111 protein-coding genes, 1 tRNA gene and 2 pseudogenes (1 of these 114 running past the window's edge) are annotated in these 112034 nt (G+C 65.6%); 49 read left to right on the forward strand and 65 right to left on the reverse strand.

The genetic code is table 11. The features are described from left to right. Window positions 1-144: 144 nt before the first annotated feature. Complete coding sequence (locus MFF62_RS15280) at window positions 145-975, reverse strand: beta-keto acid cleavage family enzyme (protein WP_404990774.1); 831 nt, start codon at window positions 973-975, stop codon at window positions 145-147. A gap of 24 nt (window positions 976-999) precedes the next feature. Further along, entirely contained in the window at window positions 1000-2325 is a 1326-nt protein-coding gene (locus MFF62_RS15285) for an aspartate aminotransferase family protein (protein ID WP_238263980.1), read from the reverse strand. A 184-nt stretch (window positions 2326-2509) separates the two neighbouring features. On the opposite strand from MFF62_RS15285, the gene MFF62_RS15290 reads away from it, so the two are divergent. Continuing rightward, the gene (locus MFF62_RS15290) at window positions 2510-3418 is read left to right on the forward strand and encodes a MurR/RpiR family transcriptional regulator (protein WP_238263981.1); all 909 of its coding nucleotides are present in this window, start codon (window positions 2510-2512) and stop codon (window positions 3416-3418) included. A gap of 26 nt (window positions 3419-3444) precedes the next feature. On the opposite strand, the gene MFF62_RS15295 is transcribed toward MFF62_RS15290, so the two are convergent. The 4 genes from MFF62_RS15295 to MFF62_RS15310 form a co-directional block, all read right to left on the reverse strand. Beyond that, a complete protein-coding gene (locus MFF62_RS15295) occupies window positions 3445-4353 on the reverse strand; it encodes a glutamate/aspartate ABC transporter substrate-binding protein (RefSeq protein ID WP_238263982.1) in 909 nt (302 codons plus the stop codon). A gap of 176 nt (window positions 4354-4529) precedes the next feature. Continuing rightward, window positions 4530-4739 carry a DUF2783 domain-containing protein gene (locus MFF62_RS15300; RefSeq protein WP_238263983.1) on the reverse strand — a complete coding sequence of 70 codons (210 nt, stop codon included), beginning with the start codon at window positions 4737-4739 and terminating at the stop codon, window positions 4530-4532. Between the two features lie 27 nt (window positions 4740-4766). After that, the gene (locus MFF62_RS15305; RefSeq protein WP_238263984.1) at window positions 4767-6494 is read right to left on the reverse strand and encodes an FAD-dependent oxidoreductase; all 1728 of its coding nucleotides are present in this window, start codon (window positions 6492-6494) and stop codon (window positions 4767-4769) included. 187 nt (window positions 6495-6681) lie between these two features. Beyond that, complete coding sequence (locus MFF62_RS15310) at window positions 6682-7641, reverse strand: MBL fold metallo-hydrolase (RefSeq protein ID WP_238263985.1); 960 nt, start codon at window positions 7639-7641, stop codon at window positions 6682-6684. Window positions 7642-7828: 187 nt separating this feature from the next. Here MFF62_RS15310 and MFF62_RS15315 point away from each other — a divergent pair, with 187 nt between their 5' ends. Then, a complete protein-coding gene (locus MFF62_RS15315) occupies window positions 7829-8608 on the forward strand; it encodes an IclR family transcriptional regulator (RefSeq protein WP_238263986.1) in 780 nt (259 codons plus the stop codon). After that, on the forward strand, window positions 8605-9399 hold the full coding sequence (locus tag MFF62_RS15320) for an IclR family transcriptional regulator (RefSeq protein ID WP_238263987.1): 795 nt from the start codon (window positions 8605-8607) through the stop codon (window positions 9397-9399). The genes MFF62_RS15315 and MFF62_RS15320 overlap by 4 nt, the downstream gene beginning before the upstream one ends. On the opposite strand, the gene MFF62_RS15325 is transcribed toward MFF62_RS15320, so the two are convergent. After that, on the reverse strand, window positions 9396-10355 hold the full coding sequence (locus MFF62_RS15325) for a D-2-hydroxyacid dehydrogenase family protein (RefSeq protein ID WP_238263988.1): 960 nt from the start codon (window positions 10353-10355) through the stop codon (window positions 9396-9398). The two genes, MFF62_RS15320 and MFF62_RS15325, sit on opposite strands and share 4 nt — an antisense overlap. A gap of 112 nt (window positions 10356-10467) precedes the next feature. Beyond that, complete coding sequence (locus tag MFF62_RS15330; protein ID WP_238263989.1) at window positions 10468-12201, reverse strand: SulP family inorganic anion transporter; 1734 nt, start codon at window positions 12199-12201, stop codon at window positions 10468-10470. Between the two features lie 198 nt (window positions 12202-12399). On the opposite strand from MFF62_RS15330, the gene MFF62_RS15335 reads away from it, so the two are divergent. Further along, complete coding sequence (locus MFF62_RS15335) at window positions 12400-12969, forward strand: cytochrome P460 family protein (RefSeq protein ID WP_238263990.1); 570 nt, start codon at window positions 12400-12402, stop codon at window positions 12967-12969. 9 nt (window positions 12970-12978) lie between these two features. Here MFF62_RS15335 and MFF62_RS15340 read toward each other — a convergent pair whose 3' ends face one another. From MFF62_RS15340 to MFF62_RS15375, 8 genes are all read right to left on the reverse strand, one after another. Continuing rightward, window positions 12979-13788 (reverse strand): carbohydrate ABC transporter permease, encoded by an 810-nt coding sequence (locus tag MFF62_RS15340; protein WP_238263991.1) that lies wholly within the window; start codon window positions 13786-13788, stop codon window positions 12979-12981. Beyond that, window positions 13785-14654 carry a carbohydrate ABC transporter permease gene (locus tag MFF62_RS15345; RefSeq protein WP_238263992.1) on the reverse strand — a complete coding sequence of 290 codons (870 nt, stop codon included), beginning with the start codon at window positions 14652-14654 and terminating at the stop codon, window positions 13785-13787. The genes MFF62_RS15340 and MFF62_RS15345 overlap by 4 nt, the downstream gene beginning before the upstream one ends. Further along, window positions 14654-15940, reverse strand: a complete 1287-nt coding sequence (locus MFF62_RS15350) for an ABC transporter substrate-binding protein (protein ID WP_238263993.1) — start codon at window positions 15938-15940, stop codon at window positions 14654-14656. Before MFF62_RS15350 ends, MFF62_RS15345 begins: the two co-directional genes overlap by 1 nt. A gap of 20 nt (window positions 15941-15960) precedes the next feature. Continuing rightward, on the reverse strand, window positions 15961-16977 hold the full coding sequence (locus MFF62_RS15355; RefSeq protein WP_238263994.1) for an ABC transporter ATP-binding protein: 1017 nt from the start codon (window positions 16975-16977) through the stop codon (window positions 15961-15963). 6 nt (window positions 16978-16983) lie between these two features. Next, complete coding sequence (locus MFF62_RS15360; RefSeq protein WP_238263995.1) at window positions 16984-17751, reverse strand: DeoR/GlpR family DNA-binding transcription regulator; 768 nt, start codon at window positions 17749-17751, stop codon at window positions 16984-16986. 130 nt (window positions 17752-17881) lie between these two features. Further along, a complete protein-coding gene (locus MFF62_RS15365) occupies window positions 17882-18631 on the reverse strand; it encodes an amino acid ABC transporter ATP-binding protein (protein ID WP_238264376.1) in 750 nt (249 codons plus the stop codon). Between the two features lie 28 nt (window positions 18632-18659). Next, on the reverse strand, window positions 18660-19313 hold the full coding sequence (locus MFF62_RS15370; protein ID WP_238263996.1) for an amino acid ABC transporter permease: 654 nt from the start codon (window positions 19311-19313) through the stop codon (window positions 18660-18662). Between the two features lie 65 nt (window positions 19314-19378). Beyond that, window positions 19379-20167, reverse strand: coding sequence for an amino acid ABC transporter substrate-binding protein (locus MFF62_RS15375; RefSeq protein WP_238263997.1), 789 nt, complete (start codon window positions 20165-20167; stop codon window positions 19379-19381). A gap of 445 nt (window positions 20168-20612) precedes the next feature. Here MFF62_RS15375 and MFF62_RS15380 point away from each other — a divergent pair, with 445 nt between their 5' ends. The 3 genes from MFF62_RS15380 (at window position 20613) to MFF62_RS15390 (ending at window position 24735) form a co-directional block, all read left to right on the forward strand. Next, the gene (locus MFF62_RS15380) at window positions 20613-21950 is read left to right on the forward strand and encodes an SLC13 family permease (RefSeq protein ID WP_238263998.1); all 1338 of its coding nucleotides are present in this window, start codon (window positions 20613-20615) and stop codon (window positions 21948-21950) included. Window positions 21951-22018: 68 nt separating this feature from the next. Next, window positions 22019-22495 carry a nickel-responsive transcriptional regulator NikR gene (gene nikR, locus MFF62_RS15385; RefSeq protein WP_238263999.1) on the forward strand — a complete coding sequence of 159 codons (477 nt, stop codon included), beginning with the start codon at window positions 22019-22021 and terminating at the stop codon, window positions 22493-22495. 125 nt (window positions 22496-22620) lie between these two features. Then, complete coding sequence (locus tag MFF62_RS15390; RefSeq protein ID WP_238264377.1) at window positions 22621-24735, forward strand: TonB-dependent receptor; 2115 nt, start codon at window positions 22621-22623, stop codon at window positions 24733-24735. A gap of 42 nt (window positions 24736-24777) precedes the next feature. Here the strand turns inward: MFF62_RS15390 and aspT are convergent, their stop codons facing one another. Further along, window positions 24778-26478: an aspartate-alanine antiporter gene (gene aspT, locus MFF62_RS15395; protein ID WP_238264000.1), complete on the reverse strand. Its 1701-nt coding sequence runs from the start codon at window positions 26476-26478 to the stop codon at window positions 24778-24780. Between the two features lie 546 nt (window positions 26479-27024). Between aspT and MFF62_RS15400 the strand changes: the two are divergent. From MFF62_RS15400 to MFF62_RS15420, 5 genes and pseudogenes are all read left to right on the forward strand, one after another. Further along, a pseudogene (locus tag MFF62_RS15400) lies at window positions 27025-27305 on the forward strand (DUF1254 domain-containing protein); the annotation flags it as partial. A gap of 378 nt (window positions 27306-27683) precedes the next feature. Next, window positions 27684-28133, forward strand: a complete 450-nt coding sequence (locus MFF62_RS15405) for a DUF1214 domain-containing protein (protein WP_238264378.1) — start codon at window positions 27684-27686, stop codon at window positions 28131-28133. A 71-nt stretch (window positions 28134-28204) separates the two neighbouring features. Beyond that, window positions 28205-29197 (forward strand): DUF1254 domain-containing protein, encoded by a 993-nt coding sequence (locus tag MFF62_RS15410; protein WP_238264001.1) that lies wholly within the window; start codon window positions 28205-28207, stop codon window positions 29195-29197. A gap of 199 nt (window positions 29198-29396) precedes the next feature. Next, the gene (locus MFF62_RS15415) at window positions 29397-29708 is read left to right on the forward strand and encodes a DUF1214 domain-containing protein (protein WP_238264002.1); all 312 of its coding nucleotides are present in this window, start codon (window positions 29397-29399) and stop codon (window positions 29706-29708) included. A gap of 149 nt (window positions 29709-29857) precedes the next feature. After that, window positions 29858-30859 (forward strand): oxidoreductase, encoded by a 1002-nt coding sequence (locus MFF62_RS15420; protein ID WP_238264003.1) that lies wholly within the window; start codon window positions 29858-29860, stop codon window positions 30857-30859. Between the two features lie 72 nt (window positions 30860-30931). Here the strand turns inward: MFF62_RS15420 and MFF62_RS15425 are convergent, their stop codons facing one another. Together MFF62_RS15425 and MFF62_RS15430 are read right to left on the reverse strand one after the other, a co-directional pair. After that, window positions 30932-31495, reverse strand: coding sequence for a single-stranded DNA-binding protein (locus tag MFF62_RS15425; protein WP_238264004.1), 564 nt, complete (start codon window positions 31493-31495; stop codon window positions 30932-30934). A gap of 213 nt (window positions 31496-31708) precedes the next feature. Further along, on the reverse strand, window positions 31709-32962 hold the full coding sequence (locus tag MFF62_RS15430) for an MFS transporter (RefSeq protein WP_238264005.1): 1254 nt from the start codon (window positions 32960-32962) through the stop codon (window positions 31709-31711). Between the two features lie 360 nt (window positions 32963-33322). Here MFF62_RS15430 and uvrA point away from each other — a divergent pair, with 360 nt between their 5' ends. Then, a complete protein-coding gene (gene uvrA / locus MFF62_RS15435; protein WP_238264006.1) occupies window positions 33323-36187 on the forward strand; it encodes an excinuclease ABC subunit UvrA in 2865 nt (954 codons plus the stop codon). 98 nt (window positions 36188-36285) lie between these two features. Here the strand turns inward: uvrA and MFF62_RS15440 are convergent, their stop codons facing one another. Next, the gene (locus MFF62_RS15440; RefSeq protein WP_238264007.1) at window positions 36286-37962 is read right to left on the reverse strand and encodes a Na/Pi cotransporter family protein; all 1677 of its coding nucleotides are present in this window, start codon (window positions 37960-37962) and stop codon (window positions 36286-36288) included. 166 nt (window positions 37963-38128) lie between these two features. Next, window positions 38129-38701, reverse strand: a complete 573-nt coding sequence (locus tag MFF62_RS15445) for an adenine phosphoribosyltransferase (RefSeq protein ID WP_238264008.1) — start codon at window positions 38699-38701, stop codon at window positions 38129-38131. 140 nt (window positions 38702-38841) lie between these two features. Here MFF62_RS15445 and MFF62_RS15450 point away from each other — a divergent pair, with 140 nt between their 5' ends. Beyond that, on the forward strand, window positions 38842-39420 hold the full coding sequence (locus MFF62_RS15450) for a DJ-1/PfpI family protein (protein ID WP_238264009.1): 579 nt from the start codon (window positions 38842-38844) through the stop codon (window positions 39418-39420). 46 nt (window positions 39421-39466) lie between these two features. Beyond that, on the forward strand, window positions 39467-39901 hold the full coding sequence (locus MFF62_RS15455) for a ribbon-helix-helix domain-containing protein (protein WP_238264010.1): 435 nt from the start codon (window positions 39467-39469) through the stop codon (window positions 39899-39901). 101 nt (window positions 39902-40002) lie between these two features. Here MFF62_RS15455 and MFF62_RS15460 read toward each other — a convergent pair whose 3' ends face one another. After that, window positions 40003-41982 (reverse strand): monovalent cation:proton antiporter family protein, encoded by a 1980-nt coding sequence (locus MFF62_RS15460; RefSeq protein WP_238264011.1) that lies wholly within the window; start codon window positions 41980-41982, stop codon window positions 40003-40005. A 150-nt stretch (window positions 41983-42132) separates the two neighbouring features. Here MFF62_RS15460 and MFF62_RS15465 point away from each other — a divergent pair, with 150 nt between their 5' ends. The 11 genes from MFF62_RS15465 (at window position 42133) to MFF62_RS15515 (ending at window position 51578) form a co-directional block, all read left to right on the forward strand. After that, window positions 42133-43116 carry a KpsF/GutQ family sugar-phosphate isomerase gene (locus tag MFF62_RS15465; RefSeq protein ID WP_238264012.1) on the forward strand — a complete coding sequence of 328 codons (984 nt, stop codon included), beginning with the start codon at window positions 42133-42135 and terminating at the stop codon, window positions 43114-43116. Window positions 43117-43119: 3 nt separating this feature from the next. Next, window positions 43120-43749, forward strand: a complete 630-nt coding sequence (lptC, locus tag MFF62_RS15470; RefSeq protein ID WP_238264013.1) for an LPS export ABC transporter periplasmic protein LptC — start codon at window positions 43120-43122, stop codon at window positions 43747-43749. 65 nt (window positions 43750-43814) lie between these two features. Then, window positions 43815-44459: a lipopolysaccharide transport periplasmic protein LptA gene (gene lptA, locus MFF62_RS15475; protein WP_238264014.1), complete on the forward strand. Its 645-nt coding sequence runs from the start codon at window positions 43815-43817 to the stop codon at window positions 44457-44459. A 22-nt stretch (window positions 44460-44481) separates the two neighbouring features. Continuing rightward, the gene (gene lptB / locus MFF62_RS15480) at window positions 44482-45282 is read left to right on the forward strand and encodes an LPS export ABC transporter ATP-binding protein (protein ID WP_238264015.1); all 801 of its coding nucleotides are present in this window, start codon (window positions 44482-44484) and stop codon (window positions 45280-45282) included. Window positions 45283-45437: 155 nt separating this feature from the next. Continuing rightward, window positions 45438-46919, forward strand: a complete 1482-nt coding sequence (locus tag MFF62_RS15485) for an RNA polymerase factor sigma-54 (RefSeq protein ID WP_238264016.1) — start codon at window positions 45438-45440, stop codon at window positions 46917-46919. A 50-nt stretch (window positions 46920-46969) separates the two neighbouring features. Further along, entirely contained in the window at window positions 46970-47323 is a 354-nt protein-coding gene (gene hpf / locus MFF62_RS15490) for a ribosome hibernation-promoting factor, HPF/YfiA family (RefSeq protein ID WP_066739680.1), read from the forward strand. Between the two features lie 495 nt (window positions 47324-47818). Then, complete coding sequence (gene ptsN, locus MFF62_RS15495; protein WP_066739687.1) at window positions 47819-48274, forward strand: PTS IIA-like nitrogen regulatory protein PtsN; 456 nt, start codon at window positions 47819-47821, stop codon at window positions 48272-48274. Between the two features lie 66 nt (window positions 48275-48340). Continuing rightward, complete coding sequence (gene hprK / locus MFF62_RS15500; protein WP_092603200.1) at window positions 48341-49312, forward strand: HPr(Ser) kinase/phosphatase; 972 nt, start codon at window positions 48341-48343, stop codon at window positions 49310-49312. A 217-nt stretch (window positions 49313-49529) separates the two neighbouring features. After that, entirely contained in the window at window positions 49530-49862 is a 333-nt protein-coding gene (locus MFF62_RS15505; RefSeq protein WP_238264017.1) for a PsiF family protein, read from the forward strand. Between the two features lie 126 nt (window positions 49863-49988). Further along, window positions 49989-50867, forward strand: coding sequence for an RNase adapter RapZ (gene rapZ, locus MFF62_RS15510; protein ID WP_238264018.1), 879 nt, complete (start codon window positions 49989-49991; stop codon window positions 50865-50867). Window positions 50868-50924: 57 nt separating this feature from the next. After that, entirely contained in the window at window positions 50925-51578 is a 654-nt protein-coding gene (locus tag MFF62_RS15515) for an LON peptidase substrate-binding domain-containing protein (RefSeq protein ID WP_238264019.1), read from the forward strand. 15 nt (window positions 51579-51593) lie between these two features. On the opposite strand, the gene mutY is transcribed toward MFF62_RS15515, so the two are convergent. The 3 genes from mutY to mutM form a co-directional block, all read right to left on the reverse strand. Beyond that, complete coding sequence (gene mutY / locus MFF62_RS15520) at window positions 51594-52763, reverse strand: A/G-specific adenine glycosylase (protein WP_238264020.1); 1170 nt, start codon at window positions 52761-52763, stop codon at window positions 51594-51596. A 74-nt stretch (window positions 52764-52837) separates the two neighbouring features. Continuing rightward, window positions 52838-54781: a dynamin family protein gene (locus MFF62_RS15525; RefSeq protein WP_238264021.1), complete on the reverse strand. Its 1944-nt coding sequence runs from the start codon at window positions 54779-54781 to the stop codon at window positions 52838-52840. A gap of 322 nt (window positions 54782-55103) precedes the next feature. Further along, a complete protein-coding gene (gene mutM, locus MFF62_RS15530) occupies window positions 55104-55994 on the reverse strand; it encodes a bifunctional DNA-formamidopyrimidine glycosylase/DNA-(apurinic or apyrimidinic site) lyase (RefSeq protein ID WP_238264022.1) in 891 nt (296 codons plus the stop codon). A 270-nt stretch (window positions 55995-56264) separates the two neighbouring features. Between mutM and MFF62_RS15535 the strand changes: the two genes are divergently transcribed. From MFF62_RS15535 to pth, 7 genes are all read left to right on the forward strand, one after another. Then, on the forward strand, window positions 56265-58088 hold the full coding sequence (locus tag MFF62_RS15535) for a tetratricopeptide repeat protein (RefSeq protein ID WP_238264023.1): 1824 nt from the start codon (window positions 56265-56267) through the stop codon (window positions 58086-58088). Between the two features lie 163 nt (window positions 58089-58251). Continuing rightward, window positions 58252-58866, forward strand: a complete 615-nt coding sequence (lolB, locus tag MFF62_RS15540; RefSeq protein ID WP_238264024.1) for a lipoprotein insertase outer membrane protein LolB — start codon at window positions 58252-58254, stop codon at window positions 58864-58866. Further along, the gene (ispE, locus tag MFF62_RS15545; protein WP_238264025.1) at window positions 58863-59741 is read left to right on the forward strand and encodes a 4-(cytidine 5'-diphospho)-2-C-methyl-D-erythritol kinase; all 879 of its coding nucleotides are present in this window, start codon (window positions 58863-58865) and stop codon (window positions 59739-59741) included. The genes lolB and ispE overlap by 4 nt, the downstream gene beginning before the upstream one ends. Window positions 59742-59805: 64 nt before the next feature. Then, a tRNA-Gln gene (locus MFF62_RS15550) sits at window positions 59806-59882 on the forward strand. A gap of 93 nt (window positions 59883-59975) precedes the next feature. Next, window positions 59976-60929, forward strand: coding sequence for a ribose-phosphate pyrophosphokinase (locus tag MFF62_RS15555; RefSeq protein ID WP_124682540.1), 954 nt, complete (start codon window positions 59976-59978; stop codon window positions 60927-60929). Window positions 60930-61098: 169 nt separating this feature from the next. Beyond that, entirely contained in the window at window positions 61099-61710 is a 612-nt protein-coding gene (locus tag MFF62_RS15560) for a 50S ribosomal protein L25/general stress protein Ctc (protein WP_238264026.1), read from the forward strand. 102 nt (window positions 61711-61812) lie between these two features. Then, window positions 61813-62409 carry an aminoacyl-tRNA hydrolase gene (gene pth / locus MFF62_RS15565; protein ID WP_238264027.1) on the forward strand — a complete coding sequence of 199 codons (597 nt, stop codon included), beginning with the start codon at window positions 61813-61815 and terminating at the stop codon, window positions 62407-62409. A 137-nt stretch (window positions 62410-62546) separates the two neighbouring features. Here pth and MFF62_RS15570 read toward each other — a convergent pair whose 3' ends face one another. The 5 genes from MFF62_RS15570 to MFF62_RS15590 form a co-directional block, all read right to left on the reverse strand. Then, window positions 62547-62807, reverse strand: coding sequence for a YfhL family 4Fe-4S dicluster ferredoxin (locus MFF62_RS15570; RefSeq protein ID WP_238264028.1), 261 nt, complete (start codon window positions 62805-62807; stop codon window positions 62547-62549). Window positions 62808-62873: 66 nt separating this feature from the next. Next, window positions 62874-63359, reverse strand: a complete 486-nt coding sequence (gene coaD / locus MFF62_RS15575) for a pantetheine-phosphate adenylyltransferase (protein WP_101679985.1) — start codon at window positions 63357-63359, stop codon at window positions 62874-62876. 216 nt (window positions 63360-63575) lie between these two features. Further along, window positions 63576-64220, reverse strand: a complete 645-nt coding sequence (gene rsmD / locus MFF62_RS15580) for a 16S rRNA (guanine(966)-N(2))-methyltransferase RsmD (RefSeq protein ID WP_238264029.1) — start codon at window positions 64218-64220, stop codon at window positions 63576-63578. Window positions 64221-64319: 99 nt separating this feature from the next. Next, window positions 64320-65684 (reverse strand): M16 family metallopeptidase, encoded by a 1365-nt coding sequence (locus tag MFF62_RS15585; protein WP_238264030.1) that lies wholly within the window; start codon window positions 65682-65684, stop codon window positions 64320-64322. A 14-nt stretch (window positions 65685-65698) separates the two neighbouring features. After that, window positions 65699-67234, reverse strand: a complete 1536-nt coding sequence (locus MFF62_RS15590; RefSeq protein WP_238264031.1) for a M16 family metallopeptidase — start codon at window positions 67232-67234, stop codon at window positions 65699-65701. Between the two features lie 60 nt (window positions 67235-67294). Here MFF62_RS15590 and ftsY point away from each other — a divergent pair, with 60 nt between their 5' ends. Beyond that, entirely contained in the window at window positions 67295-68554 is a 1260-nt protein-coding gene (ftsY, locus tag MFF62_RS15595) for a signal recognition particle-docking protein FtsY (RefSeq protein WP_238264032.1), read from the forward strand. 173 nt (window positions 68555-68727) lie between these two features. On the opposite strand, the gene maiA is transcribed toward ftsY, so the two are convergent. Both maiA and MFF62_RS15605 read right to left on the reverse strand, forming a co-directional pair. Further along, a complete protein-coding gene (gene maiA / locus MFF62_RS15600) occupies window positions 68728-69375 on the reverse strand; it encodes a maleylacetoacetate isomerase (RefSeq protein ID WP_238264033.1) in 648 nt (215 codons plus the stop codon). Between the two features lie 4 nt (window positions 69376-69379). Beyond that, a complete protein-coding gene (locus MFF62_RS15605; RefSeq protein WP_238264034.1) occupies window positions 69380-70081 on the reverse strand; it encodes a fumarylacetoacetate hydrolase family protein in 702 nt (233 codons plus the stop codon). A 173-nt stretch (window positions 70082-70254) separates the two neighbouring features. Here MFF62_RS15605 and MFF62_RS15610 point away from each other — a divergent pair, with 173 nt between their 5' ends. The 5 genes from MFF62_RS15610 to ybiB all read left to right on the forward strand — a co-directional run bounded on the left by MFF62_RS15610 (window position 70255) and on the right by ybiB (window position 75465). Continuing rightward, on the forward strand, window positions 70255-70890 hold the full coding sequence (locus MFF62_RS15610; RefSeq protein WP_238264035.1) for an ANTAR domain-containing response regulator: 636 nt from the start codon (window positions 70255-70257) through the stop codon (window positions 70888-70890). A gap of 416 nt (window positions 70891-71306) precedes the next feature. Then, window positions 71307-72617, forward strand: coding sequence for a CmpA/NrtA family ABC transporter substrate-binding protein (locus tag MFF62_RS15615; protein WP_238264036.1), 1311 nt, complete (start codon window positions 71307-71309; stop codon window positions 72615-72617). Between the two features lie 48 nt (window positions 72618-72665). Beyond that, window positions 72666-73574, forward strand: a complete 909-nt coding sequence (gene ntrB / locus MFF62_RS15620; RefSeq protein WP_238264037.1) for a nitrate ABC transporter permease — start codon at window positions 72666-72668, stop codon at window positions 73572-73574. A 14-nt stretch (window positions 73575-73588) separates the two neighbouring features. Then, complete coding sequence (locus MFF62_RS15625) at window positions 73589-74392, forward strand: ABC transporter ATP-binding protein (RefSeq protein ID WP_238264038.1); 804 nt, start codon at window positions 73589-73591, stop codon at window positions 74390-74392. Between the two features lie 83 nt (window positions 74393-74475). Then, window positions 74476-75465 (forward strand): DNA-binding protein YbiB, encoded by a 990-nt coding sequence (gene ybiB / locus MFF62_RS15630; protein WP_238264039.1) that lies wholly within the window; start codon window positions 74476-74478, stop codon window positions 75463-75465. Window positions 75466-75489: 24 nt separating this feature from the next. On the opposite strand, the gene MFF62_RS15635 is transcribed toward ybiB, so the two are convergent. Continuing rightward, window positions 75490-76362, reverse strand: coding sequence for a pirin family protein (locus tag MFF62_RS15635; protein ID WP_238264040.1), 873 nt, complete (start codon window positions 76360-76362; stop codon window positions 75490-75492). 354 nt (window positions 76363-76716) lie between these two features. Between MFF62_RS15635 and rpoH the strand changes: the two genes are divergently transcribed. Then, window positions 76717-77652: an RNA polymerase sigma factor RpoH gene (rpoH, locus tag MFF62_RS15640; protein WP_238264041.1), complete on the forward strand. Its 936-nt coding sequence runs from the start codon at window positions 76717-76719 to the stop codon at window positions 77650-77652. Window positions 77653-77738: 86 nt separating this feature from the next. Here the strand turns inward: rpoH and MFF62_RS15645 are convergent, their stop codons facing one another. The 5 genes from MFF62_RS15645 to MFF62_RS15665 form a co-directional block, all read right to left on the reverse strand. After that, the gene (locus tag MFF62_RS15645) at window positions 77739-78365 is read right to left on the reverse strand and encodes an SCO family protein (protein WP_238264042.1); all 627 of its coding nucleotides are present in this window, start codon (window positions 78363-78365) and stop codon (window positions 77739-77741) included. A 92-nt stretch (window positions 78366-78457) separates the two neighbouring features. Continuing rightward, the gene (gene cyoE, locus MFF62_RS15650; RefSeq protein ID WP_404990775.1) at window positions 78458-79384 is read right to left on the reverse strand and encodes a heme o synthase; all 927 of its coding nucleotides are present in this window, start codon (window positions 79382-79384) and stop codon (window positions 78458-78460) included. A gap of 8 nt (window positions 79385-79392) precedes the next feature. Further along, the gene (locus MFF62_RS15655) at window positions 79393-80496 is read right to left on the reverse strand and encodes a COX15/CtaA family protein (RefSeq protein WP_238264044.1); all 1104 of its coding nucleotides are present in this window, start codon (window positions 80494-80496) and stop codon (window positions 79393-79395) included. A 43-nt stretch (window positions 80497-80539) separates the two neighbouring features. After that, window positions 80540-81196 (reverse strand): SCO family protein, encoded by a 657-nt coding sequence (locus MFF62_RS15660; protein ID WP_238264045.1) that lies wholly within the window; start codon window positions 81194-81196, stop codon window positions 80540-80542. Window positions 81197-81203: 7 nt separating this feature from the next. Further along, complete coding sequence (locus tag MFF62_RS15665) at window positions 81204-81956, reverse strand: SURF1 family protein (protein WP_238264046.1); 753 nt, start codon at window positions 81954-81956, stop codon at window positions 81204-81206. Between the two features lie 57 nt (window positions 81957-82013). Between MFF62_RS15665 and MFF62_RS15670 the strand changes: the two genes are divergently transcribed. Beyond that, the gene (locus MFF62_RS15670; RefSeq protein WP_238264047.1) at window positions 82014-82223 is read left to right on the forward strand and encodes a twin transmembrane helix small protein; all 210 of its coding nucleotides are present in this window, start codon (window positions 82014-82016) and stop codon (window positions 82221-82223) included. Window positions 82224-82328: 105 nt separating this feature from the next. Here MFF62_RS15670 and MFF62_RS15675 read toward each other — a convergent pair whose 3' ends face one another. The 8 genes from MFF62_RS15675 to MFF62_RS15710 form a co-directional block, all read right to left on the reverse strand. Beyond that, window positions 82329-83189, reverse strand: a complete 861-nt coding sequence (locus MFF62_RS15675) for a cytochrome c oxidase subunit 3 (protein ID WP_238264048.1) — start codon at window positions 83187-83189, stop codon at window positions 82329-82331. 96 nt (window positions 83190-83285) lie between these two features. Continuing rightward, complete coding sequence (locus MFF62_RS15680) at window positions 83286-83507, reverse strand: DUF2970 domain-containing protein (RefSeq protein WP_238264049.1); 222 nt, start codon at window positions 83505-83507, stop codon at window positions 83286-83288. Window positions 83508-83519: 12 nt separating this feature from the next. After that, on the reverse strand, window positions 83520-84119 hold the full coding sequence (locus MFF62_RS15685; protein WP_283205349.1) for a cytochrome c oxidase assembly protein: 600 nt from the start codon (window positions 84117-84119) through the stop codon (window positions 83520-83522). Window positions 84120-84156: 37 nt separating this feature from the next. After that, complete coding sequence (locus tag MFF62_RS15690; RefSeq protein WP_238264050.1) at window positions 84157-84312, reverse strand: cytochrome oxidase small assembly protein; 156 nt, start codon at window positions 84310-84312, stop codon at window positions 84157-84159. A 65-nt stretch (window positions 84313-84377) separates the two neighbouring features. Beyond that, window positions 84378-86003 (reverse strand): cytochrome c oxidase subunit I, encoded by a 1626-nt coding sequence (gene ctaD, locus MFF62_RS15695; RefSeq protein WP_238264051.1) that lies wholly within the window; start codon window positions 86001-86003, stop codon window positions 84378-84380. A 42-nt stretch (window positions 86004-86045) separates the two neighbouring features. Then, window positions 86046-87314, reverse strand: coding sequence for a cytochrome c oxidase subunit II (gene coxB, locus MFF62_RS15700; protein WP_238264052.1), 1269 nt, complete (start codon window positions 87312-87314; stop codon window positions 86046-86048). Next, window positions 87311-87892: a DUF2244 domain-containing protein gene (locus tag MFF62_RS15705; RefSeq protein ID WP_238264380.1), complete on the reverse strand. Its 582-nt coding sequence runs from the start codon at window positions 87890-87892 to the stop codon at window positions 87311-87313. Before MFF62_RS15705 ends, coxB begins: the two co-directional genes overlap by 4 nt. Window positions 87893-88155: 263 nt before the next feature. Beyond that, window positions 88156-89094 carry a methyltransferase domain-containing protein gene (locus MFF62_RS15710; RefSeq protein ID WP_238264053.1) on the reverse strand — a complete coding sequence of 313 codons (939 nt, stop codon included), beginning with the start codon at window positions 89092-89094 and terminating at the stop codon, window positions 88156-88158. Here MFF62_RS15710 and MFF62_RS15715 point away from each other — a divergent pair. Next, complete coding sequence (locus MFF62_RS15715; protein ID WP_238264054.1) at window positions 89083-89907, forward strand: ComF family protein; 825 nt, start codon at window positions 89083-89085, stop codon at window positions 89905-89907. The genes MFF62_RS15710 and MFF62_RS15715 overlap by 12 nt on opposite strands. Before the next feature lie 53 nt (window positions 89908-89960). Further along, window positions 89961-90431: a tRNA (uridine(34)/cytosine(34)/5-carboxymethylaminomethyluridine(34)-2'-O)-methyltransferase TrmL gene (gene trmL / locus MFF62_RS15720; protein WP_238264055.1), complete on the forward strand. Its 471-nt coding sequence runs from the start codon at window positions 89961-89963 to the stop codon at window positions 90429-90431. 4 nt (window positions 90432-90435) lie between these two features. On the opposite strand, the gene MFF62_RS15725 is transcribed toward trmL, so the two are convergent. The 5 genes from MFF62_RS15725 to MFF62_RS15745 all read right to left on the reverse strand — a co-directional run bounded on the left by MFF62_RS15725 (window position 90436) and on the right by MFF62_RS15745 (window position 94139). After that, window positions 90436-91413, reverse strand: a complete 978-nt coding sequence (locus tag MFF62_RS15725; RefSeq protein ID WP_238264056.1) for a Bug family tripartite tricarboxylate transporter substrate binding protein — start codon at window positions 91411-91413, stop codon at window positions 90436-90438. A 109-nt stretch (window positions 91414-91522) separates the two neighbouring features. After that, complete coding sequence (locus tag MFF62_RS15730; protein ID WP_238264057.1) at window positions 91523-92548, reverse strand: NAD(P)H-dependent glycerol-3-phosphate dehydrogenase; 1026 nt, start codon at window positions 92546-92548, stop codon at window positions 91523-91525. A gap of 131 nt (window positions 92549-92679) precedes the next feature. Continuing rightward, window positions 92680-93198, reverse strand: a complete 519-nt coding sequence (gene secB / locus MFF62_RS15735) for a protein-export chaperone SecB (protein ID WP_238264058.1) — start codon at window positions 93196-93198, stop codon at window positions 92680-92682. A 182-nt stretch (window positions 93199-93380) separates the two neighbouring features. Further along, entirely contained in the window at window positions 93381-93638 is a 258-nt protein-coding gene (gene grxC, locus MFF62_RS15740) for a glutaredoxin 3 (RefSeq protein WP_238264059.1), read from the reverse strand. 87 nt (window positions 93639-93725) lie between these two features. Next, a complete protein-coding gene (locus tag MFF62_RS15745; RefSeq protein WP_238264060.1) occupies window positions 93726-94139 on the reverse strand; it encodes a rhodanese-like domain-containing protein in 414 nt (137 codons plus the stop codon). 144 nt (window positions 94140-94283) lie between these two features. Here MFF62_RS15745 and gpmA point away from each other — a divergent pair, with 144 nt between their 5' ends. The 3 genes from gpmA (at window position 94284) to MFF62_RS15760 (ending at window position 97691) form a co-directional block, all read left to right on the forward strand. Continuing rightward, the gene (gene gpmA, locus MFF62_RS15750; RefSeq protein WP_238264061.1) at window positions 94284-95030 is read left to right on the forward strand and encodes a 2,3-diphosphoglycerate-dependent phosphoglycerate mutase; all 747 of its coding nucleotides are present in this window, start codon (window positions 94284-94286) and stop codon (window positions 95028-95030) included. 202 nt (window positions 95031-95232) lie between these two features. Beyond that, window positions 95233-96840: a S41 family peptidase gene (locus MFF62_RS15755; protein WP_238264062.1), complete on the forward strand. Its 1608-nt coding sequence runs from the start codon at window positions 95233-95235 to the stop codon at window positions 96838-96840. A gap of 98 nt (window positions 96841-96938) precedes the next feature. Beyond that, window positions 96939-97691: a HesA/MoeB/ThiF family protein gene (locus MFF62_RS15760; RefSeq protein WP_238264063.1), complete on the forward strand. Its 753-nt coding sequence runs from the start codon at window positions 96939-96941 to the stop codon at window positions 97689-97691. A gap of 268 nt (window positions 97692-97959) precedes the next feature. Here MFF62_RS15760 and bfr read toward each other — a convergent pair whose 3' ends face one another. From bfr to gshA, 7 genes are all read right to left on the reverse strand, one after another. Then, on the reverse strand, window positions 97960-98439 hold the full coding sequence (bfr, locus tag MFF62_RS15765; protein ID WP_238264064.1) for a bacterioferritin: 480 nt from the start codon (window positions 98437-98439) through the stop codon (window positions 97960-97962). A 164-nt stretch (window positions 98440-98603) separates the two neighbouring features. Beyond that, entirely contained in the window at window positions 98604-98999 is a 396-nt protein-coding gene (locus MFF62_RS15770) for a (2Fe-2S)-binding protein (RefSeq protein WP_238264065.1), read from the reverse strand. 138 nt (window positions 99000-99137) lie between these two features. Further along, window positions 99138-100895: a phosphoenolpyruvate--protein phosphotransferase gene (gene ptsP / locus MFF62_RS15775; protein WP_238264066.1), complete on the reverse strand. Its 1758-nt coding sequence runs from the start codon at window positions 100893-100895 to the stop codon at window positions 99138-99140. A gap of 49 nt (window positions 100896-100944) precedes the next feature. Further along, window positions 100945-101214 (reverse strand): HPr family phosphocarrier protein, encoded by a 270-nt coding sequence (locus MFF62_RS15780; protein WP_238264067.1) that lies wholly within the window; start codon window positions 101212-101214, stop codon window positions 100945-100947. Beyond that, window positions 101183-101638 carry a PTS sugar transporter subunit IIA gene (locus MFF62_RS15785; protein ID WP_238264068.1) on the reverse strand — a complete coding sequence of 152 codons (456 nt, stop codon included), beginning with the start codon at window positions 101636-101638 and terminating at the stop codon, window positions 101183-101185. The genes MFF62_RS15780 and MFF62_RS15785 overlap by 32 nt, the downstream gene beginning before the upstream one ends. A gap of 133 nt (window positions 101639-101771) precedes the next feature. Continuing rightward, on the reverse strand, window positions 101772-102725 hold the full coding sequence (gshB, locus tag MFF62_RS15790) for a glutathione synthase (protein ID WP_238264069.1): 954 nt from the start codon (window positions 102723-102725) through the stop codon (window positions 101772-101774). Between the two features lie 90 nt (window positions 102726-102815). Next, a complete protein-coding gene (gene gshA, locus MFF62_RS15795) occupies window positions 102816-104111 on the reverse strand; it encodes a glutamate--cysteine ligase (RefSeq protein WP_238264070.1) in 1296 nt (431 codons plus the stop codon). An 84-nt stretch (window positions 104112-104195) separates the two neighbouring features. On the opposite strand from gshA, the gene MFF62_RS15800 reads away from it, so the two are divergent. Continuing rightward, entirely contained in the window at window positions 104196-104339 is a 144-nt protein-coding gene (locus MFF62_RS15800) for a hypothetical protein (protein WP_238264071.1), read from the forward strand. Between the two features lie 187 nt (window positions 104340-104526). On the opposite strand, the gene MFF62_RS15805 is transcribed toward MFF62_RS15800, so the two are convergent. The 6 genes from MFF62_RS15805 to MFF62_RS15830 form a co-directional block, all read right to left on the reverse strand. Then, complete coding sequence (locus tag MFF62_RS15805) at window positions 104527-104706, reverse strand: hypothetical protein (RefSeq protein WP_238264072.1); 180 nt, start codon at window positions 104704-104706, stop codon at window positions 104527-104529. 71 nt (window positions 104707-104777) lie between these two features. Then, the gene (locus MFF62_RS15810; protein WP_238264073.1) at window positions 104778-105284 is read right to left on the reverse strand and encodes an amino acid kinase family protein; all 507 of its coding nucleotides are present in this window, start codon (window positions 105282-105284) and stop codon (window positions 104778-104780) included. Then, window positions 105199-106338: a YlbE family protein gene (locus MFF62_RS15815; protein WP_238264074.1), complete on the reverse strand. Its 1140-nt coding sequence runs from the start codon at window positions 106336-106338 to the stop codon at window positions 105199-105201. Before MFF62_RS15815 ends, MFF62_RS15810 begins: the two co-directional genes overlap by 86 nt. A gap of 122 nt (window positions 106339-106460) precedes the next feature. After that, a complete protein-coding gene (locus MFF62_RS15820; RefSeq protein ID WP_238264075.1) occupies window positions 106461-107996 on the reverse strand; it encodes an ammonium transporter in 1536 nt (511 codons plus the stop codon). Window positions 107997-108027: 31 nt separating this feature from the next. Beyond that, window positions 108028-108366, reverse strand: coding sequence for a P-II family nitrogen regulator (locus tag MFF62_RS15825; RefSeq protein ID WP_124682595.1), 339 nt, complete (start codon window positions 108364-108366; stop codon window positions 108028-108030). A gap of 65 nt (window positions 108367-108431) precedes the next feature. Continuing rightward, a complete protein-coding gene (locus MFF62_RS15830; RefSeq protein ID WP_238264076.1) occupies window positions 108432-109235 on the reverse strand; it encodes a TorF family putative porin in 804 nt (267 codons plus the stop codon). Between the two features lie 513 nt (window positions 109236-109748). On the opposite strand from MFF62_RS15830, the gene MFF62_RS15835 reads away from it, so the two are divergent. Both MFF62_RS15835 and MFF62_RS15840 read left to right on the forward strand, forming a co-directional pair. Continuing rightward, complete coding sequence (locus MFF62_RS15835) at window positions 109749-110012, forward strand: accessory factor UbiK family protein (RefSeq protein WP_238264077.1); 264 nt, start codon at window positions 109749-109751, stop codon at window positions 110010-110012. 85 nt (window positions 110013-110097) lie between these two features. Further along, window positions 110098-111604: pseudogene (locus tag MFF62_RS15840) on the forward strand (YifB family Mg chelatase-like AAA ATPase). 376 nt (window positions 111605-111980) lie between these two features. Here the strand turns inward: MFF62_RS15840 and MFF62_RS15845 are convergent. Further along, a protein-coding gene (locus MFF62_RS15845; RefSeq protein ID WP_238264078.1) for a LysE family transporter crosses the window boundary here: on the reverse strand, window positions 111981-112034 show its end. It continues 594 nt past the right edge of the window; 54 of the gene's 648 nt are visible here — the last part of the coding sequence; its start codon lies off the right edge, out of view; it ends in the stop codon at window positions 111981-111983.

Here is a 112034-nt window from a genome sequence, read left to right on the forward strand (position 1 = left end):
GGGCGATCAGATCTTCGGGAATGGTCGGCAGCTCACGATCGGCGGCCTGGCTCGTCTTGGTTCTACGTGGCATGACATGCTCCTTGGCGACATGTTATGCCCTAAACACAAAATTTCTGACGGGCCCCTGGCCCTCACCCCCACTCACCCAACCAATTCCCGCAAAGAATCCGCCGACATCCCCACATGCCCCAACCCACCAAGCGGCTCACCCACCGCGCGCAACAACGCCCCGTTGTCACTGGCCACGCCACCATCCGGCAGCGCCATATTGTTCTCGAACCCAATCCGCGCATGGCCGCCGAGCATTACTGCCGTCGCCGCGCAGTCAGCCTCCTGCTTGCCAAACGCACAAACCGCCCATTCGATGCCGGCCTGATCGAGCCCCATCTCATGCCACGCGGCAAGAAACGGCAGCAGATCGGCCGGTGACGACTTCTGCCCCGCCGAGTACCGGCCCAGCACGAACAGCACCCAGTGGCGCCCTTCGGGAATCGCGCCGCTGCCGCGCAGCGCGGCGTAGCGGCGCACGTCGTTGGCGTCGTAGAGGATGTACTGCGCTACCACGTGCTCGCGATGCATCCACTGGAAGAAATCGGCGGCAGCCGGCAGCGCGGCGTCGTCCGGCACCAGCTCGCGCACGGCCACCGATGCCGCCTCGGGACGCAACGCACGCACCATGGCGATCTGCTGCGCGGGCTGGTAGATGCCTACCGCCTCGGTGGTGAGCTGCAGCACCAGTTGTTGGCCCACGGCCTTGCGCACCGCCGCGATGGCGGGCTCGTAGTCGGCCACTTCCAGGCTGTGCGTGGCATCGGCCTTGCGCACGTGCAGGTGGATCATGGCCGCGCCCGCGTCCACGCATTCGCGGGCGCACTGGGCCAGTTCGTCGGGCGTGATCGGCAGGCGTGCGTGATCGGCGTGGGTCTTGCGCGCGCCATTGGGCGCCACGGCCAGCGCGAACGGCCGGCGCAACGTTTCATTCGGCATCGTCGTTCCTCAGGCAGGCAGGACCTGGTTCACCGACTGCGTGAAGCGGTCGACGATATTGTCGATATCGGCCGGCGTGCAGATGAACGGCGGCGCAAACAGCACGTGGTCGCCATGGACGCCGTCGACAGTTCCGCCCATCGGATAGACCAGCAGGCCGTTTTCCATGCAGGTGCGCTTGAGCACCGCATGCGTCTTGCGGGCCGGGTCGAGCGTGGCCTTCGTAGCGCGGTCGGCCACGAACTCCACGCCGACGAACAGGCCACGGCCGCGTACATCGCCAAGATTGGGATGGTTGCCCAGCGCCTCGCGCAGCCGCGCACGTAGCTGTTCGCCACGGGCCAGCACGTTGTCGAGCAGGCGGTCCTCGGCAATGGTCTGCTGCACGGCCAGCGCGGCGGCGCACGCGGTGGCGTGTCCGATGTAGGTATGGCCATGCTGGAAGAAACCGCTGCCGCCGACGATGGCGTCATAGATGCGCGCCGTCGACATCATGGCGCCAATTGGCTGGTAGCCGGCACCGAGACCCTTGGCGATGGTGACGATATCGGGCACCACGCCATCTTCCTCGCAGGCGAACAGGTAGCCGGTGCGGCCCATGCCGGACATCACTTCGTCCAGGATCAGCAGCACGCCGTACTTGTCGCACACGGCCCGGATGCGCTTCAGGTAGTCGGCCACGGGCGGCACCGCACCGGCGGTGGCGCCCACCACGGTTTCGGCGACAAAGCCGGCCACCGAATCGGCCCCCAGTTCCACGATCTTGGCTTCCAGTTCGTCGGCCAGGCGCTGCGCGTATTGCACATCGGTCTCACCGGCGGCCTGGTCGCGATAGGCGTAGCACGGCGACACGTGGTGAGCAGGCACCAGCAGCGGCAGGAACGGCTCGCGGCGCCAGGCGTTGCCTCCAATGGCCAGCGCGCCCAGCGTGTTGCCGTGGTAGCTCTGGCGGCGCGCGATGAAGTGGCGGCGCTGCGGCTGGCCGGTTTCCACGAAGTACTGGCGCGCCAGCTTCAGCGCGGCCTCCACGGCCTCGGACCCGCCCGAGACAAAGTACACATGATTCACATCGCCCGGCGCCGCATCGGCCAGCGTGCGCGCCAGCGTTTCGGAGACCTCGGTCGTGAAGAATGACGTATGGGCGTAGGCCAGCGTATCGACCTGCGCCTTGATGGCCTCGATCACGCGCGGATGGCCATGCCCCAGGCACGACACCGCCGCGCCGCCGGATGCGTCCAGATAGGCGCGACCGTTGCTGTCGAACAGCTCGATCCCCTTGCCGCCGACGGCAACGGGCAAGGTTTGCTTGGGATTGCGATGGAATACGTGGGTCATGTTGGCAATGCGGCTGGCGCATGGGGCGCGAAAGGATGGGAGCCAGTATAGGAACAAGTCACCGCCAACGCAACAACTGTATCATTGATATTTTTCGAGAAACATTCAGATCAAAGACGCGGACACGCCAGCGGACCGCAACCTATGCAACAATCGTTGCACTTTTTGTTTCCCCCCTTGCCCGATGTCCCCAGTCCAGCCCACGCCGCCCGAAACGCTCGATGCGCTGCTCACGCAGCTCCGCGACGCGTTTCCCAACCTCAGTGTCCAGTTCCAGAGTGGCGCACGCTACTTGCTGGACCATCCCCAGGACATCGCGGTGCAGTCCATGCGCAAGGTAGCCGCCGATGCCGGCGTGCAACCGGCCACGCTGGTGCGGCTGTCGCAATCGCTGGGATTCGAGGGCTGGCAGGGGTTGCGCGAGCTGTTCGTGAACGCCGTGCGCGAAGGCGGCAACCAGCCCTATGCGCGGCGTGCGCGCAAGGTGGTCAAGGCATCGGACAAACCCAGCGGGGCCAGCCGCATGCTGGCGGAGATGGTCGAGGTGCAGCATCACAACCTGGACGCCCTGCTGGCCAACAACGCCGACACGCTGCCGCGCGCGGCCGACCTGCTGGCCGCCGCGCCCATCGTGCACGTGGCCGGCTTTCGCTCGTGCTTTCCGATCGCGTTCACGTTCCATTACATCTACGGCCTGTTCCGCAGCTCGGTGCGCCTGATTCGTGGCGATGCCGGCACGCTGGAGATGGAACTGCGCGCGCTGGGCGCCAAGGATGCCGTGCTGGTGGCCGGCTTTGCGCCCTACTCGCAGGAAAGCCTGCGCGTGGCCCGCGCCGCGCGCGAGGCCGGCTGCAAGGTCATTGCGCTGACCGACAGCACCGTGTCCCCCATCGCGCTGGAAGCCGACTGCACGCTGCTGTTCGCGATCGACAGCCCGTCGTTCTTCCCGTCGATCACGTCCGGCGTGACGATGGTCGAGGTGCTGGTGGAGCAACTGCTGGCCCGCAAGGGCAAGGGTGCGATCCGGGCGCTGGAGCAGACCGAGGGCCAGCTCCACCGCACGGGCGCCTACCTGCCCGACAAGGGGCGCTGAAGCCCCCTGCCGTCGCGAGCTGCGGCTTACTCGAACGCCTCGTCGCTGGGGCTCGCGTAGGCCTTGCGGATCTGCTCGCTCTGCTGCAGGTCGAACGAGATGTTCTTCGGCGGCACCGGCTTCTGGAACCACTTGGCGTACAGCGTGTTGATCTCGCCGCTGCGCATCAGGCCGCTCATCGCGTTATCCACCACCTGCTTGAAGCCCGGATCGTCCTTGCGCATCATGAAGCCATAGGCTTCGAACGATTGGGGCGTGCCCACCACGGCCCAGTCGTCGGGCTTGGGCGACAGCGTGCGCACGCCGGACAGCAGCACGTCGTCCATCATGAAGGCCGCCACGCGGCCCGACTGCAGGATCAGGAACGATTCGCCGTAGTCCTTGGCGCTCTGGATCGTCATGTTGGCGCCGCGCTCGTCGTTGAGCTTGCGCAGGATGCGCTCTGACGTGGTGCCCGCGTTGGTCACCACGGTCTTGCCGGCCAGGTCCGGGAAGTCGTGCACCGCACTGCCCTTCTTGACCAGCAGCCGCGTACCGGCCACGAAGTACGTGGTCGAGAACGCCACCTGCTGCTGGCGCGCCTTCAGGTTGGTCGTGACGCCGCATTCCAGGTCGACCGTGCCGTTCTGCACCAGCGATATCCGGTTCTGCGACGTCACCGGCACCATGCGCACCTGCAGATTGGGCGTACCCGTTTCCTTCTTGACCGCATCGATCACACGGTCGCAGATGTCCTGGGCAAACCCGATCACCTTCTGGTTCGCGTCGTAATACGAGAACGGGATCGACGACGTGCGGTGCCCGATCCCGATGGCTCCGGACGACTTGATCTTGCTGAGGGTCGGGCTGCCGGCCACGTCGGCGGCCAGCGCGGAGCCGGCACCGGCCAATGCCGCCAGGATCAGGGCGGCACGGATCGGGAAGGAATCGGTCATGGGAAACACTCCTGTTGAATGAAAAGCGTCAGCTGTTGCAATGCTAGTCATTGAGCAACAAGTGTTCCATCATGGATAACCATGAAACAAATGGTTTTTCCCCACGCGTGGGCATGCCATGCCCGGCCGTGGGGAATATGGGGGCGGCGCCGTGCGCCGTCGGGGTGTGGGAACGGTTACGCGGCCGTGCCTTCGTCGGCGGCCGCGCGGGCCAGCAGCATGGCTTCGGCCAGCGTGTCGGGGTCGCCGATGTGGTTGGCCAGCAGCAGGATCAGCCGGGCGTTGACGGCCTGGCTGGCCGCGTCGTCGAGGTCGCGGTGCATGTCGATCAACGCCTCGTAGAAGTCGTCGGGACGCGTGAGGTTGGGGGCGGTGTTGAGCGGCATGGGCCGGTCTCCTTGGCGTGCCGGTTGTCAGGCCAGGGCCGCCGCGTGCGCGGCGGACGGCTCGGGATTCGTGGATGCCAGCGCGTTGCCGGTGGCGCGTGCCAGGGCGGCCCCGATATGCGCGGCGTCGACGGCGCGCCAGCGTGCGCAGACATGCTGGTCCGGCCGGATCAGGTAGCACGTGCCGGCGCGTGCGTCGTAGCGCCGCGCGGCCAGGCCCTCCCCATCGCGCAACACCGTGGCGCCGGGCCATGCCGGTGCCGACGCCGAAATGGCTGCGTCGGTCACGAACACCACGCGCAGCGGAATGCCGCCCTGCTGCAGAGTGCGCAGGGCGTCGCGCTGTGCGCTATCGAGTCCGGCCGGGGCGCCGAACACGAGCACCACGAAATCGTCGCCCAGGTGTTGCAGCAGCCACGGCTTGCCCGCTTCCGCCACGACCGGTGCATCGACGCATGCCGCACCCGGCACCATCGCGCCGCCGAACGTGTCGGCATCGGCCGTGTTCAATGCCGACTGGTGCAACACCGCCGGCACCGATAGCCGACCGCTGTTCACAAGCTGCCGCGCAAACGCGTGGTCGCGCGCGAGCGTCAGCACGGCGTCGCGAAAGAGTCGGCTGACCGGGCTCTTCGGCGTGATGAAGTCAGTGGAACGCGTGGAGTTGCGGATATTCTCGTCCGCCGCGTATTCGCGCTCGCTGGCGTAAGTATCGAGCAGGCTATCCGGCGCCTTGCCCTGCAGCACGTAGGCGAGTTTCCACGCCAGGTTCTCGGCATCCTGCACGCCGCTGTTGGCGCCGCGCGCGCCAAACGGCGACACGCCATGCGCGGCATCGCCGGCAAACAGCACGCGGCCGTGGCGGAAGCTGTCCATGCGTACGCATGAGAACGTGTAGACGCTGACCCATTCCAGTTCGAACTTGGCATCGGGGCCCAGCAGCGCCTGCACACGCGGGATCACGCGCTCCTGGGCCTTCTCGGCCACCGGGTCGGCGTCCCAGCCAAGCTGGAAGTCGATGCGCCAGACGTTGTCGGGCTGGCGATGCAGCAGCACCGACTGGTTCGGATGGAACGGCGGATCGAACCAGAACCAGCGCTCGGCCGGAAACGGCGCCTCCATCTTCACATCGGCAATCAGGAAGCGGTCGCGGAACGTATGACCGTGGCTTTCCTGTCCCAGCATCCTGCGCAGCGCGCTGCGCGAGCCATCGGCGGCCACCACGTACTGGCCGCACAGTGTGTGGGGGCCGTCGGGGGTCTCGATGGTCAGTGCTACGTGGTCGGCATGCTGCTCGACTGCCACGGCGCGGCTCTTCCAACGGATGTCGATGTTCGGCATCGCCTGCGCGCAATCGAGCAGATAGCCTTCGACGTAATACTGCTGCAGGTTGATGAACGCCGGGCGCTGGTGGCCGGTCTCGGGTAGCAAGTCGAACGCGTAGATCTGGCGATCCTTCACGAAAACCTTGCCGACGTGCCAGCGCACGCCCTTGTCGACCATGCGGCCACCGCAGCCCAGACGGTCGAAGATGTCGAGCGTGCGCTTGGCAAAGCAGATCGCCCGCGACCCAGTGGACAGCGTGCAGTCGTCGTCGACCAGCACCACCGGTACGTTGTGGCGGGCCAGGTCGATGGCAGTGGCCAGCCCCACCGGGCCTGCGCCGACGACGATCACCGGGTGGCGCGTGCCTTCGGGATCGGCGCAGGGGGTGTAATCGTAGGTCTGCCGCTGGTAGTCGGGGTCGGCGGTCATGGTGTCTCCGGCGTGCTGTTTTTTTTGTTTTGTCTTGGTGTTGCTCCCCTCTCCCGCACGGCGGGAGAGGGGCGGGGGGTGAGGGCCGGCGGTTCAAATTGCGACGGATCGGCAAGCAGAAGCTCCTTGCCCTCACCCCCACCCCCTCTCCCACTGCGTGGGAGAGGGGAGCCAAATTTCAGCCGATTTACTGCTGCAGCGCCGCCCACATCTCCTGATCTCGCTGCGCCGTCCAGATACGCGGATGCGAAATCCCCGAAGCCTCGTCAAACGCCCGCGACACATCGAACGGCAGACAGTGCTCATAGATAAAAACGTGGCCGAACTTCGGGTCCATCGACTTGCGCGTGTGCGCCATGGCGGCCTTCAGGTCGAGCTTGTCGGCCACGGCCTCGCGGCCGGCCTGCAGCAGCGTCGACACGAAGTCCTTGGTGTAAGCCAACCCCTTGGCCACGTCTTCGCGCGTGGTCAGCGCGGGGCCGCGGCCGGGGACCAGCTTCTCCGGTTGCAGCGCGGCCAGCGCGTCGAGCGTGGCGGGCCATTGTTCGAGCTGGGCGTCGCCGCAGTAGCAAGCAGCGTCGTACTCCACGAGGTCGCCCGAGAACAGCACCTTCTGCTGCGGCAGCCAGACCACGGTGTCGCCCTTGGTATGGCCGGCGCCCAGGTGGGCGATGCGCACTTCGAGCTTGCCCATGAACAGCGTCATCTCGCGCTCGAAGACCAGCGTCGGCCACGTCAGGCCGGGTACGGTCTCCACGCCGGCGAACAGGCGCGGAAAGCGTTCGATCTCGGACTTCATGTCGGCCTCGCCGCGCTCCACGATCATCTCGTAGGTGCCCCGGCTGGCGATGACCTGCTGCGCGCCCTCGGCAAAGTAGGCCGACGCGCCCAGCACGCGCACCGCGTGGTAGTGCGACAGCACCACGTACTTGATCGGCTTGTCGGTGATCGTGCGGATCCGGGCGATCAGGTCCTGCGCCATGGCGGGCGTGGCGGTGGTGTCGATGATCATCACGCCGTCGTCGCCAATGATCACGCCCGAGTTCGGGTCGCCCTCGGCCGTGTAGGCCCAGGCGCTCTCGGAAAGCTGGGTAAAGGTGATCTGCTTGGTTTCCAGGTCGGCCTGGGACGCGAATGCCTTTGCCATGTCTGCCTCGTTGTTTTCTATAGGTATGGGGACCGGATGAGGACCGGCGTGAAAGCATCTTAGGAATTCGGCCATTTTTAGTCAATGACAAATATAATTGTTATTAGCTAAATTCCAGCCAGGCGCCTGACAGGTCGCACCGTCGCGTACCATTGGGCTCTTTTCAAATCCAGGACATCAGGCAGGCATGGCACGACCCCCAGGCGAACCGGCCGGCAAGGCACAGCGCGGCATCCAGAGCGTGGAGGTGGGCGGGCGCCTGTTGCGGGCTCTGGCCGATGCGCGCCGGCCGCTGGCCCTGGCCGAACTGGCCGCCGCCGCACAACTGGCGCCGGCCCAGGCCCACACCTATCTGGTCAGCCTGACGCGGCTCGGATTGATCAAGCGTGACCATTTCGATGGCGGCTACGAGCCCGGCCCGCTGGCGCTGCGGCTCGGCATGCTGCACCTCGACCACGAGCCGGCTTATCGCGCGGCCGTGCCCCGGGTGCAGGCGCTGGCCGCCGCCATCGGCTGCAACGTGGCCATCAGCCTGCCTACGCCGCAGGGGCCGACCATCGTCCACTACGCGTCGGCGGGCTCGCCGCTGCATGTGAACTTGCACGTGGGCACCGTGATGGCGCTGGCCACCACGGCCACGGGGCGCGCCTGCTGCGCGTTCCAGCCGGAGGCGTACTGGCTGCCGATCTGGCGCCAGCAGCAGGCCGGTGCGCCGACGGATGCCCTGCCGGCGTTCCGGACTCAGCTTGAAGACGCACGCCAACGCGGCATGGCGCGCAGCATCGATACGCCCAGCCCGGCCGTCAGCAGCCTGGCGATGCCGCTGATGGATGCCACCGGCGCGCTGCGGCTGGTGCTGACCGCCATCGGCTCCACTGGCGCGATCGACGTAGACTGGCAGGGTCCGGTGGCAAACGCCATGCGCGCGGCGCTCGACGACATCGCGCGCGACATGGAGCCGGCATGAGCGAATCCGAAGACAGCAAACCCCAGCGCGGTATCCAGTCGCTCGACAACACCGGCCAGTTGCTCGCCGCGCTGGCCGATGCCGGCCGTCCGCTCTCGCTGGGCGATCTGGCGCGTGCCGCCGGCATGGTGCCGGCCAAGGCGTTTCCGCATCTGGTCAGCCTGCAGAAGATCGGCCTGCTGGCGCGCAATGCCGATGGCGATTTCGAAGCCGGCGTGCTGGCGCTGGAAATGGGACTGATGGCGCTGCAGCGGCTGTCGCCCACACGCGAGGCAGAGCCCGAGGTGGTGGCGCTGGCGCATGCCACCGGGTTGTCGGTGGGCATGGCGGTACTGGGGCCGCTGGGCCCCACGGTGATCCGGCTGGAAGAAGCGTCGCGGCCCCAGCACGTCAGCTTGCGCGTGGGCACAGTGCTGTCGATGGTCAACACTGCGATCGGCCGGACGTTTGCCGCCCACCTGTCCGACGATGTACTGACGCAGGCGCTGGCGCAGGATGCGATCCGCATGGCCGGCGAGCCGGTGAACGCCGCATCACTGAACAAACACCTGCCGCGCTGGCGCCAGATCCGCGAGGCCGGTATCGATCACGCCGTGAGCCGGCCAGTGCCCGGCATCGACACGCTGGCCGCGCCGGTGTTCGACCACACCGGCGCGCTGGCGCTGGTGATCGCCGTGATGGGCAGCAGCGGCAGTTTCGACAGCGCGCTGGACAGCGATGTCGCGCAACGGGTGAAGCAGGCCGCGCGGCGCCTGTCGTGGCGCTTCGGCGCGCAGCCAGTCTCTACTTAATCCTGTTCAGCCAGCCACGCCCCCAGCGCTTCGGTCACGCCCTGCGCGAACGTGGCGAATACTGGTTCGCAAACAAAACCCATGTGCGGCGTGACCACGACGTCGCGCCGATGGCGCAGCACGTGATCGGCCGGCACCGGTTCCGTATCGAACACGTCGAGCGCGGCCAGCGCGGGACGGCCCTGGTCCAGTGCGCTGGGCAGCGCCGCCATGTCGATCAGCGCCGAGCGCGACGTATTGACCAGGATCGCGTCGGGCCGCATCAGCGCCATGCGCCGGGCATCGATGAGCCGGCGCGTTTCGTCGGTCGGCACGAGGTGCAGGCTGACCACGCGTGACGTCTGCAGCAGTTCGTCCAGGCTAACGGACTCGGCCCCCTCCGTCGCCGCACGCTCGGGCGTCATATGCGGGCTCCAGGTCACCACTTCCATGCCGAACGCCTTGCCCACGCGCGCCACGCGCTTGCCGATCTCGCCCAGCCCCACCAGTCCAAGCCGCTGACCGTGCAGCACGCCGGGCAGCGCGATGCTCTGGGTGGATCGCCAGCCGCCGGCCCGCATCGTCGCCATCTGGGCTTCGAGCTGGCGCGTGGCCGCCAGGATCAGCGCCCACGTCATCTCGCAGGTGCTTTCCTTCGACGGACCCCAGTGGGTATTGGCCACCGGAATGCCGCGCGCCTTGAGCGTGTCGGTATCGAGCGTGTTGTTGCGTGTGCCGGTATAGACCACCAGCCGCAGCCGGGTGGCGAGGGCCAGCGTGGCGGCATCGAGCGGCGTGCGGTCGCGCACGAGCACCAGCACATCGGTGCCTTGCAGCACGGCCGCCAGTGCGTGGCCGCGCAGCGGTTCGTGATGGAAGTCGACATCGGCCCGCGCTTGGATGGCGGACCAGTCCGCCAGGCGCGCCAGGGCGCGTTCGTAGTCGCCAAGGACCGTGATGCGGGGGCGGGCTGCCATGTCTGTCTCCGGTTATCTCGCCAGGAGCAGCATCATCGCGGGAACCGTCGCCGCTGTGAATTGCAAAGTTGCTTGCGATTGATGCATTGGCTGCATCAACCTGGCGCGCCACTTACTCGTCCGGCTTGCGCCCCGTGCTTTCCAGGTAAGCGTCCACGGCACTGCCCACCGTCGGATGGAAGCGATCGTTGCTGAACACCTCGGTCAGCTCGAAGCGCCGCAGCTTGTCGCGCACCGGGTCCTTCATCTCGGCGAAATGCAGGGCGATGCCCTGCGCGGCCAGGTTCTGGCTCAGCTCGCGCAGCATGTCGGCGGACGTCACATCGACGCTGGTCACCGGCTCGGCCGCCACCACCACGCGCCGCACCGGCGTGGGCGCCGCCTCCACGGCCTCGGTCAGCCGCTGCTGGAACAGTTCGGCATTGGCAAAGAACAGCGGCGCGTCCCAGCGGAACAGCACCAGCCCGTCGTGCTGCGCCGCATGCGGGTAGCGCTTCAGGTCGTGGTAGCCGCGCAGGCCCGGCACCCGGCCCAGCACCGCGAAATGCGGGCGCCAGCCGTCCCACAGGAACTCGATCACGGCGATAACCACGGCCAGGCAGATACCGGGAATCGTCCCGAACACCGCCACGGCCACGAAGCACAGCATCGACAGCCAGAACTCCCATTGCTGGATGCGGTAGATGCGATGCAGGTCCTTGAACTCGAACAGGCCGATGGCCGCGGCGATGACCACGGCGGCCAGCGCGCTGTTGGGCAGGTAGCGCAGCAGGTTGGGTGCCACCAGCAGCAACGCCGCCACGGCAAGGGCGCCGACCACGCCGGTCAACTGCGTACGTGCGCCGGCTGCCTCGGCCACCGGCGTACGCGACGCGCTGCTGCTGATCGGAAAGCCCTGGAAGAACCCCGCCGCCAGGTTGGCCACGCCCAGCCCCACCATCTCCTGGTTCGGGTCCACGCGCGTATGCGTGCGCGCGGCGTACGTGCGCGACAGCACGCTGGTATCGGCAAAGGCGATCAGCGCCACGGCGCAACCGCCGAGCACGATCCTGACCAGATCCGCGCCGCTAAGCCACGGTATCGCGAACGCGGGCAGCCCCTGCGGAATCTCGCCCAGCACCTTCACGCCCTGGGCGTCGAGCCGGAACACGCTGACCGCCAGCGTGGCCAGGATCACCGCGATCAGGATGCCCGGCACGCGCTCGAAGCGCTTGAGCGCCAGGATCACAACCAGGCTGGCCAGCCCGACCCCGAAGCTGTACCAGTTGGTCTGGCCCGCCGCGATCTTCTGCGCCAGTTGCCATAGCTCGCGCAGCGGCCCGGCGTCGTCGATGGAAATCGCGAACAGCTTGGGGAGCTGGCTCACCAGCACCGTGAGCGCGATGCCGTTCATGTAGCCGTAGCGGATCGGCTTCGACAGCAGTTCGGTGATGAAGCCCAGCCGCAGCAGACCCAGCACGATGCAGAACAGGCCCGCGACGATGGCCATCAGGCTGGCCGTGGCCACGGCGCGCATGGGGTCACCGGCGGACATCGTCAGTACCACCGCCAGGATCGGTGCCGCCAGCGCGGAATCGGGCCCCAGCACCAGGATGCGGCTGGGCCCGAACAGCGCGTAGGCCAGCAGCGGGATGATCGTGGCGTAGAGCCCGTACACGCCGGGCACGCCGGATGCCTCGGCATAGGCAATGCCAACCGGCACCAGCATCGTGGTCAGCACCAGCCCGGCCGCCAGGTCGCGCGGCAGCCACGCGGCCTGGTACGACTTGAGTACGGCCAGCCCGGGCAGCCAGCGCAGCCAATGCGGGGGGGATGGTCGGGCAGGAGTAGGCGTGGTGGATGCCATCGGACGCTTCGTCTATGGGTCTTTTACTGGAGGTAACGCCGGCATTCGGTGTGATTCAGCATAGGTCCCGGCAGCATGGATTCAAGCCTCCCGATGCGGCGAACGCGAAATCCTTGTCGCTGTACAAAATCGCCCACGCCCGGCTGGCGCCATGCTTCATGCATCACAACATGCGCCGCGAAGCGCCAGGAGAAAGCGATGACGCGAGTCATGACGAAGTGGATAGCGGCGATGGCCGTGCTGGCCGCAATGGCCGGAACGAGCGCGCCGATGGCGTACGCCGCGCCCCCTGCCCCCGCCGCGCCTGCCCCCGCCGAAGGCGTGGCACCGAATGGCGTCACGATTCCGCCCGGCTTCCGCGACTGGAAGCTCGTCACCGTGGCGCGCGAGGAAGGCAAGAACGACGACATCCGCGCCATCCTGGGTAACGACGTGGCCATCCGCGCGATGCAGCTGGGCAAGTACCCACTGCCCGACGGCACGGTGCTGGCCCGGTTGGCGTGGAGCTATTCCCCGCTGGAGGAAAGCGCCGCCGCGTTCGGCAAGGCCCAGTCGCATGTGGCCGGGCACGAGAAGAACGGCGTGCAGTTCATGGTCAAGGATTCTGTGAAGTACGCCTCCACGGGCGGCTGGGGCTATGCCGAGTTCGACAGCGGCAAGCCGGCCGGCAACCCGCAAGCGTGTTTCGCGTGCCACACCGTGGTGAAGAACCGCGACTACGTGTTCAACCGCTTCGCCACGGTGGACACCGGCGGCATCGGCCAGTAAGCCAGCGCGCTACTTGACGCCGGCCTGCATGAACGACTGCATGAACTGGCGCTGGAACAGCAGGAAGGCCAGCACCAGCGGCCCCACGCACAGCAGCGTGCCGGCCGACAGCACGCCCCAGTCGACGCCGGTCTCCGGCGCCGCGAACAGCGCCATGCCCACCGTCACCGGCCGGCTGGCCTCGGTCTGCGTGGCCACCAGCGGCCACAGGAAGTTGTTCCAGTGGTAGCTGATGGACACCAGCGCATAGGCCAGGTAAGTCGGCCGCGCCAGCGGCACGTACACCTTGAGCAGGATGCCCAGCCGCCCCACCCCTTCGATGCGCGCGGCGTCCTCCAGCTCCTGCGGCACGGTCATGAAGGTCTGTCGCAGCAGGAAGATGCCAAACGCGCTAGCCACATAGGGCAGCGCCACGCCCAGCCAGGTATCGACCTGCCCTAGTTGCGCGATGGTCAGGTAGTTCTCGGTGATCAGCACCTCCGGCATCACCATCAGCTGCAGCAGCACCAGCCCGAAGACCACGTTGCGCCCGGAGAAGCGCATGCGCGCCAGCGCAAACCCGGCCAGCGTGCATACCGTCAGTTGCAGCACCAGCAGCAGCGTGACGATGCAGACCGTGTTGACGAGGTAGCGCGCGAACGGCGCCACGCGCCACGCCTGCGGGAAGTTGTCGAGGCCCCACGGCGTCTGCAGGCTCAGCCGCATGGCTTCGCCGCCGGGGTGAAACGCGCCCCAGCACAGCAGCAGCAATGGCGAGATCCACAGCAGCCCGGCCACGATGCCGGCAACGGGAAGCAAGGCGGTGCGAAGCATGGTCATCGGTAGTGGACGCGATTGCGCGACAGCCAGAACTGGATGGCCGAGCACAGGCCCAGCAGCGCCAGCAGCACCACGGTCAGCGTGCCGGCATAGTTCGCATCCTGGAACTTGAACGCGATTTCGTACAGGTAGTAAAGCAGCAGCGTGCTGGCGTTGTTAGGCCCGCCGCGCGTGAGCACGAACAGGTGATCGATCAGCTTGAACGCATTGATCAGCGCGTTGACCACCACGAACAGCGTGGTCGGCGCCAGCAGCGGCAGCACCACATGACGCAGGCGGTACCAGGCCGACGGCGACTCCAGCCGCGCCGCGTCGAGCTGCTCGGTGGAGATGGACTGCAGCGCGGCCAGGTAGAAGATCATGAAGAAGCCGGCTTCCTTCCAGATGGTGACCACCATCAGCGCGGGCAGCACGGTATCGGTATCGCCCAGCCAGTTGCGCCCGGCGATGCCCGCCCAGGCCAGCCCCCGGTTCAGCAGGCCGATGTCGGGCGCATAGAAGAACAGCCAGACGTTGGCCGCGGCCACCATCGGCAGCATCGTCGGCGTAAAGAACGCCAGGCGCAGCAGGCCGCGCCCGGCAAAGCGCCGGTTGACCCACAGCGCCATGGCCAGCGCCAGCACCACCGACACCGGCACGGTCACCAGCGCATACCAGAGGTTGTTGCGCAGGGCCTGGCGGAAGACCGGATCGTCGAGCAGCGCCACGAAGTTGTCGAAGCCCGCGAACGCCGGTGGAACGCCGGGCGCCTGCATCTGCACGCTGTGCCACAGGCTGCCGACGATCGGCCAGTACGTGAAGCCGGCCAGCAGCACCAGCGCCGGCAGCAACATCAGCCAGGCTTGCGCGGTCGGCTTCATCGTCATCAACGCTGGTACGGCTTCAGCACGCGCTCGGCCTGCGCCTGCGCGCCGGTGAGCGCAGCCTTCGGCTCCTGCTGGCCGGCGATGGCCGACTGCAGCGCATCTTCCAGCAGCTTGCGCACGCGGCCAGCCTGGTGCGTCGACAGCTCGGCGGTGGCCACCGACAGTTGATCGCGCGCCACCAGCGACTGCGGCACCTTGGCGGCGTAGTCCTTCAGCGTCGGGGTTTCGTAGCTAGCCGGGCTCACGCCCATGTAGCCGGTGGCCACGCTCCACTGCGCCGAACGCTCGGGGGCGGTCAGGAACTTGACCAGGCGGAACGACGCGCGCTGCTCGGCATCGCTGCCGCTCTTGAACAGGTAGAAGTTGCCGCCGCCGGTGGGCGAGCCCGGTTCGGTGTTGCCGGGCAGCGGTGCCACGCCGACGTCAAACTTCGCGTCCTTGAGCACGGCCGTCAGGTTGCCCGTGGAATGCCACATCATCGCGGTCTTGCCCTCGACGAAGTTCTGGCGCAGCGTGCCCCACTCGATCAGGCCCTTCGGGCTCACGCCGTCCTTCGACAGCGACGTCCAGTACTCCAGTGCCTGCACGGCCTTGGGGCTGTCGAACGTAGTACGCGTGCCGGCCGCGTTCATCAGCGTCTGGCCATTCTGCTTGGTCAGCGCGCCGAACATCCAGTAGGCGTAGCCCGTGGACGGGATCATCACGCCCCAGCGGCTGGTGTTGGCGCCGTCGCGCTTGACCAGCTTCTCGGCGGCCTCGCGCATCTCGGTCCACGTGCGCGGCGGCTTGTCGGCGTTCAGGCCGGCCTGGCGGAACGCGTCCTTGTTGTAGAACATCACGATGGTCGAGCGCTGGAACGGGATACCCCAGGTCTTGCCATCGGCGCGGCCGTTGTCCATCAGGCCCGGATAGAAGCTCTGCAGCCACGCCTTGTCCTCGGGCGTGGTGGCAAAGTCATCGAACGGGCGGATCACGCCCAGGTCCTTCAGTTCGTGCAGGTCGATCGAGAACAGCACCGACGTCTGCACCGGCGTGCCGGCCTTGAGTGCGGCCAGCGCCTTGGTGCGCGCGTCGTCGTAGTTGCCCGCGTAGATCGCATTGACCTTGACGTCGGGGTTGGCCTGCTCGAACTCACCGACCAGCTTGTCCACCACCTGCGTCAGCGGACCGCCCACCGACACCGGGTAGTACATCGTGACCTGCGTCTGTGCGGCCATGGCCGCCAGAGACGTGAAGCAACCGAGGGTGCCGAGCGCGACGGCCAGGCATCGGGTCTTGAACGACATGAACGCTCCTTAAGGTATAGTCAGGGCAATACGACAGGGGAATCGGATACGGATGCGGGTACTGCTACGTCTGTGTCCGCGATGGCGAAACGGTGCTCGCGCTCGGCCGGCCAGCGCAGCATCAGCGTGGCGCCCGGCGCCGGCGCGACGCGCCCCGGGTGCCGCACCAGCATCGGCTGCCCGTGCAGGCGCACTTCGATCAGCGTGTCGGCGCCGTGGTATTCGGTGCGCACCACCTCCGCGCGATGCTCGCCATCGAGTTCGATATGTTCGGGACGCACGCCCAGCCACCCCGCCTCGCCCGGCATGCGGATCAGGTTCATCGGCGGCTGGCCGATAAAGCGCGCCACCACCGGCATGGCCGGCTGCTCGTACAGTTGCGTCGGGGTACCAGTCTGCGCAATGCGGCCCTGGTGCATCAGCACGATGCGGTCGGCCATGCTCATGGCTTCCACCTGGTCGTGCGTGACATAGACCACGGTCAGGCCCAGTTGCTGCTGCAGCTTGCGCAGTTCGGCGCGCATCTCGGCACGCAACTGCGCGTCGAGGTTCGACAGCGGTTCGTCCATCAGGCACACCGGATGCTGCGACACGATGGCCCGCGCCAGCGCCACGCGCTGCTTCTGTCCGCCCGACAATGCGGCCGGCTTGCGCGCCAGCAGCGCGCCCAGGCCCAGCAGGTCGGCGGTGTGTTGCAGCCGGCGCGCCTGCTCGTCGCGCGGCACCTTGCGCGCGCGCAGGCCGAACACGATGTTGTCCGCCACGCTCAGGTGCGGGAACAGCGCATACGACTGGAACACCATGCTCAGCATGCGCTGCGCGGGTTCCAGTGCGGTCACGTCGCGGCCGTCCAGGTGGATGCGGCCGTCGCTGGGCCGGTCCAGCCCGGCGATCAGCCGCAGCAGCGTGGTCTTGCCACATCCGGACGCGCCCAGCAGCGCGATGAATTCGCCGCGTTCGATATCGAGATCGATACCGCGCAGCACCGTCTGGTCACCAAAGCGCTGCTGCAGCCGTTCGAGTCGCAGGTAGGCCATGGCGGGTCAGCACAGATGCAGCGTGACGCCCGCACGCTCGCACAGCGCGGGCAACGTCGGCAGTGCGTCGGTGGCTTCGGTATCGGTGAACAGGTGGTCGATCTGGTCCAGGCCCGCTACGCGGCACGGCGCGTTGCGCAGGCACTTGCTGCTGTCCGCCAGCAGCACGCGCAGATGGCTGTGCGACAGCAGCACCTGGCTCAGCTCGGCTTCTTCAGGCTGGAATTCGTAGAACGTGCCGTCCTCGTCGATGCCGGCGGCACCGCAGATCGCCAGGTGCGCGCGGAACCGCCGCACAAAATCGAGCGTGGCGCTGCCCATTACGTCGAGATCGCCGGCGCGCAGCCGCCCGCCGGTGACCCAGGTTTCGATCCGGGGCTTGTCGGCCAGCGCGTGCACGGCGCCGAGGTTGTTGGTGATCACGCGCAGCGGCAGGTCGGCGGGCAGCGCCCGCGCAAAGTCCGTCACGGTGGTGCCATATCCGAGGAATACGGTGGCATCCGCTTCGAGCATGGCCAGCGCGCCGGCCGCAATGCGGCGCTTGCGCTCGACGTGCGCGGTGCTGCGCTGCAGGTAGCTGATGTTGTGCTGGCTGGCGGGCAGGCTCAAGCCGCCGTGCATGCGGCGCGCCAGGCCCTGCATGCTCAGTTCATTGATGTCGCGCCGGATGGTCTGGCTGCTGACGCCAAAGCGGCTGGCCAGCTGCTCGGTACTGAGGTAGCCGGCATCGTTCAGCCAGCCGAAGATTTCACGTTGCCGCGGGGTCAGACTCATCGACGCTCGTTCGCTCAATTTTCATGTTCGAACGAAATGTAAGCGTGCAATGTGTCACTTCCGTGACGCCGGGCAACCCCCTGCTTCAGGGGTAGAAGCGGGGGCGACGCCGACCGGCAGTTTCCGCGCTTCAGAACACGCGCGTCAGGAATTCCCGGGTACGCGCGTGGACCGGCGCGCCGAACACCTGCTCCGGCGCCCCTTCCTCCACCACCTTGCCGCCGTCCATGAAGACCACGTGGTTGGCCACTTCGCGGGCAAAGCCCATTTCGTGCGTGACCACGATCATCGTCATGTGCTCTTCGGCAAGCTGGCGCATGGTGCGCAGCACTTCGCCGGTCAGCTCGGGGTCCAGCGCCGACGTGGGTTCGTCGAACAGCATGATGTCCGGCTCCATCGCCAGCGCGCGCGCAATGGCCACGCGCTGCTTCTGGCCGCCGGACAGGCGCGACGGATAGCTGTCGCGCTTGTCGAACAGGCCCACCTTGCGCAGCAGTTCCTCGGCAAACGGAATGATGCGGTCGCGCGGCATGCCCTTGACCGTCATCGGCGCTTCGATCAGGTTCTGCAGCACGGTCAGGTGCGGGAACAGGTTGAACGACTGGAACACCATGCCCATCTTGGCGCAGATGCGGCGCAGGTCGGCACCCTTGGCATAGCTCACGCCATTGCCGTCGGTCGATGCCAGCACCTCGCCTTCGATCTCCAGCGTGCCCCGGTCGATGATCTCCAGGTGGTTCAGGCAGCGCAGCAACGTGCTCTTGCCCGAGCCGGAAGGCCCGATCACCGCCGTCACGTCACCCTTGCGCAGCGAGAACGAGACGCCCTTGAGCACCTCCAGCGCCCCGAAGGACTTGTGGATGTCGCGCGCCGCCACCATCAACGGGAGCGCGTTCATGCCGCCGTTCTCATTGATCGTATTTGGCATAGCGTTTTTCGAGGCTCTGGAACAGCCAGGTCAGGACCAGCGTCATGACCAGGTAGAAGAGTGCGGCCACCAGGAACGGGGTGGTCGTGAAGTCGCGCTGCACAATGCTGCGCGCGGTGCGCAGGATGTCGTTGAGCGCAAGCACGTAAATCAGGGACGTGTCCTTGACCAGCGTGATGGTCTCGTTGCTGACCGGAGGCAGCACACGGCCAATCATCTGCGGCAGCACGATGCGCCGCATGGTCTGGAAGTAGCTGAGCCCCAGCGTCTTGCTGGCTTCGTACTGGCCGCGCTCCACGGACTGGATGCCAGCCCGGAAGATCTCGGCAAAGTACGCCGCGTAGTTCAGCGCAAACGCCACCACCGCCGCCGGAAAGTCCGGCAGCCGGATACCGACGTACGGCACGAAAGGCAGCGCGAAGTAGATGAACAGCATCTGCAGCATCAGCGGCGTGCCGCGCATCAGCCAGATATAGCCGTTGACCAGGGTGCTGACCGGCTTCCACGCGGAAATGCGCAGCAGCGCCAGCGCCAAGCCCAGCGGCACCGACAGCCCGAGCGTGATGGCGAACAGGGTCAGGGTGACCTTGGCACCGTCCAACATCGGAGGCAGGAGAGAAAGAACGTAGTCCATGCTGAAACGTCAGGCGCGGGCGAGGCAGGGGACGCGCCCCCGCGCCGCCCGCGACCGGGCCGTGCTTACTTGGTGATATCCGCGCCGAACCACTGGGTGGCGATGCGCCCTGCGGTGCCGTCCTGCTTCATCGACGCCAGCGTCTTGTTCAGCTTTTCCAGCAGCGCGGCATCGTCCTTGCGCACGCCCACGCCATAGTCCTCGGTGCCGAAGTTCTCGGTCAGCACGCGGTATTCGCCGGCGCGCTTGCTGGCCAGGTAGCGGCCCACCACTTCGTCCACCACCACGGCGTCCAGGCGCCCGGCGGACAAGTCCATCAGCGCGGTCACGTTGTCGCCGAAGGTCTTCAGTTCCTTCATGCTCGCGGCCAGGCTGGCTTCCTTCTTGATGGCGTCCACGGCGCTGCTGCCGTCCTGCGCGCCAACGATGCGGCCGGCCAGGTCGGCCTTGGCCTGGATCGGCGACTTCTCGGTGACGATCACGATCTGGTGGTTCGTCATGTACGGGTCGGTGAAGCTGATGTTCTTCTTGCGGTCTTCGGTGATGGTCAGGCCATTCCACAGCACGTCGACGCGCTTGCCGTTCAGTTCCGCTTCCTTGGCGCTCCAGTCGATGGGCTTGAATTCCACCGTCATGCCCAGGCGCTGGGCCGCTTCCTTGGCCATGTCGATGTCAAAACCGACCAGCTGGTTGTTGGCGTCGCGGAAGCCCATGGGCGGGAAGTTGTCGTCCAGGCCCACGACGATGCTGGTGGCGGCGGCGGCCGGCGCGGCGGCGGGCTTGGGATCACTCTTGCCGCAGGCGGCAAGCAACGAGAGACCGGAGATCAGGAGAACGGCAGCTATTTTTTTCATGGCTTCGAGTAGGCGCGAATCCGGCGGGAGGGTCGCGAAGGGAGCCGAATGCGTGAGCAATCGTCCACTTGGCGGGCCGGGTCTTCGGGTAGCGGATCGCCAACAATGCGATCCAAGGTGGTCAACAGGCCGACATTCTACAGCGCGTCCGGCGCCGCAAACCCTGACGGCACCGGGTGCCACGCCAAAGCTTTCGCTGACCGTAATGTTCGCCAGACCGGCGTTATTGATGCGGGCGGCGCGCTTCCCTATCTTGTTACGGACAAGACGCGCACGCCCTGGTTACCACAGCGGCGGCCAATACAACGTTCCGGAGACACTCATGCTGAACCCCGCACCTAGCCGCCGCGCGCCCTAGCGCTCCCACCGGCCACGCATCACCTCTTTCGAATGTTTAGCAATGGCGGCAGCTTTCCCGCAAAGCTGCCTGGCCAGGGAGCAGGCTATGTTGCAGCACATTGTTTCGATTTCGGTCCTCGGACTAATGTTCGTGATCGCCACCGTCCTACCCGTGAACATGGGGGCGCTGGCATTCGTGGGCGCCTTCCTGGTCGGCACCGCGCTGGGCGCCATGCCGGCCAAGACCATCCTCATGGGCTTTCCCGCCGATCTGTTCCTGACGCTGGTCGGCATTACGTACCTGTTTGCGGTGGCGCAAAACAACGGCACCATCGACTGGCTCGTCAGGCTTGCCGTGCGCGCCGTGGGCGGCCGCATCGCGGCGATTCCGTGGATCATGTTCGGCATCGCCGCGCTGCTGACGTCCGTGGGCGCCGTCAGCCCGGCCGCGGTGGCCATCATCGCGCCCATCGCACTCGGCTTTGCCGCGCGCTACAACATCAATCCGCTGATGATGGGGCTGATGGTGGTGCATGGCGCCCAGGGCGGCGGCTTCTCACCGATCAGCATCTATGGCGGCATCACGAACAAGATCGTCGAGAAAGCCGGCCTGCCGCTCAATGAAATGGCCACGGCGTTCGCCAGCCTGGGCGTGAACCTGCTGGTGGCGCTGGGCCTGTTCGTCGCGCTGGGCGGCATGCGCCTGATGCGCACATCGTCGCAACGGCAAGCCGTGCCGGCAGCCGGCGGCGTTGGCGCCATGGACCTGCCGTTCCAGGCCCGCGCCGCGGCGGTCATCGGCGGCGGCGCCTCGCCGGTAGGCGGCAGCATGGAAGCGGAGGCACGGCAGCCCGGTACGCCCTACCAGTACCTGACGGTGCTCGGCCTGCTGGCGCTGTCGGTGCTGACGCTCTACTTCAAGCTCGATATTGGTTTTGTCTCGCTGTCGATCGCGGTGCTGCTAACGCTGGTGTCGCCAAACATGCAGAAGGCGGCGCTGACCCAGGTATCGTGGCCCGAGATCATGCTGATCGTCGGCGTCAGCACCTACGTGGGCGTCATGGAAAAGATGGGGACCATCGCCTTCGTCGGCAACAGCGTGGCGGGCCTGGCCTCGCCGATGATGGCCGCCTTGCTGCTGTGCGTCGTCGGCGCCGTCGTGTCAGCCTTTGCGTCGTCGACGGCCGTGCTGGGGTCCCTGATCCCGCTGGCCGTGCCATTCCTGCAGCAGGGTTCCGACGTCAGCGCCATCGGCTTCATCGCCGCCATGGCCGTCTCATCGACGATTGTCGACGTCAGCCCGTTCTCCACCAACGGCGCGCTGGTACTGGCCAACGCGCAGGGGGTGGACCGGCATGCGTTCTTCAGGAAGCTGATGGTGTACGGGATGCTCGTGACGATTGTCGCGCCGGTGGTGCTCTGGTTTGTGTTTGTGGTGCTGTAATTCTCCCCCGGTCATGGCGGCCACTGATGTGGCCGCCCGCCGCGCGTGGTAACGTCACCGATCCGCAATTGCCATCCCCTGTCATGGAACGGTTCACCATCTCCCTCGACGACGCCCTTGCCAACGAGTTCGACCGGCTGATTACCGAGCGGGGCTACGGCAACCGCTCCGAGGCGGTGCGCGACATCCTGCGCGGCCACCTGGATCACTGGCGCGAGTCGGTCGATGCAGACGGCCCGTGCGTCGCCAACCTGTCCTACGTCTACAACCATCACGAGCGCGACCTCGCGGAGCGGCTCAATGGCATCCAGCACGATCACCACGATCTCACCGTATCGACCATGCACGCCCATCTCGACCAGGACGCCTGTTTCGAGACCGTGATCCTGAGGGGGCCGGCCAGCGCCGTACGCAAGCTCGCCAACGCCATCAGCAGCGAGCGCGGCGTACGCCAGGCGCATCTGAACCTGGTCATGACCGAGCCCGATGCCATGCGACACGAGTCGCACACCCACCCGCACCCGCATAGACATCACCACCCCTGACTGACCTTGCCCGAAGACGCACCATCTCGGTGCGCGGCTCATGGTATGAAGTTTGCATAAATCTTCATACACTTTCACAGAATAAAAACATGAGCCGATTCACCTTCCCGGGCCGCAGGCTGGAAATGCGCCCGGGCAAGCTTGTTCCACCAGCCATTGCAGCCAGCCTGCTGACCATCCCGTTGCATAGCCTGGCTGGCGGATTGCAGCGGCCGGCCTCGGACCTTCCCGCCGTCACTGTCCACGCAAGCATCGCACCGCCTGCAACGGCGGACACGAGCGTTGCCGCCAACCAGGGCTTCGTCACGCGTGAACAGTTGGAGAATCGCCCGCTGCTGCGCCCCGCCGAACTGCTTGAAACCGTGCCCGGCCTGATCGTCACGCAGCACAGCGGCGACGGCAAGGCGAACCAGTACTTCCTGCACGGCTTCAATCTGGACCACGGCACCGACCTGGCCACCACCGTGGCCGGCATGCCGGTCAACATGCGTACGCACGCGCACGGCCAGGGCTACACCGACCTCAACTTCGTGATCCCGGAGCTGGTCAACGGCATCGCCTACAGCAAGGGCCCCTACTTTGCCGAGCAAGGCGACTTCGCCACCGCTGGTGCGGTGTCCATGGACTATGTGTCCAGCTTGCCCCAGGGGATTGCCCAACTGGAGTTTGGCCAGCATCAGTACCGGCGCGCCGTCGTTGCCAATTCCAATCAGGTGGGTGCCGGCACGCTGCTTTATGGCTTCGAGCTGCTCAACCAGAACGGCCCATGGGACCTGCCCGAGGGCGTGCGCAAGCTCAACGGTGTGATGCGCTACACGGTGCCGCTGGGCGGCGGCGAACGGATCGGCGTGACCGCCATGGCCTACCGCAATAGCTGGGACTCGACCGACCAGGTCCCCTCGCGGGCCATCAGCGAAGGGCTGATCTCGCGCTGGGGCAATATCGATCCCACCGACGGAGGCTACTCGTCGCGGTACAGCCTGTCCACCGACTGGCTCAGGCCGCTGGACGACGGCCTGTTCAAGGCCAACGCCTACGTCATCAAGAGCCGGCTGCAGCTATTTTCGAACTTCACCTATGCACTGAATAACCCCGAGCGCGGCGACCAGTTCGAGCAGTTCGAGAACCGCGTCACCACGGGCGTCAACGCCTCGCGGCTCTGGTTCGGCAAGCTGGGCCAGCGCGATACCGAAACCGAGGTCGGCGCACAGGTTCGCTATGACCGGCTCGATCCCATCCTGCTATCCAACTCCGAGGCACGCCAGGTCTACGAGAACGTACGCACGGACACCGTCAACGAGACCAGCGCGGCGCTGTACCTGCGCAACACGACGGAGTGGCTGCCCTGGCTGCGCACCGTCGCGGGCGTGCGCGCAGACCAGTTCTGGTACGGCGTTTCCAGCAGCAATCCGCTGAACTCGGGCAACGGCACCGACCATATCGTCAGCCCGAAGCTGAGCGTCATAGTCTCACCGGCAGCGCAAACCGAGGTATTCCTGAACTGGGGGCGTGGCTATCACAGCAACGACGTCCGCGGCGCCACCACGACCGTCGATCCCGTCAGTGGCGATCCGGCCCAGCGCGTCAGCGTGCTGGTGCCTGCAACGGGCTACGAGCTGGGTGTCCGCACCACGCGCCTGGCGCCAGGGCTGCAAGTTTCGGCATCGCTGTGGCGCCTCGACATCGGTTCGGAACTGGTCTACTCAGGCGACAGCGGCACCACGGAGCCCGGGCCGGCAAGCCGCCGTACCGGCGTGGAACTGGCCGCCTACTATGCGCCGCAGGATGGCCCGCTCGCCGGACTGATCCTTGACGCGGACGGGGCGTACTCGCGTGCGCGTTACCGCGACTTCAACGAGGCTGGCCAGTACATTCCCGAGTCGATCCAGACCACGGCATCGATGGGCGCCTCGCTCAATCGCGGCCGCTGGTCGTTCGGCGCGCGCGCCCGCTACTTCGGCCCGCGTCCGCTGGTCGAAGACAACAGCGTGCGCTCGGCGTCCTCGTTCCTGGTCAACATGAAGGTGGGCTATCGCGTCATGAAAAACGTGCGCGTGTTTGCTGAAGTGCTGAACGTGCTGGGCAAGCGCGTGAACGACATCGACTACTACTACGCGTCGCTGCTCAAGGGGGAAACGTCGCCGGTCGACGCGAACGGCGTGGCCACGGGCATCAACGACCACCACATCCACCCGGCCGAGCCCAGGACGTTCCGCGTGGGCATGCTCTGGAACTTCTGACCTTCGGCAGCAACGTATGCGCGTCGCTCAGCCGACGCGCCGTCATGACACCAGCGCCACGATCACCGTTCCCCACAGCGCCAGCAAAACGTTGCCCACCGCATACGCGACGCCGTAACCCAGCGTAGGCACCGCGCTCTTGGCCGCCTCCTGTACGGCGGCCAGCGCGGGCGTCGCCGTCGATGCGCCCGCGCATACGCCCAGCATCACGCCCGGATGCATCTTCATGAGTTTGTGCCCGACGAAAACACCGATCAGCATGGGGATGCTGACGGTCAGCGCACCGGCAATCAGCAGCGACAGGCCACTGGACTGCAGCCCTTTGACGAAGTCGGGGCCTGCATTCAGGCCGACGATGGCCACGAAGCCAGTCAACCCGATGGATTCGAATACCCAAAGCGTCGGCCCCGGAATACGTCCGAACAGGCGCGGCTGCACGGACCGTAACCAGCCGCAAACCAGCCCGCCGAGCAGCACCCCCACGCTAAGGGACAAGCCGATCTCGATGCCGCCAAGCACCAATGCCGGCACGCCTATCAGTGCGCCCGCCACGATGCCCAGCGATACCAGCACCATATCGGTCGCATTGGTCGCCCGATCGGCGACACCAAGTTTTCCTACCGCGCCTTCCACACTTCTCACGCCACCCACCAGCGACACGACATCGCCGCGATTGAGGATGGTTTCCGGCGAGAGCATTACCGGCGTGCCCGAGCGCAACACGCGCACCACAAATACGCCGCGCGCCCCTTCCTCGTGAGCCAGGTCGCCGAGTCTCCGGCCGTCGACCTCTTTGGAGGTGATGACCACGTCCAGTGATTCCACTTCCACGTCCAGTAATTCCCGATCATCGATCTCGCTCAAGCCGGAATCCGTGCCGTCCATGCGTTCGACCAGAAAGCTGCGTCGGCCAGATACGCTGAAGGCATCGCCCTCGCGCAGGACAATTTCTGGCGTCACGCGCGTCACCGCGCCTGCGCGCCGCAGGCGCTCCACGCAAATGCGCGGGCGTCCCGTGGCAGATTCCAGCGCTTCAATGACCACCCCCACCAGCGACGAACCCTCGTCAATCCGGTAGGCGCGAATCTCGAACTCCCGCCTGCTCGGCATGGATTGCGACGCGTTGCCATCCATTTTGCTTTCCAGCTCGCGGCACGCCGCTGGAAGATCCACACCCAGCAACCGGGGCGCGAGTTGGCTGAGAATCCACGCCGCGCCGATCACACCCACCAGATAGGTGACGGCAAAGGCGACAGGAATCTGGTTGGTCAGCAACTGCCGCTCGGCTTCAGAAAGCGCCAGCCGGGAAATGGCATCACTCGCCGTACCAATGGTGGCCGACTCGGTCAGCGATCCGGCCACCACGCCCGCTGCGGTGCCCGCCTGGTAGCCGAATAATTTGCTGACGACGAACGCCACGACAAGGCCAGACGTCGCAACGATGGCCGCAAGCAAGGCCTGTTGCAGGCCATCGCTGCGCAGGCCGCGAAAGAACTGGGGCCCGGTGCGAAATCCGATGGAAAACAGGAAGAGCAAGAAGAAGCATTGCTTCACTTCACCGGAGATCTTGAGTCCCAACTGGCCGACCAGTACGCCCGCGAGCAGCGTTCCGGTGACGGCGCCCAGCGTGAAGCTGCCAATCTTGAGCTTGCCGAGCGCATAACCCAGGCCTAACACCAGGAAGAAGGTGACTTCTGGATGATGCTGAAGAACCTGCCGGAACCAGTCGAACGCTGCGTTCATTGCGGACTCCGTGGTATGGCAAGCCGTATCTGACTGACCCGCTTTTGCCAAATGATGTCCATGGTGCATAAGGCTCGGCAATTTGCGAAATGAATGATTTCGGAAGCGATCTGAAACTTTGCGAAAAATGGGCAGGCGGTAGCATTTGGGGAGGCCGGCTCGGCATACTCGGTCAGATTGAACATAGGCCGATACCGTCCCTGGCCAGGCTAAAGGAGCATCCCGATGACAAGGCTCTCGAAGCATCTCAGCGTGTGTCTGGCAGCAGCCGTACTTTGCGGGGTGATCCCGGCAAGTCAGGCCAAGGACTGGCCCGATCCCCTGCTGGAAACGGCCGGGACCCCGGAAAACGTCGCCAAGGGGAATGAGTACGATGCCTACCAGCTTGGCCTGGCGGCGTATGTCTGGGGCTATCCGCTGGTCCGGATGGAGCGCGTGGCCCGCGAATACACCGATGTGCCCAATCCAAAGCCGTCCACCAGCTATCGGGCCCCGCTGAACCAGATCGGCTGGGCGCGCGACCTGGCCACGCCATCGGCGCTGGACATGCCCACCGCCAACAATGACACCACGTACCTGAGCGCGATGGTGGACCTGTCCCGCGAACCTTACATCCTCTCGTTCCGGACACTGGCGGCCGCTACTACGTGGTGGACACCTTCAACATGTGGCAGGAGCTGGAGCACTACGTTGGCCGCCGCGTGACGGGTACCAAGGCTGGCCGCTTTGCGCTGGTTCCGCCAGGATGGCGCGGCACCCTGCCCGCCGGCGTCAAGCGGCTGGACATCAAGACCAGCAAGGTGTGGCTCTGGGGCCGCATGCGGGTCTCTCCGGGCGAGGACATGAAGAAGCTTCACGCCCTGCAGGATGCGTTTGACCTGCGTCCGCTGTCGGCGGTGGGCAAGAAGGACTGGAAGGCACCTGCCGCCTCGCTCGCGCCGCTGCCGGATATCGGTAACGATCCGCTTGGGTTCTACAAGCACCTGGGCGTGGCGCTGAAGGACAACCCGATTCGCACCGACGACAAGGGGCTTGCCGAGCAGTTCGCGCGGATCGGTCTGACCGAGAAGGGCTTCGACCCGAGCAAGCTCAACGACAGCCAGCGCAAGGGCCTGCTGCGGGCCATCAACGACGCCCCGCTGATCCCGGTAGCGGCCGTATCCCAATCGTCGGAAGCGCGCGAGGGCTGGAACTACGTCCTGGGCATGGACAGCTTTGGCTACGACTATCCACTGCGCGCGGTGGTGGCCGGCCCCTACCTTGGCGGACAGGGCGAGAAGGAAGCGGTGTATCCGATTCGCTATACCAACCAGGCGGGCCAGCCGCTGGACGGGGCGAACGACTACGTGGTGCGGTTCTCCAGCGAGCCGCCCACCAACGCCTTCTGGTCGCTGACGATCTACGACGCCAAGACCAAGATGCTGATCGACAACCCCATCAACCGGTACAAGCTTGGCAGCGACACCGCCGGCATCCGCAAGAACGCCGATGGCAGCTTCTCGGTAACGGTGTCGCCGCGACGGCCGGCCGAGGGCGTCAACTGGCTGCCATCGCCGGCCGGCGGGTTCTACGCGATCCTGCGCATCTACCAGCCGAAGGACGCCGTGATCTCGGGCGCCTGGAAGCTTCCGCAGTTCGAGCGGGCCGGCAAGTAACGCAAGACATGACCTCTGGCGGCAAGCCGACCATCGCGGCAGGGCTGCCATCCGAAGACGGGAGCCCTGCAATGGATCGACGCCAGTTTCTGGTTTCCACGGCTGGCGGTGCGCTGGCCGGTACGGCCGGTACGGCTGGCACGGCCGCGGACGCCCAGCCGGCTGGCACGGCCGCCGACCCGGGAAGTCGCGGCCCATTGGGCGGACAACCGCCGCAGGGCGCCACGCCCTCCGTCAAGGACTTCGACTACCAGATCAAATATCACCGCGCCTTCGAGGCCGTGCTCTGGAACATGCCAGCGATTGCGATCTATTCGTTCCGCCGCGCGGCGTTCGTGGACCTCGGGCTGAAGGACAACGACATCATTGCGTACTCCGCGCCGGCGACGCCACGGCTCGAGGCCATCACCGCCAATAGCTCGACGCCCTACATCGCCGCCTACACCGACCTGAGCAAGGGACCGATGGTGCTGGAGGTGCCGAAGGCCGGGCCGGATGGCAGCCTCTACGGCCAGGTGGTGGACGCGTGGCAGTACACGATTGCCGACGTGGGACCTTCGGGCATGGACAAAGGGAAAGGTGGCAAGTACGTGTTCACGCCGCCGGGCTACAAAGGCCAGATTCCGAAGGGGTATCTGCATGTGGCGTCGCCCAACTACCGGATCGCGCTCGCCTTCCGCTCGGTGCGCGCACCGGGAAAAACGGTGGAAGACGCCTACCACTATGCACAACGGCTGCGCATGTACTACCTGTCCGAGGCAGCCAGCCCGCCGCGCCAGCGCTTTGTCGACCCGGCCAACCAGCGCTACCCCACGCTGCCGTTCTATGACGAACGGCACTTCGCCGACATGCACGAGATCATGAGCGTGGAGCCGGTGAAGGAGCAGGACAAGGTGATGATGGGGATGCTGAAATCGCTCGGCATCGAGAAGGGCAAGCCGTTCACGCCCGATGAAACGGCGAAGCGGGCCATGCGCCAGGCGGCGATCGACGCCTGGTTCTTCCTGCAGCAGTGGTTCGACACCGAGATGGTGAAGCGCGTCTACTGGCCGGATCGGCACTAAGTGTCGTTGCTGCAGACCGATGCCAACCGTCGCTTCACCTTCACCTACGACGACCGGATCGACCTGATCGAGCGCGCCGCCGAGTATTTCTGGTGTACCTACATGCCCAAGGAGCTGAGCGCGGCGCCTGCCACGCACTACATGCGTCGCCCTGGCCGACAAGGACGGCAAGCGGCTAGAGCCCGGCAAGCTGTACAAGGTGGACGTACCGCGCGACATGCCGGTCAAGCAGTTCTGGGCGCTCACCGTCTACGACCACGCCACGTTCTCGTTCATCTACAGCGACTCCAACCGCACCACCCTGTCCTCGTACGACCTGGACAAGATGAAGAAGAACGCGGATGGCGGCGTGACGATCTACGTCGGACCCAAGGCCCCGGCGGGCCTGGAGTCCAACTGGATCCCGACCGAAGGCAAGCGACCCATGCCGACCATGCGCTTTTATGGCGCCACCGACGCCATGAACAACAAGACGTTCACGATGCCGGACTTCGAGCTGGCGGGGACGTAGGCGCAGCGCCGTGAGCCGGTAGACCGCGGCAAAGTCGGCGCGAGTGGCCTATCGCAAGCATCCAGCGGCTCCAAGATAGCGAAACAAGGATCGCAAAACGACGACGTCGTGAATAGCCTCCCTGTATCCCTTCAAGGAGCACTCGCGCCATGTCCCGATTTGTTGCCTACCGTCTGCACCAGGAACGCGATACAGGAACCGTATCCGGCGAGTTCACCGAAATTGGACTGGAAGACCTGCCGCCTGGCGAGGTCCTCATCCGCGTCGCTTTCTCCAGCATCAACTACAAGGACGCGTTGGCTGCCGCAGGGCGCAACGGCATCGTTCGCGAATATCCCCGGACCGGCGGCATCGACCTGAGCGGACACGTCGCGGAATCCGCCGATCCGCGCTTTTCGCCCGGCGATGCGGTCGTCGTTCATGGCTTTGGCATCGGCGTAGACCACGACGGCGGCCACGCCCAATACGCACGTGTACGCGGCGACTGGGTCATGCGGCTGCCACAGGGGATTTCGCCCTTCGAGGCAAGCGCGATCGGGGTGGCCGGCTATACGGCAGCACTGGCGCTGCACTCGATGGAACACAATGGTCTCAGCCCTGAAAAAGGACCGGTGCTCGTCAGCGGGGCGACCGGTGGCGTCGGCAGTATTGCCATCGACATCCTGTCTTCGCGCGGCTACAAGGTGACCGCCATGACCGGAAAGGAAAGCGAGCACTCCTATCTGCACGCGCTGGGCGCAAATGAAGTCATCTCGCCGGACGCCCTGTCGTCATCGCAGAAGCCGCTTGAAGCGGCGCGCTGGGCCGGCGCGATCGATGCTGTAGGCGGCACGGTGCTCAGCGGGATGCTGCGCACCATGCAGCCTGACGGCGTAGTGGCCAGCTTCGGCAATGCAGGTGGCGCAAAGCTGGATACGACCGTGCTGCCGTTCATCCTTCGCGGCGTACGGCTGCTCGGCATCAACGCCAATAGCCCCATGCCGCTGCGCGAGGTCATCTGGGCAAAGCTGGCCGATGCGTATCGCCCGCGCAAGCTGGAGACGGCGGTGAATCTGATCGACTTCGAAGCATTGCCGGGCGCGATGGACCGCATGCTGTCGCGCGGTACACGCGGGCGGCTTGTTCTGCGGATTTCCGGTGATGCTGTGTGACGTGTCCCACGGCCAATAAAAAACCCCGCATTGAGCGGGGTTTTTTATTGTGGAACGTTTCCTGGTGCGGGATCAGAACGGAATATCGTCGTCCATGTCCTCGAAGCCGTTCGACGGGGCTTGCTGCTGGCGACGCTGGCCGCCTTGCTGGCCGCCCTGACCGCCTTGGCCGCCGCCGCCCTGGCCGCGACCGCCGCCGTAGCCACCACCGCCGCCGCCTTGCGATTCGCGGCTGTAACCACCGCCACCGCCGGCACCGGCACCACCGCCGTAACCGCCCTCTTCACCGCCGCCGCCGCCCTGGCGGGCGCCCAGCATTTGCATCTGGTCAGCAACGATTTCGGTGCTGTACTTGTCCTGGCCCGCCTGGTCTTGCCACTTGCGGGTGCGGATGCGGCCTTCGATATAGACCGACGAGCCCTTGCGCAGGTATTGACCGGCGATCTCGGCCAGCTTGCCGAAGAACGCGATGCGGTGCCATTCGGTGGCTTCCTTGAACTCGCCGCTCTGCTTGTCCTTGTACCGGTCGGTCGTCGCGAGCCGGATGTTGGTGACGGCGTCGCCGCTGGGCATGTAGCGGGTTTCGGGGTCGGCGCCCAGGTTGCCGACGAGGATGACTTTGTTGACCGATGCCATGTAGAAGTTCTCCAAGGACCGCGCCCTTTCAGCGCGGCGTTAAACGTAGTGCGAGATTCGCGTAAAAAATAGAAGCCAGAAGCGGCGGCCCGAATTGCCCACCGTAAACGACATCACGCGCCGTTCGGAGACTCCGTCGGGCGCGTGTCGAATGCTACCGCTGATACGGGGAAAAAGCGTGTCGGGCTTTTGCGGATACGTCAAAAAGTGTGTCTAAGCCGCCACTGCGGGGCCACCTTCCTTGTTGCGGGCCGGTGGCGCCTTCATGCTCCAGGCGATTATAAGCCAGAGCAGCAGCACGGCCGCGCAGCCGACGAACACGGCCGGGCGTCCCTCGTGCTTGAGCAGCCAACCGCCGGCCACGCCGCCCAGGAACAGGCCCATGGCCTGCGTGGTGTTGTAGATGCCCAGCGCGGCGCCACGGCTGGCGGCGGCGTAGCGCGACACCAGCGACGGCTGCATCGCCTCCAGCACGTTGAACGCCACGAAGAACAGCAGCAGCACGCCGGTAATGGCCCACAGCCCGTGAACAGCGGCAAACAGCAGTTGCACGGCGGTCATCAGCGCTACCGATGCCAGCAGCACCGGGCGCACCTTGCCGTAGCGCTCCGCTGCCATCATCGGCGCCAGCATCAGCAGGAACGACACCAGCACCACGGGCAGATATACCTTCCAGTGCTGGTCCAGCGGCATGCCGGCGTCGGCGAGCATGGCCGGCACCACCATGAACATCGCCACCTGGCTGGCGTGCAGCGCCAGCACGCCCACGTTCAGGCGGATCAGGTCGGCATTGAGCAGCACGCTGCGGAACGGCAGTTGCACCGGATGCGGCGGCGGCGGGGTGGGTACCAGGAAGATCGTCACGCCGATGGCCAGCACGCCCAGCACCGCCATCAGCCCGAAGATGCCGGACATGCCGATGGCCTGCAGCAGCGGCGACGCGATGACCAGCGACAGCGCGAAGGTCAGCCCGATACTGCCGCCCACCATCGCCATGGCTTTCGTACGATGCCGTTCGCGCGTCAGGTCGGCGATGCACGCGGTGATGGCCGCCGAGATCGCGCCCATGCCCTGCAGCGCGCGGCCGATGGTGATGCCCATCAGCGTATCGGCAAAGGCGGCAACCAGCGCGCCTGCCACGAACAGCAGCAGCCCGGCCACCATCACCGGCTTGCGGCCGACGCGGTCGGACAGCCAGCCCAGCGGGATATGCAGGAACGCCTGCATCAGGCCATAGATGCCCATGGCCAGGCCCACGCGCTGGGCGTCATGCCCATCGGGCAGCGTGCGCGCGAATTCGGCAAAGACAGGCAGGATCAGGAACAGGCCCAGCATGCGCAGGGCAAAGATGCTGGCCAGCGACAGGCTGGCACGCAATTCGCCTCGTGTCATGCGGTCGCGCCCGGATTCGGTGCGGGCGGGTTCGGCAAGTGTCGCAGGCTGGGAGGAAGGCGGGATCGACGGCATTGCGGTCGTTGGTGGAAGTCAGGCTCGGTCGCTGGCGCGGTGATCAAGGGCTTTGTCTCACGCCCCGGACATCCACGCGGCAAGCTTTGCCGTGACGTCCGCGCCGCAGCGGACACAACATTGTCTCCGGCCCGTCTGGCGCCGGGGCAACCCCGGAAACCGAAGTTCGGTATATTAGCAGGTTTGCTTCTCGCGCTTGTTCCATCACGTGTCCCACCACCGGGGCCGGAACCATGTGCGGGATGGCAGGCGCGGCGTCGGTCTACCGGCGGCACCATGCGTTGGGCAAGGCACTTTGAAGTCTCCGCGGGACCGGTCTGCATTCGGCAGGCCAAGGCCCACCGGGCGAACGAACGGGATATGGAAGAAATCAAGATTCGTGGGGCGCGCACCCACAACCTGAAGAACATCAACCTGGACCTGCCGCGCAACAAGCTCGTGGTGATCACGGGCCTGTCCGGCTCCGGCAAGTCCTCGCTGGCGTTCGACACGCTCTACGCCGAGGGCCAGCGCCGCTATGTGGAATCGCTGTCCGCCTACGCCCGCCAGTTCCTGCAACTGATGGAAAAGCCCGACGTCGACCTGATCGAAGGGCTGTCCCCGGCGATCTCGATCGAGCAGAAGGCCACCAGCCACAACCCGCGCTCCACGGTGGGCACGGTCACCGAGATCCACGACTACCTGCGCCTGCTCTACGCCCGCGCGGGCACGCCCTACTGCCCTGACCACCACATCGCGCTGCAGGCACAAAGCGTGTCGCAGATGGTGGACGCCGCGCTGGCACTGCCCGAGGACACCAAGCTGATGATCCTGGCGCCCGTGGTGTCTGACCGCAAGGGCGAGCATTCGGACCTGTTCGATTCGATGCAGGCGCAGGGTTTCGTGCGCTTTCGCATCCGCTCGGGCGGCGGCACCGCGCACGAGGCCGAGGCCAAGGTCTACGAAGTGGAAAGCCTGCCCAAGCTCAAGAAGACCGAAAAGCATTCGATCGAGGTGGTGGTAGACCGCGTGAAGGTGCGCGCCGACCTCAAGCAGCGCCTGGCCGAATCGTTCGAGACCGCGCTGCGCCTGGCCGACGGCCGTGCCATCGCGCTGGAAATGGATACCGGCCACGAGCACCTGTTCAGCTCGCGCTTTGCCTGCCCGATCTGCTCCTACTCGCTGCAGGAACTGGAACCGCGCCTGTTCTCGTTCAACAACCCGATGGGTGCCTGCCCCAGCTGCGACGGCCTGGGCCAGATCACGTTCTTCGACCCGAAGCGCGTGGTGGCCTTTCCGAACCTGTCGCTGGCCTCGGGCGCGATCAAGGGCTGGGACCGCCGCAACCAGTTCTACTTCCAGATGCTGCAGAGCCTGGCGGCGTTCTACGATTTCGATACCGAGACTGCGTTCGAGGAACTGTCCGCCGAAGTGCAGCAGGTGGTGCTGCACGGCTCTGGCGAAACCGAAATCCCGTTCACCTATATCAACGAGCGCGGCCGCACCACGGTGCGCTCGCATGTGTTCGAAGGGATCATCCCGAACCTGGAACGCCGCTACCGCGAAACCGATTCGGTGGCCGTGCGCGAAGAACTGGCCAAGTACCAGAACAACCAGGCCTGCCCGGTCTGCCACGGTACGCGCCTGCGCACCGAGGCCCGCCATGTGAAGATTGGCGAGGACGAACAGGCGCGCGCGATCTACGAGATCAACGGGCTGCCGCTGCGCGACGCGCTGACATGGTTCCAGACGCTGAACCTGCATGGCGCCAAGCGCGAGATCGCCGACAAGATCGTCAAGGAAATCTCCGCGCGGCTGAACTTCCTGAACAACGTGGGGCTCGACTACCTGTCGCTGGAGCGCAGTGCCGACACGCTCTCCGGCGGCGAGGCGCAGCGCATCCGGCTGGCGTCGCAGATCGGTTCGGGCCTGACCGGCGTGATGTACGTGCTCGACGAGCCGTCGATCGGCCTGCATCAGCGCGACAACGACCGCCTGATCGGCACGCTCAAGCACCTGCGCGACATCGGCAACTCGGTACTCGTGGTGGAGCACGACGAGGACATGATCCGCGCCTGCGACTACGTGGTGGACATCGGGCCGGGTGCCGGCGTGCACGGCGGGATGATCGTGGCCGAAGGCACGCCCGAGCAGATCGAGCAGTCGCCGGCGTCGCTGACGGGCCAGTACCTGTCCGGGCAGCGCAGCATCGAGGTGCCGAAGGAGCGTGCCGCGCCCGACGAGGAACGCCTGCTGCGCATTGCCAACGCCACCGGCAACAACCTGCGCAACGTATCGGCGGAAATCCCGGTGGGCCTGCTGACCTGCGTGACCGGGGTGTCGGGATCGGGCAAGTCCACGCTGATCAACGACACGCTCTACAACGCCGTGGCACGCCACCTGTACGGGTCCACGGCCGAGCCGGCGCCGCACGACCATATCGAGGGGCTGGAGCACTTCGACAAGGTCATCAACGTCGACCAGAGCCCCATCGGTCGCACGCCGCGTTCCAACCCCGCCACCTACACGGGCCTGTTCACGCCGATTCGCGAGCTGTTCGCCGGAGTGCCGGCGGCCAAGGAGCGTGGCTACGATCCGGGCCGGTTCTCGTTCAACGTCAAGGGCGGCCGCTGCGAGTCGTGCCAGGGCGACGGCGTGATCAAGGTGGAAATGCACTTCCTGCCCGACGTGTACGTGCCGTGCGACGTCTGCCACGGCCAGCGCTACAACCGCGAAACGCTTGAGGTGCTGTACAAGGGCCGGAACATCTCGGAGGTGCTGGACCTGACCGTCGAGCAGGCACACGAGTTCTTCAGCGCGGTGCCCGTGGTGCGCCGCAAGCTGCAGACGCTGCTGGACGTTGGCCTGGGCTATATACGTCTTGGGCAGTCCGCCACCACGCTGTCAGGCGGCGAGGCGCAGCGCGTGAAGCTGTCGCTGGAGCTGTCCAAGCGGGACACCGGCCGCACGCTGTACATCCTGGACGAGCCGACCACCGGCCTGCACTTCCACGATATCGAACTGCTGCTCAAGGTGATTCAGAAACTGCGCGACCACGGCAATACGGTCGTGATCATCGAGCACAACCTCGACGTCATCAAGACCGCCGACTGGCTGATCGACATGGGACCGGAAGGCGGTGCGGGCGGCGGGCAGGTGATCGCCAAGGGCACGCCGGAGGCCGTGGCGGCGAGCAAGGCGAGTTTTACGGGGAAGTATCTGAAGCCGTTGTTGAAGCGGAAGTAACTCGGAGTTAGGACCCTTGCTATGAGCTCCCCTCTCCCGCACGGCGGGAGATGAGAGCAAATCCGAAAAACCAAAAACAAAAAACAAAAAACCAACCCTCAGCGCGCCTCCGCTACATCCCCGATCTTCTCCGGCGTGTCTTCCTTCATCCGGCTCCGGTTCATCAGGCCGGCCTGCTCCAGCACAGGATAAGCGGTAGCGCAGAACAGCGAATTAAGCCGCTTCAGCTCGCTGATCACGTCCAGGTGCAGCGAGCTGGTTTCGATGCTCTCGGCCGTCTGCACGGCCACGCGCTGCAGGTGCGAGCGCGCGTACTTGCGTTCCAGGTCGCGGAAATTGGCCTTCTCGGCCATCAGCTGCTGCGCGCTGCGGATATCGCCAGTCAGGAACACCGACAAACCCAGCCGCAGGTTGCTGACCACCCGGGCGTGCATCTCGGCGATTTCCTGCATGCCGGCTTCGGAGAACGACAGGTTGTGCGCGATCTTCTTCTCGCGGGCGTCGACGATGACACGCTCGATCAGGTCCCCCGCATGCTCCAGGTTGATGGTCAGCGAGATGATTTCGGTCCAGCGCTGGCCGTCGTGCTCGTCCAGCGCCTCGGTGCTGATCTGCGTGAGGTAGAGTTTGATCGCGGTGTACAGGTCGTCCACCTCGTTGTCGATGCGGCACGTGGCGTTGGCCAGCTTCAGGTCATTGGTACGCAGCACGCGCAGCAGGTTGTCCAGCATCTGTTCCACGCGGTCACCGATGCGCAGCACCTCGCGCGCGGCATTGGACAGCGCCAGCGTGGGCGTGGACAGCGCCGCCGCGTCCAGGTGGCGCGGCGTCACCTGGCTGTCGCCGGTGTTGCGGCCCGGCAGGATGGTTTCGCACAGCCGCGCCAACGGGCCCGTGGCCCCAATCAGCAGCACGGCCAGCGCCACGTTGAACAGCAGGTGGAAATTGACGATCAGCCGTTGCGGGTCAGCATCCACATGGGCCAGCAGTTCCTCGGCCTGGGTCAGTAGCGGCAGCGCGATCACGCAGCCGAGCAGGCGCGACAGCAGGTTGCCCAGCGTCACGCGTTTGCCGGGCTGGTTGTTGCCCGACGTGGTCAGCAAGGCCGAGATGCCCGAGCCCAGGTTGGCGCCCAGCACCAGCGCCAGCGCCACATGGATCGACACCACGCCGGCCGACGCCAGCGCGCCGCAGAACAGCACCACGGCCAGGCTCGAATAGCAGAGGATGGTCAGGAAGGCGCCGATCAGCATGTCCAGCGCCGCATCGCCGGTCAGCGTGCCGAACAGCACCTTGACGCCGGCGGCCTGCACCACGGGACGCGTGGCGATCGAAATCAGCTCCAGCGCCAGCGTGATCAGGCCCAGCCCGATCAGCACGCGGCCGACGTGGCCCGGCTTGTTGCCCTTCCATTTGAGGTGAAGGATCACGCCGACGAAGATCAGCAGCGGCGACAGCCACGACAGGTCCATCGAGAACACCTGCACCATCACGGCGGTGCCCACGTTGGCGCCCAGCATGATGGCCAGCGCGGGCGCCACGGCAATCAGCCCCTGGCCCACGAACGAACTGACGATGACGGCGGTGGCATTGCTGCTCTGCACGAGCCCGGTCACGCCGAGGCCGGCGGCAAATGCCTTGAAGCGGTTGGACACGCTGACGGACAGCACGTGGCGCAGATTGGCGCCATACACGCGCAGGATGCCGACCTTGACGATATTGGTGCCCCAGACCAGGAGCGCCACGCCAGAAAGAAGATGAAGCAGTACGCCCATTGTGCGCCCCTCTGTGACCGGTGCCAGCTGCAAGCGGAGGCGTGCCGCCCGGTCATCGCGTTGTTATCAATGGGGCATTATGCGCCGCGCTGTCACACGGGGCAATTGGACGGGGTCTGACGCCGCCCGCCTGTGGCAGGGCGGCATCGGAATCGTTGCGCCGGGGTCAATGCCCCTCGAACTTGCAGACCGTGAAGAGCGGCAGGCCGCTGGCGTGCAGCACCTTGGAACCGCCCAGTTCGGGCAGGTCGACGATGGCCGCGCCTTCCACCACGGTGGCGCCCAGGCGTTCCAGCAGCTTGCGGCCGGCCATCATGGTGCCGCCGGTGGCGATCAGGTCGTCGATCAGCAGCACGCGGTCGCCGGCCTTGCAGGCATCGGCATGGATTTCCACGGTGGCGCTGCCGTATTCGAGCTCGTATTCCTCGGCCACGGTCTGGAACGGGAGCTTGCCTTTCTTGCGGATCGGCACGAAGCCCAGGTTCAGCTCGTACGCGATGATCGAACCCAGGATGAAGCCGCGCGCGTCGATGCCGGCCACCAGGTCGAGCTGCTGGTCCATGTAGCGATGCACGAAGACGTCGATCAGCACGCGCAGGGTCTTGGGGTCTTGCAGCAGCGGGGTGATGTCGCGGAACTGCACGCCGGGCTGGGGCCAGTCCGGCACGGTACGGATGCGGTCACGCAGGTAACCGGTGACATCGCCGAGATCGGGAGACTGGATGATGGAATCTGCCATGGGGGAATCAGGTTGGATATAGATCGTGCGGCCCACGCGTCATGCGGTAACGGGTTACCACCCACGCCGCCCGGGGCCGCCGCACAATGACCCGGCTACCCCGGGCACTGATGCAACCCGTAACCATACAGGAGACAGCGATGGCAAAGAAGATTCTGATGCTGGTCGGCGATTTTGCCGAGGATTACGAGACCATGGTGCCGTTTCAGGCACTGCAGATGGTGGGCCATACGGTCCACGCGGTCTGCCCCGACAAGAAGGCCGGCGACACCTGCGCCACGGCCATCCACGATTTCGAGGGCGACCAGACCTATACCGAGAAGCGCGGCCACAACTTCACGCTCAACGCCACGTTTGCCGACGTGAACCCCGCCAGCTATGACGCGCTGGTGATTCCGGGCGGCCGGGCCCCCGAATACCTGCGCCTGAATGACCGCGTGATCGAGATCGTGCGGCACTTCGCCCAGGCCAACAAGCCGATCGCGGCGGTCTGCCACGGCGCCCAGCTGCTGGCGGCGGCCGATGTGCTGGAAGGCCGCACCTGCTCGGCCTACCCGGCCTGCGCCCCGGAAGTGCGGCTGGCCGGCGGCAAGTACGCCGATATCCCCGTGGACCAGGCACACACCGATGGCAACCTCGTGACGGCACCGGCGTGGCCGGCACATCCCGCCTGGATGGCGCAGTTTCTTGCCGTGCTGGGAACCCGGATCGTAGAGTAGAGGCTTCCGAACGCGGCCAGCCCGGCCGCGCCGCACGGGAGCCTGCATGTGTGAAATCTTTATCCGGGCCAATCCGGACTCCTACCAGACCCAGTCGCGGTCGCTGCGCCTGCACGGTGTGGCGACCAGCATCCGGCTGGAAACCCTGTTCTGGGAAGTGCTGGAGGAACTGGCGCAGCGCGACGCGCTGACCGTTAACCAGTTGCTGACGCGGCTGCACGACGAACTGGCCGAACACCGCGGCGAGGCTTCGCTGACGGCCAACTTCGCGTCATTCCTGCGCGTGTGCTGCATGCGTTACTTGTTGCTGCAGAACGAGGGGCGGATTCCGGCCGATACGAATGTGGCGATTGGATCGCTCGACGCACGGGCCGTGCTGAATGATTTGCCTGCTTCGTGGGTGGATCGGCAGACCAGCCCCCGCCAAGGAGGAAACTCCCCTCTCCCGCTTGCGGGAGAGGGGTCGGGGGTGAGGGCATAGCGCTTCAATTCGAGACAAGTCGAAATTTGAGCCGCTGGCCCTCTCCCCCAGCCCCTCTCCCGCGTTGCGGGAGAGGGGAGCAAACCAACCGGGGCGCGGCACTACTGCCGCACCAGCCGTTCCTCCGCCGACTCCAGCGCCTCCGGCGTCCCGCGTAGCACGATGATGTCGCCCGGTTCCAGCACGGTTTCGGGCTGCGGGTCGAAGGCGCGGATGCCGCGACGGCGCACGGCGGTTACTTCCACGCCGATCCGCTCCAGTCCCAGCGTGCCCAGGCGGCGCCCGACGGCCGTATGTTCCGGTCCGAGCGATATCGAGTGCAGGCGCACCGTATCGCGCTCGACCATGTCTTCCTCGTCGTCGCGACCGTGAAAGTAGCCCCGCAGCAGGCTGTAGCGCGCATCGCGCGCCTGCTGCACGCCGCGCACCACGCGGCGCATCGGCACGCCCAGCAGCACCAGCGCGTGCGAGGCCAGCATCAGGCTGCCTTCGATGATCTCTGGCACCACCTCGGTGGCGCCCGCCTTCTGCAGCGTGTCCAGCTCCGAGTCGTCCACGGTCCGCACGATCACGGGCATGGCCGGCGCCAGCTCCTGCACGTGATGCAGCACCTTCACGGCCGATGGCGTATTGGCGTAGGTCACCACCACCAGCGCCGCGCGGTGGATACCGGCGGCAATCAGCGATTCCCGGCGCCCCGCGTCGCCATAGACCACGGTGTCGCCCGCCGCCGCGGCCTCGCGCACGCGGTCGGGGTCCAGGTCCAGCGCCACATAAGTGATGCCCTCGCGCTCCAGCATGTGCGCCAGGTTCTGGCCGCTGCGGCCATAGCCGCAGATGATGGCGTGCTTTTCGGTCTGCAGGCTCTGCGCCGCGATGCGGGTCATGTTCAGCGACTGCATCAGCCATTCGTTGGCGGCAAATCGCAGCACGATGGCGTCGCTGTACTGGATCAGGAACGGCGCGGCCAGCATCGACAGCAGCATCGACGCCAGGATCACCTGGATCAGCACCGGGTCTACCAGACCCATGCCGTCGATCTGGTTCAGCAGCACGAAGCCGAACTCGCCGGCCTGGGCCAGCCCCAGCCCGGTCCGGATGGCCACCCCCTGGCGGGAGCCGAACAGGCGCGCCAGTCCGGTGATCAGCACCAGCTTGAAGAGGATCGGCACCACCAGCAGGCCCAGCACCAGCCAGATATGGTCGATCACCACGCGCACGTTGAGCAGCATGCCGATGGTGACGAAGAACAGGCCCAGCAGCACGTCGCGGAACGGCTTGATGTCTTCTTCCACCTGGTGGCGGTACGGCGTCTCGGAGATCAGCATGCCGGCCATGAAGGCGCCCAGCGCCATCGACAGGCCCAGCCGCTCGGTCAGCGCGGCCATGCCCAGCGTCACCAGCAACAGGTTCAGCATGAACAGTTCCTGCGACCGGCGCGCCGCCACGATGTGGAACCAGCGGCTCATCAGTTGCTGGCCGACGAAGAAGATCAGGCCCAGGGCCACCACGATCTTGACCGTGGCCAGGCCCAGCGCCACGGCCAGGTCGCCGGGGTCTCGCGACAGCGCCGGGATGATGATCAGCAGCGGCACCACGGCCAGATCCTGGAACAGCAGCACGCTGATGATGTTGCGGCCGTGCTCGCTTTCCAGCTCCATGCGCTCCGAAAGCATCTTGACCACGATGGCGGTCGACGACATGGCCAGCGCGCCGCCCAGCGCCACCGAGGCTTGCCAGGACAGCGGGAACGCCCAGCTGAACAGCCAGCTGGCCGGTATCACGGCCAGCATCGACAGCGCCACCTGCGAGCCGCCCAGGCCGAATACCAGCCGCTTCATGGCGCGCAGCTTGGTCAGGCTGAATTCCAGGCCGATCGAGAACATCAGGAAGACCACGCCGAATTCCGCCAGGTACTTGGTCTGCCCGGTATCGCTGGCCAGGCCCAGCGCGTGGGGGCCGATCAGGATGCCAACCGCCAGGTACCCGAGCATGGGCGGCAGTTGCAGCATGCGGAAGGCCACCACACCAAAGACGGCGGCGGCCAGCAGCACAAGGGTCAGTTCCAGCGGAGAATGCATTCGGCAGGCTTCAAAAACGCCAGCCGGGCACGCGCGCCGAGCCGGCATCTGCACCCCGCCGGCAAAAGACGGCAAGCGCGGCAGTCGTCACGGCAGCCGAGCGGGTAGCCGGGCCAGACGCCATCGCATTCGTTGGTATACTCCAGCGCCATGATAGCCAATTTCGATGCGAATCGAGCACTCGCGCTCGCCCGCCACACTCTCCAGATCGAGGCCGACGCCGTTGCGGCGCTGGCCGGCCGCCTGACGCCCGCCTTTACCAAGGCCGTCGAGATGATTCTCGGCTGCACCGGGCGCGTGGTCGTCTCGGGCATCGGCAAGTCCGGCCATATCGGCCGCAAGGTGGCCGCCACGCTGGCCTCCACGGGTACGCCGTCGTTCTTCGTGCATCCGGCCGAGGCCAGCCATGGCGACCTGGGCATGATCACCCGCGACGACGTCCTGATCGCCTTCTCCAACTCCGGCGAGACCGCCGAGCTGCTGTCGATCGTGCCGATCGTCAAGCGCATCGGCGCCGGACTGATCTCGATCACCGGCAATCCCGAATCGAACCTCGCCAAGCTGTCTGACGCGCACCTGGACGGCGCCGTCGCGCAGGAAGCCTGCCCGCTGAACCTGGCCCCCACGGCCAGCACCACGGCCGCGCTGGCCCTGGGCGACGCCCTGGCCGTGGCCGTGCTCGACGCACGCGGCTTTGGCGAGGAAGACTTCGCCCGCTCGCACCCGGGCGGCGCGCTGGGCCGCAAGCTGCTGACCCACGTGCGCGACGTCATGCGCACGGGCAATGCCGTGCCGGAGGTGCGCGAAAGCACGCCGCTGGCCCAGGCCCTGATGGAAATCACCCGCAAGGGCATGGCCATGACCGCCGTGGTAGACCCCGACGGCCATGCCGTGGGCGTGTTCACCGACGGCGACCTGCGCCGCCTGCTGGAAACCCCGCGCGACTGGAAGACCGTGCCCATCGGCGACGTCATGCACCGCAAGCCGCAGACGGTGCATCAGGACCAGCTTGCCGTGGAAGCCGTACAGATCATGGAAACGAACCGCATCAACCAGCTGCTGGTCGTCGATAGCGACGGCCGCCTGGTGGGCGCGCTCCATATCCATGACCTGACGCGCGCCAAGGTCATCTGAACGATGCCGGAATTCCTGTCCAGACTCACCGGCATGGTCATGCGGCTGCTGCCGCTGCTGCTGATGGCCATCGTCGCCGGCAGCACGTTCTGGCTGGTGCAGCTGAACTCGCCGCACGAGAGCAGCGACCAGTCGCGCGCCAAGCGCCACGAGCCCGACTACTGGATGGAGCGCTTCTCGGCCACCGAACTGGCCGAGGACGGCACCACCAAGCTGCGCTTCACCGGCGTGAAGATGGTGCACTTCGAGGATGACCTGACCTACGAGGTCACCACGCCGGCCATGCGTTCGTACGAGCCGGACCGGCCGCCCGTGACGGCCAACTCCGACCGGGGCGTGATGAATTCCGAAGGTTCGGTGATCGACCTGTATGGCAATGCGTTCGTGATCCGGCAGGCCGGACCGGACCCGTCGAAGGACCCGCGCATGACCGCGGCGTCGCAATACTTCCAGTTGCTGGTCAACGACGACATCGTCAAGACCGACAAGTCGGTGCAGCTCACGCGCGGCCCGTCGGTCATGACCGCCAACGGCATGATCTTCAATAACGTCACCCGCGAAGTACAATTGCTGGGCAACGTGCGCGGCACCATCATCATGAATTCGCCGCAGGGGCAAGCCAGGACCCAGTGACCCCGGGGGGCGTAACAAGCCCCGGGGCATCCTGGCCGCCGTCCATATCTCACCATTCGCCAAACATGACCGCATCCCTGACGACATCGTCCTGTCGCCGCCTCGCGCCCGCCCTGCTGGCGGCCATTGCCGCCCTCGGCCTGACGCTGGCCTCGCCGGCCTTCGCCGAACGCGCGGACCAGGGCAAGCCGCTGGTGCTGGAGGCCGACAACGCCAGCTACGATGACGTCAAGCAGATCTACACGCTCACCGGCAACGTCGTGCTGACCAAGGGCACGATGGTGCTGAAGTCCGATGCGGCGGAGCTGCGCACCGACCCCGAGGGCTACCAGTACGCCATCGCCACGTCCAAGCCCGGGCGCCAGGCCTATATCCGCCAGAAGCGCGACGGCGTGGACGAGTACATCGATGGCTGGGGCGACCGCATCGAATACGACGGCAAGTCCGAGATCAACAAGCTGATCGGCCATGCCCGTGCAGCACGCGTGTCGGGCGCCGGCGCGAAGGTCATCGACGAGATTCGCGGCGCCGTGATTACCTACGACAGCCGCAACGAGTACTACACGGCCGCCGGCGGCGACAACAACACCACGACCGGCAACCCGTCGGGCCGCGTGCGCGCCGTGCTGTCGCCGCGTGCCGACGCCAGCGCCCCGGCCGCGTCCGGCGCACCGCTGGACCTGAAGCCGTCCACGCCGCCCAAGCCTTAACGATCCGAATACGCCAGTCCTGATGAACGATACCGCCACGCTCGCCGCCTCTGCCTCGTCACCCGCCTCCGCCGTCCGCACCGACAGCAGCACGCTGGTCGTGCGTCACCTGAAGAAGCGCTACGGCACCCGCACGGTGGTCAAGGACGTATCGCTCGACGTGAAGAGCGGCGAAGTGGTGGGCCTGCTGGGCCCGAACGGCGCCGGCAAGACCACGTCCTTCTACATGATCGTGGGCCTGGTAGCGCTGGACGAAGGCGACATCGTGCTGGACGACCAGCACATCAGCGGGCTGGCCATCCACGAGCGCGCGCGCATGGGCCTGTCCTACTTGCCGCAGGAAGCCTCGGTGTTCCGCAAGCTCAACGTGGAAGAGAACATCCGCGCCGTGCTGGAACTGCAGGTGGAAAACGGCAAGTCGCTGAGCAAGGCCGAGATCGACCGCCGCCTGGATTCGCTGCTCGACGACCTGCAGATTGCCCACCTGCGCAACAACCCCGCGCTGTCGCTGTCGGGTGGCGAGCGCCGCCGTGTGGAAATCGCACGCGCGCTGGCGTCGTCGCCGCGCTTCATCCTGCTGGACGAGCCGTTTGCCGGCGTGGACCCGATCGCCGTGGGCGAAATCCAGCGCATCGTCAGCTTCCTGAAGGCGCGCAACATCGGCGTGCTGATCACCGACCACAACGTGCGTGAAACGCTGGGCATCTGCGACCACGCGTACATCATCAGCGAAGGCACCGTGCTTGCAGCCGGACAGCCCGAGGAAATCATCGCCAACGAGTCCGTGCGACGCGTCTACCTGGGCGAAAACTTCCGCATGTGATGCCGGGCCGCATCGGCGGCCCTCCCCTCCAGGCAGGTCATTTTTACCGCACTTGCCGTCGGCTTTTCCAAAGCCGTTTCCGATCAGGAAGCAGAAGCGATAGGTTGTAGCAAATTCCGTTCCAACAACGGAAAGATGCGCATAGAATAGGTCGCATGAAACCTTCGCTTCAGCTCCGTCTCTCCCAGCATCTGGCCCTGACGCCGCAACTGCAGCAGTCGATCCGGCTCCTGCAGCTTTCCACGCTCGAACTGCAACAGGAAGTGGAACAGGCGCTGACGGAAAACCCGCTGCTTGAACGCGAGAACGACTGGATCGAAAGCCCCCTGCGCGTGGCGGCCGACGGTTCGGTCAACCTGCAGAGCGCCCCGGCGCCGGCACCGGCCGAGCCGCAGGGCAATGGCGACGACCGCCAGGAGAATGCAGCAGGTGGCGATGAAGAAGGTTTCAGCGACAGCGGCGGCGAAGACTACGGCAACGACTGGAGCCTCGACGACTTCGCACGTCGTCCCCAGGGCGACGAAGACGAAAAGACGCCGATGCAGTTGCGCGATGCCGATCCCACGCTGCGCGAATACCTGATGGAGCAACTGACGCCGCTCAAGATTTCTGCGCGCGACAAGGGCCTGGCCATCTTCCTGATCGAATCGCTCGATGACGACGGCTACCTGAGCGCATCACTGGAGGAAATTTTCTCGGAACTCCCCGAGGAACTCGAATTCGAAGTGGAGGAAGTGCAGTCGATGCTCACGCTGCTGCAGAGCTTTGATCCGCCCGGCGTGGGCGCACGCAATGCCGCGGAATGCCTGAGCCTGCAACTGAAACGCCTGCAGCATCCGCAGCGCGAGCTGGCGCTGTCCATCGTGAATCGCCATCTCGAACTGCTTGCCGTCAGGGATTACACGCGCCTAAAGAAAGCGCTGCAGGTTGACGAAATTGCATTAAAGGCCGCGCACGACTTGATCCGCTCGCTGGCACCGTACCCAGGGCATGCGTATAGCCGCCCGGAAGCGGATTTCGTGGTGCCGGATGTGTTCGTGCGCAAGAGCGGCAGCGGATGGATTGCACAGCTGAATCCGGACGTGATGCCACGCCTGCGCATCAACGACATGTACGCGCAGATTTTGCGCGGTGCAAAAGGTGAAGCGGGTGCCGCGGGGCTGCAGCAGAAGCTGCAGGAAGCGCGGTGGCTCATCAAGAACATCCAGCAGAGATTCGATACGATCCTGCGTGTTGCGCAGGCAATTGTGGAGCGTCAGAAGAACTTTTTTTCGCACGGCGAAATAGCAATGCGCCCCTTGGTTTTGCGGGAAATAGCCGATACACTCGGTTTACATGAGTCGACCATTTCCCGGGTGACCACGAACAAATACATGGCCACGCCAATGGGTACTTTCGAGTTGAAGTACTTCTTTGGTAGCCACGTCTCCACCGAGACGGGCGGCGCGGCCTCATCCACGGCGATCCGCGCGCTGATCAAGCAACTGATAGGAGCCGAAGACCCCAGGAATCCTCTTTCCGACAGCCGCATCGCCGAATTGCTGGGCGAACAGGGCTTTGTGGTCGCACGCCGCACGGTGGCCAAATACCGCGAAGCGCTGAAGATCCCCGCAGTGAATCTCCGCAAGTCTTTGTAGCCGAGCCGCAACCGCCTGCCTGGTGCGGCTCTTTCAGAAGGAGAAGCGCTATGAACTTCAAGATCAGTGGACACCACCTCGACATCACGCCCCCGCTGCGTGAGTATGTGGAAACGAAACTGGAGCGAATTGTCAGGCATTTCGATCAGGTCATTGGCGTGAGCGTGCTGCTATCTGTCGACAACCACAAGGAAAAGGACAAGCGGCAATATGCGGAAATCAATCTGCACCTGAAGGGCAAGGACATCTTCGTCGAAGCGCACCATGAAGACCTGTACGCTGCGATCGACTGTCTGGTCGACAAACTCGACCGGCAGGTGATCCGCTACAAGGATCGCGTGCAAGGGCATGACCGGGAAGCGGTCAAGTACCAGATGGCCGAAGCCCAGCTACAGCAACAATAGGCTGGCAAATCCTTAACTGCCCCTGAAAGAGGACGTACCGTCCCCTGAGAGGACCGATAGGAAGAGAGCAAAGCCGCGCATCAGCGCGGCTTTTTTGATGGTGGCGGCCGATCCCTGCCCCGCGACGCCGCGTTACCTGGACGCCACGCCGAAGGCCCCTTGATACGCAAGAGGTGTTCGCATCCGGCGCGGCTCGGTGTATGCTGCGCCATACAAGAACGACAGGCAGAACGGTCCCGGTGAACCACACGGCATGCCGCATGACAAAGATCATGCGGGGTTGGTGGCAGCACCGGGTGGGCATACCGGCCGGCAGACTGTGGCACCACCCACGGCACCGGCGCTGCATCGCACAAGCGCGCTGCAGCCCTGCTCTATAATGGCCGGACGCTCCAATGCGGGCGTCCAATAAGCACTCGATATCCTGAATTGCCCCACCCTGGCGGGACGGCATTTGTGCGCCGTATCGCCACCCTGACTTCTCGTGCATCGCCCATGAATCGTTTGGCCAAATTGCTGCCACCCGGCAACATCCATCTCGACGTCACCGTCACCAGCAAGAAGCGGGTCTTCGAGCAAGCCGGGCTCCTGTTCGAGAACAACCATGGGGTTGCCCGGGCTACCGTCACCGACAACCTTTTCGCGCGCGAATCGCTAGGGTCCACGGGCCTGGGCGCCGGTGTAGCGATTCCGCATGGCCGCATCAAGGGCCTGAAGCAGCCGCTGGCGGGCTTCATGCGCCTGGCCGAGCCGATTCCGTTCGAATCGCCCGATGGCAAGCCCGTCTCGCTGCTGATCTTCCTGCTGGTGCCCGAACAGGCCACGCAGCAGCATCTTGAAATTCTCTCGGAAATCGCGCAATTGCTGTCGGATCGCGAGATGCGCGAGGGCCTGGCCACGCTGCCTACGCCCGAAGCCGTTCATCAGTTGCTGACCGAATGGCACCCGTGACGATCCGTAGGCTGGCCACGCGGCCCGCCTGACGCCATATCGCCCCCTCGTAGAAAGTTATCCCGCATGGAACTCACCGGCGTCACCTCGCAGTCGATCTTCGACGACAACGCAGCCGACATCAAATTGTCGTGGGTAGCCGGTCTGGAAGGGGCCGATCGTGCCTTCGACGTCGAATTCGCACGCGAAGCCACTTCCGCCGCCGATCTGGTTGGCCACTTGAACCTGATCCACCCGAACCGGATCCAGGTGCTGGGCAAACCCGAGATCCAGTACTACCAGCGCCTGGACGACGAACCGCGCAAGCGGCAGATGGGCGAACTGATCCTGCTGGAGCCGCCCTTCCTGGTGGTGGCCGACGGCATGGAGCCGCCGCCCGACCTGGAACTGCGCTGCACGCGCTCGTCCACGCCGCTGTTCACCACGCCGGTGTCGTCGGCGGCCGTGATCGACCACCTGCGTCTGTACCTGTCGCGCATTTCCGCGCCGCGCGTGACGATGCACGGCGTCTTCCTCGACATCCTGGGGATGGGCGTGCTGATCATGGGCGAATCGGGCCTGGGCAAGAGCGAACTGGGCCTGGAACTGATCTCGCGCGGCCACGGCCTGGTGGCCGACGACGCCGTGGACTTTGTCCGGCTGGGCCCTGACTTCATCGAAGGCCGCTGCCCGCCGCTGCTGCAGAACCTGCTGGAAGTGCGCGGCCTGGGCCTGCTCGACATCAAGACGATCTTCGGTGAAACGGCCGTTCGCCGGAAGATGAAGCTCAAGCTCGTGGTGCAGCTGGTACGCCGCAACGACGGCGAATTCGAACGGCTCCCGCTCGATTCGCAATACCTCGACGTGCTTGGCCTGCCGATCCACATGGTGAAGATCCAGGTGGCGGCCGGCCGCAACTTGGCCGTTCTGGTCGAAGCCGCCGTGCGCAACACGATCCTGCGCCTGCGCGGCATCGATACGCTGCGCGACTTCATGGACCGCCAGCGTGCTGCCATGCAGGCCGATGTGGTGTCGCGCGGACAGGGCCGGCTGCTCTGACTGCCCGCCGCCGAACGGCGGCTTGAAAGCGGCCCGACACCAGGCAAACGCCCGCCATTGCAGCGGGCGTTTTTCATTTGCTTACAAGGCTGGCGCGGCATGCGTCAACGGACTGTAGGCGGCCGCCGTTTTGTGCTGTAATGGGCGCCGAGCCCATGTTCCGCCAGCCGAGACACGGCGCGCGGCCACGATGTGTTTCCACAGCCTGGAGAGAAGCATGAAGAAGCTGATCGCAATGTGTGTGCTGGTTACCCCCCTGTTCGCCACGGGCGCGTTTGCCCAGGGCGCCTCGGCTCCGGCCGCATCGGGCAAGACCGCCCAGCAGGAAAAGATGGCCGCCTGCTCGAAGCAGAACAAAGGCAAGAAGGGCGACGAATACAAGAAGGCCCAGAGCGAGTGCCTGTCGGGCAGCGCCCCGGCCGCGGCCGCCGAACCCAAGACCCAGCAGGAAAAGATGTCGGCCTGCAGCAAGCAGAACAAGGGCAAGAAGGGCGACGACTACAAGAAGGCCATGAGCGACTGCCTGTCGTCGGGCAAGCCGTCGGCGTAATCAGCCGACGACCACCGAACCGGTTGATTTCCGGCACGAAAATGGCGAATCGCAGGCGATTCGCCATTTTTGTTTGGTTCAAGCTGTCATGACGCGGTTATCTTGCGGTGCTATCCTTGCGTCGCTATGCGGATCATTCTCATCACCGGAATTTCCGGCTCCGGCAAGTCTGTCGCCCTGAACGTCCTGGAAGATGCAGGCTATTACTGCGTCGACAACCTGCCTGCCCAGTTCATCCCCGATCTCACCGCCTATCTGGCTGACCAGGGTTACACACATCTTGGCGTCGCCACCGATATCCGCAGCCGCGAATCGCTGGCGCGGCTGCCGGGCACGGTACGTGAACTCTCCGCCAACCATCAGGTGCAGGTGCTGTTCCTGACAGCGAACACCGATGCGCTGGTGCAGCGCTATTCCGAGACGCGCCGCCGGCATCCGCTGTCGCCGCAACTGGAAAGCGGCGCCGATGCGACGGGCAGCAAGTCACTGATCGAAGCCATCGAGATGGAGCGCGAACTGCTCAGTCCGCTGGCCGAATCCGCGCATCGCATCGATACCAGCGACGTGCGCACCAACACGCTGCGCAGCTGGGTCAAGGAGCTGATCCACGACGACAGCGCCACCGGCCAGTCGCTGACGCTGCTGTTCGAATCGTTCGGCTTCAAGCATGGCGTGCCCAGCGATGCCGACATCGTGTTCGACGTGCGCTCGCTGCCCAACCCCTATTACGACCTGGCCCTGCGTCCGCTGACCGGCCGCGACGCCCCGGTGGCGGACTTCCTGCAGAGCCAGCCGATGGTGCTGGCGATGGCCGAGGATATCCGCGCCTACGTGGAGAAGTGGCTGCCGAGTTTCATTGCCGACAATCGCAGCTACCTGACCGTCGCCATCGGCTGCACGGGTGGCCAGCATCGGTCGGTATTCATCGCCGAACGACTCGCCAACTATTTCCGGGCCCATGGTAATGTGCTGGTCAGACACCGCGAATTGGCCGCAGCCGGCTGAAGCGCGGTCCTGAAGGAGCGGCGCCTGGTCGCCGTACCGCCACTGGAGCGGCCTCGCATGTCGACAATTCCACCCGACACCGCATCCGCCAGCGCCACGCTCGATGCGCTGCCGCTATTTCCTCTCAATACGGTCCTCTTTCCCGACGGCCGCCTGCCGCTGCGCGTGTTCGAAAAACGCTATGTCGACATGGTGCGCAACTGCATGCGCGACGGCGAGCCGTTTGGCGTCTGCCTGCTCTCCAGCGGCGAGGAAGTTGCGCGTGCGGGGCATGAAGCGGTACCCGAGGAAATTGGCTGCCTGGCCCATATCGTCGACTGCAACATGGAGCAGCTTGGCGTGCTCCTGATCGAGACGCGCGGCCGGCAGCGTTTTCGCGTGCTGTCCCACACCACACGGGACGACGGCCTGCTGGTGGCCCAGGCGGAACTGCTGCCCGACGATGTCATCGACTGCAAGCTCGAATTGCTGAGCGAATGCCTGGATGCCTTGCGGCGTATCGTCGCCTCGGTCCACACCGAACAGCCCGACAAGTCCAGGTTGCCGTTTGCCGAACCCTACCTCTGGGACAACCCGACCTGGGTGGCCAATCGACTGTGCGAACTGCTGCCCGTACCGCTCAAGGCCAAGCAGATGCTGATGGCGTTGCCCGACGCCGGCATGCGCATCGAGATCGTGCACCGCTACATGCGGCAGCACCATATCGTCTGATATCGCGCCCTGAAGTCAGAACAGCCCGATGCGGGCCTGATCTTCCAGCAGCCGCCGCACCGGCGCCGGCGTGCCCAGCGCATCGAGATCGTCGAGCGACAGCCAGCGTACCGCGCCATTTTCCGTAGCGCCCCCCTTCACCTGCGCCGTTGCGGCATCCAGATCCACACGAATGGCCCGGATCAGCAGCCGGAAGTGGGTGAAGACATGCGTCAGCTCGCCGGCGAGATACGCTCGCGCGGGCTGGCCGTAGGGCCGGGCCGCTTCCAGTGCGGCATCCTCGGCCGCCTCTGAGTCGAAGGGCAGCGACTCCACGGCGATTTCCGGCAGGCTCCAGAGTCCGCCCCAGATGCCGCTGTCGGACCGCAGCTTGACCAGCACGTCGCGCCCATGACGGACGATTAGCATCACGGTGCTGCGCTCGGGAATCGCGGCACGCGGCTTGGGCGTGGGCAACGCGGCGGTCAGTCCGTCGCGGCGCGCCACGCAATCCACGGCCAGCGGACAGGCATCGGCATCAACCAGGCAAGCCGGTTTGCCGCGCGAACAGATCGTGGCGCCCAGGTCCATCAATCCCTGCGTATAGGCCACCATGTTCTCGGCCTGGTCCGACCCGGCCGGTGGCAGTGCCTGTTCCGCCAGCGCCCACATGCGCGTCTCGATGGCGCGCTCGCCCGGATAGCCGTGGATGCCGAACACGCGTGCAAAGACGCGCTTGACGTTGCCGTCCAGGATCGGCGAGCGCACGCCAGCGCTGAAGGCCGCGATGGCGGCCGCCGTCGAGCGCCCGATGCCGGGCAGCGTGACCAGCACGGCCGGATCTGTCGGAAAGACGCCGCCGTGATCGTCGACGACCATCTTCGCGCAGCGATGCAGGTTGCGCGCCCGCGAGTAGTAGCCCAGGCCCGCCCAGAGCGCCATCACCTCGTCGGCGGGCGCCGCGGCCAGCGCCGCCACGGTGGGCAGGGCTGTCACAAAGCGCTGGAAGTATTCGATCACGGCCGCCACCTGCGTCTGCTGGAGCATGATCTCCGAGAGCCAGATGCGATACGGGTCGCGCGTGTTTTGCCAGGGCAGGTCGTGCCGGCCGTGCTGGCGCTGCCATGTGACCACGCGCATGCCGAAATCGGCGGGCACGGCGGTGGAGTCGAGAGGCGCGGGAACGGCGGCAGGCTTGCGGGGCATTGCGGGATCTGGAAAAGAAAAGCGCCGCTCTGAAGGCGGCGCCACATGATACAGCGTCAGGGGAAGGAGCCCGGTCAGGCGGCTTGGGCCGAAGCCTCCACCGGCACGTCCAGCAGCTTGCGCGTGAACGATTCGATCTTCGTGCTGCGCTCGTCCAGCCCGTTGAGCACGCTTTCCAGCTCGGCGATGCGGCTCTCCAGCGTGTCGGTGGCCTCGTGGATGCGCTCGATCGAATCCACGCGGCGGCGCAGTTGCTTCTGGTGCTCGCGCACCTGCGCCTCCAGCGGCGTCATCACCGACTTGAGCCAGATTTCGATGTCGCGGTTCAGGTCGCGGAAGTTCTCCAGCACGCGGCTGGCCATCGTCGCAAACGCGTTCTGCACCAGTTGCGGACGCGACCGCGTCAGCATGTTCACGGTACCGAAGTGCGCGTTGACCAGCGCCAGCGTTTCCTGCAGCTCGTTCGTGTAGCGCGACGTCACGAACTGCATCGGCGAAGGCAGCGTGAAGCCGTGCTCGGCGTTGAAGCGCCGGTACATGCTGTCCACCAGCTGGTGCAGCTCGCCGATCTTGCGGTCGGACTCCTGGATCAGTCCGGTCAACTGGCCGAACAGCGCCTCCATGTCCTCGCGCAGGCCGCGCGAGAAGAAGCGTTCCTTCATCTGCTCGCGCTTGTCGCGCATCGTGCGCCGTACGTCGCGCAGTTGCAGGCTCTTGATGATGTCGGCGCTATGACGGCCAAACACCAAGCGCAGCGCTTGGAACTTGGCGATGCTCTGCTCGAATTCGTCCTTCTCGCTCTGCACGCGCAACAGCATGTGCTTGACCATCGCGTGGTTCTTGCCGCGCAGGCCGCGCAGCTCGAACAACTGCTCGACGATGTCGCGGCGGCGGCTCTGCAGCAACTGCTGCGCGCCGCGCGACATGTCCTGCACCAGGCGCTGCACCTGGTCGGACACGATCTCGCGCCGCTGCGGAATCAGCTGATCCGACAGCACGTGCTCGAACTGCATCAGGTTGCTGCGCACCAGCATGGGCTGGTCGTGCGTGACCTTGGCCACCAGGCCCTTCTGCGCGGACACCGGATACACGCGGCGTTCCTCGATGCCCAGCGTCTGCGCCGTGGTTCGCACCTGACGCGAAATCTCGCTGGCGATCTCGGGCGACGTCTTGAGCGGGTCCCACAACCCGTCGATCTTGTTCAGCACGGCCAGGCAGCCGCGGCGATGCCCGGCGCCCACGTGGCTGCGCCACAGCGCGAGGTCGCTCTTGGTCACGCCGGCATCGGCGGCCAGCACGAACACCACCACGTGCGCATCGGGAATCAGGCGCAGCGTCAGTTCGGGTTCGGTACCGATGGCGTTCAGGCCCGGCGTGTCCAGAATGACCAGACCCTGGCGCAGCAGCGGATGCGGGAAGTTGATCACCGCATGGCGCCAGCGCGAGATTTCCACCATGCCGTCGGCATCGACGGAATACGCAGCGTCCGGGTCGTTTTCGTTGTACAGGCCCAGCGATTCGGCCATGGCCGGCGTCACGCGCGTGGTTTCCACCACGTGCTGGAACGCGGCCAGCATGCCTTCGGGCGACGACGGGTCCAGCGGCACCGTGGTCCAGTGCGAATTGGACGAGCCCGGTTCCATGAAGTCGGCGGTCGAGGCGTCTTGCAGACGCGTCTCGATCGGCAACAGCCGGATGCTCGGGGGCTCGTTTTCGTCGTAGCGCAGCTCGGTCGGACACATCGTCGTGCGTCCGGCGGACGACGGCAGGATGCGGCGACCGTAGTCGGCAAAGAAGATGGCGTTGATCAGTTCGCTCTTGCCGCGCGAAAATTCGGCAATGAACGCAACCTTGAGCCGGTCGCTCTTGAGCACGTTCTGGATGCGCTGCGCGCGGTCGTCCGCGGTGGCGTCATGCAGGTCGTACTGTTGCAGCCAGGACTGGAATTCGGCGAGTGACTGAAGGACCCCGGTTCTCCAGGCGCCATATTGTTCGAATTGATGGGCGAGGCTCGTCATGAGTGATTCGCTGTGTCGGCTCGGTTTTATGGTTTTGGGCGCGTACCGCACGACTGGCGCCGGGCTTGTCCGTTGACCCGCGGACCCGATACCAGCCGATCTGCCGGATACCCAGTCGGAACGGGCGACTCCGGCAGTTTTTGTAACTTTTTATGACTGCGCACACGATACAGGTTTCCGGACACATTTTGTGGAATTCACGCCCCTTCTGAGGCTTCTGTACCACGAGTGTTGCGCCGATCCATCGGCAATGGTTGGCGACAATGTTTCGCCGCCGCGCGGGGGCGGCAGTTGTCCGCTCAACCGTGTCCGAGCGTGCGTCTTAGTGCTGGCAGTGCGGACAGTAGAAGGTGGACCGCTGGCCCTGGACGATCTGCCGGATGGAAGTGCCGCAAACACGACATGGCTCGCCGGCCCGGTCGTAGACCAGGCAATCGAGCTGGAAGTAACCGCTGCTGCCGTCGCTGCCCACGAAGTCACGCAGCGTGGTGCCGCCCCGGGCAATGGCTTCGGTCAGCGTTTCGCGCACCGCTACGGCAAGCTTGTCGTAGCGCGCGAGGCTGATCTTGCCGGCGGGGGTGGTGGGACGGATACCGGCCCGGAACAGGCTCTCGGAGCAGTAGATATTGCCAACGCCGACCACGATCTCGCCGGCCAGCAGCGCCTGCTTGATCGCCATCGAGCGGCCGCGCGTGAGCCTGTGGAACCAGGCCCCGTCGAAGCGCGGGTCGAACGGCTCCAGGCCAAGCCGGCGCAGCAACGGATGCTCGGACAGCGCCGCCTCGGCCAGCGGCGTCCAGATGATGGCGCCGAAGCGGCGTGGATCGCGGAAGCGCAGCACCATGTTGGCGCCGTCGCCCGGGCCATCGGCGGGTGCAAGTTCGATATCGAGGTGATCGTGCGAGCCAGCGGGCGGCGCGTCGACATGGACGCGCAGCGTGCCGGTCATGCCCAGGTGGACGAGTAGCCAGCCGGGAGCGCTGTCATCCGCCGTGGCGTGGTCGGCATTCGCGGCCGGCAGGCATTCAAGCAGCAGATACTTGCCACGCCGCTCGATGCGGCCGATCACGCGCCCCGTCAGCCGCGCTTCGAGTTCGGGCTCGACAGGCCAGCGCAGCCCACGATGACGCACGGTCACCTGGACGATACGGCGACCCACCACATGCGGCAGCAATCCGCGCCGCGTGACTTCGACTTCTGGCAATTCTGGCATCGCGCCTTGCATCTCCCGACCGGAATCCGGCCCAGCTTCCACAGCCTGCAGAACCTATCGCCCGCTTTTGCGCTCCAATGACGCAGGGAATTCCCTGCCGCCACGCACCATTGTGCGGGTTCCCATACGTAAGCGCCCCGCGAGGCAAGCAGCGCATTGTAGCGGCAGGCTACAATGCCCCCATCCATTCCCACGCCCCGTGCGCCGGAGCTTTGATTCATGCCGGACCAAATCTTGCCCCTTAAGGCCATGCGCCCGGAATCCATCCCGATGACCGCATTCCGTTTCCGTCGCCATGCGCGCGCCCTGGGCGTGGCCGCGTGCCTGGCATTCGCATCGCTGGCGCATGCCGCACCGGCAGCCAAGGTGGCGCAGAACGATGACGAAGCCATCGAGGTGCCCGCACCGTCGGGCGCGGCCAAGGCCGCGCGCACGCCGCTGCCCAACGTCCCGCTGACGCCGGACATCCTGTATCGCGTGATGGCGGCCGAGATTTCGCTGCAGCGCGGGCTGGTAGGACCGGCTTACCGCACCTATATCGACCTCGCGCGCGAGACGCGCGATCCGCGCCTGGCGCAACGCGCCACCGAGATCGCCTTCAATGCGCGCGTCGCGCAGCAGGCGCTCGATGGCGCACGGCTCTGGAGCGAACTGGCGCCGAAGTCTCCCGCCGCGCGCCAGGTCCTGTCGACGCTGCTGGTCCTGAACGGCCGCTGGGAAGATGCCGAGCCGCTTCTGGTTCAGCAACTGGCTGCCGCACCGGCCGCGCACCGCGGCGAGGCCATCCTGCTGCTGCAGCAACAGATGTCGCGCACGAGCGATCCCGCCGGCGCGGTCGGCGTGCTCCAGCGTCTGACGGCCAACGATTCGAAGCTGGCCGAAACGCACCTGGCCATGGCGCGAGCCCGCGAGTCCGCCGGCGACAACGCCGGCGCGCTGGCCGAACTGGACCAGGCGCTGCGCATCAAGCCCGACCTGGAGCCCGCCGCGCTGATGTCAGCCGAGCTGCAGGCCGAGTCGGCCACCGACAAGTCGATCGAGGTACTCAAGCGCTTCCTGGCCAAGTCGCCGTCGTCAGTCAACGGCCACATCACGCTCGCGCGCCTGTACCTGCAGAAGAACGACATGCAGGCCGCTCGCACCGAATTCGAAGTGCTGCGCAAGGTGGCCCCGAACGACCCGCGCGTACCGCTGGCGCTGGGCCTCACCAGCCTGCAGGCGCGCGGCTATGACGAGGCCGAGCGCTATCTGAAGGAATACCTGCAGATGGCCGAGAAGTCGCCGGCCGCCAACCCCGACGTCGCGTACCAGTACCTGGCGCAGATCGCCGAGGAAAAGAAGGACTACCCGGCCGCCATCGGCTGGCTCGACAAGATCGAGGACGGTCGCCTTGCCGTTGCGGCGCAGGCCAAGCGCGGGCAATTGCTGGCGCGCATGGGCAAGCTCGACGACGCGCAATCCGTATTCGGCGACCTGCTGTCCGACGCCGAGGACATCCCAGATCCTGTGCAGCGCAGCCAGCGCATGACGGCCATCCGCCAGGCCGAAGTGGGCGCCCTGCTGGAAGGCAAGGCCTACGACCGCGCGCGCAAGGTGCTGGACGAGCGCGTGAAGGCCGAGCCCGAGAATGCCGACTGGCTCTATGAGCTGGCCATGCTCGACGAACGCGAGAAGCGCTACGACAGCATGGAGCGTGGCCTGCGCAAGGTCATCGCGCTGCAGCCGGAGCTGAAGCAGGGCTACAACGCGCTGGGCTATTCGTTGGCAGATCGCAACGAACGCCTGCCCGAAGCGCGCAAACTGCTGGAGCGCGCGTCGGAACTGGGTCCGGACGATCCGTACATCATGGATAGCCTGGGCTGGGTGAAATTCCGTCAGGGCGAACTGCAGCCCGCCGCCGAATTGCTGAAGAACGCCTACAGCAAGGCGCCTGAAGCCGAGATCGGCGCGCATCTGGGTGAAGTGCTCTGGCAACTGGGCCAGCACGAGGATGCCCGCAAGACGTGGAACGAGGCGGCCAAGGTAGAGCCGGAAAACCAGACGCTGATCGACACGCTGCGCCGCTACAACCAGAACCTGTTGCTGTCCAAGTAATCGGCGTTGCCAGAAATGCCTGCCGCCCGGGCCCCGTGCCCGGGCGCTGCATTCTGGCGATGCGTTCCATTCGCCCCGGCCGGTCGTTTCGGCGCCATCGCTTGGTCGCCATCATGTCGCGGCCACACGCAAAACTCCATTCAACTTCCGCCAACTTCGTCTCATGTTCCGATCCCGACGCCTGGCCCTGCTCTGCGTTGCCGCCCCGCTCTGGCTGGCCGCGTGCAGCACCATCACGCCCTCGCGCAATTTCGACGCCGACGAGTCCGCACGCAGCCAGCAGTACACGGGACGCTTTGCCGCCAACTACACGCGCTACGGGCGCAGCGAAGGCGTGCAAGGCAGCTTCCGCTGGCTGGAACAGGGCCGCAACGTCAGGCTCGACCTGGTATCGCCGCTGGGCCAGACGCTGGCCGTGGTCACCAGCACGCCGTCGGGCGCCACGCTGGACCTGCCCAATGAAAAGCCGCGCAATGCCCCCGAGGTGGACAGCCTGATGGAACAGGCGCTGGGCTTCTCGCTGCCCGTGTCCGGCATGCGCGACTGGCTGCACGGCCGCCCCGCGCCGGGCATGCCCGCCAGCGTCACGCGCGACACCAGCGGACGCCCCGACACCCTGAAACAGAACGGCTGGACCGTGCGCTACGTAGCCTGGCAGGAAGCCGCCGAAGGCATTCCGGCCGCCACCACCCAGCCGCGCCGCATCGACATGGCGCGCGATGGCAACGACGCGCCGCTGTCCGTGCGCCTCGTGATTGATCCGGAGACGAAACAATGACCACCGGCACTGCCCTGCCGCCCGCTGAACTGCGCGACTGCCCCGCGCCGGCCAAGCTCAACCTGTTCCTGCATGTAACGGGCCGTCGCCCTGACGGCTACCACACGCTGCAAACGGTATTCCAGCTGATCGACTGGTCGGACACGCTGCACTTCCGGCGCCGCGACGACGGCGTGATCGCCCGCGTGACCGACATCCCCGGCGTGCCCGCCGACACCGACCTCGTGGTGCGTGCGGCACGCGCGTTGCAGCAAGCCAGTGGCACGCGCTTCGGCGCCGACATCGCCATCGACAAGATCCTGCCGATGGGCGGCGGCATCGGCGGCGGATCGTCCGACGCGGCCACCACGCTGCTGGCGCTGAACCACCTCTGGGGTACCGGCCTGCCGCGCGAGGAACTGATGCGCATCGGGCTGGCGCTGGGCGCCGACGTACCCGTGTTCGTGTTCGGCCAGAACGCGTTTGCCGAGGGCGTGGGCGAGGAACTGACGCCGGTGGCGCTGCCGGAGAGCTGGTTCGTCGTCATCCATCCGCGTCAGCATGTACCGACTGCAGCAATTTTTTCCGACGAGCGCTTGACAAGGAATTCACCGATCTCTATAGTTGCGGACTTCGCTGCTTGCACAAACAAATTCGCTTTCGGTCGCAACGACTTGCAAGCGATAGCAACAGCGAAATTCGGCGAAGTTGCCCGAGCCCTTGAATGGCTGACAGAATACAGTCCGCATGCAAGGATGACCGGTTCCGGAGCCTGTGTTTTCGCCCGTTTTGAAGACGAGCAGGAAGCGCAGAGTGTGATGGAAAGGTTGCCGTCCGAATGGGATGGCAGGTGTGTGAGAAGTTTGTCGCATCACCCGCTCGCAACGTATGCCTAGAGGTTTTCGTTTGGCGAAGTACTGAAGTAAAGTTCGGTTCGGCGACAGACGATAAAGGTTGTGTAGGGGAGTCGCCAAGTTGGTCAAGGCACCGGATTTTGATTCCGGCATTCGAAGGTTCGAATCCTTCTTCCCCTGCCATTACTTCCTATAGTGTCCGTTACGGACATGCAAAGATTGCTACCGGCACCAGCCGGTAGCCAAAGCCCCCCAGTAGCAAGACAGGTGCCCCGAATGAGCGTCGAAGGCTTGATGGTATTTACCGGCAACGCCAACCCTAAACTCGCGGAGGCTGTCGTACAGCACCTCGGCATTCCACTGGGCAAAGCCCTGGTGGGCCGTTTCTCCGACGGTGAAGTTCAGGTCGAAATCCAGGAAAACGTTCGCGGCAAGCACGTCATCGTGCTGCAGTCGACCTGTGCGCCGACCAACGACAACCTGATGGAACTGATGGTGATGGTCGATGCGCTCAAGCGCGCCTCGGCACGCAGCATCACCGCCGCCATGCCTTACTTCGGCTATGCCCGCCAGGACCGCCGTCCGCGTTCGGCGCGCGTGGCGATCTCGGCCAAGATCGTGGCCAACATGCTGGAAGTTGCTGGTGTGGAGCGGGTCCTGACGATGGACCTGCACGCCGACCAGATCCAGGGCTTCTTCGATATCCCCGTCGACAACATCTACGCTTCGCCGGTTCTGCTGGGCGATCTGCGCGAGAAGAACTACGGCGACCTGCTGGTTGTGTCGCCGGACGTCGGCGGTGTGGTGCGCGCTCGTGCACTCGCCAAGCAGCTCGACTGCGACCTGGCCATCATCGACAAGCGTCGTCCGAAGGCCAACGTGTCCGAGGTGATGAACATCATCGGTGAAGTGGCTGGCCGCAACTGCGTGATCATGGACGACATGATCGACACCGGCGGCACGCTGTGCAAGGCTGCCCAGGTGCTGAAGGAACGTGGCGCGCTGAAGGTGTTCGCGTACTGCACGCACCCGGTGCTGTCGGGTGGCGCCGCCGCCCGTATCGCCGCCTCGTCGCTGGACGAAGTGGTGGTCTGCGACACGATTCCGCTGTCCGACGAAGCCCGCCAGTCCGGCAAGATCCGTCAGGTTTCCACCGCCCCGCTGCTGGCCGAGACCTTCACCCGGATCGTCAAGGGCGACTCGATCATGTCGCTGTTTGCCGACCACTAAGCGGTTGGCATTCGCAAGGCAGGCCAAAGCCTGCTAGAATTTTGGGCTTTACCGCATTGGCCATCCCCTGGGATGGCCAATGTGATTCATGCGGTATGGTTTTTTTACGCCATATCGTCAGTCGAGGCTGTCTGGTCGCGGACAGCCTTCTTCACATCTGGAGTTGAACATGAAAGTAGTAGCTTTCGAGCGTAGCGTACAGGGAACGGGTGCGAGCCGCCGCCTGCGCAATTCGGGCAAGACCCCCGGCATCATCTACGGCGGCGCCGCCGAGCCGAAGATGATCGAACTGGATCACAACGCCCTGTGGCACGCCCTGAAGAAGGAAGCGTTCCACTCGTCGATCCTGGACCTGGAAGTGGCTGGCAAGGCTGAAAAGGCCCTGCTGCGCGCATTCCAGATGCACCCGTTCAAGCCGATGGTTCTGCACGTTGACTTCCAACGCGTGTCGGCCACGGAAAAGATCCACGTGAAGGTGCCGCTGCACTTCATGAACCAGGAATCCGCTCCTGGCGTGAAGCTGGGCCACGGTATCGTCAACCACATCCTGAACGACCTGGAAGTGTCGTGCCTGCCGGCCGACCTGCCCGAGTTCATCGAAGTGGATCTGGCCGCAGCCGAGCTGAACCAGACCATCCACCTGTCGGACCTGAAGCTGCCGAAGGGCGTGACCGCCATCACCCACGGTGATGACAACCCCGCCGTGGCCAGCATCTCGCTGCCGGCTGGTGCCCAGTCGGCCGAAGCCTCCGAAGGCGAAGGCGAAACGCCGGCTGCCTAAGCTGCCCGCGCTTCACGAAAAAACCGCCGGTTCGCCGGCGGTTTTTTTTCGCGCGCGGTTTTCGCGTATCCTTTCACGCCTGCTTTCCGCTTTCTTCAACGCATGATCAAGCTCATCGTCGGCCTCGGCAATCCCGGGGCAGAATACGAGGCCACGCGCCACAACGCCGGATTCTGGCTGGTCGACCAACTCGCCCGCATGGGCGGCACCACGCTGCGCGTGGAAGGCCGCTTCCACGGCCTGGCCGGCCGCGCGCGGCTCTGGGACCAGGACGTCTGGCTGCTCAAGCCATCCACGTTCATGAACCGCTCCGGCCTGTCGGTGGTGTCGCTGGCGCGCTTCTACAAGATCCTGCCCGACGAGGTGCTGGTCGCGCACGACGAGATGGACCTGCCCGCCGGCTCGGTCAAGCTCAAGCGCGGCGGTGGCTCGGGCGGACACAACGGCCTGAAGGACATCTCGGCCCATCTGACCACCCAGGACTACTGGCGCCTGCGCATTGGCGTGGGCCATCCGCGCAACACGCCGGGCGCCGCAACGGGCGGGCGCGAGGATGTGGTCAACTTCGTGCTCAAGCCCCCGCGCAAGGAAGAACAGCAGGCCATCGATGAAGCCATCGACCGCAGCATCGGCCCGCTCGGCATCCTGGCGCGCGGCGAAAGCGAACGCGCGATGATGGAACTGCACACGGGCCGCTAAGCCACGCGGCATCGGGCGCGGGACATCGGTCCCGCCATGAAAAAACCCCGCCGACCTTGCGGTCGCGCGGGGTTTTTCTTTTCCTGCCTGTTTCTGCTTGTGGGGGCCGGAACGAAGTGGCCGGATGTGCCTCCGGCTCAGCTCACGTGCTTGGCCGCGGTGAGCAGCCGGTAGCGTTGCATCAGCACCTCGTGCGTTTCGACGCGGTTCGGGTCCTTCGGAATGCAAGCCACAGGGCATACCTGCTGGCATTGCGGTTCGTCGAAGTGACCAACGCATTCTGTGCACTTGTTGGGGTCGATCTCATAGATCTCGGGCCCCATGAAGATGGCTTCGTTCGGGCACTCGGGTTCACAAACGTCGCAATTGATGCAGTCGTCGGTGATCAGTAGCGCCATGATGTTTCCTTACATCCGATCCGCCCGCACCCGGACTGGCCACGTCGGCGGATCGAAGCCCGTATTTTATTCCGGTTTGCCAATCTTCTCCTGAAGCCAACGCTCCACGGAGGGGAAGACAAACTTGCTGACGTCGCCGCCGAGCACGGCGATTTCACGCACGAACGTGCCAGAGATGAACTGGTATTGGTCCGACGGGGTCAGGAACATGGTCTCGACGTCGGGCAGCAGATAGCGGTTCATGCCGGCCATCTGGAATTCGTATTCGAAGTCCGACACCGCGCGCAGGCCCCTTACGATCACGCGCGCGCTGTTCTTGCGCACGAAATCCTTGAGCAGGCCCGAAAACCCTTCCACCCGGACGTTCGGGTAGTGGCCCAGCACTTCACGGGCAATGCCGATACGCTCTTCGAGCGAGAAGAACGGGCGCTTGTTGGGGCTGTGCGCCACGCCGACCACGAGTTCGTCGAAGATATTCGACGCACGACGGACGAGATCCTCGTGTCCCCGGGTCATGGGATCAAAAGTACCGGGATAGACGGCGACGACCATGTTTCCTCCTTTGGGGCTGCCCGTTGCCGGCCCGCTTGGCTGGGGCCGCGTATGGATTCTGGCTGCGTGACGAGCGGTTGGACAATCAACAGCGGCGTAGTGTAACCCCAAACGCGGCTTTTGGAAGTCTGCCCGGCCGCCCTTTTTGCGGCATTGCAGCAGCCCGCAAACGCTTGCCCGGCGCGGCAAACCGCCAGGCGGTCGCCATATGACCGCTCAGCCCGCGCCGTTACTGGCCCGGTGCTGCAGCAGGTGGAAATGCACGGCCCCGGCGCGCGCCTGCCGGATGATCTCCAGCGACGCCGGCACCGGCGCATCGGCACCCACCAGCAGCGCCTTGTCCGATTCAACGTAGACCACGCCACCCGGCCGCGTCAGGCGCGCCGCATGCTCCAGCGCCGGCCCGATCCAGTCTTCGGCGAACGGCGGGTCCAGGAACACCACGTCGAAGCCGCCGGCCTGCATCTGCGCCGCGGCGACGAATGCGTCGGCCTGAATCACGCGCACCTGCGCCGCATCGAGCTTGTACTGGTTGTCACGCAATTGCTTCGCTACGCGGGGATTGGCTTCCACCATCGTCACGGCGGCAGCGCCGCGCGAGGCGGCTTCGAAGCCCAGTGCGCCGGAGCCGGCAAACAGGTCCAGGCAGGTCATGCCGGCCAGGTCCTGGCCCAGCCAGTTGAACAGCGTTTCCCTGACGCGATCGGGCGTCGGGCGCAGCCCTTCGGCTTCGAGCACCGGCAGTAGCGAACGTTTCCAGCGGCCGCCGATGATGCGCACCTGGGCAGGCGCCTGGCGCGGCTGGCGGGACAGAGAAGTTCGCCCGCGCGGTGCGGGCGAAGGTCGGGATTGCGAATTCATGCCGTGATTGTAGAGCCTGGCGGTCGCCCGTACAGCCTGGCTGCGCCCTGACAACTCGCCTGCCCCGCGTGCGGAACAGGCGACAAATCAGCCGTTACATCACTTTTCCGGGCCGCCGACGATGACGGTGGCCATCGCATCAGGATGCACGTGGCGCTGGAAGGCCGCACGCACCTGGTCGCGCGTGACCTTGTTGATCTGCGCGGTCCACGTGTCCAGGTAATCCAGCGGCAGACCATACCAGCCGATATTGGCCACGTTGGTCAGCAGCTTGCGATTGCTGTCGATGCGCAGCGGGAAGCCATTGACGAGGTTGTCCTTGGCCGCCTTCAGTTCCGCATCGGTCGGTCCCTGGGCCACGTACTGGGCCACGATCTGCCGCACCAGCCCCAGCGCCTCGTTGGTGTTTTCCTTCTTGGTCTGCAGCGTGATGCCGAACGGCCCCGGCTGCTTGGACGGCGCGAAGTAGCTGTCCACACCATAGGTCAGGCCGCGCTTCTCGCGCACCTGGTCGGTCAGCCGCGAGCTGAATCCGCCACCGCCCAGCACGTAGTTGCCCACCAGCAGCGGGAAGTAGTCCGGGTCGCCGCGTGCGATGGCCGGCGCGCCGATGGCCACGCTGGCCTGCTGCGCCGGGTGCGGAATTCGCTTCTCGCTGGCCGGGATCGTCAGTTGCACGTCGGGCAGCTTGGGCGCCGCGCTGCCCTCGGGCAGGCCGCGCGTCATGTCCTCGGCGATCTGCTCGGCCTGCTTGCGGTCGACGGCGCCGATCAGCGTCACCACCGCGCGCTTGGCCGTGTAGTTGTCGCGCCAGAACTTCAGCAGGTCTTCCCGTGTAATGGAGCCCACCGATTCCGGTGTGGCTGCCACGCCATACGGATGGGTCGGGTAGATGGCCTTCGACAGCGTCTTGTCGGCAATCACGCCAGGACGGGTATCGCCTTCGCGAATCGCCGTGATCAGGCGCTGCTTCTCGCGTGCCACCACGGCATCGGGGTAGGCCGGGGCCTTGATCAGCTGCCCAGCCAGGCGCAGTGACTGCTCACGTTCCGGCGATGCGGTCAGCGTACGCAGGCCAATGCCGCCACGATCGCCACCGGCCGCGCCGCCAAAATCGGCGCCCGTATCGGCAAAGGCGTCGGCAACCTGCGCCTCGTTGCGCGCGGGCTGGCCGTCCTGGGCGTTCGCGCCCTTGTCGAGCAGTGCCGCGGCCAGCGTCGCCAGGCCGGCCTTGCCGGGCGGGTCATAGCGGCTGCCGGCGTCGAAGTCGATATTGACGTCGAGCATCGGAATCGACGGGCTCGGCACAAAGAACACCTTGGCGCCGGTGGATGCCGTCCAGCTCTCGATCGGAATGGCGGCGTTGGCGACGGTACCGGCCAGCAGCGCGGCCGCCCCGCAGGCGGCGCCGGCCAGGCGGCGCAACAGGCGCGGGGATGCAATTGTCATGACGGACAGGGACATCGCTGCTTCTCTCCTCAGTGACGCAGGCCTTCGGGCGCTGCGGTCTTGGGCTTGTTCGGGTCGATGGGCTGCGGCAGCAGCGTGGCCACGGTCAGGTTGTCGTCGCTGAAATACTTGCCCGCCACGGCTTGCACCTGCGCGGGCGTGACTTCCTTGATCTTGTCGAGCATGCGGTCGATCTGGCGCCACGAGATATTGGAAATCTCGGCCACGCCAATCTCCATGCCCTGCCCGAACACCGAGTCGCGCTTGTAGATCTGGCCGGCCACCACCTGCGCCTTCACGCGCTTCAGCTCTTCCTCGGACACCCCGTTCTTGGCGATGCGCTGCAGCTCCTCGCGCAGCGCCTTCTCGATTTCCTCGGTGGTGTGGCCGCTGGCCGGCGTGCCGTCGAGCACGAACAGCGACTCGTTACGGTTGATGCTGTCGTAGCCCACGTTCACGTCGTCGGCCAGGCGCTGCTGGCGCACCAGTTCGCGCGTCAGGCGGGCGTTGTCGTAGCCGTTCAGCACGGCCGACAAGACCTCCAGCGCGTACGGATCGACGTCCTTCTCGACGTCATGCAGGCGCGGCACCTTGTAGGCCAGCACGATGTAGGGGTTCTCGGCGGGCGCCTTGACCCAGACGCGCTTGATGCCCTGCTGCGGCGCCTCCAGCTGCGTCTTGCGCGCCGGCAGCGGGCGCGGCTTGAGCTTGCCGTAGTAGCGCTCCGCCAGCCGGCGGACCTCGTCGGCCTTGACGTCGCCCGTCACCACCAGCATCGCGTTGTTGGGCACGTACCAGGTCTTGTACCAGTCCTGCACGTCCTCGACGTGCATGTTGACCAGGTCGTCCATCCAGCCGATCACCGGATGCCGGTAAGGCATGGCCGTGTAGACCGTCGCCAGAAGCTGCTCGTAGACCTTACCGCGCGGAGAGTCGTCGGTACGCAGGCGGCGCTCTTCCATCACCACCTTCATCTCGCGGTCGAACTCGTCCTTCTTGATGATGAGGTTGGCCATGCGGTCGGCCTCCAGCTCCATCATCTTCGGCAGGTACTGCTTGGCAATCTGCTGGTAGTAGAGCGTGAAATCGCGGTTGGTCAGCGCGTTCTCGCGTCCGCCCAGCAAGGCGATCTGGCGCGAGAATTCGCCCACCGGCACCTTGGGCGTGCCCTTGAACATCATGTGTTCAAGCATGTGGGCCACGCCCGTGGTGCCGCTGACCTCGTCCGTGCCGCCGGCCCGGTAGTAGATCTGGTGCGCCACCGTGGGCGCGCGATGGTCTTCCTTGACGATCACGCGCATGCCGTTGGACAGCCGGAATTCCGTGGTGCCGGCCTCCGTCTGGCCAACCTGCCCGCCCGTGGCCATGCCCGATGGCGGCCCCTGCGGCGTGGTCGCGCGGGTGGCCTCGCCCTTGGTCTGCGCCAGGGCGGTGCCCGCCAGCGGACCGGCAAGCGCGGCAGCGATCAGGGTGGAAAGAAAACGCCGCGAGAATCTGGCGGCGCCGGTGGACGGCGATGCGATACGGGCGGTGCCCGCTCCGGACAAGTCAGCGCAATGGTTCATGCGACCCCGTCTGCTAGAATTTTGGCGATTGATTCTACCGGGGTATTGACCCCTTTCCCAATGTTTAGTTTCTGGAAGAAGCGCAAGGCCGAGCCGGCTCCCGCGCCCGTTGAGCCGCCGGTTGCCGCGCCCACGCCCGCACCGGTGCCCACGCCGGCCCCGGCTCCCGCACCGGTTCCGGTTCCGGTTCCGGTTCCGGTTCCGGTTCCGGTTCCGGTGCCGACGCCGGTGCCTGTGCCGGTTCCCGTCCCGGCGCCCATCCCGGCGCCCGCCCCTGTTCCGGTGCCGGTGCCGGTGCCCGTTCCCGTGCCCGTGCCCGTGCCGGCCCAGGTTCCGCTGCCCCCGCCCGCCCCGGTCGCCTACGAGCCGCCCGTGGTCGAGGAAATGGAACTGGTGCCGCCGCCCGTGCAGACGGCCGAAGCCAAGCGCGGCTGGATGTCGCGCCTGAAGGCCGGCCTGTCGAAGACCAGCCGCAATATTGGCGTGCTGTTCGTCGGCGTGAAGGTCGACGAGGCCCTGTTCGAGGAACTGGAGACCGCGCTGCTGATGTCCGATGCGGGCGTGGAAGCCACCGAATACCTGCTGAACGAACTGCGCCGCCGCGTGAAGAGCGATCGCATCGAAACGGCCGAAGGCGTCAAGGCGGCGCTGAAGGACCTGCTGGTGCAGCTGCTCAAGCCGCTGGAGAAGACCATGGAACTGGGTCGCGACCAGCCGCTGGTGATGATGATTGCCGGCGTCAATGGCGCGGGCAAGACCACCAGCATCGGCAAGCTCTGCAAGCATTTCCAGAGTTACCACCAGTCCGTGCTGCTGGCCGCCGGCGACACGTTCCGCGCCGCCGCACGCGAACAGCTGACCATCTGGGGCGAACGCAACAACGTGACCGTGGTGGCCCAGGAAAGCGGTGACCCCGCCGCCGTGATCTTCGACGCCGTGAACGCCGCGCGCGCCCGCAAGATCGACATCGTGATGGCCGACACCGCCGGCCGGCTGCCCACGCAGCTTCACCTGATGGAAGAACTGAAGAAGGTCAAGCGCGTGATTGGCAAGGCCATGCCCACCGCCCCGCACGAATGCCTGCTCGTGATCGACGCCAACACGGGCCAGAACGCCCTGGCCCAGACGCGCGCCTTCGACGACGCCCTGGGCCTGACCGGCCTGATCGTGACCAAGCTCGACGGCACGGCCAAGGGCGGCATCCTGGCCGCCATCGCCCGCCAGCGCCCGGTGCCGGTGTACTTCATCGGCGTGGGCGAAAAGGTCGAAGACCTGCAACCGTTCAAGGCCGAGGAATTTGCCGAGGCATTGCTGGGGTAAAGCTTGCAGACCTACTCCCCTCTCCCGCACCGCGGGAGAGGGGAGAAAATCGCTCTTGTCGCAATCTGATGCAGTTGGATTGGACCCAAACAAGAAAGGCCCGGCAAATGCCGGGCCTTTCTTTTAGGTTGCCTCCCTCTCCCACATATGGGAGAGGGAGGCAAGACAAACCCTCACTCGCTATCCGGCTGCACCCCCGGTGCCGCCTTCTGAAACGCCTCCAGTTCCATGCAGTTCGCGTGGATCTGCGAGATCGTCGGGAACGGAGTCAAGTCCACGTTGAAGCGCTGCGCGTTGAAGACCTGCGGCACCAGGCACAGGTCCACCAGCGTCGGCGTGTCGCCGAACGCGTAGCGGCCCACGCGGCCCAGTTGCGCCAGGTTCTTTTCCAGCGATGCAAACCCCTGCTCGATCCAGTGCCGGTACCACGCGTCCTTGGCCTCGTCCGGGACCTTGAGCTCGTGTTTCAGGTACTTGAGCACGCGTAGGTTGTTCAGCGGGTGGATCTCGCAGGCGATTTCCTGCGCCAGGCCGCGCACCACCGCGCGGTCGAGCGGGTTGGCGGGCAGCAGCGCTGGCGTCGGATGGGTTTCGTCGAGATACTCGATGATCGCCATCGACTGGATCAGCGGGGTGCCGTCCACCACCAGCGTCGGCACCACGCCGTCGGCGTTCAGCGCGCGGTACTCGGGCTTGAGCTGCATGCCGCCTTCCTTGAGCAGGTGCACGCCCTTGTAGTCGTAGGGCAGGCCCTTCAGGTTCAGGGCGATGCGTACGCGGAACGAGGCCGAGCTGCGGAAGTAGCTGTAAAGCTCCAGCATGCCGTTACGCCACCTTGATGGTCAGGTCGCCCACGCCTTCGATGTGGCATTGCATGACGTCGCCCTTGACTACCGGACCCACGCCCTCGGGCGTGCCGCTGTAGATCAAGTCGCCCGGCTGCAGCTCGAACAGCTTCGACAGGTACGACACCATCTCGGGCACCGACCAGATCAGGTCCGACAGGTCGCCGCGCTGCTTTTCCACGCCATTCACGGCCAGCGTGACGGCACCCTTTTCGGGATGACCGATGGCCGAAACCGGCACGATCGGGCCAATCGGGGCCGACTTGTCGAACGCCTTGCCGGTTTCCCAGGGGCGGCCAGTCTTCTTCGATTCGTTCTGCAGGTCGCGGCGCGTCATGTCTAGGCCGATGGCATAGCCATAGACGTGGCTGGCGGCCTGTTCGACGGTGATGTCACGGCCGCCCTTGCCGATGGCCACGACCAGTTCCACTTCGTAGTGGCAGTTGCTGGTGCCCGGCGGATACGGGAACGTGCCTTCGGTGTTGTCGGCCACGTAGCTCACGGCGTCCGACGGCTTGCAGAAGAAAAACGGCGGTTCGCGATCGGGATCCGAGCCCATTTCACGTGCATGCGCGGCATAATTGCGGCCCACGCAATACACCCGGCGCACGGGGAAGCTTGCGCTGCTGCCACGGACCGGCACCCCGACGGGGGCCTGCGGGGCGAATACGAACTCGGTCATCCAGACTCTCCTGCTTTCTCTTTTTTGATGGGACGCCACGCCACATGCATTCGGGTTCGGTTCGGTGACGACGGGCGCGGCAGGGGGCAAGCATACACCCTGCGTACGGTGGCATACAGTGGGTGCATAGCCGGCGCGAATCTTGCATATTGCACCGCAACCAAGCGACCGCCATGAACCGCCGCACCCAGCCCCCAATCGCCAGCGCCCCAGCACCCGCAGCCGCGCGCCCCTTGCGCATCCTGCTGGTCCGGGATCCGCACGACGCCGACCCGCTCAACGTGGAGACGATCCGCGCCGGATTGGCGCAGGCCGGCTTCACCGAGGTGCAGACCGTCGACGCCGACCTGAGGCTGCCCGACGTGATTGCCGCCACGCTGCCCGACCTGGTCATCATTGCCTCCGAGTCGGCGGCACGCGACACCATCGAGCACGTCTGCGTGTCCACCCAGCACGCCCCGCGGCCTATCGTACTGTTCACCGACAACGACGACGCCGAGCGCATCAAGGGCGCCCTGTCGGCCGGCATTACCGCCTATATCGTCGACGGCCTACGCGCCGAGCGCGTCAAGACCGTGCTCGACGTGGCCTACGCCCGCTTCGAACTGGACCAGCAACTGCGCGCCGAACTGGACGCCACCAAGCTCAAGCTGGCCGAGCGCAAGACCGTGGAACGCGCCAAGGGGCTTCTGATGGAAGCGCGCGGCATCACCGAGGATGAAGCCTACAAGCGCCTGCGCTCGATGGCGATGGAGCGCGGTATCAAGCTCGTCGAGGCCGCCCAGCGCGTGATCGACGTGATGAGCTAAAAGCCCTCCCCTCCACGCCAGCCCGGTGCATGCACTAGACTGGCGCCGCACCACTTCCCTCCCTCCGCACGAATTCGAAGTCCCGCCCGGCTGCCTTGCGCAGTGCCGGACGCCTTCGCATGCACCGTCCACAGGCGCGGCGCCTCCGCTTGGTGAAAACCGCCGTCCAGCGCACGGATTTGTGCACCGCAACGAGCATGGCATGGCGCTTGCGTTATCGATGGCAAGGCCAACGACGGCCGGCGGTACCCCCGTAATACCCAGGCAACACCAAGGCAGCATCCACAACATGTGTGCACGCGCATCAACGACGACGCGCGCGGCATAGGACAACGGCGTCCTGCACCGCACCTCCGGCTTTCCCAAGAAGCCTGGGCTGCGGTCAGGACGCCTTTTTTCTTTCGGAGCCCATCGCAATGCCCTCTCGCCTCATAGTCGCCAAGCCCAGCGTCGCTGACAACGCCGTCGCCGACACCGCACCCGCCAGCCACGGTCGTCGCCGCGCGCTGGCCACCATCGCCGGCGCCAGCGTGATGACGCTGGTCGATCCGCTGGTGCGCAGCGGCGCATGGGCAGCCGGTTCCGACGCCCCCGAGAAGCCCGAGGTGCGCATCGGGTTCATTCCGCTGACCGACTGCGCATCGGTGGTGATGGCATCCACGCTGGGCCTGGACAAGAAGTACGGCATCAAGATCACGCCCACCAAGGAAGCGTCGTGGGCCGCCGTGCGCGACAAGCTGGTGAATGGCGAACTCGATGCTGCACACGTGCTCTACGGCCTGATCTATGGCGTGCAGCTTGGCATCGGCGGTCCCAAGAAGGACATGGCCGTGCTGATGAACCTGAACCACAACGGCCAGGCCATCACGCTGTCGCAAAAGCTTGCCGACAAGGGCGTCAAGGACGGCGCCAGCCTGCGCGCGCTGATGACCAAGGAAAAGCGCGAATACGTGTTCGCGCAGACCTTCCCCACCGGCACGCACGCGATGTGGCTCTACTACTGGCTGGCGGCCAACGGCATCAACCCGATGCAGGACGCCAAGGCCATCACGGTGCCGCCGCCGCAGATGGTGGCCAACATGCGCGTGGGCAACATGGACGGCTTCTGCGTGGGCGAACCGTGGGGCGCACGCGCCATTGCCGACAAGATCGGCTTCACGGCCGAGACCACCCAGTCGATCTGGAAGGACCACCCCGAGAAGACGCTGGGCACCACGGCCGAGTTCGTGCAGAAGAACCCCAACACCGCCCGCGCGATGGTGGCGGCCGTCCTGGAGGCATCGAAGTACATCGACGCGTCGGCCTCGAACCGCCGCAAGACGGCCGAGACCATCGCCGCCAAGTCGTACGTGAACACCGACATGGACATCATCCTGGACCGCATGCTGGGCCGCTACAGCAACGGCCTGGGCAAGACCTGGGACGACCCCGATTCCATGAAGTTCTACCAGGACGGCCTGGCCAACTACCCGTTCCTGTCCGATGGCATGTGGTTCCTGACGCAGCACAAGCGCTGGGGGCTGCTCAAGGACCACCCGGACTACCTGGCCGTGGCAAAACAGGTGAACCGCATCGACATCTACAAGCAAGGCGCCGCCGCCGCGCAGGTGCCGCTGCCCAAGAGCGATTTCCGCACGGCCAAGCTGATCGATGGCGTGACGTGGGACGCCACCAGGGACCCCAAGGCCTACGCCGACGGCTTCAAGATCAAGGCCGCCGCGCTCTGATCGCACCGCGCCCCGAAAAGCCGATAGCCCTTCAGAAAGGAGCTTGCCGTGAATGCCATTGCCCCAGTTTCTCCGAAAGGTGTTGCCATGGATGCAGATGCCCTGGATTCGGAAGCCAAGGAACACACGCGCCGCCGTGCGGCCGAGCTTGCCGCGCAAGCACGGCAGGCCGCGCGTCGCGATGCCCTGAGCGGCGTCGTTCTCAAATGCGTGCCGCCGCTGGCCGGTTTCGTGCTCTTCCTGCTGGTCTGGCACGGCATCGCCACGCTGATCCCGGCGCTGCCCACGCCTGCCGCCACGTGGAATGCCGCGGTGCCGTTGTTCTCCGACCCGTTCTATCGCAACGGGCCGAACGACCAGGGCATCGGCTGGAACGTGCTGGCATCTCTGGCGCGCGTGGCCGCCGGCTTTGGCCTGGCGGCGGTGATCGGCATTCCGGCCGGCTTCCTGCTGGGTCGCTTCGCGTTCCTGAACGCGATGGCCGCACCGGTGATCAGCCTGCTGCGGCCGGTGTCGCCGCTGGCGTGGCTGCCGATTGGCCTGCTGCTGTTCAAGGCGGCCAACCCGGCGGCCATCTGGGCCATCTTCATCTGCTCAATCTGGCCGATGATCATCAACACCGCCGTCGGCGTGACGCGTGTGCCGCAGGACTACCTGAACGTGGCGCGCGTGCTCGACCTGTCCGAATGGAAGGTGTTCCGCCGCGTGCTGTTTCCGGCCGTGCTGCCGTACATGCTGACCGGCGTGCGGCTGTCGATCGGCACCGCGTGGCTGGTGATCGTGGCCGCCGAGATGCTGACTGGGGGCACCGGCATCGGCTTCTGGCTGTGGGACGAGTGGAACAACCTCAAGGTTGAGCACATCGTCATCGCCATCTTCATCATTGGCGTGGTGGGCCTGGTGCTGGAGCACCTGCTGCTGGCCCTGGCGCGCCGCTTCAGCTACGGCAACACGTGATCGGAGCCGCCATCATGGACAAGTTCGTCACCATCGAAGACGTCGGCCAGACGTTCAAGACGCGCAAGGGGCCGTTCGTGGCGCTGCGCGATATCAACCTGTCGATTGCCGAAGGCGAGTTCATCACGCTGATCGGGCACTCGGGCTGCGGCAAGTCCACGCTGCTGAACCTGATCGCGGGCCTGACCATGCCCACGACCGGCGCGTTGATCTGCGCCGGCCGCGAGATCTCCGGCCCCGGCCCCGAGCGCGCCGTGGTGTTCCAGAACCATTCGCTGCTGCCCTGGCTGACGTGCTTCGAGAACGTCTACCTGGGCGTGGAGCGCGTGTTCGCCGGCACCGAGACGCGCGCGCAGCTCAAGGCCCGCACGCACGACACGCTGGCGCTGGTGGGCCTGACGCATGCCGAGGCCAAGTATCCGCACGAGATCTCGGGCGGCATGAAGCAGCGCGTGGGCATTGCGCGGGCGCTGGCGATGCAGCCCAAGGTGCTGCTGATGGACGAGCCGTTCGGTGCGCTGGATGCCCTGACGCGCGCGCATCTGCAGGACGAGCTGATCAAGATCGTGGCCCGCACCCACAGCACCGTGGTCATGGTCACCCACGACGTCGACGAGGCCGTGCTGCTGGCCGACCGCATCGTGATGATGACCAACGGCCCGGCCGCCACGATTGGCGAGGTCCTGAACGTCGACATTGCGCGGCCGCGCGACCGCGTGGCGCTGGCCGACGACAAGACCTATCACGCCTGCCGCACGGCCGTGCTCGACTTCCTGTACCGCAAGCAGCGCAACCCGGCGCTGCAGGAAGCGGCCTGAAGCGGCCTGAAGCGGACATCGGGCGTTTGCAGGGGGAATCGTGGGCTATCATGAACCCCAACCCCACGATTCCCCGCAGGACCATGACGACTGCTAATTCCACGCCGTTTTCGGCGGCAAAATACATCAAGGAAATCGGTCGCGGCGTCAACGGCGCCCGCGCACTGCCGCGCGAGGACGCCCAGGCGCTCTTCGATGCCATGCTGGCCGGCCGCGTTTCCGATATCGAACTGGGCGCCGTGCTGATGGCGTACCGCATCAAGGGTGAAGCCCCGCACGAACTGGCCGGCATGCTCGAAGCCGCGCACCAGCATTGCCAGCCGCTGGCCGCGCCGCCCGACCGGCCCGTGGTGGTGATTCCCAGCTACAACGGCGCGCGCAAGCAACCCAACCTGGTGCCCTTGCTGGCGATGCTGCTGGCGCGCGACGGTGTGCCCACGCTGGTGCATGGCGTGCGCGGCTTCCAGGGCCGGGTCACCAGCCTGGCGCTGTTCGAGTCATTGGGCGTGCCGCTGTGCGCGACCACGCAAGCCGCCCAGGACCAGTTGCGGGCGGCGTCGAACCCGCTGGCCGTGCTGCCGATCGATGTCCTGTCACCGGCGCTGTCGGCGCTGCTCGACAAGCGATCGATCATCGGCCTGCGCAATTCGTCGCACACGATCGTCAAAATGCTGCAGCCGGTGGGCGAGCACACCCCGGCCGAGGCCCTGCGCCTGTACAGCTACACGCACCCGGAATACCGCGAGACACTGACCGATTACTTCTCGCACGAGCCCGCCAACGTGTTGCTGGGGCGCGGTACCGAAGGCGAGGTGGTTGCCGACGCGCGCCGCAGCACACGCATCGACTGGCTGCACGACGGCCATCAGCAGACCATGGTGGACCCGGTGGGCGGGTCGATTGCCGAAGTACCGGCGCTGCCGGCCGGCACCGACGTGGCCGAGACGGCCGCGTGGATCCGCAAGGTGCTCGACGGCGCGGAACCGGTGCCCGCACCAATCGCCACGCAGGTCGCCACGATCAAGGATTGCCTGAAGCAGGCCACGCGCGTGGCCTGGGCCAGCCCGGTCTGAGCCGGGCTGAGGCGCCGGCGGGTTCTAGCGACGCACCGGCAACGGAATCCGCTCGGTTTCGCCGGGCACGTGCGGGAACCTGTCGTCCTGCCAGCGCTGGCTGGCTTCCTCGATGGCTTCCTTGGTGCTGGCCACGAAATTCCAGAAGATGAAGCGGCGGCCATCAGTCGGGTCGCCGCCCAGCAGCATCACCCGCGACGGCTCGGTCGCGCTGATCGTCACCGGCTGGCCCGGCGTCAGCACCACCAGGTGCTCGGCCGGCAGGGTCTCGCCATCCATCTCCAGATTGCCGTCCACCGGATAGATGCCTCGCTGCACGTGATCGGCCGGAATCACCAGGCTGGAGCCGGCATCCATTTCGATGGCCACGTAGAGTGTGCGGCTATACACACGAACCGGCGATTCGGCGCCGAACGCGTCGCCGGCAATCACCGTCATGCGCACGCCGGGCAGTTCCAGCTTGGGCAGCGTGGCGCCGGGATGGTGATGGAAGGACGGCGGATCGTTCTCGTGGGGTTTCGGCAGCGCCACCCAGGTCTGAATGCCGTGCAGGCGGGGGCCGGCGTCGCGCATCGCCTGCGGCGAGCGCTCCGAGTGCACGATGCCCGTACCGGCCGTCATCCAGTTCACGTCGCCGGGGCGGATCACCTGTTCGCTGCCCAGGCTGTCCCGGTGCATGATCTCGCCTTCGAACAGGTACGTGACCGTCGCCAGACCGATATGCGGATGCGGGCGCACATCCATGCCCTGGCCGGGCGCCATTTCCACGGGCCCCATGTGATCGAAGAAGATGAACGGGCCGACCGTCTGGGTCGTGGCGGCCGGCAGCAGGCGGCGAACGGTGAACTCGCCGATGTCCCGCACATGCGGCTTCAGCAAGTGTTCGATTGCAGACATGGGGGCCTCTCCAAGTAATGGTGCAATGCGGCTGGAAAACGACTTCAGTGTAGCGAATCCAGCAATTCACCATCTCGAAATTGCACCGAATTAGTCGGAAACCGATTGGCTTGCGCCCCCTCTAATCTTCTTGTTGAAGCGCCACCGGCCGCCAGCCCTTGTCAGGCTTGCGATGGGCGCCAGACAGGGGTGGCTTGAAAGGCTATCGATAATTCACCCCCAATCGGGTGGAACTATCAACCCCATAGACTCTCCAACTTAGCACTCGTCCGGTTCGAGTGCTAATATGCGTTGCAATGCGGTGTCCTTCCAGGACACACCGGCAACCCACCGCCGGATGCGAAAGGAGTCATAGTGAACGCAGTTCTGTCTGCCGATCAAACCCAAGTTTCCCGCCGTCTGCCGACGGCGCCCCAGAGTGCCGCCGCGAACAGCCTTGCGCTGACGTTTCCGGGCACGCTGGGAAATCTGGACAGCTACATCCAGGCTGTCCACCGTATTCCGCTGCTCACCCCCGAGGAAGAGCTGCGCCTGGCGCGTGACCTGCGCGACAGCGAATCCGTCGATGCCGCCCGGCGCCTGGTGTTGTCCCACCTGCGCCTGGTCGTGTCGATTGCCCGCCAGTACCTGGGCTATGGGCTGCCGCACGCCGACCTGATCCAGGAAGGCAATATCGGCCTGATGAAGGCCGTGAAGCGCTTCGATCCGGAACAGGGTGTGCGCCTGGTGTCGTACGCGATGCACTGGATCAAGGCCGAGATCCACGAATATGTGCTGAAGAACTGGCGCATGGTCAAGGTCGCCACGACCAAGGCCCAGCGCAAGCTGTTCTTCAATCTGCGCAGCCAGAAGCAGGGCCTGCATACCTTCACTCCGGAACAGGTGGAAGCCGTTGCGCGCGAGCTCAACGTGAAGCCCGAGGAAGTGATGGAGATGGAAATCCGCATGTCTGGCGGTGACACGGCGCTCGAAGGCCAGGTTGACGATGGCGAGGAAGAATTCGCGCCGATCGCCTATCTGGCGGACAACCACAACGAGCCCACCAAGGTGATCGAGGCCAAGAGCCGCGACCGCCTGCAGGTGGAAGGCCTGGAAGAAGCACTGGGCAAGCTCGACCCGCGCAGCCGCCGCATCATCGAGGCACGCTGGCTGGACGTGAACGACGATGGCTCGGGTGGCTCAACGCTGCATGAGCTGGCTGCCGAATTCGGCGTCTCCGCCGAGCGGATCCGCCAGATCGAGTCGGCCGCGATGAAGAAGATGAAGGGTGCGCTGGCGGCTTTCGCCTGATCCGTACCCCGCAGCAAAGCAAAAGGCCGGTCAATCGACCGGCCTTTTTGTTTGTTCCTGGTTTGTGCCTTGTGTGCTGTGACGCCTCAGGACATCAGCGCCTTCAGGTCGTGCGCGATCGGCTCCGGCCCCTGGCCGTGGCGGATGAACAGCCGCAGTTGCCCGTTCTGGTCAAACACGTAGCTGCCGGCCGAGTGATCCATCGTGTAGTTGTTCGGCGACGATCCCGGCACCTTGGCGTAATACACCTTGAAGTCCTTGGTCACCTGCTTGAGCGCGGCTTCGTCGGCCGGGCGCAGGCCCAGGAAGCGCGCATCGAATGCGGGCACGTACTGGGCCATCAGCGCCGCCGTGTCGCGCTCGGGGTCCACCGTGACGAACAGCACCTGCACCTTGTCAGCATCGGGGCCCATTTGCTCCATCACCTGCTTGAGTTCGACCATGGTCGTCGGGCAGACGTCCGGGCAGTGCGTGTAGCCGAAGAACATCAGCACCACCTTGCCCTTGAAGTCGCCCAGCGTGCGGGTCTTGCCGGTGGGGTCCTGCAGCGCAAAGTCCTTGCCGAAGTCGCTGGCGCCCGAGATATCGACATTCTTGAACGACGGCTTGGGCTGGCCGCAGGCCGTCAGGAAGGCGGCGCAGAGCGCGAGCAGGCAGAAGCGGCGGAATGTGGCCAGGCGGGTGGCCATGAGACCTTGGGCGGGATTCGGCATGCGGTGGATTCGAAGCGAAGGAAGAGACGCCCGAAAGTATCGCCGATCAAGCCGGCCATGGCCTCCGGGCGCGGCAAGATGCCGCAGGCAGATCAGATCTGCGGCACGAACTTGAAGTAGTGATCCACCAGCAGCGCCGCGAACAGCAGCGACAGGTACAGGATCGAATAACGGAAGGTCTTCTGCGCCAGCTGGTCCGAGTAGTTGCGGAACAGCTTCCAAGCATAGCCCAGGAACACCAGGCCCAGGCCCAGCGCGGCGGCCAGGTAGATGTAGCCGCTCATGCCATAGACGAACGGCAGCAGCGTGGCGGCGATCATCACCAGCGTGTACAGCAGGATATGCAGCAGCGTGTAGCGCTCGCCGTGGGTGATCGGCAGCATCGGCAGCCCCGACTTGGCGTAGTCGGCACGGCGATACAGGGCCAGCGCCCAGAAGTGCGGTGGCGTCCATGTGAAGATGATCAGGACCAGGAACCACGCCTCGGCCGGCACGGTGCCCGCCACGGCGGCCCAGCCCAGCGCGGGCGGCATGGCGCCGGACAGGCCGCCGATGACGATGTTCTGCGGCGTCGCCGGCTTCAGCAGGATGGTGTACACCACCGCGTAGCCCAGGAACGTGGCAAAAGTCAGCCACATCGTCAGGTCGTTGGCGAACACGTGCAGCAGCCACATGCCGGCGCCGCCGAGGATGGCGGAGAAGATCAGCGTCTGCGTGGTGGTGATCTCGCCGGTGGCGGACGGGCGCCAGGCCGTGCGGCGCATCAGCGCGTCGATCTTCTGTTCCACCAGGCAGTTGATGGCGAACGCCGCGCCGGCCAGCAGCCAGATACCGGCGGCGCCGCCGATCAGCACGGACCACGGCACCATGCCCGGCGTGGCCAGGAACATGCCGATGACAGAGCAGAAAACGGCCAACTGCGTGACGCGCGGCTTGGTCAGCGCGGCATATTGGCGGGCCAGATGTCGTAATCGGCCTACGGAAGAGTGAGGATGGGTAGCGGTAACCACGGGGGGCATCTTGTCCTTCATGTGGCGCGCGCCGCAACGGCGGATTGGGCGGCGGCACCTGCGAAGCGGGTCGCGAGGCCAATATTGTAGTTGAGACGGAGCAACAGCATCAGCAATAGGGCTGCTCCGCCGTTATGTGCCACAGCCGCCACCAGCGGCCAGTCGAATACGATGTTGGACATGCCCGTGGCCAGTTGCAGCGCCAGCACGGCCAGCAGCCACTTGCCATGGCGCGCCAGCCCCTCCAGCTTGCGGGCGCGCAGGCCGAACCACAGCAGGTAGCCCAGCACCACGAACGCAAAGCCGCGATGGACCCAGTGGATGGCCACCAGCGCGGCATGCGGAATGTAGTCGCCATCAGCCGTCATGCCAAGCTGGCGCCACAGCGTGAAGCCATGGCGAAAGTCCATCTCGGGCACGATCTGGCCGTTGCAGAGCGGGAAATCGGTGCACGCCAGCACCGCGTAGTTGGTGCTGACCCAGCCGCCCAGGAAGATCTGGATGACCAGCAGCGCCACGGCCAGCACGCCGGCCCAGCGCAGCGACGCCGCCTGCGGCGCCACGGGATGCGGCGGGTCGTTGCGCGATCCGAGCCAGATCAGCGACGCCAGCAGCAGCATGGCCAGCATCAGGTGCGTGACGACGATGATCGGCTGCAGCTTCATCGTCACTGTCAGCGCGCCAAACAGCCCCTGTACGCAGACCAGCACGAACACGGCCGTGGCAAACCATGGCGACGCCTTCAGCTCGCGGCGCCTGACCCACGCCAGCACCATCAGCGAAATGATCAGCACGCCCACCGCCATGGCGAAATAGCGATGGATCATCTCGATCCAGGCTTTTACCAGCGTGACCGGGCCGCTCGGCAGCGCGGTCTCGGCGGCGCGGATCGGCTCCATGGCGGCGTGCGGGTTCGAATGGCCATAGCAGCCGGGCCAGTCGGGGCAACCCAGGCCGGAGTCGGTCAACCGCGTGAAGCTGCCGAACATGATCAGGTCCAGCGTCAGGAACGCCGTGATCCACACGAGCTTGCGGTATTTGTCACGGCTGCCGCGCACCATCACGTAGGACAGGGGCAGCAGGGCGATCAGGATGCCAATGATGGCGAGCTGGAGCAGCATTTCGGTACAGCCGGTAATTCAAGGGTGTTGGATTTCGATCGGGTCAGCCGATGCGCGAGTACTTGAGCAGCTTCTTCAGGTCGCCGCTCACCTGCTTCGGGTCCGGGTCCGTGGGCCAGCGCATCATCAGGTTGCCCAGCGGATCGACCAGGAAAATCGTGTCCTCGATGCGCCCGGCCTGCGGTGCCGGCAGCCATTGTGCGATGGCGGCGCGGTCCATGCGCAGGAAACGCACTCCGGCATAGGGTTCGTTGTAGGCGTCCACGAGCCGGCCGTCCACCTTGCCGTCGTCCTGGATCAGCCAGACCGGCACGATGCGCTCACGGCTCTCGCCCTGCCCGGCCCGGATCTGGCGCATCGTGAAGAGCTTGCGCGCGCAGGTCTCGTCGCAGGCCGACGGGTCCGTCATCACCATCAGCCACTTGCCGCGCATCGACGCCAGCGGCACGGATTCGCCGCGTTCATTCACCAGTTGCACGGCTGGCATGGGCCGCTGCGGATCGACCAGCGCGCCGTAGTTGGTGCTGCCGCCCGTGGGCTTGATCACGTAGTACGTGAAATAGGAGAACAGCACCGGCGAGGCGCACACCAGCAGCAGCAGCAGCATTTGCAGGCGGCCACGGCGCGTGCGCGCGTCGATGCGGGGGTCGGGCGTGGCCGAGGGGTCTTGCTGCGGCATGGAAGAGGTCTGTACGTTCATCGTTCGATCATTGATTTGCCGGCGCCTCGCGCCGGGCGCGGCGCCAGCCCAGCACGGCCACCAGCACCACCGTCAGCGCGGCCAGGCCGAACCACTGGGCGGCATAGCCATAGTGGCGGTCGGCGCCGATATCGGCCGGCGCCCAATCCCGTGCCAGGCCGTCGCCGGTGTCGCTGGCCTGTTCCAGCACCACCGGCAGCAGTGGCGCGCCGATCTCGCGCGCATACGCTGCCAGGTCGACATTCTGACGTATCTTGTGGCCAGCCTCCGCGGCGGGGTCCTGGCCCAGGCTATACACACGCGGCACGGCAGCCAGCGCGGTGCCCTCGACGGTGATCTCGCCGGCGGGCGTGGGCACCGGGGCGATGCGTGTGCGGTCCTGCGCATCGCGCGGCAGCCAGCCACGCAGCACCAGCACCTGGCCACCGCCGTCGGCCAGCCGCAGCGGCGTCAGCACCAGAAAGCCGGCGCGGCTGTCGGTACCGTTGCCGTGGGGCCGGTTATCCAGCAACACGGTACGCGCGTCGTCAAAGCTGCCCCGTGCGCGCACCCGGCGATCCACCAGCGGCGCGGCATCGGCCTGGCTCGCCAGATTCACCGGGGCCTGCGCGGCCAGCGCCGCCAGCCGCGCGGCGCGTGCGGTCTTCTCGTGCGCGCGGCCCAGTTGCCAGTTGCCCAGCATGCAGGTGACGGCGATCACCACCACGGCGGCCAGGAGCGGCACGGCACCCGGCGCGCGCCAGCGCGTGCGGGTCGTCACGGGTTTCCTCGCGCGGCGGCGGTGCGATAATGAGCGCTTGCCGAAAAGAGCCCCCACATGCGCTTTGTCATCATCGTCGCCTTCATCCTGATCATCGGCAGCCTGGCCTCCGCACTGTTCTTCATGATGCGCGACCGTGGCCGCACGCCCAACATGATGCGCTCGCTGATGCTGCGCGTCGGCTTCTCGGTGGCGCTGTTCCTGTTCATCCTGTTCTCGCACTGGATGGGCTGGATCCAGAGCACCGGCATCCACATGTCGCCCTGACTGGCCATTACGCCGGGCCGCCAGGCAAAAAAAGCGCCGCTGAGGATTGCTCCCGCGGCGCTTCTCGTTTGTACCGCAATGCCGCCGATGGCGGCGGCCAATGCATTACAACCAGTACACCACCACGTACAGGCCCAGCCAGACCACGTCCACGAAGTGCCAGTACCAGGCGGCGCCTTCGAACGCGAAGTGGTGATCCGGCGTGAAATGGCCCTTGAGCACGCGGCCCAGCACCACCGCCAGCATGATCGCGCCCATCGTCACGTGGAAGCCGTGGAAGCCCGTGAGCAGGAAGAACGTCGAACCATAGACACCCGACGTGAGCTTCAGGTTCAGCTCATGGTAGGCGTGCATGTATTCATAGACCTGCAGGCACATGAAGAGCGCGCCCAGCAGGATGGTCAGCACCAGGCCCTGGATCAGCTGGTTGCGCTTGCCGGCCAGCAGCGCGTGGTGCGCCCAGGTCAGCGTCACGCCCGAGGTCAGCAGCAGCGCGGTGTTGATGGTCGGGATCGGCCACGGACCCATGGTCTGGAAGCTTTCCACGGTGCCCGCCGGGCCGGTGTTCGGCCACACGGCCGCGAAGTCCGGCCAGATGATCTTGTTGTTCAGGTCGCCCAGCCACGGCATGGCGATGGTGCGTGCGTAGAACAGCGCGCCGAAGAACGCCGCGAAGAACATCACTTCGGAGAAGATGAACCAGCCCATCGACCAGCGGAACGACACGTCGATGTTCTTGCCGTACAGCCCGCCCTCGGACTCGCCGATGGCATCGCCAAACCAGCTCTTGAGCACGAACAGGAACCAGATCAGCCCGAAGCCGCACAGGTACGGCGCCCAAGGCTGCCCGTTGACCCAACCGGCGGCTCCCGCACCGGTCATCAGCAGGCCGAACGCCGCCGTGATCGGATGGCGCGACGGGCCCGGCACGAAGTAGTACGGGGCGTTTGCGCGATTCGCACTCATTCTTCTATCTCCAGCTCAAAGTCTCGATTCATGTTTTTCGCCCATCCGGCCCCAACGGCTGGCCGGCGGCGTGCTCGCTTTGTATCTGCTGCCCTGCTATGCCTGGCTGACCACGACGCGCACGATGGCGATCAGCACCGCCACGAACACTGCTGCCGCAATCAGCCCGGCGATGATCACATGCACCGGGTTCAGCCGCGCCATGTCGGACTCATGCTCCGACCCCTTGCGCAGCCCCACGAACGACCACAGCACCGCCCGCACCGTCTGCGCGAACGACGCCTTGCCATGTCCCCGATCAACCGGATCGTTCGCCATGTCCGTCTCTCCTCAGCCGCCCGTACTCGCCGGCGTGGCCTCGGCCGCCGGGGCCTGCGCCACCGGCGCGCCGATCTCGAAGAACGTGTACGACAGCGTGATGTTCTTCACGTCCTTCGGCAACTTCGGGTCGATCACGAATACCACCGGCATCTCGCGCGCCTCGCTGGCCTTCAGCGTCTGCTGCTTGAAGCAGAAGCACTCCACCTTCTTGAAGTACTCCGTGGCCTGCTTGGGCGCATAGCTCGGAATCGCCTGCGCCGAGATATCGCGCGACTGGCCGTTGGCCACCTCGTACACGATCGTCGTCAGCTCGCCCGGGTGCACTTCCATCGAGTGCTTCACGGGCCGGAACCCAAACGGGCCGCGCGCATTCGAATCGAACTCCACGGTGATCGTGCGGCTACGGTCGACCTGCGTGTTCTTCATGGCCGCGCCCGCGCCGTACAGGTCGCGCGTGGTCACCACGTTCAGGCCGGTGATGTCGCAGATCGCCTTGTACAGCGGCACCAGCGCGTAGCCAAAGGCGAACATCAGCGTCACCACCACCAGCAGCCGCATCATCATGCCGCGGTTGAAACGCTTCTCGAGAGCCTTTTCCTGCGCGTCCACGCCCGGTCTCCTGCTAATGCTTTCTTGTATTCGAGGTTCAGCCGCCAAGGAACTTCATCTTGGCCACGAATCCCAGGAAAAAGGCCACCACGATGGAGAGCAGGATCCAGCCAAGGCGCCGGTTGGCGGCTTTCTGGCTGGCCTTGCGTTCCTGCTGCGTCGGTTGCGACGGGCTTTTTGCTGAGGGCTGCATGATCCGATTCCTACGGCCGGACGCCTCGCGGCATCCGGCCCTTGCTCAAACTCGTAGAACTACGATTACTTAACGACCGGCGGTTCTTCGAAGGTGTGGAACGGGGCCGGCGACGGTACGGTCCACTCCAGGCCCTCGGCGCCATCCCACGGCTTGTCGCCAGCGGCCTGGCCACCGCGGTACGACGGCAGCACCACGGCGAAGAAGAAGTACACCTGCATCAGGCCAAAGCCCAGCGCGCCCAGCGATGCCACGGCGTTGAAGTCCGTGAACTGGGTCGGGTAGTCGGCGTAGCGACGCGGCATGCCGGCCAGACCCAGGAAGTGCATCGGGAAGAAGGTCACGTTGAAGAAGATCAGCGAGCCCCAGAAATGGATCTTGCCGCGCATCTCGTCATACATGAACCCGCTCCACTTCGGACCCCAGTAGTAGAAGCCCGCGAACAGCGCGAACAGCGAGCCCGCCACCAGCACGTAGTGGAAGTGCGCCACGATGAAGTACGTGTCCTGCAGCTGGATGTCGATCGGGGCCACGGCCGGCATCAGGCCGGTGAAGCCGCCGATCGTGAACACGAAGATGAAGCCGATCGCGAACAGCATCGGGGTCTCGAACGTCATCGAGCCGCGCCACATCGTGGCGATCCAGTTGAAGATCTTCACGGCCGTGGGCACCGCGATCAGCATCGTCGCGTACATGAAGAACAGCTGGCCCGTCACCGGCATGCCCGTCGTGAACATGTGGTGTGCCCACACGATGAACGACAGGATGGCGATCGACGCCGTGGCGTACACCATCGAGCTGTAGCCGAACAGGCGCTTGCGCGCGAAGGCCGGTACCACGTGCGAGATGATGCCGAACGCCGGCAAGATCATGATGTAGACCTCGGGGTGCCCGAAGAACCAGAAGATGTGCTGGTACATCACCGGGTCACCACCACCGGCGGCCGAGAAGAAGCTCGTGCCGAAGTGGCGGTCGGTCAGCACCATCGTGATGGCGCCAGCCAGCACCGGCATCACGGCGATCAGCAGGTAGGCGGTGATCAGCCACGTCCAGCAGAACATCGGCATCTTCATCAGCGTCATGCCGGGGGCACGCATGTTGAGGATGGTCACGATGATGTTGATCGAGCCCATGATCGACGACGCGCCCATGATGTGCATGGCGAAGATGGCCATGTCCATGCCCGGGCCCATCTGCACCGACAGCGGCGCGTAGAGCGTCCAGCCCGCGGCGGTGGCGCCGCCCGGTGCGAAGAACGAGCCCACCAGCAGCAGCGCGGCCGGCGGCATCAGCCAGAAGCTGAAGTTGTTCATGCGCGCGAACGCCATGTCCGATGCGCCGATCTGCAGCGGGATCATCCAGTTCGCGAAGCCCACGAACGCGGGCATGATCGCGCCGAACACCATGATCAGACCGTGCATCGTGGTGAACTGGTTGAACAGTTCGGGGCGGAAGAACTGCAGGCCCGGCTCGAACAGCTCCAGGCGGATCAGCAGCGCCAGCATGCCGCCGGACAGCAGCATGGTGAACGAAAACAGCAGGTACAGCGTGCCAATGTCCTTGTGGTTGGTCGCGAACAGCCACCGGCGCCAGCCATGCGGATGATCGTGCGCGTGGTCGTCATGGCCGTGGCCATGATCGTGCGCGTGGTCGTGCGGATGGCCCAGTGTCTCCGGGGTAGCGGTACTCATCGCAATGACTCCATCAATTCCTGAATGCGGGGCTGCCGCGGGTCAGCCTGCGACGCGGTTGCCCGCGAGGCTGGCCTGCTTGTCGTTGGACGTGGTCGGCTTGGCGGCCTTGGGGGCTGCGTCGCCGGCGCCGGCTTGCGCGCCGCCGCCTTCGGGGAACTTGCCCGCACGGGCGTTCACGAAGTCCGCCGGCTGGATCACTTCACCGGTCTTGTTGCTCCAGCTGTTGCGCGTGTACGTCATGACCGCGGCCAGCTCGGTATCCGAGAGCTGTTTCCACGACGGCATGCCGCCCTTGCCTTCCAGCAGGATGTGCATCTGGCCGGCCTTCGGGCCGTTGACGACCTTGGAGCCATCGAGCGCCGGGAACGCACCCGCGCCCTTGCCGTTCGGCTGGTGGCAGACCGCGCAGTTCGAGGCGTAGATCTTCTCGCCGCGCACCTTGATCTCGTCCATCGTCCAGGTCTTGTTGGGATCGTCAGCGGCCGCTGCCATCAGCTTCTTGCGGTCGTCGACCCACTTGGTGTACTCGACGTCGGACACCACGCGCACCACGATCGGCATGAACGCGTGTTCCTTGCCGCAGAGCTCGGCGCACTGGCCACGGTACACGCCGGTCTTCTCGGCGCGGAACCACGTGTCGCGCACGAAGCCCGGGATCGCGTCCTGCTTGACGCCGAACGCCGGAATCATCCAGGCGTGGATCACGTCATTGGCAGTGGTAACGATGCGGATCTTCTTGTTGACGGGCACCACCAGCTCGTTGTCCACCTCCATCAGGTAGGTGTTCGACTTTTCCTGCTGGTTGTTGATCTGCTCGCGCGGCGTGGTCAGCGTGGACACGAACGAGATGCCCTCGCCCTGGCCCTTGAGGTAGTCATAACCCCATTTCCACTGATAGCCCGTGGCCTTGATCGTGATGTCGGAGTTGGTGGTGTCCTTCATCGCCACCACGGTCTTGGTGGCCGGCAGCGCCATCGCAATCACGATCAGGAACGGCACGATGGTCCAGACCACTTCCACGGTGATGCTCTCGTGGAACGAGGCCGACTTCGCGCCCTTGCTCTTCCGGTGCTTGAAGATGGAATAGAACATCACACCGAACACGGCGACGAAGATCACCGTGCAGATGATCAGCATCATCCAGTTCAGCCAGTGAATCTGTTCGGCGATCTTTGTAACGGGTTCGGTCAGGTTCAGCTGTCGGACGGCCGGGCCACCCGGCATGTCGCTGACCGCAGAGGCCGCCTGGCTGACAAGCAGGGACGCGCCCGCCAGACATGCTGCGGATGCCTTCTTCCACATTTTCATTGTTTATCTACCCAATTTACAGATTCAAATCTGTCCCCGCCCTGCCCCGCATCGCCCCCCGGAGGGATGCCATGCAAGGCTGCTGCGAGCTCCTGCGCGAACTTGCGCCGCCGATACGGGACCAGATACGACCCCACCCGCACGATGCGCTTGCCCGACCGCAGAACCACGAGCGCCCGGAACGATTCACCCAGTTCAATCCGCACCCACTGTGGATTGAATACTTCCCGCGTGACCCGACTGGCGCTGGCTGTCTCCACGACCAGCATGCCGTCGGTCACACTCACGCGTTCATAATCCGTCGCATGGCGCGCATACGCCAGCAGGGCAATCCCCAGCCCCGCCAGTTCCAGCCCGGCAAACGGCAGCACGAGCCAGGCCCCATGCCAGGCGGTCATCAGCGCCGCAATGGCAATCGAGAAACATGCGATGGAGAAGTAGAACCAGCCAACCTGGCGGGGAGAGAGCGAGCAATTCCGCTTCATCAGCCAGTCGTTGCTCGGCAAGGGAGGCCGTCCGTCGTGATTTCCGCCGGAGTCACCTACTGCCGTCTGGAATGCGATACCCAAGTCTTGCATCGCCAACCACTCTGCATCGGATGCACACCCGGGACGAAAGGCGCCAGAGGCAAGCACGTGCGAAGTGCATTCCAGTAGCGTTCTTGTGCCAGGGGACCACTGCGACAAACCGGCCCATTATATGGCGCTTCGCATACCTGAACAACATAGGATTTGACCGAAGTGCTTGCCATCTCCAAATATTTGTGCATGGGGATTTAAACCCCGATAGGCAACACAAACGACAAGCCCCGATTGTTGGCCAACCGTAATGCTGGCGCGGCTCAGCGCCGGTTTTGCGCGCGGCCGATCTTGTCGATGGGGATGATCGCGCGGCCCTGATCGTCGGTGGCCTGCTTGCCACGGGCCGGAATTTTCCAGGCGTGACCGTAGACAATTTCAAACGTCAGCGGGATAACACCATCGGCATTGCGCAGACGATCGAGCGCCGCCAGCACCGCGCGGTGCCATGAGCGGCCGCGCAACCCAGGGGCGCCGGGACGGCGCATGCCGCCGAAAGTTTGCACCTCGCGCAACAGCGTTTCGGGCGATTCGTAGGTGATGGTCAGCGTTTCCATGTCCATGACCGGCGTGGACCAGCCGCTGTGCACGAGCATGTCGCCGATGTCGTGCATGTCGACAAAGCGCAACGTATGCGCGTCCAGATCGACCTCGCCAAAGGCGGCGCGCAGTTCCTTGAGCGTATCGGGGCCGAACAGCGAGAACATGGCCAGCCCGTCGTCGGCCGCCACGCGGTGCCATTCCGGAAACACGTGGTGCGGCTCCGGATGCCAGTGCAGCGCCAGGTTGGACCACAGCAGGTCGAAGCTGGCGGCGGCAAACGGCAGTGTGGCAAGATCGCCCTGCACCAGGTCGAACACCGGCCGCTTGCCCAGCAAGCGCCCGACCCAGCCGGGGCGGCGCTGCGGGTCGCGCTGGCCGGCCTGCTGCAGCATCGCGCCGGAGATATCCAGGCCGGCAATCTGCGCGTCGGGAAACCGCGCGCGCAAACCCGCCAGGCCCTGGCCATGGCCGCAGCCGATGTCGAGCGCGCGGCGCGGCGACAGCTTGACCACCTCCATCCGCTCCTGCATGCGCTGGCCAATTTCGCCAAGCAGGAAGTCGAGCTGGCCGAAGCGCGGGCTACGGCGGTCGAACGCAAGCCGGGTCAACCGCGAGGGCGGCAACCAGGCATCGGGGGAATCGGTGGCATGCAGGGACACGGACGGGCGAGGCAAGAGGAATCGGATCGGTTGGTGCGGCAAAAAGTCGCACCCTTGAAAAATCGGGCCGCACTGGGCGGGCCGCCCGAAGTATACGCGTGGGGGCCACTACGTGCCCGAAGGGCCTTTGCCGGCCATGCAGGCAATCTCTGGCGTACTTTGCTGCCGTCCGCCTGTCTGATCTGCGCCACGGTCCAGCGCGATGTGGTCTGCGACACCTGCGCCAGCCAGCTCGCGCGGCCGGTGCCGCGCTGCCCTCGGTGCGCCATTCCGGGTGCACACGGGCACTGCGGCACATGTGCCGATGACGATCCGCTCGACGCCGCGCTTACCCTCGGCGACTACGCCACCCCTTTCGACACGCTGGTCCTGCGGCTCAAGTTCGGCGGCCAGCTACCCGCCGCCGCGTGGATTGCCGCACGCCTGGCCGCCACGGTACGCGCCAGCCAGCACGATCTGCCCGACCTGCTGGTGCCGGTTCCGCTCTCGCCGTCGCGCCTGGCAGAACGCGGCTTCAACCAGGCGTGGGAGATTGCCCGCCCGCTTGCCCGGCACCTGGGCATACCGGCGTCGGCCACGTTGCTGGCGCGCCTTCGCGACACCGCCAGCCAGCGCACGCTGGACTTGGCCGCGCGCCTGGCCAACCTGCGGCAGGCGTTCGCGGTGGCCCCGGGCACGGTGCTAGACGGCCTTCATATTGGCCTGGTGGATGATGTGATGACCACCGGCGCCACGCTGCGCGAAGCGGCCCGGGTGCTGAAGGCGCACGGCGCGGCGCGCGTCACGGCGCTGGCCGCGTTGCGTACACCGTGACACCGGAGACCGGTCGCGGTAAGCTGCGCTCCGGTTTTTTGCTGCCCAGTCCCATGTTCAACGTCGTCCTTGTCGAACCCGAAATCCCGCCGAATACCGGCAATGTGATCCGCCTGTGCGCCAATACAGGCGCGCAGCTGCATCTGGTCAAACCGCTGGGATTTCCGCTGGAAGACGCGCGCATGCGGCGCGCGGGGCTGGACTATCACGAATACGCGACGATGCGTGTCCACGAAAGCTGGGACGCGCTGATGGCCGCCGAACAGCCCGATCCGACCCGCATGTTCGCGCTGACCACCCATGGGTCCACGCCGTTCGGCCAGGTGACCTTCCAGCCCGGGGACTGGTTCGTGTTCGGATCGGAAACCCGTGGCCTGGCGCCCGAGCGGCGCGAGTGGTTTCCGGCAGCGCAACGCATCCGGCTGCCGATGCGGCCCAACAACCGCAGCCTGAACCTGTCGAACACGGTGGCCGTGGTGGTCTTCGAAGCCTGGCGCCAGAACGGTTTCGTGGGCGGCGCCTGAAGTTTCAGTCTTCAGGCTGCACGTTGGCCGCGCGGATCACCTTGTCCCAGCGCACCTTCTCGGTGGCCATCGTCTGCTTCAGCGATGCCGGCGCCGTGCCGGCCGGCACGAAATACTGCGCGCGCATCTTGTCGCGCACGTCATCGCTGCCAATGATCTTCACCAGTTCGCGGTAAAGCCGGTCCACGATTGGCGCGGGCGTGCCAGCCGGCGCCAGGATGGCCTGCCACGAAATCGCCTCGAATCCCGGATAGCCCGATTCCGCCACGGTCGGCACCGAAGGCAGCAGCCCGGTGCGACCCGACGACGTCACGGCCAGCAGGCGCAGCTTGCCGGCCGTGACCATCGGCATGGCGATGGCGGGCACCATGAACCCCGCCTGCACCTGGCCGCCGACCATCGCGGTGGTGATCTGCGGAAAGCCGGCATACGGCACGTGCTGCAGATCGATACCGGCCATGGCCTTGAGCTGCTCCATCGCCAGATGCGCGGCACTGCCGTTGCCCACCGAGCCGTAATTCAGCACGCCCGGCTTGGCCTTGGCCAGCGCCACGAACTCGCGCAGGTTGTGCGCGGGCAACCGCGCGTCGATGACCAGCACGTTCGGCGAAGTGGCCACCAGTGTCACCGGTGCCAACTGCTTTTGCGGGTCGTAGCTCAAGTGCCGGTATAGCGACGGTGCCGTCACCAGCGGGCCATTGATCGTGAACAGCAACGTGTAGCCATCGGGCGCGGCCTTGGCCACCTGGCCGGTGCCGATATTGCCGCCCGCACCGGGCCGGTTCTCGATCACGATCGGCTGGCCCAGCACCGCAGCCAGTTTTTCCGTGACGATGCGCGCGATCAGGTCCGGCGACGATCCCGGCGGAAACGGCACGATCATGCGGATCGGCTTCGACGGCCAGTTGTCACCGAGCGCGGGCAAGGCGACGGCACCAGTGGAGGCGATCAGGGCGTGCAGGGCCTGGCGGCGGGTGGGCATCGGTGTGATTGCGTCAAAGGCTCGTGGTTGTCTCCCCTCTCCCGCATGGCGGGAGAGGGGCTGGGGGTGAGGGCCAGCGCCTAAAGCACTGAAAAGCTATCTAGAGCGACTACTCGTCGCGCGCATCACGCTGCAGAAGCCGCGCGACAGCATCAGCCACCGGCAGCCCCTCAAACAGCACCGCGCATACGGCGCGCGTGATCGGCATTTCCACGCCGTGGCGTGCGGCCAGCGCCGCCACCGCCTGCGCGCAGCGCACGCCTTCGGCCACGTGGCCCAGGTCGTGCAGGATCTGGTCGAGCGTCTTGCCGCTGGCCAGTTGCTGGCCCACCTTGCGATTGCGCGACAGGTCGCCCGTGGCGGTCAGGATCAAATCGCCCATGCCGGCCAGGCCCATGAACGTTTCCGCGCGGCCACCCAGCGCCAGACCCAGGCGCGTCATTTCGGCCAGCCCGCGCGTCACCAGCGCGGCGCGGGCGTTTAGGCCCAGGCCCAGGCTGTCGCTGGCACCGGTGGCAATCGCCAGCACGTTCTTGACCGCCCCACCCACCTCGACACCGATCAGGTCATCGCTGCCGTAGATGCGCACCCCATGGTGGTGGAACGCCGCCTGCGCGCGGTCGGCCAGCGCGTGCGTGGTGCCGGCCACCGTCAGCGCACAGGGCAGCCCCTGCGCCACCTCCTTGGCAAAGCTCGGGCCGGTCAGCACGCCGTACTCGATCTCGCCGGGCGCCACGCCCAGCGCGTCGAGTTCGTCGCGCACCATCTGGTGCGGCAGCGCGTGCGTATCGGCTTCAAACCCCTTGCACAGCCACAGCATCGACAACGGCCCACGGCGCCGTGCGGCCAGGCGGCGCGTCATCTCGCGCAGCCCCGCCACCGGCGTGGCGACGATCAGCAGGCCATCCGCATCGGCCACGACATGGTCGACGGCACGGTCGAAGTCGGGCTCGCACACCAACCGGGGCGACAGCGGCACGCCCGGCAGATAGGTGGCATTGATGCCCGTCGCCGCGATGGTCGCAAGCTGGCCCGCGTCGCGGCCCCAGAGCACCACATCGTGGCGGGTGTCGGAAGCGGCGTGGCTGGCCAGCGCGGTACCCCACGCGCCAGCGCCAAGGATGGTCAGTTTCATGGCAGTTCGAGAATCGGGCCGGGCGGATGCGCGGTCATGCGGACAGTATGGACGCCAGGCAGACGGCGCATCGGAAAATGCAAACGGGGCCGAAGCCCCGTTTTTCTGGTCTGATCCGGCCGAAGCGCGAATCAGTGGCGAGCCTGGCTGCCGTCCGGCAGCACGATGCCCGAATCGCTGCCCTGGGCGCCAGCTTCTTCCATGGCGGCCTGCAGGCGTTGTTCGTACAGGGCCTGGAAGTTGATTTCCGACAGGTGGATGGCCTGGAAGCCCGCACGCGTGATCACGTCGGCGATGTTGCCGCGCAGGTACGGGTACAGGATGGTCGGGCAGGCAATGCCCAGCAGCGGGTCGAGCTGCTCGGCCGGCACGTTGCGGATATCGAAGATACCGGCCTGGTGCGCTTCCACCAGGAACGCCACCTTGTCTTGCACCTTGGTCGTCACGGTGCCGGTCACCACGACTTCGAAAATGCCTTCCTGAAGCTGTGCGGCGCCAACATTGACCTGCACTTCCACCGACGGGGCTTCCGACTCGAGGAAAATGCCCGGCGAATTGGGCTGCTCGAGCGACATGTCCTTCAGGTACACGCGCTGGATGTTGAAGAAGGGCTGGTCGTCCTGCTGGGTGGCTTGTTGCTGGTCGCTCATGAAAGGCTTCCGGATGTATCGGTTTGGGCGCGCTGCGCCATGCGCTGCCGGGTGCCGAGGCCCCGGCGGCTGTTTAGAAAGCGCATATGGTACATGACGCCGATGGCGAATTCACCGTGCGGCGGCATTATCAGAATCGTCGCTTGATCTGCTGCGGCGCAGCGTGGCGCCGCGCGGGCGACTCAGGCGGCCAGCAGCGGCACCAGGCCACCCTGGCGGTCCAGCGCCGACAGGTCGTCGAATCCGCCCACATGCGTCTCGTCGATATAGATCTGCGGCACGGTGCGACGACCCGTGCGGGTCATCATTTCCTCACGCCTTCCGGGCTCGCGGTCGATCAGGATCTTCTCGATCGACTCCACGCCACGCTGCTTGAGCAGGCGCTCGGCCATCTGGCAATAGGGGCACACAACCGTGCTGTACATGACGACGCGGGCCATGATGCGAATTCTCCTTGTCTGAAATAACAACGGCGCGGACCGCCCAGGGCAGTACCGCGCCGCGTGCTGCGTAATGAATGGGGCTATTTACTTGATGACCGGCAGGCCGGCCTGCTGCCAGGCGGTCATGCCGCCTTCCAGCGCGTAGACCTCACTGTAACCGGCTTCCTTCAGCGCTGCTTGAGCCTTGCCCGAGCGCTGGCCGTTCTGGCACACCACGATGATGGGGATCGCCTTGTCCTTTGCAAGGCCGGCCGCGCGGGTGCCGATGTCGGCAAGTGGCGCGCTCTTGGCCTGGGGCAGGTGGCCCTTGGCAAATTCGGTGGCGTCGCGGATATCCACCACCACGGCGTTGCGCTTGTTGATGAGCTGCGTGGCGGCAGCCGTATTGACGCGCTTGCCGCCCGTACCGGCCTTGATTTGCGGCCAGGCCAGCAGGCCGCCCGAGACCACGGCGATCGCGATCAGGGCCAGGTTGTTGTAATCGGCGAAGAAATTCACGTTGGCATTTCCGTTGGGTTGGGTCGGCGGCATTATAAAATACGCGGTTTCGCGCCACCGCCGTTTATTTCGGGCGGGGCCCGCCACGCCCGGGCGTGACGCGGGCGCCGCGCGCCGCAGGTTACCTACTACCCTGGAAGCAGCATGTACAAGCTCGTTCTCATCCGCCACGGCGAATCCACGTGGAATCTCGAAAACCGCTTCACCGGCTGGGTCGACGTCGACCTGACCGACACGGGCGTCAAGCAGGCCCGCCAGGGCGGCCAGTTGCTGAAAGAGGCCGGATTCACGTTCGATGTGGCGTACACGTCGGTACTCAAGCGCGCCATCCGTACCCTGTGGCACGTGCAGGACGAAATGGACCTGATGTGGATTCCCGTCCGCAACGAGTGGCGCCTCAACGAGCGCCACTACGGCGCGCTGTCGGGCCTGAACAAGGCGGAAACGGCCAAGAAGTACGGCGACGACCAGGTGCTGGTGTGGCGCCGCAGCTACGACACCCCGCCGCCGGCGCTGGAGCCGACCGACGAGCGTGCCTCGTTCGACGACCCGCGCTACGTCAATGTGCCGCGCGAGCAGGTGCCGCTGACCGAATGCCTGAAGGACACGGTGGCCCGCGTGATGCCGCTGTGGAACGAATCCATTGCTCCCGACATCAAATCCGGCAAGCGTGTGGTGATCGCCGCCCATGGCAACAGCATCCGCGCGCTCGTGAAGTATCTGGACCAGATCTCGGATGACGACATCGTCGGCCTCAACATTCCCAACGGCACCCCGCTCGTCTACGAGCTGGACGCCGACCTGCGCCCCCTGCGCCACTACTACCTGGGCGACCAGGCGGCCATCGCCGCATCGCTGGCCGCCGTGGCCAACCAGGGCAAGGCCCGCTGACAGCCGGTGCGCCGGCGTGCCGGCCGGCCCGGCATCCGGGTAGGCGCGGCCCGCCTTGTGTGGCCGCCCCCACCCTGGCGCGGCGGCCCGCAGGTCTTTTTCTGCGCACCCTCTTATACTGTCGGTCAATCCGGGCCGGAGACGGCTTATCCCGGCCCGGAATTTTCCTTTCGCATCATCCACAAAAGTTCAGGCTGCCCTCATGCGTAAGACGCTCAAGAACATTAGCCTCGTCTCAGTCGGCGTCGTTGCCGGCGTGTTGGCCACGCTGCAAATCTCGGCCACCGCACAGAACAGCTCGGGACCGCTCCCGCTCGACCAGCTGCGGCTGATGTCCGACATCTTCGGGCAAATCAAACGCGAGTATGTGGAGCCCGTGGACGACAAGAAGCTGCTGACCGAAGCCATCAAGGGCATGGTCGCCAGCCTGGACCCCCACTCGGCCTACCTGGACGAGAAGGACTTCAAGGAACTGCAGGAAGGCACCCGCGGCCGCTTTGCGGGCCTGGGTATCGAAATCTCGCAGGAAGAAGGCCTGGTCAAGGTCATTAACCCGATCGAGGACACGCCCGCCTTCCGCGCCGGCATCCAGCCGGGCGACCTGATCACCCGTATCGACGACAAGCCCGTGCGCGGACTGCCGCTGGAGCAGGCGGTCAAGCGCATGCGCGGCGAACCGGGCACCAAGGTCACGCTGACCATCTACCGCAAGAGCGAGGAACGCACGTTCCCGGTCTCGATCACGCGCGCCGAGATCCGCGTGCAGTCGGTCAAGACCAAGATGCTGGACAACAACACCATCGGCTGGGTGCGCCTGACCAGCTTCCAGGAACGCACCGTTGCCGACCTGGGCCGCCGTCTCAAGGAGATGGCTGAGAAGAATCCGAACCTGAAGGGCATCATCCTCGACCTGCGCAACAACGGCGGCGGCGTGCTGCAAGGCGCCGTGGGCGTGGCAGCGGCCTTCCTGCCGGACGATGTGGCCGTGGTGTCGACCAATGGCCAGGTGCCCGATGCCAAGCGCGTCTACAAGGCCACGTTTAACAACTACCGCCTGTCGTCGCTCGAGGACGATCCGCTCAAGGACCTGCCGCCGCAGTTCAAGAAGCTGCCGATGATCGTGCTGACCAACGCCTACTCGGCATCGGCGTCGGAAATCGTGGCTGGCGCGCTGCAGGACCACAAGCGCGCGCTGATCATGGGCAAGACCACGTTCGGCAAGGGCTCGGTGCAGACCGTGCGTCCGCTGACCAACGACACCGGCATCAAGCTGACCATCGCTTACTACTACACGCCGTCGGGCAAGTCGATCCAGGCCAAGGGCATCCGCCCGGACATCCCGGTCGACCAGAACCCGGAAGGCGATCCGGACGACGCGCTGATCACGCGTGAAATCGACACCGAGCGCCACCTGCATAACAAGCAGGAGTCGGAAGAGCCGGAAATGAACGAGCGCGAGCAGCGCCGCGTGGACGAACTGCGCCGACTGGAGGAAGAAAACTCCAAGAAGACGCCGGAAGAACGCGAGAAGGACCGCAAGAAGAAGCCGGTGGAATTCGGTTCGGCCGAGGACTTCATGCTGCAGCAGGCCATCGCCCAGCTCGACGGCAAGCCGGTACAGCGTTCGAAGTCGCGCCTGGAAGCCACCGGCACGGCTGGTAAGCCCGACACGAAGGACGATAAGTCGGGCAAGTCGCCGGCGGCCAAGCCTGCCGCCAAGCCGGCACCGGCCAAGTCCGGCCCGGCCAGCCAGCCGCCCGCCAGCGCACCGATCGGCCAGCCGCTGGGTACGCCGACCGGCCAGAAGTAACGGCTCAGCGCTGCGCGCCTGTGCGTGCAGCGCTTTTTCACCCGATGCCACGGCCCGCGGAATGCCACCGACGGGCCGTTTTTATTTGCCGCCGCACCATGAACGACGATCAGCTCTTACGCTATTCGCGCCATATCCTGCTGGATGAACTGGGCATAGAGGGCCAGGAACGGCTGCTTGCCGGCCACGCGCTGGTCATTGGCGCGGGCGGGCTGGGCGCGGCCGCGCTGCCCTACCTGGCGTCGGCCGGCGTGGGGCGCATCACCATCGTCGACGACGACGACGTGGACCTGACCAACCTGCAGCGGCAGATCCTGCACACCACGGCCAACGTGGGACGGCCCAAGGTGGAGTCGGCCCGAGAGGGCCTGCTGCGCATCAATCCGGACATCGATATCCGGCTGGTGCCTCGGCGCGTGGGCGTCCCCGAACTCGAGGCGCTGGTGGCCGATGCCGACGTGGTGCTCGACTGCTGTGACAATTTCGCCACACGTCAGGCCGTGAACCGGGCCTGCCTGTCGCATCGCAAGCCGCTGGTGTCCGGCGCCGCCCTCCGCTTCGACGGCCAGGTGAGCGTGTTCGACCTCCGCAACCCCGACGCGCCCTGCTACGGCTGCCTGTTCCCGCCGTCGGAGCCCGCCCCCGAGGCGGCCTGCGCCACGATGGGCGTGTTCGCGCCACTGGTCGGCATGGTGGGCACCGTACAGGCGGCGGAGGCGCTGAAGCTGCTGACCGGCGTGGGCGAAACCCTGGCCGGCCGGCTACTGATGGTCAATGCGATGACGATGGAATGGACCACGATGCGGCTGGCGCGCACGCCGGGCTGCGAGGTCTGCGGAAAGGATCACTGAAGCGCGGCGCCTTGCCCCGGGTATCGGGGTATTGGCGTATCAGGCGACCTTGCGGTGGAGCCCCCTCCCCGCAAGGTCGCTTTTTTGTTGCCGCGCCACGCGCTGTGGCGTGTGGCGATGTGACTGGATGGAGTCAAGAATCCGAATGAGAAAGGTTACCGACAACTTTCGCATCCGGCGTGGCGCCATCCCGCGCCACGCACCGGACCTTGCCGCGCCTGCCACCGTGATGCGGGTCAGGCTGCGGCGGGGTCCATGACCGGCGCGCTTACTGCTCGCCCGGCTCCATCTGGGACTGCAGGTAGTTCTGCAGGCCGACCTTGTCGATCAGGTCCAGCTGCGTCTCCAGGTATTCGATGTGCTCCTCGGTGTCCGTGAGGATATCGACCAGGATCTCGCGGCTGACGTAGTCGCCAACGGATTCGCAGTAGGTGATGCCTTCCTTGACCGTCGCGTGGGCGGTTTGCTCCAGCTTCAGGTCGCACTTGAGCATTTCGGGCGTGTCTTCGCCGAGCAGCAGCTTGTGCAGGTCCTGCAGGTTGGGCAGCCCGTCGAGCATCAGGATGCGGTCGATCAGGCGATCGGCATGCTTCATTTCGCCGATCGATTCCTTGTACTCGACATCACCGAGCTTCTTCAGGCCCCAGTGGCGGTACATGCGTGCGTGGAGGAAATACTGGTTGATCGCGGTCAGCTCGTTCTTGAGCTGGGCGTTCAGATGCTGGATGACCTTCTTGTCACCTTTCATTGGGGGGCTCCGGTTACCGATGAGAAAACGAACGGACCCGGCCAGCGACGCAAAGGCGACGACACGAAAACAGACGTCAGTGGAAAACGACAAAACGCGCCGCGGACAAATCCGTGGGCGCGCTTTTCAATCCACGCGTTGTTCGGTGAAAACGCTTTTCTGTATCAGGCAACCAGCGCGGTACGCTGGTCGTTCGCGACTGCCGGGTCACGAGCGTCCATTATGGCATGTGACGCAGCCGACGAACAGGCTGAAATTTCGACGACCTGGATGGTCGAGATGGTGGAGGCCTTGATGGTCTGCACGGCGGCAACGCCTTCGCACAGCACCTGCTTTGCGCAATCGCGGCAGCGGCCACAGCAGGTACCCACGCCTAGCGTTTCGGCTAGCTCGTCCATCGTGGTCACGCCAAGATGAGCGGCACCATGAATTTCATGGTCGGTAACCTGATTGCAGATGCACACGTACACAACTGTCCTCCTGGGGGCGGCGTCGGCACCGGCATGCCGAACGCGATGAGAAGCAGAATAACAGAGATCAAAAATGATAACAATTCCCATTAATAGTTATGGGAAGCCGTATACACACCTCGACGAAATACCATGCTGAAAGGATCCGACGCGCCACTTCGCTTGCGCAAAAGTGACGCATAGACCGCCAACATTCCAGACAAAGACCCTTGCGACTTAAGGGTTGTGCTATGCGGAAAGCAGCTTGAAGGCGGCCGCCTGTTCCTCGGGCTCGTAGCAGGTCAGGATCTGGTCCACCGCCTTGCAGAGCCGCTCGCAATCGGCGTGGATGACTTCCTGTTTCACGCGCAGCAGCTGCGCCGGGTGCATCGAGAATTCGCGCAGGCCCATGCCCAGCAGCAGGCGGGTCATCGCCGGGTCTCCGGCCATTTCGCCACAGACCGCAACCGGCACGCCGGCATGGTTGGCATCGCGGATCGTGCGCGCGATCAGTTGCAGGACGGCCGGGTGCAGCGGGTCGTACAGGTGCGCCACGGCGTTGTCGGCACGGTCGATTGCCAGCGTGTACTGGATCAGGTCGTTGGTGCCGATGGACAGGAAGTCCATGCGCTTGAGGAACAGCGGTAGCAGCAGAACGGCCGCCGGAATCTCGATCATCGCCCCGATCTTGATGCCCGGGTCGTAGGGCTGGCCGCGTTCGTCGAGTTGGCGCTTGGCCTGTGAGATCAGGTCCAGCGTCTGGTCGATCTCGCTGGCGTGCGCCAGCATCGGGATCAGCAGCCGCACCGGCCCGAAGGCGGACGCGCGCAGCAGCGCGCGCAACTGCGTCAGGAACATCGCCGGCTCGGACAGCGACCAGCGGATGGCGCGCAGGCCCAGCGCCGGGTTCAGCGCGGTCTCGAAGTCGTCGCCCAGGCCGTCCAGCGGCTTGTCGGCGCCCACGTCAATGGTGCGGATCGTCACGGGCAGCCCGTGCATCGCCTCCACGGCATTGCGGTACGCCTGGAACTGTTCCTCCTCGTCGGGCATTTCCTCGCGACGGTTCATGAACAGAAATTCCGAGCGGAACAGGCCCACCCCGACCGCACCGGCCGACAACGCGGCGCCGGCATCCTCGGCCAGCTCGATATTGGCCAGCAACTCGATCTCTAGCCCGTCCAGCGTCACGGCCGGCATGTGGCGCAACCGCTGCAGGCGCTTTTTCTCCAGCGCCCGCTCGCTCTGCCGGTGACGGTATTCCTCGAGAATGATGGCCGACGGGTCGACGATCACCAGCCCGGCATCGCCGTCGATGATGATCCAGTCGTCCTGGCGAATCAGCTCGCTGGCGCTCTTGACGCCCACGGCGGCGGGAATGTCCAGACTGCGCGCCACGATGGCCGTGTGCGACGTGCGGCCGCCCAGGTCGGTCACGAAACCGTGGAAGACCGTGTGCTTGAACTGCAGCATGTCGGCCGGGCCGATGTCGTGGGCTACCACGATCACGCCAGGCGCCGCCTCGCCATCGGGTGCCAGCGGGGGCACCGGTGCCGGTGCCAGTACCGGGGCGCCGGCCAGCACCTTCAGGATGCGCTCCACCACCTGCTGGATGTCGGCCTTGCGCTCGCGCAGGTACTCGTCCTCGATCTCGTCGAACTGGCGCATCAGTTCCTCGAGCCGCGTGGTCAGTGCCCACTCCGCGTTATAGCGGCGCTGGAGAATCAGTGCCTCGGGCTCGCGCGACAACGCCTCGTCGTCGAGGATCATCGCGTGCACATCGAGAAACGCGCCCATTTCCTCGGGCGCGTCGCGCGGCAGGTCGCGCTTCAGGGTGACCAGCTCGGCCCGCACGGCCGCGCGCGCCGAGCGCAATCGCTCCACCTCGGCGTCCAACCGGTCTTCGTCGACCAGGTAGTGCGACACATCCAGCGCCGCCGGCGCAAGAATATGGGCCCGCCCGATGGCGACCCCACGAGAAACCGGAATGCCGTGCAAGGCAAAGGGCATGACCCGCTCCGTCAGGAACGTTAAGGAATTCTGGGTGTGGCGCCGGGGCTCACTCGCCCTCGCCGAACCGGTTCGCGATCAGCGCCAGCAGCGCATCCATCGCTTCCTGCTCGTCGGGGCCTTCTGTCTCGATGGTGATCGTCGAGCCGATACCGGCGGCCAGCATCATCACGCCCATGATGCTTTTGGCATCGACCTGGCGCCCGTTTCGGGACATCTTGACCTGGCTGTTGAAACTGCCCGCCAACTGGGTGAGCTTGGCGGATGCGCGGGCATGGAGCCCGAGCTTATTGATTATGGTGGTGTCCCTCTGCAGCATATTTGTCGGGATGGTTTGCGGTTTGGTTCTGGACTGCGGTCGTGCCCACCTGCAGCACGCCCTGGGCGCCACCGGCCAATGCCTTGGTGGCCAGTTGGTCTAGTTTTTCGGCGCGATAGCAGATCGCGCGCACGAGCATTGGCAAATTCACGCCGGCAAGCACCTTGACCCGGCCCGATTCGGCCAGCTTGGCGGCGATATTGGCAGGCGTGGCGCCAAAGATATCGGTCAGCACCAGGGCGCCGTTCTCTTCGCAGACCGTTGCCAGCTTGCGCTGCGCCTCGGCCAGCACGGCGGCGGGATCGGCGTCGGCGACGACATCGATGGCCTCCAGCCGGGGTGGCTGCCCACAATAGACGTGGGCGGCGCAATCGCGCAGCGCCGAAGCCAGCGGTGCGTGCGCGATGATCAGAATTCCTGCCATGATGGTGAATCCGTTGGATTGCCTGGAATTGTAGCAGGCAGCCTTACGGCTTCTTTCTGCGATTCCGCCCGGTGGCCAGATTATGGTGCCTTCGCATCAACCCTGGCGCCCGATTTTTGCCCCTCTGCCCTGCTCAGCGCCGGTCGCTTGCCACGGCTTCCTCCAGCGCGTCGATGAACATCGCGCCGACATTGAAACCGGTTTGCTGCGTGATCTCCTGGAAACACGTCGGGCTCGTCACATTCACCTCGGTCAGGTAGTCGCCGATCACATCCAGGCCCACCAGCAGCAGGCCCTGCTTCCACAGTCCCGGCGCCAGCGTCTCGGCGATTTCACGATCACGCGCGCTCAGTTCCTGCGCCCGGCCAATGCCACCGGCCGCCAGGTTGCCGCGGATCTCGCTGCCTTGCGGAATGCGCGCCAGCGAGTACGGCACCGGCTTGCCGCCGATCAGCAGGATGCGCTTGTCGCCTTCCTTGATCGCCGGGATGTAGCGCTGGACCATCAGCGAGCGGGCGCCGTTGTCGCCCAGTGTCTCGACGATGGCCCCGAGGTTCATGGCATCCGGGCCCACCCGGAAAATGCCCATGCCGCCCATGCCATCGAGCGGCTTGACGATGACGTCCTTGTGCTCGGCGTGGAACGCGCGGATGCGGCCCGCGTCGCGCGTGACCAGCGTCGGCGTGACGAACTGCGGAAATTGGGCAATCGCCAACTTTTCAGAATGGTCGCGGATAGCCTGCGGCTTGTTGAACACGCGGGCGCCCTGCTTTTCGGCCAGCTCCAGCAACCACGTGCTGGTCACGTATTCCATGTCGAACGGCGGATCCTTGCGCATCAGCACCGCATCGAACTTGCCCAGCGGCAGCACCGCCGCCTCGCCTAGGCGGAACCAGTCGTGCGCGTCATCGCGCAGTTCCAGCGACCGCGCCACCGCCTCGACCACGCCGGCCGACAGCGACACTTGCGATTGCAGGCAGAAGAACAGCTCGTGCCCGCGCGCCGCCGCCTCGGCCATCATGGCGTAGGTGGAATCCTTGTACGTCTTGAAGGTTTCCAGCGGGTCGGTGATGAAGAGAATGCGCATGATGGGTCGTCGCGTTGGCATCAAGGGAAAAACATCCGACCCTGCCGGGCCGGACTTGGGGCGTAGACGGCAGGCTACCGCCGCGCTGGATCAGAGAATCGGATTCGGGTCGGTCTTCTCGAGTTCCACGGACGCCGCCAGCAGCGCCAGGCGGGCCACCACGCCATACATATAGAAGCGGTTGGGCACCGCCGCGCCGGGCTTGGCGTGGCTGTCCGGAATGCCGTTCGGGGCAAACGCCAGCGGCACGAAGTGCATGCCGGGCGCGTTCAGGTTCTCGTCGTTGCCGCGACCCGTGTGCACGCGGTAGAAGCCGCCCACCACGTAGCGATCGATCATGTAGACCACGGGTTCCGCCACCGCCTCGTTGACCTTCTCGAACGTGTGAACGCCTTCCTGGATGATGACGTCGGAGACCTCCAGGCCTTCCTTCACCACGCTCATCTTATTGCGTTCCTTGCGGTTCAGCCCCTTGACCTCGGACGGATCGCGCACGGTCATGATGCCCATGCCGTAGGTGCCGGCATCGGCCTTCACCACCACGTAAGGCGTTTCCTTGATGCCGTACTCGCGGTACTTCTTGGCGATCTTCTTGAGCACGCCTTCCACGGAATCGGCCAGTTCTTCCTCGCCGATACGCTCATGGAAGTTCACGCCCGATTGCTTCGCGAAATACGGATTCACCATCCACGGATCGATATCGATCAGCTTGGCAAACTTCTTGGCCACCTCGTCATAGGCGGCAAAGTGGCTGCTCTTTCGGCGCGTGGACCAGCCAGCGTGCAGCGGCGGCAGCAGGTACTGCTCGTGGATGTTCTCCAGCACCGGCGGAATACCGGCCGAGAGGTCGTTGTTCAACAGGATCGAGCAGGGATCGAAGTCCTTCAGGCCCAGGCGGCGGCCCTTGGAGCCCAGGCGCGCCAGCGGCTCCACCACCAGCGTCTGGCCGTCGGGCAGTTCGATCGGGGTAGGTTCGGTGATTTCCTCGGACAGGGACCCCAGCCGCACGTTCAAGCCAGCCTGGCGCATGATCAGCGACAGGCGCGCCACGTTCTGCAGGTAGAACATGTTGCGCGTGTGCCGCTCGGGAATCAGCAGCAGGTTCTTGGCATCCGGGCAGATCTTCTCGATCGCGGCCATGGCGGCCTGCACGGCCAGCGGCAGCATCTCCGGCGCGAGGTTGTTGAAGCCGCCCGGAAACAGATTCGTGTCCACCGGGGCCAGCTTGAAGCCGGCATTGCGCAGGTCGACGGAACAATAGAACGGCGGGGTATGTTCCTGCCATTCCAGCCTGAACCAGCGCTCGATGGACGGGGTGGCGTCCAGGATCTTCTTTTCCAGTTCGAGCAGCGGACCGTTCAGCGCGGTGATGAGATGCGGGACCATATCCATCCTAAGGAATCAGCTTTATTGTCCGCCCCGATTGTAAGGGAACGGCTATCGGCGTGCAGGGTAGCCTTGCATAACCATATGCGCAGCCTGCAGTGGGATGGGGATATGGGGACGTTCGCCGGTTTTCAAAGCCCGGCGGCCAGGTTGGCACTCTGGGACACGGAAAGGGCCAAAAAAGAAAAAAAAAAGCGCGGCATGGCGCCGCGCTTTCAAATGGCCTGACAGATACGGGGAGCGTTCTGCAGGTGGAGGAAACTGCCTCAATGGCACTCTATGCGTGCTCCCCATTAAAGACAATTGAGACTTTTTAAGATCCGATTTAAGCACCCTGCGAATAGGACACCGGGGATTTCGTCTGCGCGCGCGCCCTGTGCCACCAGGCACCGCTGAGCACCGCCAGCGCTCCGTTTCAGCCGCTGACCCACGTGCCGGCCTTGCCCGCCAAGGCCAATCCCATGTTGGCGATATCGGTAACCACACCTTCACCGCGTGAATTATTAGCAACATACTCAAGGATGGCTTCGATCTTGGCTCCCATCGACCCCTTGCCGAAATGGCCCTCCTGCATGAACTGCTCGGCCTCCTTCATGGTCAGGTGGTCCAGCTAGCGCTGTTCGGGCTTGCCGAAGTGAATCGCCACCTTCGGCACGGCCGTCGCAATCAGTAGTCGTTGAGCGCGCAACTGCTGGGCCAACAGTGCCGACGCCAGGTCCTTGTGGCCTGGGCCAGCTGGCGCGCGGTGGCCTCGTCCATGACCGAGCCGATCGGCTTACTTGGATTCTGGAAGGCCGGGTCCTTCTCGTCGACCACCACCTGCGTGATCACCGTGGCCACGCTGGCGCCGAGCCCACGGCGGCGCAACTCGTTATAGAGGCTGCGCTGGAACATGTCGCCGATGGCGCCTTGAGTATCCGCCGTGGCGTAGTCCATCGGCACCGGCGGCACTTCCTTCAGCGCCAGTTCCGAACGCCGCAGGATGTAACCCACATGCGGCCCGTTGCCGTGCGTCAGCACGATGCGCCAGCCCTGCGCGGCCACATCCACGATATGGCGAGCCGCCTCGGCCGCCGCCCGTGCCTGGTCATGCAGGCTGGTGCCGGCACCCTCGGGCGCCAGCGCGTTGCCACCCACCGCGATCGGCCGTTGCGTTTGAGCGTCGATAGCCATGTCGGGATCCTTTACGGCTGCGCTGGCAGCTTGGCCACCAGGGCAAGAATGGCTTCGGTGAAACAGGCCAGCGGCGCATGGGTAATCCCGGCGCCAATCTGTCCCACGCCTGCGTCGCGGTGTGCAACGCCGGTGTTGATGACCGGCAGGATGCCGGTGTCGAGCACGCGCCGGGCGTCGATGCCGGCCGGGGTGCCCTTGAAGTCCAGCGCGGGCAACGTGAAGGCGCTGTTCTGCCCCAGCGTGATGTGCAACATGCGCCGGGTGTTGGCTGCGGCATCGCGCGGGTGCCGCCGACGAACTGCACGATGGCCGGCGACGCCGCCATGGCAAAGCCGCCAAGCCCCGCCGTTTCGGTAATCGCGCTGCCGCCCAGGTCGCGCGCTGCGTCTTCGGGCCCGTAGCCGGGGAAGAACAGACCGTCAATGACCGCGGCGGGAGCCGTGAACCACTGGTCGAGCCCCGACAGCCGGATGCCGAAGTCCACGCCATCGCGCGCCATCACCGTTATCAGGCTGGAATGGGGCACGCCATCGCGCGCCATCACCGTTATCAGGCTGGAATGGGGCACGCCATGCGCGGCGTCGAGCATGGCCTTGCAGGCCGCCATCGACAGATTCAGGAAGAAGTGATCGTTGCCGGCGATGAACGTCAGCGTCTCGGCCACCGCCCCGGCGTCGAGCCGCCGGGATGCCAGGCCCGCCACGGTCAGCTTGCGGAACAGCAGCAGCCCGCTGGCCGCCGCGTTGCGGTTGTGTACCTCGTCGCCCATATGCAGCGCCTGGGCCATCAGCGGCTTCAATTCGACGCCGCCCAGGTCCTCGACGATGGACGCCAGCGTCGGCCCCATCGTCCGGGCCATCCAGCGCAGCCGCTCGATCACCTCTTCATGGTTGGCGCCGAATCGCAGCACCTTGCCCAGGCCCTCGTTCATGTTGCAATAGGCCACGTTGCCGTCGGCCGTGTTCGTGACGATCCAGACCGGCATCGACGGGCTGATGATGCCGGCCATCGGCCCCACGGCAGCATGGTGGTGGCACGCGTCGAGACGCACCTCGCTGCGGCATTTCCTGCAAAAAAACCGCGCGCCAATAAAAAAGCCCCGGCACAAGGCCGGGGCGAAACTCCTGAGAGAAGATTCCCAATCAGCTCTCCAGCACAACACTGTTGTGGATATCAGGCTTCATAGGCCGTTTCGCCATGCGACGTGATATCCAGACCTTCGCGTTCTTCCTCTTCCGGCACGCGCAGGCCAATCAGCATGTCCACCAGCTTGTAGGCCACCAGGGCCACCACGCCCGACCACACCACCGTGGTCAGCACGCCTTCGAACTGGATCCACAGTTGACCGGCGATCGAGTAGTCGTCGGCCACCTTGTTGGCCACGTAGTCGTAGATGCCCACGCCGCCCAGGCTCGGAGCCGCGAACACGGCCGTCAGCAGCGCGCCGACGATACCGCCCACGCCGTGCACGCCGAACACGTCGAGCGAGTCGTCCGCACCCAGCATGCGCTTCAGGCCGCTCACACCCCACAGGCACAGCAGGCCAGCCACCAGGCCCATCACGATCGAGCCCATCGGGCCGACGAAACCAGCCGCCGGGGTAATGGCCACCAGACCGGCCACTGCACCCGAGGCACCGCCCAGCATCGACGGCTTGCCCTTGCCAATCCACTCACCGAAGGTCCACGACAGCACGGCGGCGCAGGTGGCCAACAGCGTGTTGACGAAGGCCAGCGCGGCACCACCGTTGGCTTCCAGGCCCGAACCGGCGTTGAAGCCGAACCAGCCGAACCACAGCAGCGAAGCACCCACCATCGTGAACGTCAGGCTGTGCGGGCGGATCGCCTCGCGGCCGAAGCCGATGCGCTTGCCGAACATGAACGCGCCAACCAGGCCAGCCACGGCGGCGTTGATGTGCACGACGGTGCCGCCGGCGTAGTCAAGCGCGCCCTTCTGGAACAGCCAGCCCGACTTGGCCGTGGCAGCGGTTGCGGCTGCGGCGTCGGTGTAGGCGTCCGGACCCGGCCAGAACCAGACCATGTGGGCCATCGGGATGTAGGCGAACGTGAACCAGATCACCACGAACACCAGCACGGCCGAGAACTTGGCGCGCTCGGCGAAGGCGCCGATGATCAGGCCGCAGGTGATGCAGGCAAACGCGCACTGGAACGCGAAGAACACCAGTTCCGGAATGACCACGCCCTTGCTGAAGGTAGCCGTCACCGCATCGGCGTTCAAGCCCTTCATGAACAGCCGGTCAGTGCCGCCGAAGAACGCATTGCCCTCAGTGAACGCAAAGCTGTAGCCGTAGATCGCCCACAGGATGGCCACCAGCGAGAAGATCACCAGGCACTGCATCAGTACCGACAACATGTTCTTCGAACGTACCAGGCCGCCGTAGAACAGCGCCAGCCCCGGCAACGTCATCAGAATCACGAATGCGGTGGCCACCAGCAGCCACGCGGTATCGCCCTTGTTGGGGACCGGTGCCGGTGCGGCAGCCGGTGCAGCTTCGGCGGGCGCTGCCGCGGCAGGTGCCGCAGCAGCTGCGGCCGGAGCAGCCGCGGGAGCCGTGGCCGCTGCCGGGGCCGAAGCCTCGGCGGCGGGCTTGTCCTGCGCCACGGCGTGGGTGGACAGGCCAAGACCGGCCGTGCCGATCGCCAGCGTCATCGCGCCAGCCGTCAGGAATCGCTTGAACCAGGTTTTCATTGTCTAACCTCTGTCTCTCGTAGTTCTGGGGTCACAGCGCATCGCCGCCGGTCTCGCCGGTGCGGATACGGATGACCTGCTCAACCGGCGCGATGAAGATCTTGCCGTCGCCGATCTTGCCGGTGCGGGCCGACTTTTCGATGGCTTCGATGGCGCGCTCCACCACATCGTCCGGCACCGCCACCTCGATCTTCACCTTGGGCAGGAAGTCGACGATGTATTCGGCGCCGCGATACAGCTCCGTGTGGCCCTTCTGGCGGCCAAAGCCCTTGACTTCGGTCACGGTGATGCCGGACACGCCCACGTCCGAGAGCGCTTCGCGCACCTCGTCGAGCTTGAAAGGCTTGATGACTGCAATGATGAGTTTCATTGGGGTTCTCCTTGGGGCAGCCCGATGGGTTCAGACCGCCCGGCGTGGATGTGTGCTGTTTGGAATCAGAATGTCTTGGTGATCGATGCCCAGGCTGCGGCCTTGCCCAGGTAGCGGCCACGGTTGGCGCTGGTGTAGAACGACTCCTTCGCGTTGGTGTCGACGTACGCCACCGACACCGCAAAGCCCTTGCCCAGGTCCTTGGTCAGGCCGATCTTCCAGTCCGTGTACGAGGCGTCGCTGTGGTGCGACACACCCTGGTAGCCCACGTGCGCGTTCAGCGTCAGGTCCCAGAAGTTCAGCGGCACGTTGGCGCTCAGGTCGACGTAGTAGCTGTTCTTGCTGTCGTTGATGCCGAACAGGTTCGTCACCGCGTGCGAGTACTTCAGGAACACCGGGCCCCAGCCGATGCCGGCGTAGAGTTCGGTCGTGTACGGACGCGTGGACGTGTAGCCGCCCGGGTAGTAGTACTCCAGCACGCCCACGTCGTAGTTGAATTCTTCGCCGCCTAGCGCGAACTTGTTCTTGTAGCCGCCGTAGAAGTCCATTTCCACGGGCGCGGAAACCGTGCTGTCGGAATCCTCGAGCCAGCTGATGCTCGAGTTCCAGTTGCCGATGTAGAAGCCGCTCTCGTGCGAATAGTCGAACCCACCCTGGATGGCCGGACGCAGGTTGGTCTGGCTGATACCGCGATAGCGGTAGTCAGACACCAGCGACACGTTGGCACTGAACGTGTGGGGCGAGGCCGGCTCGGCGGCGGGTGCGGCTGCAGGCGCGGCGGCGTCCGGGGCGGTCTGCGCGAACGCCACCGGGGCTGCCAGGCTGAACAGGACCGCAGCGGCGCTGGCTGCGAGGCTCGACGTCTTCATCTGGTTCTCTCCTTTTCCTTGAAATCTTCGTGGGCTCGGTTTTTGAGGGTCCTGCTTTTTGCTTTGTGGTCTTGACGCTCCTGGCTACCGGTACTGCAACAGCCGTGCCAGCTATCCCGCCCTGCGGCGGCGCACGCCGGAACCGGAGCTGCGAGAGGTGGTTGCGCCACTCGACCCAGCCGTCCGCCGGCTCCCCGTAGCCCCCTCGAAAGCGTTAAAAGATGTGACCAGCCCTTGCCGGAGCTTTCATGGCGGGCGCCGAAGCGCCATAATCCGCGTCATGAAGGGTCAAGTGCTGCGTGCTTGGCGTATGCGCGGGGAACCAGCGGGCCTTGTGGAATGCCCGAGGCGCCGCGCCCCAGACAGGTGCATGGTCGGGCCGGCGGAGTGTGCGAAGCGCCTCCGCAAGCTGCCCCAATGCGGTGCAGGCACGGTTGCCTGGCCATCGCGGGCTGTCCGAAGCGCGCAGCCTGACCCCGGACGATCCAAATTGGTCACCAAAGGAGCCTCACCATGAAACCGACCGATCTGTTCAACGACCTCCAGCAAAAGGTCAGCGAAGCGCTGCGCAACTCGCCGGCCAAGGACATCGAGAAAAACGTGCGCAGCATGATGACCCAGGGCTTTGCGCGCCTGGATCTGGTCACGCGCGAGGAATTCGACGTGCAGTCGCAGGTGCTGGCGCGCACTCGCGCCCGGCTCGAGGAGTTGGAGGCCCGCGTGGCTGCCCTGGAAGCCCGTGCCGGCGTGACCCCGCCGCCTTCCACCGGGGTATGACCCGCAGGCGCCAACCGCCTCCTCCTCACCACCAAAAAGGCCACCGTCACCCGGTGGCCTTTTTCGTTAACGCTTTCGCCACCTCATGTGCCTTGCAGTCCTGCGCAGCCGTGCGCTGAACGGCATCGACGCGCCGCCCGTGTCGGTCGAGATTCACCTTGCCAACGGCCTGCCGGCGTTCAATATCGTCGGGCTGGCCGATACCGAAGTGCGCGAGAGCCGCGAGCGCGTGCGCGCCGCGCTGCTCAACAGCGACTTCGACTTCCCGAACCGGCGCATCACGGTCAACCTGACGCCCGCCGACATGCCCAAGGAATCGGGGCGATTCGTAATGTTCGACCTGGCCATCGCGCTGGGCATCCTGGCGGCCAGCGGCCAGTTGCCCGGCGACGGGCTCGATGCGTTCGAATTTGCGGGCGAGCTGTCGCTGGCCGGCGACCTGCGGCCGGTGCGCGGCGCGCCGGCCATGGGCCTGGCGCGCGACAATCGCGCGCGGCTGGCCGACGGGCACCCGCCGCGCGCCTTCGTCGTGGCCATCGACAACGGCCCGGAAGCCGCGCTGGTGCAGGACCTGAAGGTGCACGCCGGCGCCACGCTGCACGATGTCTGCCATCACGTCGGCCTGCTGCCCGAGCAGGCGCTGCGGCGCGCGCTGCCGCCCGAGCGCGGCGCCGACGCGGCCGACGGCCCGGACCTGCGCGACGTACGCGGCCAGTTGCAGGCGCGGCACGCCATGGAGGTGGCGGCGGCTGGCCAGCATTCGGTCCTGCTGGTGGGGCCACCCGGCACCGGCAAGTCGATGCTCGCCCAGCGCTTTCCCGGCCTGTTGCCGCCGATGACCGAAGCCCAGGCGCTGGAAGCCGCCGCCGTGCTGAGCCTCACGCCCGGTGGCTTCCAGCCATCGCACTGGGGCCGGCGGCCGTTCCGCAGCCCACATCACACAGCCAGCGGGCCGGCCATGGTGGGCGGCGGCGGCAATCCGCGCCCGGGCGAGATATCGCTGGCGCACCACGGCGTACTGTTCCTGGACGAGCTCGAAGTTAGGAGTTGCCAGGCTGTCTGTCCGGTGCGACCAGAGTGCGCAGGTCGACTTTCCGGCCCGCGTCCAGTTCGTGGCGGCGATGAACCCGTGCCCGTGCGGCTACCTGGGCCATCCCACGCGCATGTGCCGCTGCACGCCGGACCAGATCCAGCGCTACCAGTCACGCATCTCCGGGCCGCTGCTCGACCGCGTGGGACCTGCAGATCGAAGTGCCCGCCCAAAGCCAGCACGAGATGCTGGACGGCCCGCCCGGCGAACCCAGCGTCGCCGGGCGCGACCGCGCGGTGGCCGCACGCGACCGCCACCTTGCGCGGCAGGGCATGCCCAACAGCGACCTGTCCGGCCGCGCCATCGACCAGCACTGCCCGCTCGACACTGCCGCCCAGGCCCTGCTGCGTGGCGCCATGGAAAACTGGGCTGGTCGGCACGCGCGTACTTCCGCGTGCTCAAGGTGGCTCTCACCATCGCCGACCTGGAGGGCGCCGCGGTGCTGACCGCCGGGCATGTGGCCGAGGCCATTCAGTATCGGCGGGTGTTACGGACGGGGTGAGAGGGATGCGTTGGCTTTAAGGCCTCAACCTTCAGCGAGATCAAGCCATGTCGGCGGTGGAAGTGGCAGCTTCACTGCCGATGAACCTCGAAAGGAGCCACCAATGAAAGACGTCCGCCCGATCCACTGAAACGCGAAGGCCCGCTGCGAAGCGGGCCTTTTCATGTCACACCGGTGGTTCCAGCGGCGGCGGCGGGGGTTCCTCGATGGGCGGCTGGTCCGCCGGGAAGCCCGGCGGGGGCGGTTCCTCCGGTGGAGGTTCGCGGTGGGCAGTCAAGCGGACGTCGCGCATCGGGGTCTCCATCTGTGCCGGGTCAATCCCCATTGAAGCAAACGCTGCCGCACAATGCCAGCCGGCATTTTGCCGCGCAAGGAATCAGTTGTGATGCCGGCGCACGAAGAACAATGCGGTACCCACGGCCATCAGCAC

The organism is Cupriavidus pauculus, from assembly GCF_022179805.1.
GTDB lineage: Bacteria > Pseudomonadota > Gammaproteobacteria > Burkholderiales > Burkholderiaceae > Cupriavidus > Cupriavidus pauculus_E.

Coding starts and splice junctions, on each gene's coding strand:
- MFF62_RS15315 (WP_238263986.1), top strand. CDS start 7,829: ATGGCACGACCCCCAGGCGAACCGGCCGGCAAGGCACAGCGCGGCATC.
- aspT (WP_238264000.1), bottom strand. CDS start 26,478: ATGAACGCAGCGTTCGACTGGTTCCGGCAGGTTCTTCAGCATCATCCA.
- MFF62_RS15675 (WP_238264048.1), bottom strand. CDS start 83,189: ATGAGTGCGAATCGCGCAAACGCCCCGTACTACTTCGTGCCGGGCCCG.
- MFF62_RS15535 (WP_238264023.1), top strand. CDS start 56,265: ATGACCGCATTCCGTTTCCGTCGCCATGCGCGCGCCCTGGGCGTGGCC.
- MFF62_RS15590 (WP_238264031.1), bottom strand. CDS start 67,234: ATGAACCATTGCGCTGACTTGTCCGGAGCGGGCACCGCCCGTATCGCA.
- gshA (WP_238264070.1), bottom strand. CDS start 104,111: ATGGTCCCGCATCTCATCACCGCGCTGAACGGTCCGCTGCTCGAACTG.
- MFF62_RS15810 (WP_238264073.1), bottom strand. CDS start 105,284: ATGGCTATCGACGCTCAAACGCAACGGCCGATCGCGGTGGGTGGCAAC.
- MFF62_RS15330 (WP_238263989.1), bottom strand. CDS start 12,201: ATGGCATCCACCACGCCTACTCCTGCCCGACCATCCCCCCCGCATTGG.
- hpf (WP_066739680.1), top strand. CDS start 46,970: ATGAACTTCAAGATCAGTGGACACCACCTCGACATCACGCCCCCGCTG.
- MFF62_RS15425 (WP_238264004.1), bottom strand. CDS start 31,495: ATGGCATCGGTCAACAAAGTCATCCTCGTCGGCAACCTGGGCGCCGAC.
- lptC (WP_238264013.1), top strand. CDS start 43,120: ATGCCGGAATTCCTGTCCAGACTCACCGGCATGGTCATGCGGCTGCTG.
- MFF62_RS15505 (WP_238264017.1), top strand. CDS start 49,530: ATGAAGAAGCTGATCGCAATGTGTGTGCTGGTTACCCCCCTGTTCGCC.
- MFF62_RS15770 (WP_238264065.1), bottom strand. CDS start 98,999: ATGGGAATTGTTATCATTTTTGATCTCTGTTATTCTGCTTCTCATCGC.
- pth (WP_238264027.1), top strand. CDS start 61,813: ATGATCAAGCTCATCGTCGGCCTCGGCAATCCCGGGGCAGAATACGAG.
- uvrA (WP_238264006.1), top strand. CDS start 33,323: ATGGAAGAAATCAAGATTCGTGGGGCGCGCACCCACAACCTGAAGAAC.
- lptB (WP_238264015.1), top strand. CDS start 44,482: ATGAACGATACCGCCACGCTCGCCGCCTCTGCCTCGTCACCCGCCTCC.
- coaD (WP_101679985.1), bottom strand. CDS start 63,359: ATGGTCGTCGCCGTCTATCCCGGTACTTTTGATCCCATGACCCGGGGA.
- MFF62_RS15420 (WP_238264003.1), top strand. CDS start 29,858: ATGTCCCGATTTGTTGCCTACCGTCTGCACCAGGAACGCGATACAGGA.
- MFF62_RS15355 (WP_238263994.1), bottom strand. CDS start 16,977: ATGGCCTACCTGCGACTCGAACGGCTGCAGCAGCGCTTTGGTGACCAG.
- rapZ (WP_238264018.1), top strand. CDS start 49,989: ATGCGGATCATTCTCATCACCGGAATTTCCGGCTCCGGCAAGTCTGTC.
- coxB (WP_238264052.1), bottom strand. CDS start 87,314: ATGAAAATGTGGAAGAAGGCATCCGCAGCATGTCTGGCGGGCGCGTCC.
- mutY (WP_238264020.1), bottom strand. CDS start 52,763: ATGCCCCGCAAGCCTGCCGCCGTTCCCGCGCCTCTCGACTCCACCGCC.
- MFF62_RS15755 (WP_238264062.1), top strand. CDS start 95,233: ATGCGTAAGACGCTCAAGAACATTAGCCTCGTCTCAGTCGGCGTCGTT.
- MFF62_RS15430 (WP_238264005.1), bottom strand. CDS start 32,962: ATGCCGTCGATCCCGCCTTCCTCCCAGCCTGCGACACTTGCCGAACCC.
- MFF62_RS15780 (WP_238264067.1), bottom strand. CDS start 101,214: ATGCTGCAGAGGGACACCACCATAATCAATAAGCTCGGGCTCCATGCC.
- MFF62_RS15680 (WP_238264049.1), bottom strand. CDS start 83,507: ATGGCGAACGATCCGGTTGATCGGGGACATGGCAAGGCGTCGTTCGCG.
- MFF62_RS15625 (WP_238264038.1), top strand. CDS start 73,589: ATGGACAAGTTCGTCACCATCGAAGACGTCGGCCAGACGTTCAAGACG.
- MFF62_RS15325 (WP_238263988.1), bottom strand. CDS start 10,355: ATGGCAGCCCGCCCCCGCATCACGGTCCTTGGCGACTACGAACGCGCC.
- MFF62_RS15660 (WP_238264045.1), bottom strand. CDS start 81,196: ATGAACGTACAGACCTCTTCCATGCCGCAGCAAGACCCCTCGGCCACG.
- lolB (WP_238264024.1), top strand. CDS start 58,252: ATGTTCCGATCCCGACGCCTGGCCCTGCTCTGCGTTGCCGCCCCGCTC.
- MFF62_RS15485 (WP_238264016.1), top strand. CDS start 45,438: ATGAAACCTTCGCTTCAGCTCCGTCTCTCCCAGCATCTGGCCCTGACG.
- MFF62_RS15555 (WP_124682540.1), top strand. CDS start 59,976: ATGAGCGTCGAAGGCTTGATGGTATTTACCGGCAACGCCAACCCTAAA.
- MFF62_RS15345 (WP_238263992.1), bottom strand. CDS start 14,654: ATGACGATGAAGCCGACCGCGCAAGCCTGGCTGATGTTGCTGCCGGCG.
- MFF62_RS15440 (WP_238264007.1), bottom strand. CDS start 37,962: ATGGGCGTACTGCTTCATCTTCTTTCTGGCGTGGCGCTCCTGGTCTGG.
- secB (WP_238264058.1), bottom strand. CDS start 93,198: ATGAGCGACCAGCAACAAGCCACCCAGCAGGACGACCAGCCCTTCTTC.
- MFF62_RS15805 (WP_238264072.1), bottom strand. CDS start 104,706: ATGAAGGAGGCCGAGCAGTTCATGCAGGAGGGCCATTTCGGCAAGGGG.
- MFF62_RS15670 (WP_238264047.1), top strand. CDS start 82,014: ATGCGCTTTGTCATCATCGTCGCCTTCATCCTGATCATCGGCAGCCTG.
- trmL (WP_238264055.1), top strand. CDS start 89,961: ATGTTCAACGTCGTCCTTGTCGAACCCGAAATCCCGCCGAATACCGGC.
- ptsP (WP_238264066.1), bottom strand. CDS start 100,895: ATGCCCTTTGCCTTGCACGGCATTCCGGTTTCTCGTGGGGTCGCCATC.
- MFF62_RS15375 (WP_238263997.1), bottom strand. CDS start 20,167: ATGAAAAAAATAGCTGCCGTTCTCCTGATCTCCGGTCTCTCGTTGCTT.
- maiA (WP_238264033.1), bottom strand. CDS start 69,375: ATGCTGGAGCTTTACAGCTACTTCCGCAGCTCGGCCTCGTTCCGCGTA.
- ispE (WP_238264025.1), top strand. CDS start 58,863: ATGACCACCGGCACTGCCCTGCCGCCCGCTGAACTGCGCGACTGCCCC.
- MFF62_RS15635 (WP_238264040.1), bottom strand. CDS start 76,362: ATGTCTGCAATCGAACACTTGCTGAAGCCGCATGTGCGGGACATCGGC.
- MFF62_RS15300 (WP_238263983.1), bottom strand. CDS start 4,739: ATGCCGCTCAACACCGCCCCCAACCTCACGCGTCCCGACGACTTCTAC.
- MFF62_RS15820 (WP_238264075.1), bottom strand. CDS start 107,996: ATGAAAACCTGGTTCAAGCGATTCCTGACGGCTGGCGCGATGACGCTG.
- MFF62_RS15585 (WP_238264030.1), bottom strand. CDS start 65,684: ATGTCCCTGTCCGTCATGACAATTGCATCCCCGCGCCTGTTGCGCCGC.
- MFF62_RS15460 (WP_238264011.1), bottom strand. CDS start 41,982: ATGCATTCTCCGCTGGAACTGACCCTTGTGCTGCTGGCCGCCGCCGTC.
- MFF62_RS15455 (WP_238264010.1), top strand. CDS start 39,467: ATGTGTGAAATCTTTATCCGGGCCAATCCGGACTCCTACCAGACCCAG.
- MFF62_RS15290 (WP_238263981.1), top strand. CDS start 2,510: ATGTCCCCAGTCCAGCCCACGCCGCCCGAAACGCTCGATGCGCTGCTC.
- lptA (WP_238264014.1), top strand. CDS start 43,815: ATGACCGCATCCCTGACGACATCGTCCTGTCGCCGCCTCGCGCCCGCC.
- MFF62_RS15835 (WP_238264077.1), top strand. CDS start 109,749: ATGAAACCGACCGATCTGTTCAACGACCTCCAGCAAAAGGTCAGCGAA.
- MFF62_RS15310 (WP_238263985.1), bottom strand. CDS start 7,641: ATGGCAAAGGCATTCGCGTCCCAGGCCGACCTGGAAACCAAGCAGATC.
- MFF62_RS15360 (WP_238263995.1), bottom strand. CDS start 17,751: ATGAGTCTGACCCCGCGGCAACGTGAAATCTTCGGCTGGCTGAACGAT.
- MFF62_RS15465 (WP_238264012.1), top strand. CDS start 42,133: ATGATAGCCAATTTCGATGCGAATCGAGCACTCGCGCTCGCCCGCCAC.
- MFF62_RS15380 (WP_238263998.1), top strand. CDS start 20,613: ATGTTGCAGCACATTGTTTCGATTTCGGTCCTCGGACTAATGTTCGTG.
- MFF62_RS15645 (WP_238264042.1), bottom strand. CDS start 78,365: ATGCCGAATCCCGCCCAAGGTCTCATGGCCACCCGCCTGGCCACATTC.
- MFF62_RS15405 (WP_238264378.1), top strand. CDS start 27,684: ATGGACAGCTTTGGCTACGACTATCCACTGCGCGCGGTGGTGGCCGGC.
- ctaD (WP_238264051.1), bottom strand. CDS start 86,003: ATGAGTACCGCTACCCCGGAGACACTGGGCCATCCGCACGACCACGCG.
- MFF62_RS15825 (WP_124682595.1), bottom strand. CDS start 108,366: ATGAAACTCATCATTGCAGTCATCAAGCCTTTCAAGCTCGACGAGGTG.
- MFF62_RS15610 (WP_238264035.1), top strand. CDS start 70,255: ATGAACCGCCGCACCCAGCCCCCAATCGCCAGCGCCCCAGCACCCGCA.
- MFF62_RS15320 (WP_238263987.1), top strand. CDS start 8,605: ATGAGCGAATCCGAAGACAGCAAACCCCAGCGCGGTATCCAGTCGCTC.
- MFF62_RS15715 (WP_238264054.1), top strand. CDS start 89,083: ATGCAGGGACACGGACGGGCGAGGCAAGAGGAATCGGATCGGTTGGTG.
- MFF62_RS15800 (WP_238264071.1), top strand. CDS start 104,196: ATGCGCAGCCTGCAGTGGGATGGGGATATGGGGACGTTCGCCGGTTTT.
- ftsY (WP_238264032.1), top strand. CDS start 67,295: ATGTTTAGTTTCTGGAAGAAGCGCAAGGCCGAGCCGGCTCCCGCGCCC.
- mutM (WP_238264022.1), bottom strand. CDS start 55,994: ATGCCAGAATTGCCAGAAGTCGAAGTCACGCGGCGCGGATTGCTGCCG.
- MFF62_RS15705 (WP_238264380.1), bottom strand. CDS start 87,892: ATGCAAGACTTGGGTATCGCATTCCAGACGGCAGTAGGTGACTCCGGC.
- MFF62_RS15730 (WP_238264057.1), bottom strand. CDS start 92,548: ATGAAACTGACCATCCTTGGCGCTGGCGCGTGGGGTACCGCGCTGGCC.
- ptsN (WP_066739687.1), top strand. CDS start 47,819: ATGAATCGTTTGGCCAAATTGCTGCCACCCGGCAACATCCATCTCGAC.
- grxC (WP_238264059.1), bottom strand. CDS start 93,638: ATGGCCCGCGTCGTCATGTACAGCACGGTTGTGTGCCCCTATTGCCAG.
- MFF62_RS15830 (WP_238264076.1), bottom strand. CDS start 109,235: ATGAAGACGTCGAGCCTCGCAGCCAGCGCCGCTGCGGTCCTGTTCAGC.
- MFF62_RS15365 (WP_238264376.1), bottom strand. CDS start 18,631: ATGGTGGCGGCGCGCGACATCCACAAGTCCTTCGGGGCGCTGGAGGTG.
- MFF62_RS15785 (WP_238264068.1), bottom strand. CDS start 101,638: ATGGCAGGAATTCTGATCATCGCGCACGCACCGCTGGCTTCGGCGCTG.
- MFF62_RS15450 (WP_238264009.1), top strand. CDS start 38,842: ATGGCAAAGAAGATTCTGATGCTGGTCGGCGATTTTGCCGAGGATTAC.
- MFF62_RS15285 (WP_238263980.1), bottom strand. CDS start 2,325: ATGACCCACGTATTCCATCGCAATCCCAAGCAAACCTTGCCCGTTGCC.
- MFF62_RS15515 (WP_238264019.1), top strand. CDS start 50,925: ATGTCGACAATTCCACCCGACACCGCATCCGCCAGCGCCACGCTCGAT.
- MFF62_RS15615 (WP_238264036.1), top strand. CDS start 71,307: ATGCCCTCTCGCCTCATAGTCGCCAAGCCCAGCGTCGCTGACAACGCC.
- hprK (WP_092603200.1), top strand. CDS start 48,341: ATGGAACTCACCGGCGTCACCTCGCAGTCGATCTTCGACGACAACGCA.
- MFF62_RS15445 (WP_238264008.1), bottom strand. CDS start 38,701: ATGGCAGATTCCATCATCCAGTCTCCCGATCTCGGCGATGTCACCGGT.
- MFF62_RS15605 (WP_238264034.1), bottom strand. CDS start 70,081: ATGACCGAGTTCGTATTCGCCCCGCAGGCCCCCGTCGGGGTGCCGGTC.
- MFF62_RS15350 (WP_238263993.1), bottom strand. CDS start 15,940: ATGTCGTTCAAGACCCGATGCCTGGCCGTCGCGCTCGGCACCCTCGGT.
- gpmA (WP_238264061.1), top strand. CDS start 94,284: ATGTACAAGCTCGTTCTCATCCGCCACGGCGAATCCACGTGGAATCTC.
- ybiB (WP_238264039.1), top strand. CDS start 74,476: ATGACGACTGCTAATTCCACGCCGTTTTCGGCGGCAAAATACATCAAG.
- rsmD (WP_238264029.1), bottom strand. CDS start 64,220: ATGAATTCGCAATCCCGACCTTCGCCCGCACCGCGCGGGCGAACTTCT.
- MFF62_RS15410 (WP_238264001.1), top strand. CDS start 28,205: ATGGATCGACGCCAGTTTCTGGTTTCCACGGCTGGCGGTGCGCTGGCC.
- MFF62_RS15305 (WP_238263984.1), bottom strand. CDS start 6,494: ATGACCGCCGACCCCGACTACCAGCGGCAGACCTACGATTACACCCCC.
- MFF62_RS15295 (WP_238263982.1), bottom strand. CDS start 4,353: ATGACCGATTCCTTCCCGATCCGTGCCGCCCTGATCCTGGCGGCATTG.
- MFF62_RS15560 (WP_238264026.1), top strand. CDS start 61,099: ATGAAAGTAGTAGCTTTCGAGCGTAGCGTACAGGGAACGGGTGCGAGC.
- gshB (WP_238264069.1), bottom strand. CDS start 102,725: ATGCGCATTCTCTTCATCACCGACCCGCTGGAAACCTTCAAGACGTAC.
- MFF62_RS15370 (WP_238263996.1), bottom strand. CDS start 19,313: ATGGACTACGTTCTTTCTCTCCTGCCTCCGATGTTGGACGGTGCCAAG.
- MFF62_RS15335 (WP_238263990.1), top strand. CDS start 12,400: ATGACGCGAGTCATGACGAAGTGGATAGCGGCGATGGCCGTGCTGGCC.
- MFF62_RS15690 (WP_238264050.1), bottom strand. CDS start 84,312: ATGCAGCCCTCAGCAAAAAGCCCGTCGCAACCGACGCAGCAGGAACGC.
- cyoE (WP_404990775.1), bottom strand. CDS start 79,384: ATGCCCCCCGTGGTTACCGCTACCCATCCTCACTCTTCCGTAGGCCGA.
- MFF62_RS15340 (WP_238263991.1), bottom strand. CDS start 13,788: ATGACCATGCTTCGCACCGCCTTGCTTCCCGTTGCCGGCATCGTGGCC.
- MFF62_RS15570 (WP_238264028.1), bottom strand. CDS start 62,807: ATGGCGCTACTGATCACCGACGACTGCATCAATTGCGACGTTTGTGAA.
- MFF62_RS15760 (WP_238264063.1), top strand. CDS start 96,939: ATGAACGACGATCAGCTCTTACGCTATTCGCGCCATATCCTGCTGGAT.
- MFF62_RS15655 (WP_238264044.1), bottom strand. CDS start 80,496: ATGCTGCTCCAGCTCGCCATCATTGGCATCCTGATCGCCCTGCTGCCC.
- MFF62_RS15525 (WP_238264021.1), bottom strand. CDS start 54,781: ATGACGAGCCTCGCCCATCAATTCGAACAATATGGCGCCTGGAGAACC.
- MFF62_RS15725 (WP_238264056.1), bottom strand. CDS start 91,413: ATGCCCACCCGCCGCCAGGCCCTGCACGCCCTGATCGCCTCCACTGGT.
- MFF62_RS15390 (WP_238264377.1), top strand. CDS start 22,621: ATGCGCCCGGGCAAGCTTGTTCCACCAGCCATTGCAGCCAGCCTGCTG.
- bfr (WP_238264064.1), bottom strand. CDS start 98,439: ATGAAAGGTGACAAGAAGGTCATCCAGCATCTGAACGCCCAGCTCAAG.